We start from the raw sequence: 115343 nt of genomic DNA, 5'->3' as shown, positions 1-115343 counted from the left end.
TGGCAGCCGGGGTGGCCCGAGACCCCGGTTCGCTCGCTCGCCGCCTGTTCGCACCGCTGACTGTCTGGTTCCGAGCTACTGCCTGGACCCGAGCGCTGTCTGGACCTCAGCACAGTGGGCACCGACTTTCCCAAGCCAGGTACCCTCTGACCGCGCCAGGCCGACGTGAGCCGTGACGATCCGACGCACGCCGATCGACTGACCCAGTGGGTGACTGACCACGGCAACGCGCTGTTCAGTTTCCTGTTGGTCCAGTTGCGCGACCGCCATCAGGCCGAAGATGTGCTGCAAGACGTCTTCTGCCGCGCGTGGCGGGCGCAAGGCCGCTACGTCGACCAAGGACACGAACGGGCGTACCTGTGGCGGATTGCCGATCGGCTGCTCCGCGACCGGAACCGCCGCCTGCGACGCCAGCCGCCGCCACAACCGAACACGCCCGACGAACCGACACCTGACCCGATCGACCCCGCGACGATTGCTCCGCTCGAACAAGTCACGCTGGCCGAGGATCAGCAACACCTGGCCAGCGCCCTGGAAAAACTCAGCGAGGCCCAACGCCGCACCCTGCTGCTCAGGTATTACGGCCAGCTCGAGTTTCACGAGATTGCCGAGATCATGGAGCTGCCGCTGAACACGGTGCTAAGTCACGCCCGACGCGGGCTGTTGGCCCTGCGGGGCAAGTTGAACGATTAAGCAATACCTATGAATGACACGTTGTCACACGAAACGAATCCCTGGCCCGCCGGTCGATCGGCCGACGAAGAGCGCGAGCTGGCCGCCGGCTGGCAAGCGCTCGATCGCGCGCTGGTGGACCTGGAAGGCGAACTCGACAGTAGTAATGTCAGCAGTCGCGGTCTGAGTGACTTTCGTTTGCGGATGATGGCCGCGCAGGTCGAGCGACAAGTCAGCGCGGCGCGGCGTCGCCGGGTGCGCCGGTTGGCGTTGGCGGCTTCGCTGCTGGTGGTGGTGGCAGCAACGCTGTGGAGCATGCCGCGGCGTACACCGATCGAGGGGCAGAAACTTGTGGGGCAGCGACCGGTGGTCCAACAGCAGCGTGCCGTCGCGCCGAACGAGGCGCTGGCGACTGGCCAATTGGAACTGGCTTGGAACGAAGATGGCTGGCTGGCCGATGTGACCAGCGTTCGCCGCGACGCCGATGCGGTTGAAAACGGCTGGGACGTGCGGGGGGAATCCTGGTCGGAAGTCCAGGATGAACTCGATGAGTTGGAACGTGAGTTGTCGAACGAAGTGTCGCTGTAGAACATTTGTCGTCGAAGGCGACGCGAGCGCGAGCGGATCGTGAACGGTTTTCTCATCCTGCTGATCTTGTGAGAAAGGGAAAGGACTGAACTATGAGGCGAAGGAGTCTGTATCTTTGGGCGGCGGCTCTCGTCTGCGCCGTCGGCGCCACGACGTGGGCCGACGATCGTGACGACCGCGACCGCGACGATCGTCGCGGCCCTCCAGGACGGCAGGTCGGCCCGCCGCCGGGTGGGCCTCCGCCACGACGTGAAGAAGGGCGTGGCGACGATCGCAAGCCCGGTGATCGCGGCCCGCGTGACATGGATCGCCGTGGCCCGCGCCCGGATGATCGTCGCCCCGGCGATGCCAAGCCCGGCGACTGGAAACCTGACGATAAGAAGCCCGAAGATCGTAAACCTGGCGACCGCAAAGACGGCGATAAGAAACCTGATGGCGATCGCCGCGGCCCGGAACACTCGTTCCACCACCGCTTTGGTCCGCTGCAGTTCGGCATGGGCATGACGTTTCGTCGTCACGGCCCGGAAGACGGCAAGCCCGGCGACCGCAAGGACGGAGATCGCCGCGATGGTGATCGTCGTGACAAAGATCGCCGCGAAGGTGATCGCGGTCGACCCAGTTATGGCGATCATGGCCGCGGGCCACATGGCTCGTTTGCCGCGCATCATCGCCATCACGATCGCGACGGCAAGAAAGATTGCGAACACGGGGCGTGCAGCCGCAAGTCGGGCCGCCCCTCGTACGGCCACGGTCATCATGGCCGCGGCCCCAGTCCGGCGGCGTTCGCCCATCACCGCGGTCACCACGGGCCTGGACATCATGGTCGGCCTTCCTACGGCCACCACGGCGGCGGCCACGGTGAACGGGGTTGCCAAGAAAAGAGCGGACATCATTGCTCGTCCAAGGGTGGACATCATGGTCCACCGATGATGGGTCATCATGGCCGCGGGCCGCACGGCTCGCACGCCTCGCACCATCGCGGTCACGATTGTCATGGCAAAGGTCATGGTGGCCGCGGCCATCACGGGCCAAGCTGTCACGGCGGCCACTGCAGCCGTCATCACGGCCCGAGCCATCACGGACCAGGCCACCATGGCCGTCCGTCCTATGGTCACCACGGTTCGCGCGACCCGCACCATTTTGCGCATCACGGCAGCTCGCGCCACCATGGCTCGTGCCACGGCGGTAGCTGCAGCCGGTCGCACGGTGGACCTTCGCACAGTGGCCCATCGCACCATGGTCGGCCGTCCTACGGGCACCATGACCGCGGCCCGGGGGGCTTTGGCCACTTTGGCCCGCCGCCGTCGGGCATGCGTCATCACTTCAGCAGCCATCAGCGGCACCATGGACATCATGGCGACCGGGACGGCGACAAAGACGATGATCACGGCCGCCATCACGGGCACCACGGTGACCGTGACCACGGGCGTGGACCTGGCGGAGATCACGGCAGCCACCGTGCCGATCGTTGGGAGCGTTTTTAGGTTGATTGAGGTCGATGATTGAACCCACCCGGCCGCCGGCGTCGTGCCCCCTGCGACGCCGGCGCCAGGGGTTCAAAACCATGAAGCGAACATGACGATGAACTTTGTCCGAATGTTGAAGCGGCGAATTCCGTTGACTTGCCAGCTGCTGTGTGGCGCCGTGTTGCTCGCCGGCGTCATGCACGTGGCTCGCCCAGCGTTTGCCGATGAACCGAAACCTGACGCGCCAAAGGTCGACGCCTCCAAGGCCGACACCCCGCGTATCGAGCCGGCCACTGGCGACGAGCCCAAGACGCCACCACCAGCGCCCAAAGGCCCGGCCGAGACGCCGAAGCGCCCCAGTGAGGGGCGCTCTGGCGATGGCGAGCGTCGGCCGCCCGGACCTTCGTCCGATGAGAATGGCCGGCGCGACCGGCACCGGGGCGGGTTTCACGGCTCGTCGGGCTTCTCGTGGCAGCGCGACATGCACGAGCACGACCCCGAAATGGCCAAGCTGTTTGAACGCGATGGCGATCTGGAACGGCAAACCAGCCGGCTGGCTGATCGCTGGCGTCACGCCAAGGACGACGACGAGCGAACCAAGCTCAAGCAAGAGCTGCGTGAAATGATCCAACAGCACTTCAAGGTTCGGCAAGAACGCCGCGAGCTGGAGTTGAAACGGTTGGAAGAGCAACTCGGCCGCCTGCGCGAAAGCCTGAAGCGGCGCGCCTCGCAAGAGAAAGAGATCATCGAACAACGGCTGGGCGAGCTGACCGCTCCCCGCGGCCCGAGTGGGTTCTAGCAAATGCAAAAGCTATTAGCAGTTAGCGATTAGCAATTAGTACATACCCTTTCGGGCTAATCGCTAACGGCTAATCGCTTTCTTCACCCTCCACGCCTCGTCAAAGAAATCAGCCGCCACGATCTTGCCGGGCGTGTATTCATCCGGCGGTTGCGACAGGTCGATCACGGCCCAGTCGGGCAGCTTGGGGGTCATTCGCGCGTTGCTCGAGTTGTCGCCGTCGCGGAAGGTGAAGCCGCTGTTCAGCACCACATAGCGCGTCGAGTTCAACGGGTTGGGATGAATCATCGCCACCACGTGCCCCGCCGCGTCGAACGCTTGCGAGCCGACTGCCACGCGCTCGGCCGTCCATTGCACTGGCAGTTGCGGCAGCACGCGCTTGATCAGTTCGTTGCTGGCCGCGTCTCCCCACAGGACCAGGTGATACTTGGCAATGTCGTCGTCGGTCACGTCGGTGTCGCGCTTAACCCGGGCGTGGCCACGGAAGAGCTGTCGCCATTTCTTGATCGCCCGGCTGCGTTCGGCTTCGACCCAGGTCTGAACCGCCGGGTGAGCCGCGGTGCCGCTCGGCTCGACGAACAGGAATGCGTCCATAAACGCGTCATCGATCGGTCCTTGCAGATTGTGTCGCTTGCGCAGGCCGTTCTCGCGGCGCGCGCCCAGCGTCCAGGTCTGGCCCGAGCGATGCAAGCGGACGTCGAACGAGCGATCCGAAGCCGGCGCGTGGACCTTGATGAACTGTCCCCGGTCAAACGCGCCGGGCAGGATTAAATTCAGCGGCTGGTCGATCCCATGTGGCAGCGGACACTCGCCGGGCCCGAAACGAATCCGCAAGTCGGTTACCCCGTCGGGCGTGATGGCAATGCTGTTCGACGCCACGATCATGGCTTCGACGTGCGCCGGCGCCCAATGCTCGGCCAGCCCTTCGACCTCGATCCAGTTCATGCGTGGATACTTGAGCGTGCGCGTCTCGAGGAACACCCGATCGGGCACGCGCCGCCGGCCAATTTGCGCCAAGCTGGCCATGCGCCGCTCGACTTCGGCGGCCGCTTGGGGCTCGTACTTGTGCTCGGTCTTGGGGCCGATGATGTGGGTCATCTCGACGTCGATGTTCTTGAACGCCGCAGCCATCAGGTCGGCCGCCGCTTTTTGCTTGTCGAGTTCGCCGCTATAGGCCACCAGGGGGCATTGCAGCAGATTGCTCACCAGTGGCGGACAATCGTACAGACCCCACAGCTTTTGCACGTACCAGGGAGCCGCCGGCTCGCCGCTGGTGTCGAGGCCCAGATACTGGCGCGTGTCGACGAAGCCCGCCCCTGGGTTGGCCGCGCACCAGCGATCGGCGTAATGGACGGCCATGTGCCACGTGGCGGCGCCCCCCATCGAAAACCCGCGCACGCTGGTCCGCTCGTCGTCCACGCGATAGGCCGCGCGCACGGCGTCGAGGGCTTCGAGCGCGTCGACCTCGCCGGCGAACTTGTAGCCGTTGCAGAAACGACCATATGGGTGAAGCACGATCGTATCGGCCGGCGCGAACTGGCCGACCTTATTGCCGCGATCGTTCAGAAACGCCAACTCGGTCAGCGTGTCGCCGCGGCCGTGGAACCAGATGTCCAGGCGATAACGCCCCGCCGTGCGCGGCGTGTACGACGCCGGCACGACCAGCCCATAGGGTTGCACCGAGCCGTCGATCCGCGAGACATACCCGCGCACCACGAGCCCAGTCGCTTCGGTCCAAGGAGCTTCGCCTGCGGCCAACTGGGCAGCCCGCTGCAGGCCGGCCTCCAGCAGCGTGGCAGCCGTTTTGAACTCGGCGGGCTTGAAGAACTCGCCGAACTCCAGCGCGTCGCTCACCGCGCGGAAGTAGACTTCAACGTCTGGCAAGAGTGCCTTGGCCCGCGCGTCCTTCCCCTTGGCCACGCCGTCGATGGCCGAGCGCAGTTGCTTGAGCTTTGCCGACAGGTTCTCGCGCTCGGCAGCGGGTATTTCGATGCCTGGCGGCGGCAATTGCTTGATGGGAGGCAACTTCGGCTCAGCCGCGCCGACGAACGTGGCGTGAACGAACAGAAGCGCGATCGCGGAGATAACTATCAGAGCTTGGCGAACCATGTCAGGTCTTTCCTAGCCACGGAGGGATTTGTTTTCACCGCAAAGACGCCAAGGGCGCAAAGGAGGCCATCGGCAGCAAGGCCAACCACGACGGCACAACGACACGACGCAAGAGGATTCACCACAGAGTCACCAAGAAGACCACAAGGGAACGGGTCAGCAGGAGAAAAGGAGAAACTGCTTAGCCGCAAGGCCATAGGCCCGCGCATCCATCTCCCCCATTCATCACTCATCATTCCGCATTCATCACTTCTTCCTTTGCGCTCTTTGCGTCTTTGCGGTAAACACTCATTTTGAAGCGCCGCGCGAGCGGAGCCACATCATCACCCCTTCGGCCGTGGCCAGATTCGTGGCCAGCGGCACGTGATGCACGTCGCACACCCGCATCAGCGCCGACACGTCGGGCTCGTGCGGCTGGGCCGTCAGTGGATCGCGAAAGAAGATCACGGCCGCGATCTGGTTCAGGGCCACGCGGCCGCCAATGATCAGGTCGCCCCCGTCCGGCCCGTGAGCCACGCACTCGACCGCGAGCTTCAAGCGCTCGTTCAAGATGCTGCCGGTCGTGCCCGTGGCCACCAGCGGCATGGTGCGCAGGAAGTCGAGGTGCCGTTCGGCGAACTCGACCATCAGCGACTTGCGTTGATCGTGCGCGATCAGGGCAATCTGCAGCGGCATCGTGCGACCTTTACTTCTTCATAAGAGAATTGAACCGCAAAGACGCAAAGGACGCTAAGTAGACAAAGACTGTTTGAATCGCAGAGGACGCAGTGGTGCGCGAAGACGAAAAACTGTCTTCTCCTCCTCCGCGATTCTCCGCGCACTCTGCGATTTACTCTTCTGTATTTCCTTTGCGCTCTTTGCGCCTTTGCGGTGAAAAAAAGCCTCTCCAAGTCAAAACCACTCCGCCGGGGCGAGTGCTAGCACGACGCTATCGTAGTCCGCCGCCGGTTTTGCGTAAACGATTGCTCTTGCATTAGTGGCCCGCGAAACTCGCCTTGTCCCTGGGGGCCAGCGCCGATATTCTCGCCCCCGTCTCGTCACCCCCGTGGCCGCGACGGCCGGCACATTGCTTGCCGCGCCGCGTGCTGGCCGCGCATCTCTTCTCTCGCAGAGCAAGTCACCCACATGCCCGCTGAACCCACCTCCGCCGCGCCGGTTACTTCGGTCCCCTTGTTCGACAATCAACGCCAGTACCGCGAGTTGGCCGCCGATATCCAGGCCGCGATCGCCCGCGTTTGCGAGTCGGGCCGGTTCATCATGGGGCCCGACTGCCAGGTGTTCGAGGACGCGGTGGCCAAGTATTGCGGCGTGCCCCACGCGATCGGTTGCGCCTCGGGGAGCGATGCGCTGCTGCTGGCTCTGATGGCCGCCGGCGTCGAAGCCGGCCACGAAGTGATCGTGCCGAGCTACACGTTCTTTGCCACGGCCAGCGCCGTGACCCGACTGAACGCCAAGCCGGTCTTCGTCGACATCGACCCGGTGACGTACAATCTCGACCCGGCCGCGGTCAGCGCCGCGATCACGCCGGCCACGCGGGCGATCATTCCCGTCCATTTGTTCGGCCAGTGCGCCGACATGGCGGCTATCAATCACATTGCCCACACCTTGGGGCTGACAGTGATCGAAGACGCCTGCCAGGCGATCGGCGCCGAGTATCGCGGCGTCCGCGCGGGCAACCTGGGCGAGATGGCCTGCTTCAGCTTTTATCCGACCAAGAACCTGGGCGGCTTTGGCGATGGCGGACTGCTGACGACCAATCGCGCGGACTTTGCCGAGCGGCTGCGACTGCTGCGGGCCCACGGCATGCAGCCGCGCTATTATCACCAGTTGGTCGGCATCAACAGCCGGCTCGACTCGCTGCAAGCGGCGGTGCTGAACGTCAAGCTGCCCCACCTGGAACGCTGGACCAAGGCCCGGGCCGAGCTGGCCACGCGATACCAGCAATTGTTCACGGCCTCTGGCCTGCACAAGATCGTCACCTTGCCGACCGTGGCCGACGACTGCCGCAGCGTGTGGAACCAGTTCGTCATTCGCGCGCCCGAAGGGAAACGCGACACCTTGCGTCAGCACCTGGCCGACAAGAAGATCGGCACCGAGATCTATTACCCCGTGCCGCTGCACCAGCAGCAATGCTTCGAGTACCTCGGCTATGCCGAAGGTTCATTGCCCCACACCGAGCAGGCGGCTCGCGAGACGCTGGCCCTGCCGATCTTCCCCGAACTGACCGCGGCCGAGCAAGAAGCGGTAGTCAGCCAGATTGCCGCCTTCTACGGCGTCGCGCGTCAGTCGGGCACGGACACCGCGCCAACTCCGCGCCGCGGCTCGCAGCGGAAAGCAGCGTAGGAAACGATAAACGCGAAACGATGAACGATAAACGGCGGACAAGAAGCGATCAGCCGCCCACGTTCCTGCCTTTCATTTATCGTTTATCGTTCATCATTGATCGTTTCTTTTAGCCGGTTCATCGTGTAATACGCCTCGGCGTGCAGCAGCGGCTGATCCTGCGCCGAGCGCACCCCGTCGGCGTGCAACTCGTGTACGTGCCCGCGCTGCAGGCCATCGACGAACAATCGCACGTGCCGGCCGTCGCTCGACACTTCGGCCTTGGTAATCGTCGGCTTGGTGGCGTCGACCTCGGGGCTGCCATACGTCTTTTGATAGATGTATGTGTAAGTCGACAGCTTGTACGAGCTCACATCGCCGGCGGTCTTGGCCTCGACCGGCTCGGTGAACTCCAGGTCAAAGCCGTCGGGCATGGCCCGCATGTGCAGAATCTCGAACGGCGTCTTGCCAGTCCAGACGAGTCGTTCGAGCGCGAACGGACTGCGCCCGCGCGAACCCCAGCCTCGATTCGTGCCGTTCGCGAACAACGACCCGTCGGGCGTGAACAACAAGCCGAGCGTCCCCGAGGCGAACCCTTGCCGGAACGGGAAGCACGCCCCTTGATAGTGGCCGTCGACTTTTTCCAGGTCAACTCGCATCACCGTGCTATGGGATTGGTCGGCGACGAACATTTGTTCTTTGAACGGCCCGAACTTGCCCGTCGTGTCGCACTCGACGCCGCTGGCCGACTGCCCCATCTTGGGATACGGAAACCAGACGGCCGGCAGCAGCAGCGCCGGGTTCTTGTCGGCTTCCAGGTGCATCCGCCCGCCACTCTCGGGCGTCTCGGGCCGTGGACCGGCCGCGTCGCCGGTCACGTCGTACCAGCGCAGACCATCCGGGTGGCCGACAAACCCGCCGGTTTGCAACACCTTCAAGCTGCACACGCCGTTCCAGGGCCCCTGGTTGTCGGTATAGAACATGTCGCCGGCGGCGTTCGCCCCCATGCCCCCTGGCGAGCGAATGCCCGTGCAGACCGGCGTCAGCTTGCCGTTGGGCGAAACGCGCACGCACCAGCCGCGGTACTTCACCTGGCTGCTGAACGACCCAGTCAGACAGAGCGTCACCCACAGTTCGCCCTTCCGATCGAACTTGGAACCGAAGGCGTACTCGTGGTAATCGCCCGAGATGTCCCAGCCGTCCGCGACCGTCTCGAACACGTCGGCGCGTCCGTCGTCGTTCGTGTCGAGCAGGCGTGTCACCTCGCCGCGCTGAACGGCATAGAGAACGCCATCTTTCTGGGCCAGGCCCAGCACTTCGTGCAGGCCCGCCGCAAAACGGTGATATTTGACGTCGCTGGGCGGATCGCTGAACGCCCCTTCGACCAGATAAACCTCGCCACGCCGCGTCGAGACGGCCAGCTTCCGGCCGGGCATTAGCTCGATCGCGCCGGCTTCGAGCACGATGTCATCGGGAATCGGCAACGTAATCAGCCGGTAGTATTCATTCTCGGCCGCGGCATCGGCGGCACGCGTGGAAGTGGTGACATGTGACAACACCAGCGCGGTCAGCGCGACGATCGCCTTGATCCCCTCTCCCCTCCGCGTAAGAGGGCTAGGGTGAGGAGTCTGCGCTGGTATCAGCTTCTTACCCCTCACCCGGTTCGCCGCGCGAACCACCCTCTCTCGCAAGGGGCGAGGGTGCGCGACTGCGTCGCGAAGGGGAATATGGACGACGGTGCTCATGAGGTTACTCACCATTGATAGGTCTGAATGATTTCAGCCCGGGTGTTGTGGAACTCGACCGGGACGATCAGTTCGTGCTTGGCACCGGCCGCACGGACGCGCGGGCTCGCGCCGGACGATTCGATCCGCAGCTTCCAAATCTTGTCGACGTTGTACCAGCCATCGCCGGCAGGCTCGATCGAGCTGGCCAGCGCGGCCCGGTAGTACAGGTGCTTCGCCGGCTGCGCGCTTTGCAGCTTGAGCGTGCGACGGAAGCTCTTGGTCTTGTCGGCCACGATCGGCGTCGGCTGGTCCTCGACCGCGACCCCGTTCACCGAGTAGAGGAACGTCGGCCGCCGAGCGTCGTCGAGCCGGTAGCCTTGGAAATGGCTGTCGGTCTCGCGCGTCAACGTGGCCGGCCAGGCCTCGTCGTCCTTGGCAAGCGCGGCCAGCGGCAGCCCGTCGACCAGCGGGATCACTCGATCCCCCAGCGGCGGCTGGAACCCTTCGCTGCGGCCGCTCCAGTGGCGCGACGCGTCAATGAACGCTCCCTGCCAGATCAGCGCCAGTCGCAATTGCGCCGCGTCGAACGCCAGATCGAGCTTCTCGGGATAACCAACGGCAATGGCCCGCGGGCCGGCCCCTTCGATGAAGTTGCGGTAGACAATTGGCTCGTCCTTGGCCACCAGTTCGATCGGCTGGCCGCCGACCCCTTGCGGCGGCCGCGCCTTCTCGCCGTCGAGCAGGTAAATCCACAGCGCGGCAATCTGCTTGTCGCTGTCCCCTTCGTACATCGTGCCGAACACGCTCTTGCCCGTCTTGGGCCAGGCGCTCGGCATCCGCGTGCCGAGACGAAACGCCGGCGGGTCGCGGACGTAAGCGGCGAACCACTCGCGGCGCAGTCGCTTGGACATCATCCCCATGTCAATCGACTGGATACCCTCGGCCTGGTACTTGCCAAAGGTGTGGCACTTGATGCACGAAAAGCCCTGGCTGCCGGCCAGCAACCGCCCCTGGTCCTTGGTCAGATAGTCGGGCTCGTCGAGCGTCGGCGCGGCAGGCAACTTGCGGGTGTCAGCTTTGTCGAACGCCTCGACCAGCGGCTTGACGTTTTCCTCGCCAAAGGCCGGCATCCGTGTGTGCATGTAAGGACGGGTCTTCTGCTTGTTGACCAGCACCGTTCCTTCTTTCAACACGCGCTCCAGCCAGCCGCGCGTGAGCTTCAGCCCCACGCCGGTCAGCGCCGGCGGCAGGCGCCCCTCGTCACCCATCTCTTTGATCGACGTCAGGAACGAATCGTCGCGCCCCGGCTCGACGCCGCCACGGCTATCGCGCTGGTGACAGGCATGGCAATTGAACGCCAACAGCGTGCGGGCGATCACCGTGGCCGGATCCTTGGCATCGACCGACGGGGCCGAGGAAATCAACGCGGCATGCAAGGCCTTGCGCTGCTCGGTGCTGAGGCCGAAGCGCGGCGCGCTGCCCGAGGGATTCACCGCCAAACAGCCCGCCGGTTTGCCGGCTTTGACCAGCGATGGGGCCTTCAGGGTCGAGGCGATCGGCTGGTCTTCGTGGCGCACCTCGTGGCAGTTGGCACACCCTTGCCTGGCAAACAGCTCGCGCCCGCGCGCGGCCAGCTTGGGGTCAACGACGAGTTGATCCTTGCCCATCGAGGGAGGTTCGCCATCACGCGCCAGCGACAACGCGCCGACGATGTCGCCGCGCGGCAGGTTCGGGCTTTCGAATTCCAGTTCGAGAATTCCCTCGCCGCCGCCGTTAAAGTATTCGACCACGACCTCGTGCGATCCGCGGTCCAGAATCATCAGCCCGTCCTTGGTCTGCGTGGCGTGGAGGCCGTCGTTGTCGACCACGCGCACGCCGTCGATGGTCAGTCGGCTGCCATCGTCGCTGGTCAGATAGAACGTGTACTCGGCCTTGGCTTCCAGGCGCAGATAACCAGTGAAGCGCATGCCGAAATCATTGTCGCGTCGGGCCAGATCAAGATTAAAGCCCAGGCTTTCGCCGCGCGACTTGGGTTCCTTTTGCGCCAGCTCGTCAACGCTTTCAAACCCCCGGCGCCAGGCTTCGTATCGGAGGTTCGCCTCCCCCTCGACGTCGCGCAGGAAGTAGTGGGCGATGTCGTTGGCCTCTTGATTCGTCAGCCCCAGCTTGGGCATCCGCCCCGCCGGACGCGCCGCGTGCGGATCGGCCAGGAACTTGGACAGCGTGCTGGCCGTGTACTTCTCGGCCAGGTTCCCCCACGGAATCGACGTGGCCAGCCGCTCCTTGGCGTCCGGCGCATCGTGACACGCCAGGCAGCCAATCTGATTCAGCAACTTCAAACCCCGGCTAGCGGCCGCCCGGTCTGGTATCTGATCGCCCGTGGCCTTCGACGCCAGCGAGACCAGATAGTGCGTCAAGGCTTCGACCTGCTCGGCTTTTTCGGCCGCGGGCAAGTGGGCCAACACGTCGGGCATTGTCGCGCCGGGCTTCACGCCGTGCGGATCGGCCAGGTAGCGGCGGAGCCAAGCGGTGCGGGCGCGCTCGGCCACGTTATTCAAGTTCGGTCCGGCCTTGGCGATGAAGTGGGGCGCCAGTGGCTTGTCGACCTGATGACACTTGGTGCAACTCAACTCACCCAGCAGCAAGCGGCCTCCTTCGGCCAGCGCCTCGGGCTGCTGCTGATCGGGGGCGGCAAAGAACCGCTCGAACGTCGGCACGATCGGATGCGTGGGCCCCGCCGGGGGCGACTTGGGTTTGTCCGATTTCGAGTCGGCGGCGGGGGCGTGGGCTGCGCTGCCGAGAACGTCGATGCAGAGAACAGCAAACAGGAGACACGTGTGGCGCAGCTTCATCAAACCCTGGCCTCGACAACACGAGCAGAAAAGCGCAATGGGCGGGACTTGCACTTTAATTGAGAAGATGGCGCATCGCCAGAGTCTGGCGAGGGTGATCTGTTGGCAGCGCGGCGCAAGATTGTGGCGGGACCCTCATCCGTCGGCTAGCGCCGCCACCTTCTCCCGAGGGGAGAAGGGTTGATGGACACCGTCACACGCTTCTAACCATCCAATCGCAATTCACAACGGGCCTTTCCCTAGCCCCTAGTCCCTCGTCCCTAGCCTCTCTTCTTCCCCTAGCAACTAGCAACCAGCAACTCGCAACTTCCCCCGCCTCACTTTGCCATTGGGCTGTTGCGCAGGATGTCGAGCAGGAAGACCTTCGGGAACGGCAGGTCCATCAGCTTTAGCAGATGCTCATAGCGATGGATCGCGTCGATCATCAACAGCCCGGTCGGGTCGTCGGCCAGGAACGCATTGGCGTCGAGCACCTTTCGCCAGTGCTGAAACGACTGCTCGAATAGCGTGTGGGCGCGCACCAGGTCCGCTTCGTTGAAGGCCACCGTGGCGCGGTGGACGTCCAGCCGCGCCTGCCGCGCGTCGGTGGTCTGTTCCAGGTTGATCCGCGAGCGCCAGTAATCGAAGTTGACGACCTCGCGGTTGCTCTTGATGGTGTCAACGCGGACGTTGATGCGGGCCGCCTCTTCGGCCAGGCGTTTGGCCTCGGCCGCCTGGGGACCGGTGACGCGATTGCCCAGTTCCAGGTACGTGACGTCCATTTTCGAGTCGGCCAGGCCGGCGTAGCCTTGCTGCTCGCTGGTCCGCTCGGCCGCAGGTGTGTCATAGGCGCGACGTTCCTCGGCGCTGAGCGCGGCGTACTTTTCCTGCTTCAGGGTTTCGCGCAGCTCGGGCCCGACAATGGCGTCGAGCTTCGCGGCCGCGGCATCGCGCTCTTTCTGAACCCGTTCCAATTCTTCGAGCCGAAAATGGATGCCACTCCCGGCGATGAACTCGCGCTGGCCAAAGGCTCGCCAGTCCCGGTCGGCTTGCTGCCACCCGGCCAGGATGCGGGCCGTCATGTCACGGTCGATTTCGCCGAAACGGGCTTCGTATTCGTGCCAGGCCTCGCGCCGCGCGCCCGGCGCGGGGCCGCGATCGGCCACGGTCTGGATCGCTTGCAGATGATCGTCCTCCAAGGCCGCGGCGTAATAAACCTGGGCCATCGTGGTGCGCGAATAGAACAGCGGCGGCGACAGCGACACCTGCACCACCCGCGGATCGTTGCTGGGCTGCTCGACGGATCGTTCGGCCAGCTTGTAATACTCTTTGCCAAACAAGAAGTTGTCGCGCTCGTGGACTGCTTGCCGGTGATGGAAGTCGTCGTCGTCATGGAACATTTTGCGGAACAACAGCCGTTCGTCGCTACGGCCGAGACGGTGAATGGCAAACCAACCGGTTTCCATCAGCAACCGCGGATCGTTCTCGTTGTACTCGCGGCCAACTTCCAGGAAGTCCAAGCCGCGAATCACGTACTGATAGCGCTGGCGATAGTCGTCCCACTCGGCGGCGATGTTGTACGACAAGTTCCAGGTCTGATTGCGCCAGACGGCCACGAAGTTGGGCTGCAAGTACGCGATCTGCTGGTACGCGGCCGAGAGCCGCGTCCAGTCCTTCTTCATCTTGTAGTCGTCGGCTTTGTTCCAGAGGATGGTCGAGGCGACGCCGCGCAGTCCCAACGTCGCCAGCTTGATCGTCTCGCTGGCCGGGTCGATCTTCCCCAGGTTCGATTGCCCCAGCCGGTAATGCTCGCGCTGCTGGGCCAGATGTCCCCCCGGCTGGCCGCGCCCGCCCCCGCGCGTGGCGGGCTGCCCCAACCAGGCCAACGGCAGCAACAGCGCCGCCGCCAGCGCCAGGTAGATCAGCTTGCGTCGCGTCGACGGGTGCATCAGTCAAGCTCCCGCAATTTGAAACCCAGGTAGCCAAAGATGACCAGCGGCGCCACGTCCGCCAGCGTGGTGACCGACAGTTGGGCGATCAGATCGAAGGGAATGTCGTACCCCTGGGCCAAGTAATCTTCCAAGCTGAAGCGCAGCATCTCGGGTGTCGCCCCCTCGATCAGCCACAACACCCAGCGGATGATCTCGTCAAAGAACATAGCCACGTCCATGCCCATGCTCTCGGGTAGCGGCTGTTCCAAGTTCTTGTGCTGGTACAGGCGGACCATCGCCTCGATGGTCCCTCCGCCCGGGGTCTGGTTGTGGGCCAACTGCCGGACGAAGTCATGAAAGAATCCTATCACCAGCATCAAGAGGGTGGCCAGCCAGGCCACGCCCGAGTTCAAAAATGTGCTCCAACTGACCGCCACCGCCACGACCACGACCATTTGCAGCCACAGCCCGAAGTACGCCTTCAAAAAGTTCGCCGGCACGCCCCCTTCGCTTTCGAGCAAGTAGACGCTCGTCTGCCCCATGCCCAGGAACTGCTCGTTGTCCAGACACTGGACCACCAGGTCAACGCGGCCATCGACGATCAGATCCTTGAACAGCTCGACCGAGCGCCCCTGGCTGTCGACCAAGCGACGCGGGAATAGGTGCGTGTCGACCGTGTACTCGCGAGCCAGAAAGTGCAACGGCGCGCTGGTCAGCCCGTTGCGAGGATTGCGCAAGGTCACGCTCCCCGCCACGCCGCGCTCGATGTCACCCCGGTGCGTGCGACGGACCAGCAGATTCATATCGACGCGCAGCCCTTGCGGATAACGATCGGCCGTCACTTCGTCGAACGACCAGGTGGCCGAGGCCAGCGAGCCGCCAAAGATGTAACGGTGATGGGTCCATTCGCCGACGTTCGTCCCCTGTTCGGCCGGATTGCCGAACCGATCGATGAACCGCAACTTGCCATACTGGGGCACCCGGGCGCGGAATTGCCCCTCGGGTCCGCCCACGTCATAGACGACCTGGCCGCCGCGCTCGCTGGTGACGATCGGGTGCCAGTGCCCTTGCACAATGTCGGTCGAACCGCGGCCGTCGGCTTCGATCGTCACCCGGTGGCGATGATGCCGATCGAGCGACGTCCGCCCGGTGCGAATCGCCCGCACGTCGGCATTCGGCGAGCTGATGTTCGCCATCTCGCCCGGGTCCACTTCGTGGCGATGAAACAAGGCCGAGTGTACGAACAGGTACATCAACAATCCCATCAGCACCAGCATGCCGGTGCCGATGGTCACGCCGCCGAGCATCCGCCCCAGGACAATCTCGGTGGCCCGGGTCGGCTTGGTGACAATCGTGTAGATGGTCTTTTGCTTGATGTCGTTCGGCAGTCCCGTGCAGCCCAGCAGAACGACCGTGGCCAACACCAGCAGCACAACGGCCCAGTGGACGCTGCTGACGTAGAGCACGGCCGGATCGGGACTGGCCCGATCAAGAAACCAAAGGGCCAGCGGCAGAATCAGCAGCAAGAACAGCAAGAAGCCAATCAGGCCGTGCCGGCGCGTGGCCTCGCGCACGGTCAGCCAGGCGATGGCCCGAATGCGGCGGAGCGACGTCGACACCAGGTCGCTGAACAGCGTGACCAGCCAATTGATCGGCCGAGCCGAGGCCCGATCGAAGCCGATCTGCTGTCCGGTGTGAACCAGCACGACGAGCGCCGCCGCGACGACCAGCATGACCAGGCAAGCCATCACCCCGGCCCAAGTGGCAGCCGCGCCGGGCAGCCACTGGTCGAACGACGGTAATGGTTCCTCGAGGTTCATGGTGGTTGGTCAGTTGTTGAAAAGGCGATTAGCAGTTAGCAACTAGCGATTAGTAAGAAGTAGCATGCGCCGGCATCCAGTGACCCTTCTCCCCCCGGGAGAAGGTGGCGGCGCTAGCCGTCGGATGAGGGTCCCGACTCAATCTTGTTTCGCATTGCATTAAGTGATTCGCTCTGTGCGTGGAACATTGCAGAAGTACAACGAGCCAGTTCGATGACCCTCATCCGGCCTTCGGCCACCTTCTCCCGGTGGGAGAAGGGTTGATGGAAACTCGTCTCCAGCCTCGTGCTCCTCGCCTCCGACCCCTAGCCTCTAGCCCCTAGCCCCTCTTCTCCCCCACGCCGGCCGGGGCGCTTCGCGCTTTCATCGACAATTCTCAAGAACAAATCTTCCAGCGTCGTGGTCGGGTGTTCGACCGACAGCACCTGCCCGCCGTGGCGTTCGACGACGGCCCGCACTTCGGCCACCGCTTCGGGGCCAAGGGCCGAGGTACGAATCGCGGTCTGATCTTGCTGCTGGACAAGCGACTCGACGCGGCCGATTTCCTTCAGCTCACCTTCGTAAAGGATCGCGATCCGATCGCAGACATCCTGCACGTCGGCCAGCAGGTGGCTGCACATCAGAATCGTCTTCCCCTGATCGCGCAGCCGCAGGATCAGCTCCTTCACCTCGCGGGTGCCCAACGGGTCGAGCCCCGAGGTCGGCTCGTCCAGGACGATCAGCTCGGGATCGTTGATCAGCGCCTGGGCCAGACCGATCCGCCGGGCCATCCCTTTGGAATACTCCTTGAGGGGGCGGCGGCGGGCCTTGTCGAGCTTGACCAGCTTGATCAGCTCTTCGATCCGCTGTCGGCGCACGGCCGCGGGCATGTCGAACAGCCGGCCGTAGAAGTCGAGGGTCTCTTCGGCGTTGAGGAACCGGTACAGGTAACTTTCCTCGGGCAGGTAACCGATCCGCTCGTTCTTCTCGACGTCGGATGCCTTGCGCCCCAGGACCAGAATCTCGCCTTCGGTCGGAAACAGCAGACCCAGCAACAGCTTGATCGTGGTGGTCTTGCCCGAGCCGTTCGGCCCCAGCAGGCCGAAGATTTCGCCGCGCTTCACGTTCAGATCCAAGGCGTTCAGGGCGCGGACCTTGGACCGCCCCCAAAAGTCGCGATAGACCTTGGTTAGGTTGCGAATCTCGATCACGGACTCGGCAGCGGCGGCAGTGGGCATAGGTGCGATCGCTCGGGGGCGGTGTGGCGTGGCTTGTGGAAACTATAGTCGCAAGAAGTTGCTGGTTGCTAGTTCCGAGTTGCTAGTCAGGCATATGCAGCAGACTTTCACTAGCAACTAGCAACCAGCCGCTAGGAACTTTTTTCCTTGAACTTCTTCGTAATCTCGACCAGCGGGCCTTCGACCGCCATTCGTTCCAGGCTCGACGCGCCGACGAAACCTTGGCAATCGGTTCGGTCGAGCACGTATCGCGCGTCGTCCGGCGTGGCAATCGGCCCGCCGTGGCACAGGAAGAAAATGTCGCTGCGTACCGCCCGAGCCGCGTCGATCACCGCTTGGGTCTTGCGTACCGCGTCGTCCAGCGAGCAAGCCGCGCCGGTCACGCCAATCGACCCGCCGACCGTCGTGCCGACGTGGGCGATGATGGCGTCGGCACCCGACTGGGCCATGGCTCGCGCTTCGTCCGGCGTGGCCACATAGACGATCGAGAACAGGTCCATTTTGCTGGCGATGGCGACCATCTCGAATTCTTTCTCGACGCTCATACCGGTTTCTTCCAGCACCTGGCGGAACTGGCCGTCGACGATGGTGTGCGTGGGAAAGTTGTTCACGCCCGAGAAACCCATCTCTTTCACTTTGAGCAGCCAATGCCACATCCGCCGCCGCGGATCGGTGGCGTGGACGCCACAGATGACCGGCACCTGGTCCACGACTGGCAACACTTCGTGCTCGCCGATCTCCATGGCGATGGCGTTGGCGTCGCCGTACGACATCAGCCCCGCGGTCGAGCCGTGACCGGCCATGCGAAAGCGTCCCGAGTTATAGACAATCAACAGGTCGGCCCCGCCCCGCTCGATGAACTTGGCCGAGATGCCCGTGCCGGCGCCGGCCGCGATGATCGGCTCGCCCCGGTCGAGGGCGGCTTGCAGACGCGCGCGGACCTCGGCCCGGGTGTAAGGGTTGCCGCGGCCGGTCCAGGGATTGGGCATGGTCAGATTGCTCGCGCCGGGATGAGAGACTGGAACGATGAGATAAACTGTGCCGCGCGTGCGAGGGCGTTATACGGTCAACGTCGAGCAAGCTTGCCCCCTTCCACTCGTGTGGGACACAGGGCCCCCGGTCATTGACCAGGGGCTAATGCGAGGGGAACGCTCACGCGGCACGCATCCCATTCTAAAGAACCGCGCGGCACGCTGGCAGCCGGTCGAGATTCCATTTTCTGCTTTCGTTAGCAGCAGACATGAACCCTCTGGGGCGGCATTTCGCCGGTCGATCTTCCATCAAACAGCGCCGGTCGGCTACATTCAAAGCGTCAGCTCGGCAGGCGTGGCGAAAGATGTGAGGCCCTTACCTGGGAGACGGTTGCGGTGAAGCGAATCGGTATTCTCACCGCTGGCGGCGACACGCCAGCGCTCAACGCCACGATTTTCGGCGCGGTAGCCAGGGCCAACCAGTTGCGCATCGAAGTGATTGGCCTGATCAAAGGCTTCAATTGCTTGTTCGACGCGCGGGTTCCCCACTTGCCGCTGAACCCGCTGTTCAGCACCATCCCGGAACTCGACGCCACCTATGGCGGCACCGTGCTGGGGGCCTCGCGCGACTTTGTCGACCCCAACGACACGGCGGCCTTGTCGCGGATTGCCGACCGCTTGGCCCGGCTGAAGGTCGAAGGGCTGATTTGCATTGGCGGCGACGGGACATTGAACGGCCTGCAGCCGTTGTGCGACATGCTGCCGACGGTCCTGGCCCCCAAGACGATCGACAACGATCTGGGATTGAACTACGCCAACGAAGCCGACGAATGGATGCGCCAGCCGGCCGAGAACACGGAGGGCTACAAATACGTGCGCCAGCCGCCGCGCAACACGCTCGACCTGGAACAGATGATCAACTACGCCACGCCGGGCTATGCCACGGCGGTGTTCGTCTCGGTGTCGGGTGTTGAACGGCTGCGCACGACGGCTGAAAGCCACCGCCGAGTCGGCATTGTCGAGGTGATGGGACGCCACTCGGGCTACATCGCGCTCGGCTCGTCCTATGGCCAGCCCGACCTGGTGCTGGTGCCCGAATGCCCGCTGAACATCGAACGGCTGGTCGATCGGGTCAAAGAGATTTACGACTTGCAGCAGAACGTGGTGATCGTCTGCGGCGAGGGAATTGTTGGACCCGATGGCGTCGAGCTGGGGGCCGAAAAGGCGGTTCGCGATCCGGCCGGCAACGTGTCCCTGACCGGCGCGGCCGAGGCGCTGCGCAACGTGTTGATCGAACGGATTGGCGACAATTACTTCTCGCGCTATGGCGATTCCGCCCGCAACGCCATCTTCACTCGCAAGATCGGCCACACCCAGCGCGGCGGGCGGCCGCTCTTGTTCGACCGGTTCTACGCCTCGCAGCTGGGCGGCAAGGCGGTCGACATGCTGCTCGAAGGGCAGAACAACGGCGTTTCGACCTTGAAGTGGAGCCGCACGCAAGGCTTCCAGGTCAGCAGCATCGACGCCAACAAGCTGCGCGATCGCTGGGGGATGATCCACGCCCGCGAGATGCATCCGGCGTTTTACGACGCCGAGGGAATGAAGCCATCGAAGCTGGGGATTGAATACCTGATGCCTATTTTCACCAGCGCCATCGGCCACGACGACGTCGAGCACATGCGGCAGACGATGTTCGACAGCGGCAACCTGGGCCGGCCGTATCACTCGGTCAACATCGACATCGGCCGCCGCACGAAGTATCTGTCGAACCCCGCCGAGCGGTAGAACTCCGCTCGCGCCAGCCTGGCAAACTCAACCACCCCACAAGCCCAGGGGCCTCACCCCCTGGGCTCTCTTTTTTGTCTAATCGCTAATTGCTAACCGCTAATCGCTCCCGCTATTTCGTCTCGGCGCTCGCCACTACGCCCGGATAATCGCGCCACAGCCAGCGCATGGTGTCGGGGAAGATCGACCCGCCGTGCTTGCCGCTGTGCTTGCCGTCGCCAAAGACGAACTTGTAGTCGTACTTGGCGAACTTTAGCGCGGCTTCCATCTCGAGATTGGCCAGCGGCCAGTTGCCGTGCTCGTTGTCCAGATCGTTCGAGCCGTCCTGCAGAAACAGACGGAGCGGCTTGGGCGGCGTCTTGCGAATCATCGCGTGATAGACGTGCCCGCCGCGGATGTTGGTGAAGCTGCCGATGTGGCTGACCACTTTGCGAAATTCGTTCGGCCGCTCCCAGGCCACCGTGAACGAGCAGATGCCGCCGGAGCTGTTGCCGCAGATCGCCCGACCGGCGGGGTCGTCGGTGATCTTGTAGTTCTTCTTCACCTCGGGAATGATCTCGTCGAGCAGGAACCGCGCGTACTGATCGCCCAGCGAATCATATTCAAAGCTGCGATTCGAGCGAGGCTTGGCCTTGGGATCGGCCGGCGGCTTCTCGAACGGGAACACGCCCGGGTTGATGAACACGCCGATCGTGACTGGCATTTGCTTGCGGGCGATCAGGTTGTCGAATACGACCGGCACGCGGTATTGACCCTTTTCGTTGACCATGCCGCCGCCGTCCTGAAACACCATCAGACAAGCCGGCTGGGATCCGTCGTATTGGGCTGGCACATAGATCCACCAATCGCGAACGGTCCCCTCGAAGACCTTGCTCTTCCAAGGCTCTTGCTGGGTGACTTTGCCTTGCGGGACGCCCTCGTGCCGTTCGCTGTCAGGCCCCAGCACGTAATCGTCGATGGCCAAGGCGGAGGAGGCGAAGACGCAGCAGAGGGTAAGTGCGAGCGTCAAGTAACGCATGAAAGTTGGCTCCTAAAAGTTGCTAGTTGCTGGTTCCTAGTTGCTAGGCAGACGCAAAAGACTGACGTCGAGAAGGTTCTTACTAGCCGCTAGCAACCAGCAACTAGCAACTTCTCCTGGTCTTACTTCTTCTTCTCCGGCGCCAAGCTAACCGGCGGCGTGGTATCGGCGAACTTCTTCCACTCGGCGTCGAGCGCCTCGACGCTGGGCAGGCCACGATGAACGAACAGCCCGTACCGCAGCCGCAACGGCGTGCCCGGCTCGATCGTTACCGGCCCGTCGAACGAGACGCCGGTCCCCATCCAGCCGTCGTCGCGGACATGGTACTTGGTCGGGTGATTCACATTCGTCGGGTGGTCCATCAGCGTGATCCCTTCGATCACGCCATCGGCCACGGCGCCCGAGTAGTCGCACCAGCGGGCCGGCTTCCAAAAGACCTGCTTCTCGTTGACGTCGCCGTTGCTATTACGAATCTGGCCGCCGCCGTCGCGCACGCCCAGGCTTTTGGCCATTCGCACCGCCACTGGGCCGAACGAGGTCTTGCCGAACGTGGCCGGGCTTTGTGGCGCGCTGAACTCCAGATCGATCAGCAGCCGCCACTGATTGTCTTCGAGCGGCTCGACGGTCAGCCGCCGCCGCTCGGTCAGAAACGTCTTGCCGTCCGGCGCGATCCAGGCGTTCACCGCCGTCAACGACGCCGCTTCGTCGCCGTCGTCGTAGCGCTCGATCCGCTGCGGGACGATGCGACCCGACTTGGTCGTATCTCCCCAGAAGTCAATACCGTTGACGTCATGATGGGCGACCCAGACCGAGTTGTGGTGGCTGTGCGTCACGGGATCGTGCGGGTGCCCCATGCGGGTCAGCGCGCGGCCGCTGGGGCCGATGATCGGATAGACGAACGGCCGCTTCAGGTCGGCGCGACGCCAGTAGCGCGCCAACTCGACCCCGTCGCGCAGGAAGGTGTCGTAATCGACTCCTGGCAAGGCTTGCAGTCGCGGGATCGGTTGGGGCCGCAACGGCGGCGGCTCGTCGGCGGCGGCACCACGGACGAACACACAAGATAACGCGACAAAGAACAGCAAGGCGCGCAGCGACATAATCAACTCACCACGACAAAGGAATCGGGAAGGCTGCCAAGCGAGGACCATCAACAGGCGGGATATTGACCCTTGTATGCAGCTCCTGGAACAGTTGCAAGCGCTTTGCTTCAATGCCGAAAAACTTAAGCATTCGACCACGACGAACACGACGTAGGAAATGATGAGTGCGGAGTGATAAGTGATGAATGCTGAAACACCAATGACCACGTGTTAAAGCATGCTTTTCGCTCACCTTTTCAATGTCTTCTCTGCGCCCTCCGCGTCTCTGCGGTTCAAATTGCACCATTTTCCAACGTCGTGTTCGTCGTGTCGTCGTGGTCGAATCCCGAGTGCTTCCCGCTCCTCCTGCGGTCTTCTCTGCGGCCCCTGCGTCTCTGCGGTGAATCCTCTTCTCTCGTGTCACCAAACCGTCGTGGTTAGTTTTCTTCCTTCGAAGAACCCGGTTCATCGAACGGGCTGGGTTGCGATTCGAACTCGTCCAGGTCTGCCTCCGAGTAGCCGAAGTGGTGCGCCAATTCGTGGATCACCGTGCGGCGAATCTCGTAGACCACCTCGGCCCGACTGCGGCAGGCTCGTTCGATCGGCCGCTTGAACAGTAGGATTCGGTTCGGCAAGTGGTCGCCGTATTCCTGCTCGGTCACCGCGTGACCCTGAAACAGACCGAACAGGTCGTCGGGAGATTCGAGTTCCATCTCCTCGCACAGCGCGGGCGACGGCGACAGCTCGACATCGACGACCACGTTCTCGAGCCAGGCATGAAACGGCGCCGGCAGTTGACCCATTGCCTCGCGCGCCAAAGCCACAAACGCGCGCATCGACATTCGCGGCCGGTCGTTCATTGGGATTTTCACCGCAAAGACGCAAAGGTCGCAAAGAAAAAAAGGCAATCTGAATCGCAGCGAGCGCTGAGATGCGCAGGGGATGGATTTCACCCTTTTCTCTCAGCGACCCTCCGCGCTCTCTGCGTTTAACTTCCCTGTGTTTTCTTTGCGTCCTTTGCAGTTCAATTTCTCCCCGTGTTATTTCTTGGGAGCCGCCACTTGTGGGGCTTCCGCTTCAGCGCGGGCTAGCACGCCCGGCCCGCGGCGCACGTGCAACATCACGGCCGGCGTCGCCGCCGGCGGGACCGGATCCTTGGTCGCGCGGGGGATTTTGGCCTCGGCAAAGCAGTACCGATCGGTCTCGGGCACAAAGTCCGCCGCGTTCAAGAACAACTCGCGCTCGCTGTCCTTGGCCGGAATCAGAATGCCATTCAGCCCGATGTTGTCCACGATGATCCCGTGCGGCAAGTTCTGCACATCGAACGCCACCGGTCCTTCGAAGCCCAGCCGTTCGATCCGCAGTTTGGCTTTGATGGTCGTGCCCGGCGCAATCGTCAGCTCGCGCGGCTCCAAAAAGATGCGCACCTTGGGCTGCTCGACCAGCTTGGCGGGGGTCAGCATGTTCGCCACCGGCTTGGTCACCAACTGGCCATTGATCTCGGCCTTGGCGGTGATGCGGACCTTGCTCCAATCGCCCAGTTCCTTCACCTCGCCGGCCAGCAGCAAGCTGCGGGCTTCGACGTGGCCGGCTTGAATCGTCGTTGACGTCGCGGTGTAGCCCGGCGGGACATTCTCGAACTCCAGTTGGATGTCCCCGTCAAAGCCGTCGATCCGCTCCGTGCGGAACAACAGTCCGACGCCGCTCTTGGCTTCGATGGCCGGCTTGGCCGTCGCCAGCGTGACGGTGAAGTCGGGCTGGGCCGTGTGCAGCGTCAGCCGATACGCGAACCGATCGCCGCCAAAGCCGCGCACGTCGCGCACCCGGACCAGGTAGCTCCCCCGCGCCGGCGCCGTGAAGTGGACGCGTGAATCGGCCCCCAGCTTGCGATCGCTGTCGTCGTCGTTGGCGTAAAAGACTTTGAATACTGGCAAGCCATTCGGCGTCAGTTGCGTCCCCGGCGCGTGCGGCTCGACGATGTAACAAGCTTCGTCCATGGCGTGGGCCACGCCGCTCGTGTCAAAGTAGGCTCGCCGCTTGCCGTTCAAGGCATACAACTGCGAACCCGAGTCGGGCCCTTGCGGCATGCGGAAGATCTTGCCGACTTCGCCTTGCATGTAGAGCAACTGATTCAACCCGATCTCTTCCCAATTGGTCAGACGCGGGTCGAGCTGGTCCGAGTTGATGGGCCGGAAGGTGAGGCTCGAATCGAGCATCGCCTGTAGCAGCACCCGCTCGACCGGCTTGCCGGCGGCGTGCAGGACTTCGATTTTGGTGTCGACCGGCGAGCTGCGCCGCGCGGCCAGCGTTTCGATCACGATCTGCTGACCCGGCTCGGCCTCGAACCGGAACAGGTCGAAATCTTCCTGGCCGTTCTGGTGACGCGGGCCGATCCGTCCGTTCACGCTCACCAACCCGGTGGGCGGAATCGTGCCGATCGGCGTGGCTTGGGCCGACTCGTCGTTCGGTTCCTTCTCTAGCGATTCGCGATCTCCGGTCGCCATCACCTGCAGCGCGCGGGCCACGCGATATTGCTTGGCATCGACCGGCACCGGTACATCCCCCGCCGCGGTCGGCGACAGCTTCACGCTGTGCCCCATCGGCAGGTTGTAGCCCACCAACTCGACCGACGTTTCGCGCCCGACGGAAATCGTTAGCGGGTAAGCGCCCGTCACGTAGGCAAACTTGCCCACGCTCAACCGGTAATAGTTCGTCGCCATTCCCTGCATCGTCAGATCGTGAACTCGCAAGGTGTAACGCCCCGCGGCGGGAATCTTGTACGCCAACAGCGGATCGGCCTGGCCGTCGAAATCGTTGTTGCTGGCCACGACTTCCCCTTGCGGGTCCAGCAGGATCAGCGTCGCGTTCAGCGTCGAGCCGATCCGCTTGGCCGACAGTTCGGCCACAATCGTCTCGCCGGCAGCGGCTTCGAACTGGTAATGGTCCTGATCGCCGGGCGAGGCGATGTTCCCCCAGTAAGCGGTCGGCATCGTGACCTGTGTCGCTTTGCCGCGGACATCATTCGGCTCGGCTTCAACCACTTGCGGCAAGTCGTCGATATAAATCGTCAATTCGTTGCTCGCACCGCCCGGCCCGGCGACCGCGAGCATGGCCGCCGTGCGCGGCACGCCGGCCGCGGCCAGCAGGTCAAGCTGCAGCTCGCCGGCCATCGCTTTCGGATCGGCCACCAGTTTCGCGCTCAGCAGCTTGGCATCGACGCCGGCCGCGCGCAGGGTCGCGCCCGTGGCACCGCCCAGGTTCTTGCCCGTCAACTTCACGCGCATGGACTGGCCGCTTTGCAGGCCGCGCCGATCGATCGACGCCAATTCCGGCTTAGGCGGCAGCAGGGCCGCGCCGCTCATCGCGTCGAACAGCCCCCAGGTTCCGTCGAGCCGGGCGATGGCCAACGCCTTGCCGTCGGCGGCAATCGCCAGCCCTTGCGGCAAGTCGCTCTGCTTGCCGAATTGCCGGCGTTCGGTGTAGTTCTTGGTGTCCCAGACACGGATCGCGCGATCTTCGCCGGCGCTGACCAGTGTGCCGCCGCCGCGTGCGTAGGCCAGCCGCAACACCGCCCCCTCGTGACCGAACCGGGTGAACAACAGCGGGTTGGTGTTCTCGGCCGCGTCCTTACTGATGCCGTAAATGCGAATGCGGCTGTCAACGCCGCCGGCGGCCAGTTGCGTGCCGTCGGGATTGAAGGCGACGGCGTTCTGTTCCTTGAGCGGTTGCGACAGGGTGTCCAGCCGCGCGCCGGTGGCGACATCCCACAGCTTGATCGTCCGGTCGCCGCTGGCGCTGGCCAGCACTTTGCCGTCGGGGCGAAAGGCCAGGTCGAAGATCGCGCCGTTGTGCCCGGTGAGCGTGCGCAGCTCGCGACCGTCGGCCAACTGCCAGAGCTTGATCTGCTGGTCATAGCTGCCGGTGGCCAGCAACTTGCCGCTGGGGTCGACCGCCACGGCGTACAAGCTGTCCTTGTGGCCGACAACGCGGCGGACCAGCTTGCCGCTAGGGATTTCCCAGACCGTCGCCTCGCCATACACGCCCGGCTCGCCAGCGGCCACGACCAACTGCTTGCCGTCGGCCGTAAAGCCGAGCGTCGCCACATTGCCGTGAATGTCGGCCAGTTGCCGCGCGAGCGCTTGCGTGGTGACGTTGACCAGTTGCACTTCGCCATAGGCTCCCAAGGCCAGCAGCTTGCCGTCGGGGCTGAATGCCGCCGCGGTCAGACTCTTGCGGGCCGGCGCGCGAAGCTTGATCTTGGGAGTCACCAGAGTCGTGATCTGCGGCGCGTCGCCGGCGGCGGGGCCCTTGGCGCCCGCTTCGACCCAGCGGCGCAGCAAGGCGATCTCGGCCGCGGTCGGCGCTTCGTTGTCCTTGGGTGGCATGACCGGCTTGGTTTTGCCCTCGATCATCAGGATCAGCCGGCTTTTGTCGGCCGCGCCGGGCACCACGGCCGCGCCATTCTCGCCACCCTTTTGCAGGCCAGCGAAGCTATCGAGTACGAGCCCGTTCTCGGGGTCGTCGGCCGCATGGCACGACACGCAATACTTGCGCAACACCGGAGCAACGTCCCGCTGGAAATCAGGGGCGTCAGCGCCACAGGCCAACGAAGCCCAGCCCGCCACTACCAACCAGGCCGCCAAGATATTTCTGATTTGCATGGTTCGACGCCTAACTTTGCCACGGAGGCACGGTGTCACGGAGGTTTGCACGGAGAAAACAAATCCACGAACAAATGATTCGAATCGCAACGGACCACTGACAACGGACACGCCGCCTCCGTGCTAACCTCAGCGTCTCCGTGTCTCCGTGGCTAAATCCCTAGTGATTAAAGAGAAACTCTTTGCTACTCAAAATGCCCCACATTAGATCCTCGATCACTTGTCGTTGTTCTGCGGCCGGCGACTCGGCCAGCACGGCCAGGATCTTGTCGCGCTCTTGCGGCGTCGGCTGGCGAGCCAGCGCGGCCAGGTAGGCCTGCTCGATCATCTGCTCGGGCTTCGCCTTGGCCGTCAGCCAGCCGTCGATGCGGTTCCCCTTGGCTTGCAGCTTGTTGTTCATCGTTTCGCCGTTCGAGATGTGCAACACCTGCACCATCGACGGCTCCTGGGTTCGTTCGCACTCGCACGTGACCAATCGGTCGGGTCGGCCGAACGTCTCCAAGAAGTATGACGACACGCCCGAGTCGGGCAGTTGCAACGCGCGCCACCCAACGGGGTAGCCCTTGAACTCGGTCGGCGCGCCGGTCGCCTGGCTCACCGCGTCCAAGAGCACTTCGGCCATCAGCCGCCGCGGGTAGTAGCGCGAGTAGAACCGGCGATCTTGTTCGTTGCCCGGCACGGGTCGGCTGTCGCGCTGGTAGGTCGCCGACTGCAGGATCAACCGCATCAGCGACTTGAGGTCGTACTTGTTTTCGACCAGGTGATGGGCCAGCGCGCTCAGCAGCTTGTCATTCGTGGCCGGGTTCGTAACCCGCATGTCGTCGACATACTCGACCAGTCCGATTCCCATGAAGTTGGCCCAGACCCGATTGGTAACCGAGCGGGCAAAGGCCGGGTTCTCGGGACCGACCAGCCAGGTGGCCAGCGCCACGCGCCGATCGGCCGGCGAGTCGATGTCCACCGCTTTGCCGTCCAGGGGGCGCGGCGGCTGCGGCTTGCCGGTCAGCGGCTGGACCAGATCGCCCTCGGTGGCGGCATAGATCACGTTGCCACCGTCGGGGGTCAGCTTGATTCGCACGCGCGAGAACATGTTGGCCATCTGGTAGTACTGGTCGTTGGTCCATTTTTCCAACGGATGGTTGTGGCAGCGGGCACAGTTGATGTTCGTCCCCATGAAGGCCACGGTCGTGGTCTCGGCCAGGTCCAACGGGTCTTTGTGCAGCAGGAAGTAGTTGGCCGCGCCGTTTTCCAAGGTACTGCCGGTCGAGGTCAGCAACTCGCGAACCATGGCGTCCCACGGCGAGTCGGCTTCGACGTGCCGGCGAATCCAGGAGTAATAGGCCCACATCTGCGACGACCGCGGATCGCCCCCTTCACCGGCCGAGGTCTTCAAGCGTTCGCTGTTCACCAGCAGTAAGTCAGCCCACTTGTACGACCAATAGTCGACGAACTCGGGGCGATGCAGCAGCGACTCGATCAGCCGATCGCGCTTGTCGGCGCGCTTGTCGGCTAGGAACGCCGTCACCTCGTCAACCGTGGGCAGCATGCCGATCGTGTCGAGGTACGCGCGGCGCAGGAACTCGCCGTCACTCGTCGGTGGCGAAGGCGGAATGTTCAGGCTCTTGAGCTTTTCGAGCACCAACTTGTCAATCAGGTTCCGCTGCGGCGCTTTGCTGAACACCTCGGCGGGAATCTCTTTCTGATAGGGCGCGGCCACGGTGGCCACGACGACCTTGCTCAGGTACCAGGCCGTGATCGCCCCTTCGCCGTAACCGACCACGCTGACCAGCCCGCGGTCGCTTACCTGGTTAACCGATTCGTTGGTCGAGGTGTAACGCGCCCAGCGAGTGATGTCTTCGACGCGGCCATCGGTGAAATGGGCCAGCACGAGCAGCGGCTGTTTTTCGCCCGGCCGAAGTTGCGCCTGGGACGGCAGAATCTCCAACCGCTCGATGCGCGGGTCGTCGTCGCGCGGCGCGGGCGCGCCGGCGGCGATCCACTCGGCCAGCACCCGATACTCGATCGAGTCGTCCTTGAATCGCACGCCCCCCTTGTGCGGCACCAGCCCGGTCGGCTTGGTCAACAGCAAGCTATGTCCCGGGTCGCTCAACACCACGCGGCGTCCGCGGGCTTGGCGCGTGATCACCGAATGATCGCCGGCCGAGTCGTAGCCAAGCAACGAGATTTTGAAGCCCCCCTTTCCGGCTTGGGCACCGTGACAAGGACCCGTGCTGCAGCCGGCCTTGGCCAGCACGCTTTCGACGTGATTGCGGAAGCTCCAGGTGAACGGCTTGTCCATGTTGCGGACGGTGACCGGCGCTTCGGCCGATTCGTTGCCAAACTTGGCGCGAAGCTTGGTCGTGCCGTTACCGGTCGGGCGCAAAATGCCGTCTTCGAGCACGGCGACTTTCGGATCGTCGACCGACCAGGCCAGCTCCTTCGAGACGTGGCCGTGCGCCATGCCTACCGCGTCAACACGTTCGGCCAGCGGCGCGAGGCGCGCTTCGGAGCTGGCCAACTCGATCTTGCCAGGCAGGATCACCAGTTGCCCGGCGTTGTCTGCGGCAGAGGCTGCGCAGGCGGAACAGAAAAGAAGCGCCGCGGCAGTGAACAACCGGCTAGCGACGACAACGCGGCGGCGAGATATGCGCAATGATTGACAGCGAGGCATGCAAGTCGCACCTCCTCGGTCGCTTGTGGGGCAGCGACCGACGAAATGTAGTTTGCCGTGCGTCCCAGGCGATAAGTCCGCCCTACCCAGCCGGAGGCGGCCCTGCGACGACACTTCTCATACTACTCTGTCGCCTTGCACGACAAAGCGCCAAGGACCGGTGTCCTCGGTTGGTACTGACATCTTGCTCAACAAAGGGCCGCGCGAATCTCGATGTTCAAGTCCGTGCTGGCTATTCGTCAACACCCCTCCCTTCCAGGGAGGGGCCAGGGGGAGGGTCAACGCGCCGCTCGCCAACACGCTTTGCGCCCAGAGCTGATCTCTGACTGCATAGTCGTTTGGTCGTGAACGTCTTTACCCTCACCCGCTTCGCTGCGCTCGCGACCTCTCCCTGAAAGGGAGAGGTGTGAACACGGCCGATTAAAACAATTCCCGAATCTCGTGCTTGCCGTGGTCGACCAGCGCGAAGGGCCGCTTCTGTGGACCAGGCAACGTGGTTTCCAAGTTCAAACCCAGGCTGTGGAAGATCGTCCCCACGACCTCGCCGGCGTCAACCGGACGTTCGGCCGGCACGCCGCCGACCTGGTCGCTGCGACCGACCACGCGGCCACCCTGCACGCCGCCACCAGCAAACGCGCTGGTCCAGCATTGCGGCCAGTGGTCGCGACCGCCGGCCGGGTTCACGCGTGGCGTGCGGCCAAACTCGGCCAGCGACGCCACCAGCGTGTTGTTCAACATGCCGCGCTGCGTCAGATCCTCAAGCAACGCGCTGTACGCCTGATCGTACATCGGCGCGACGATATCGCGCATGCCTTCGATCGACGTGAACGGCTTGCTGCCGTGGATGTCCCAGGTGATTTCATCGAACACGGTCAAGAAGGTGTTGACCGTGACGAACCGCACGCCGGCTTCGACCAACCGCCGCGACAGCAGGCAGCATTGCCCGAACCGGTTCATGCCGTACCGCTCGCGAACGGCCTTCGGCTCGCGCGTCAGATCGAACGCCTCGCGGGCTTGCTTGCTGGTCATCAGCCGGAACGCCGCCTGGAAGTTACTGTCCAACAACTGGGCGTCGTCGCTGGCCTCGAAATCTTTTACCGTCTGGTCGACGATGTCGCGCAGCTTCTGCCGCCGATTCAAGCGCGCTTCGCCAATCTGGGCCGGCGGCAGCAGGTCGGGCACCTTGAAGTCAGGCTTGGACGGGTCGGCCATCAGCACGAACGGATCGTGCGCCTTGCCCAGGAAGCCGGCGTCTTGCCCGTGGGGCAGGTTCCCGCCGGTGCGACCCATCGGCTCGGGCAGAATGACGTGGGCCGGCAGATCGGTGCGGCGACCCTTCAAGTAGCTGACCACGCAGCCCGCGTGAGGTGTGTTGATGCCGCCGGTGAACAAGCGCCCGGTCTGCATCATCTGGTGTCCGGTGTCGTGTACCGCAGCCGCGGTGTGGTAGCAGCTGCGCACCAGCGAGTACTTGTCGGCGTGCTGCGCCATCAGTGGGAAGATTTCCGAAATCTGAATCTCGCTCGACGCGGTGCTGATCGGCTTGAACGGCCCGCGGATTTCCGACGGCGCGTCCGGCTTCATGTCCCAGGTGTCGATCTGGCTCGGCGCGCCCAGGTTGAAGATCAAGATGCAGGACCGGTCGTCCTTGCCGGGCACCACTTTGCCCTGGGCCTCGGCGGCGACCATATCGGCCAGCGTCAGGCCAATCGCCCCCAGCGAGCCGACTTGCAAGAAGTCGCGCCGCGACAGGCCATCGCACGTGTGAGCGGTTCCACGACCGGTCAAATTGAGCATGAGCGTTCTCCGTCGGCTGGGGTGTCGGCCCGGCAGGGCTGCGCGGGCGTGCAATCTCAATAGCAGCAGGTTACCGCTGGCACGGCGCAGGGCAAGCGCCGCGGTGGGGAACGTGCCGCCATTCAGGTACGAGAGGGACAAGGAGCAGGTACGAACCGGGCACGCCGAGCGAGGCTTCCCGGGGGAAGGCTCGGCCAGCGTGCGGCGAACCTTTGCATGGTAATCGGTGAGCCGGGAAGTTGCGAATGAATTTTGGTGAACGGGGGTACAGGATGAGGCGATTGGCGGTCAAATCGGTGGTCCGTTGTCCGTAGTCAGTGGTCCGTTGCACTCCGGCGCCAGACTCATCGCCCATCGCTAGCTTGCCAATGGTTTTTCATAACAACGGACAACTGACTACGGACCACTGACCAAAACCGGAATTGCTGGTTTTTAGTCAGTCGCCGTATCATCCCGGACATGAAGAACTTCCCAATTACCGTCGTCGTTCTGGCACTCGTCGCAGTCGGTTGGGGCCAGCCCGTGCGCGCTGCCGAACCAGCACCCATCACACTGGCGGCATCTAAGAGCGAGACGGCCCAGCGTGTTGACGTTCTTTACGCCGAGGCAACCAAGGCCTGCAACGACAAAAAATTCGCCTTGTCGATCGGCAAGTTCACCGAGGCGATCAACCTAGACCCCACACGCTTTGAATTGTTTAGCGGTCGCGGCATCACCCATGAATGGCAGGGGGATATGGTCAAAGCCATATTGGATTTCGACGAGGCGATTCGGCTGCTCAGCGAGCGCATTCTGGAAAAACCCAACGATTCTCATCTTTATTGGGAGCGCGGACGTGTTTGGACTTACCGCCGTGATTACGACCGAGCGATCACGGACTTTGACACGGTGCTGATGCTCACCCCCGATAACAAAGACGTACTCGCCGATCGACGTGCCGCGATGCAGGGTAAGGACTACACGGCGTATGTCCAAGGTCTACAAGAATTCGCCGAGAGCATTCGTCACCCTAAAGATGCTCAGGCGTATGTCCGCCGCGCGACGGTGAAGGCAAGTCACGACAACTTTGACGGCGCGCTACAAGAGCTCGACAAGGCCGACAGTTTCGACCCCGACTCGGATGACGTAGCGATTCTTCGCATCATGGTCTCCTTGTGGCGGAATGATTCCGAAACTGCATTACGCGTAGCCAATCAGGCCGTTGTGGACAAACCGTCAACTGCACGCCGATTGTTACAACGCGCGGAAATCCATCTATTTCTTCTGGATTATGCTGCGGCAATAGCTGACCTGAATGAGGTAATCCGTTTCGATCCTCGAGACGCCGAAGCGATTACCTTGCTGGCGTGGATCTTGGCAACGTGTCCTGACGCCAAGCATCGCGACGGAGCCAAGGCGATTGATCTCGCCCTGCACGCGTGCGACATCAACAACTGGAAGGATCGTTACAAAATCTGCACCGTCGCCGCAGCGTATGCCGAAATCGGCGACTTTGAGCAGGCGATTAAGTGGCAAAGCCACGTGCTCGACGCATCTAAGTACCGGCTGAAATGTACGCCAGCGACACTTGTGCTTCGCCGTGAATGCCTCGCCGCATATCAAAACCACACTCCTTATCGTTGCGACTTCAAAGCCCTCTATAAGGACGAGTTTGACGTTCGCCTCACGACGATCAAAGACCGGATGAAAGAGTTTGAGCAGGGCTTGCCATTGCTCAAGTGACCTCGCCGGTCGCACACGCCTCAAATCGCGCGGGCCTTTGGCCCTGCGGCTAAACCACAAGCGTTTGTCGTCGCGAATGGCGACGGGCGCATTTCTCTTCTTCCCTAGCCTCTAGTCCCTCGCCCCTAGCCTCTTTTCATTCCGCGCTTGACCGACAATTCGCTGCACCCTATCATCAAACTCGACTGATGCGTTAACCCTGCCCTGCCTCGCTCCCTGCCGGTCATTCGCCTGCCTGCCCCCTTGAGGGTTCGACCGATGCTCACCATCTTCGGCGCTCGGCACAGCTACTGCGACCACCTCTCGCGGCGCGACTTCTTGCGGATCGGCGGGCTCGGCGCTACCGGACTGGGCATGGCCGATATGCTGCGCCTGCGAGCGCTCGGCGCGGCCGACGGCGCGAAGCCGCGAGCCGTGATCATGATCTGTCTGCCCGGCGGGCCGTCGCATCACGACATGTACGACATGAAGCCCGACGCCGCGGCCGAAGTGCGCGGCGAGTTTCGCCCCGCGCCGACCAACGTGCCCGGCATGCAGTTCTGTGACCTGATGCCGGCGCAGGCCAAGATCGCCGACAAGCTGGCCATCGTCCGCAGCATGCGGTTCATCCAGCCCGATCACCAGTTGCACGAAGTCTTCAGCGGCTTCCCGCTGGCCCAGCGCCGGCCGGCGTTCGGCTCGGTGGTCAGTCGATTGCTGCCGGATCGGCCGACGAAGTTGCCGCGGTACATGTCGCTGGGCATGAACGATCACCCCCGCACGGTCGCCCGCGCCGAAATGGCAATGTACGCCGGCGAAGCCCACGCGCCGTTTGCACCAGTCGGCGCGGGACGCAGCGCGCTGGCCCTTTCGGACGACGTCCCCTTGTCACGCCTGGACGGGCGGACAAGCTTGCGCGACCAGTTCGACGCCCTACGGCGCGAGGCCGAGCGCCAGAACGACCAGGTGGCCGCGTTCGACGCCCATCGAGCCCAGGCGATCGAGCTGATGACCACGTCGCTCGTGCGCGACGCGCTGGACACCTCGCGCGAGCCGGCGCACATCCGTGCTCTGTACGGCGCCGACGTGACCATGAAACATAACTACCAGTTCGGCGGCACCTGGCACGGGACCAATTTCCTGATCGCGCGGCGGCTGGTCGAGGCCGGCGTGCCGGTCGTCACGATCAGCGAAGGGGGCTGGGATCATCACGGCAATGTTGCCGACGTGCGCGGCACCATCTTCGAGCGTTCGCGCGAGCAGTTGCCAGCCTACGATCGTTCGATCGCGGCCCTGGTCACCGACTTGCACCAGCGCGGGCTCGACCGCGATGTCGCCGTGGTTGTATGGGGCGAGTTCGGCCGCACGCCGGTCGTCAATAAGAATGGCGGCCGCGACCATTGGCTGAGCGCTGGCTTTGCGATGTTCGCTTGCGGCGGCTTCAAGACGGGGCAAATGATCGGCGCGACCGACAGCCTGGGCGCCGCCCCCACGACCCGGGCCTACACGCCGCCGAATGTGCTGGCGACGCTGTACCGGCACCTGGGCATCGACCCGCACGCCAAGCTGACCGATCACACTGGCCGCCCGATGGGCCTAGTGGACGATGCGGAAGCGATTGGGGAGCTGGTGTAAAAGTTGCTAGTTGCTGGTTGCTAGTTGCTAGGATAAAGGCACCGGCGAGCGTCGCGAAGCGATGCCTCTGCTTCACTAGCAACCAGGAACTAGCAACTAGCAACTTCTCCTCCCCCCATGCTCCTCGTCATCTTTCCCGCGGTTGAGCCGGCGCGGTTGCGGCGGATTGAACAGGCCGTTCCCTCTTTCATGGTCGTGAACGCCGACAGCGAAGAAGCCGCGCTGGCCGCGATCGTCGAAGCCGACGCGCTGTTTGGCCGAATCACGCCGCGGTTGCTGAGCGCGGCGCGCAAGCTGCGCTGGGTGCAATCGTCGACGGCGAGCCTGGAGCATTACCTGTTCCCCGAGTTGGTCGAGCACCCGTGCGTGCTGACCAACATGCGCGGCATTTTCTCGGACATCGTCGCCAACCACGTGCTGGGCTACCTGCTCTGCTTCTCGCGCAACTTGCACCATTACCTGCGCCAGCAAGCGCGGCGACAGTGGGCCGCGTACGGCGGCGAGGCTTCACCGACCCCCAAGTGGGGCGAGGCGGGCGAAGTGACCGACGTCGACCGCGCTCACCGCGACCTGGCCGGCGCGACGATCGGCATTGTCGGCTACGGGGGCATTGGCCGCGCGGTGGCGCGCCTGGCTCAGGCATTTGAAATGTTGCCTGTGGCCGTCGATCGGGTGGCCGCGCCGACCGTGGTTGACGAGGTGCCCTGCTCACCGGTCGAGGCGCTTGATGCGTTGCTTGCCCAGAGTGATTACGTCGTGCTCTGTGCGCCTCACACGCCGCGAACCGCGCACTTGATCGGGCGCGAACAGCTCGAACGGATGAAGCGTGAGGCGATTCTGATCAACGTCGGTCGCGGCGCGCTCGTCGACCTGGCGGCGTTGACCGAGGCGCTGGCTGAAAAGCGGATTGCCGGCGCGGCGCTCGACGTGTTCGAGATCGAGCCGTTGCCGGCCGAGCACCCACTGTGGAGCTTCGAGAACGTGATCCTCACCCCGCACATCGGCGCTCGTTCACCCCAAATCGCCGATCGCCACCTGCAAGTCCTGCTGCGCAACCTGAAGCTGTTCGCCGACGGCCAGCCCTTGGAAAACGTGGTCGACAAGCGCGAGTGGTGCTGACCGGCCGTAGGCCCGGAAACCAGAATGACGAAGCACGAATGTCGAAGGTCCAATATCCAAAGCATTCGACCACGACGGCACGACGAACACGACGTCGGAAAGAATTGAACCGCAAAGACGCGAAGTAACGCAAAGAAAAGATTGTCAGAGTTCTAACTCCGCGATTTAGATTGCCTTCTGTTTTCTTGGCGTCCTTTGCGTCTTTGCGGTTCAAATTCCTGACCTTTGCCTTTCCTGCGTCGTGTCCGTCGTGCCGTCGTGGTCGAATTCCCTTCGTCATTCGGATTTCGACATTCATCATTTTTAATCGAGCCTGCCACAAGTTATATTGGCAGCCACACGATCCATCGCACCATTAGCAACACGGATATACCACCCATGGCCTTCGGTTTTGGCATCATCGGTTGCGGCATGATCTCGCGCTTTCACGCCAAGGCGATTGCCGACGTGAAGGGAGGCAAGCTCGTCGCCTGTTTCGACGCGTTCCCCGCCTCGGCCGACAAGCTGGCCGCCGAGACCGGCTGCAAGGCGTATCATGACCTGGACGCGATGCTCAAGAACCCGGCCGTCGAGATCGTGACCATCGGCACGCCCAGCGGCGCGCACCTGGATCCGGCCGTGGCCGCCGCCCGAGCCGGCAAGCACGTGATCGTCGAAAAGCCGCTCGAGATCACCCTGAAGCGCTGCGACAAGATCATTGCCGAGTGCGAGAAGGCGGGCGTGAAGCTGGGGGCGATCTTCCCCTCGCGGTTCCACGATTCGAGCCAGCAGATTCGCCGCGCCATCGACAGCGGCCGCTTCGGCAAGCTGGCCATGGGGGACGCCTATGTGAAGTGGTTCCGCTCGCAACAGTACTACGATAGCGGCGCCTGGCGCGGCACATGGGAACTGGACGGCGGCGGCGCGCTGATGAACCAGGCGATCCACAACGTCGATCTGCTGGCCTGGTTCATGGGCCCGGTCGCCGAGATTCGCGCCCAGGTTGCTACCCTGGCCCACGAACGAATCGCCGTCGAAGACACCGCCGTCGCCACGTTGCGGTTCGCCAACGGCGCGCTCGGCGTGATCGAAGCCTCCACGGCCGCGTATCCGGGTTACTTGAAGCGGCTGGAACTGCACGGCTCGACCGGCTCAGCCATGATGGAAGAAGAAGACCTGGTAAAGTGGGACTTTGCCAAGCCCGAGAAGCGCGACGCGGCGATCATCGCCGGCATGAACGGCCGCAAGAGCACCGGCGGCGGCGCGGGCGACCCCTCGGCCATCGGCCACCACGGGCACGCCAAGCAGTTTCAGGATATGGTCGACGCCATCAAGAAGGACCGCCGCCCGGCCGTTGACGGCCCCGAGGCGCGGCGCAGCGTCGAGATCATCCTGGGCATCTACAAAGCGGCCGAGACGGGCAAGCCGGTGACATTGCCGTTGGCCGGCGACCCAAAGCTGAAGGCCCGCAGCATCAAGCTGGACAAGACGCAGCCCAAGCCCGCCGGTGGCAAGAAGAAATAACCTGCGTCGCAAGACCACCCCTCGGCCACGGATGGTTGCATGTTCCGGACGTTGTTCGATCTGCTGAGCTATGCCGCGGTTCGCGTGTTTATCTGCACGGTCCAGGCGCTGCCGCTGGCCACCTGCGTGACGATTGTCCGCGCAATCGCCAGGGTGTTGACCAGCGTCATTCCCTTGCGCCGCAAGGTGGCCGACGAGAACCTGCGGCTCGCCTATCCGGAAATGAGCGAAGCGGACAGACGCAAACTGATCCGCCGGATGTGGGAGCATTTGCTGCTATTGGTGGTCGAGACTTCGCACTGCCAGCGCAAGCTGCACGAGACGAACTGGCGGCAGTTCATCACCATGCGCGGCGCGCGGCAGTTGTGCCGGATTCTGCTCGGTGATCAGGCCACGCTGCTGATCTCGGCCCACTTCGGCAACTTCGAAGTCGGCGGCGCCATGATGGGCATCCTGGGCTTCGAGACCTACTCGGTGGCCCGCACGCTCGACAACCCTTACCTGGCCGAGTTCGTCAACCAGGCGCGGAGCGAGGGCCGGCAGCACGTAATTCCCAAGAAGGGTGGCTACGAGCAGATTCTGGCCGTCTTGTCGCGGGGCGGCACGATGGGCTTTCTGGCCGATCAGTACGCCGGCACCAAAGGCTGTTGGGTCAATTTCTTTGGCCGGCCGGCGTCGGCCCACAAGGCGATCGCGCTGTTCGCCCTGGACAACCAGGCGACGATGGTTTGCTGTTACTGCCGGCGGATGGAACGGCCCATGCTTTTTGAAATGGGCGTGGCAGGCGTGTACGATCCTCGCTCGGCCGTCGATGAATCGACGACCCCCAAGCAACTGACCCAATGGTTCACCAACGAGCTGGAAGCGATGGTCCGGATGAACCCCGAACAATACTGGTGGGTCCACCGCCGCTGGCGCGACAACCGCCCGGCGCACCGGCGGAAAGCCGTATAACCGAAAACCAGAATGACGAAATCCGAATGACGAATGACGGTTGCCGGAAACCCTTCTCCCCCGGGGAGAAGGTGGCGGCGCAAGCCGCCGGATGAGGGTCACGTGTCAGTCTCGATACGTGTCGTTGAAAGTCATTTTGCCGTTCACTGAAGGTAATAGGTATTGATCGATCGTACCGCCGAGTATTTCCCTTCGTCATTCGGATTTCGTCATTCGTCATTTACAAACAATCGGAACACCCCTCATGACATTTACCTATGCCGACGTCTCGAAGATGATCGATCACTCGCTGCTCAACCCCACGCTGACCAGCGAGCAGCTCGACGCCGGCTGCCGCCTGGCCGTGGCCTATGACGTGGCCAGCGTCTGCATTCTGCCGTTCGCCTTGCGACGCTGCGCCGAACTGCTGCGCGGCTCGACGGTCAAGCCCAGCACGACGATCGGCTTTCCCCACGGCGGCCACACCACGGCCGTCAAGGTGGCCGAGGCGCGACAAGCCCTGGCCGACGGCGGCCTGGAACTGGACATGGTGGTCAACATCAGCCAGGTTCTCAGCGGCAATTGGGATGTCGTGCGTCGCGACCTGGCCGAGGTGATTCGCGCCACGCACGACGGCGGGGCCAAGGTCAAAGTCATCTTCGAGAATTGCTACCTGCAAGACGCACACAAGATCAAGCTCTGCGAGCTGTGCGGCGAGCTAGGAGCCGACTGGGTCAAGACCAGCACCGGCTACGGCACCGGCGGCGCGACGATGGACGATCTGCGACTGATGCGGCGGCACTCGCCCGCCGCGGTTCAGGTGAAAGCGGCCGGCGGCGTCCGCGACCTGGACACGCTGCTCGAAGTCCGGGCGCTCGGCGTCAGCCGCTGCGGCGCGAGCCGGACGAAGGAGATGATGGACGAAGCCCGCGTGCGCCTGAACCTTCCGGCGATCACGATCGAAACGTCCGCGCCGGCAGCGGTGGGATACTGAAGCGCCGGAAATTACGAATGACGAAATCCGAAAGTCGAAAGAAGCACGAATGACGAAGGAGATCTTGCTTTAACCCTTCTCCCCCGGGGAGAAGGTGGTGAGCGCAGCGAACCGGATGAGGGTCCACGTGGCCTGAAGTCACGCCTTCCAGTGGGACGACGGTGACCCTCATCCGGCCTTCGGCCACCTTCTCCCCGAGGGAGAAGGGTTGCTTCATGCCGCGTGATAATAGAAATGTCACGACGTGCTCGGCACACTCTGCTTTCTCTTTTCTCAATTCCTCCGTGCCGAACTCCGTGTCTCCGTGTCTCCGTGGTTGGACTCCGTGCCTCCGTGGCTAGCCTTCTGCCGCCGCCGCGGGCGCAAGATCATCAACAGCCCCCACGCGGCCGCCAGCGCCGGGAGCAACTTCCCCCACGGGATCCAGCGCGGCAACACGATCACCGCCACGCACGCCGCCAGCAGCATCAACAGCCACCAGCGATTCTTGGGCGAAGCCAGATCGGGGAGCGCCAGCCACAGCACGGCCAGCACCCCGCCACAGCGCAGACCCGCCGCCGCCAGGTTGGCGGCAAACTCGCCGTCCCCCAGCCACGAAGCGAGGACGCCGGCCGTCAACAGCGCAATCGCCAGCACGCCAATCGCCGTTCGTCGCCAATCGTTCATAGCGCTCCGCCTGGTCGCTGCCGCGCCAGCGTCGGGCGCAATCGATGCCTATCAAGACCGGTCATGAGTCGCCATGCTCGCGGCGTGGTCGACGCCACAGGCACCAGCCCAAGGCCACTAGCGACGGCACGAACACGACGAACCAGGTGAGTTGGTCCATGAACACCTCCTCGTCGGGCTCAGGCAGTCGGGTGTTCAGCAGGTACTTCGCGGCCAGGGTCACGCCGATCGCCACCCAAACCACGTCGATGACCAACGCGCCGACCCAGCCCGACTTCGACGGCCCGCCTTCGAACACGACGTGCTGCGAACACAGCAGAGAAACAGGAATGGTCGCGTAAAACCCAAAGGTCAGCCAGGATTCCATGCCTTTGCCCCTAGCGCTCTAAATCCGATCAAGCGAATCGAACCAGCGCAACAACTCGCCCAGTTGCGCGTCGTTCAAGTACGCCGCCTTGGCTTCGAGCGGCCGCGAGACCAGCGGGTACTTCAGCTCGCGCACCCGCTTGATCAGCTTGTCGAGCTGAGTCGAAGCGGGCGAGGCCACGAAGAACCACAATCGATACTCCGGATCGTTGTCGGGCACTTGGCCGAAGATCGGCGATTGAATCACCGCCAGGCCGCGCACCTGCTCGCGCCGCGCGAAGGTCAGCAGCGAACCGATCGCCCCGCCGCTTTGCTGCCCGTGAACCGCCACGCGCAAAGGATCAAGCTGGTAATCGGCCAGTGCCAGATCGAGCGCCCCTTTCAACATGTCCAGGTCTTCGCTGGCCCAACGCTTCTTGCTTTTGGCCATAGGCGCGAGCAGCACGAAGCGATGTTGCTGACAGAGTTCACGCCAGCGGGCCAGCAAGCTGTCGGCGTCGAACCCTTCGTCCCCGTGCAGCCAGACGAGCAGCCCGTACCCGGCGCGATGATCGAAGTCCTCGGGCACGTATAGCAACCCTTCGTTGTCGACCGTGGCCGAGCGCAACGGCAACTGCCCCACGGCGGGCTGCGCGCCTGCGACCGGAGCGGGCAACTCGGGAAGCGCGGGGAGTGATGCCGGCACCGCGTCGGGCTCGGCCGCCAGGGTCAGCTCGACCGACTGTGCCGCGCCGCTGCGGGTGAATTCAATCTTGACCTTGTTCCCTGCCGAGCTGGCCGCGACGATCGCGGCCAGCTCGGCACGCCCCTCGATCGCCTGCTCGCCAAAGCGTAACAACCGATCGCCGGCCATGATGCCCGTCTTGGCGGCTGGGCTTTCCTCGTACACGTACCGAACCGTGACGCCCGGCTCGCTCTCTTCGCCGCGCGCCAACAGCACGCCGACAAACGGCCGCGCGTACGGCAGCAAGTGATCGACCAGCGTCATGTCCCGTTCCAGCGTCTCGCTGCCGCGGCGGATCGTCACATGGACCGTGTCGCCGGCATAGCGCCGGTTCAGCTCGCGCGTGAAGTCGATCTGCCGGTCGATCGGCAACTTGTCGACTCCCACGATGCGATCGTTGGCTTTTAAGCCGGCCTTGGCCGCCGGCGAATTGGGGCGCACCGAGGCCAGCACCGGTGGATCGGCGAACAGATCGCCCTGCTTTTGGGCCACGCCGACCAGCCCCATCTTCAAATCGGTCCCTTGCTGCCAGCGCGGCAACAGCGCCATCACCTGATCGATCGGCACGGCAAAGCCGATGCCGGCGTCGTACCACTGGGTGTCGGTTTCGGCGTTCTGCTTGTCCTGCGACAGCGGCGCGAGGACGCCGATCACGCGCCCCCGCACGTCAACCAGCGGCCCGCCGTAATTGTGCGGCGAAATCTTGGCGTCGGTCTGGATGGCCGTCCCCCAAATGCGATTCAGCCCGCTGACGATGCCGACTGACAGGTTGGCCTCCTGGGCTTCGAGCGCGCGGCCGACAGCCACGGCCCACTGGCCGACGCGCACCTGGGCCATTGGCGCCAAGACCGGTGTCGGCAATCGTTCGTCGACGTGTACCTTCAGCAGCGCCAGCCGGCAACGAAAGTCGCGGGCCACCAGCTTGGCGGGCACCCGCGTTCCGTCGGGCAGCGAGACCAGCACACCGCTGGTTTCGCCCGTGAACTGAAACAGGCTCGTGACGATGTAACCGTCGGGCGTCAGGATCAGTCCCGTCGCGCGCCCGGCGCTGGTCAGTTCCCCCTCGCCACGCTCGAGACCACCCAATGTTTCCACGCCCACGACCGAGGGGGCGACGCCACGCGCGGCCGCGGCGAGCGCGGCTTCTTCGCGCTGGGCCAGCGGCGTCGCCTCGTCGGCGGCCGCGGCAGCCAGGGCCGTCGCGCACACGATCGTAGTGAACCAACTGGCGATCATGGTTGCGCCTCGTCGGCTCCCAGGGTCACGTCGATCAAGTCCTCGCCGCGCATGACGGTGATCTGCACCTTGTCGATCCGGTCAACGAATTCCAGCTCGTTGTGCAGCGACTTGCACGACGGGACCAGCCGGCCGTTGACGAACACCACCAGATCGTCCGCCCGCAGTCCCGCCCGCGCCGCCGGCGAGTTGGCGCGCACCGCGTCCAGATACGGCGGCGTCCGCTGCAACACGTCGGGCACCAACACCAACCCCAGTAGTTCGGCCGAAAGGGCCTGCTTGGGCTTGGCCGCCTGGTCATCGGCCGGGCGTTGGACAAACCGCCCGGCGCGAATCTCGTCGACCGTCTTGGCCATTTCGGCCGCCGGAATGCTGTAGTTGAGCCACGCGCCGGTCTGGGCGCTGCGCAGTTCCTTGCCGAGCATGCCCAGCAACTCGCCACGGCCGTTGGTCAGCGCGCCGCCGGCCGCCCCAGGATTGTTGGTGATCGTGTCGGTCACGTAGATCGGTCCACGGTACGGCGTCTTGAACCCGCCGCGCCGCGCGTCGAGCCGCGATCGCGCCGAGATCACGCCGTGTTGCACGCTGGCCGGCTCGTTGCCGACGGCGATGCCGAACAGATTGCTGAACGCCAGCACTCGCGCGCCGGCGTCGGCTTGCGGCGCTTTGGTCAGATCGAAATGGGGCAAATCCTGAGCGTCAAACTTCAGCACCGCCGCTTCCAGGCGGGGATCGGCCGCCAGCAACTTGGCGTCGAACCGCCGGCCATCGTTCAGCACCACCGTGATGAACTCGGTGTCGAGCACGTAGCTCCAGACCGTCAGCACATGCCCCGTGGCCGAGATCAGCATGCCGCTCTGATACGATTCCAGACCCCGATAGCCCCCCGCGCCGTAAATCTTGACGATCTTGGGCTGGACCTGGGCAATCACCTCGGGCAAGGCCAGCGCCGCCGGCTTGTCGGCAGCCAGCGCAGCGTTCGCGCTCATCGCCAGGATCGCCAACATCAACATCGCGGCAAGCGATGTCTTAACCCTTCTCCCCCGGGGAGAAGGTGGTGAGCGCAGCGAACCGGATGAGGGTCCACGTGGCCTGATGTCACGCATTCCGGTCGGGCGACGTTGACCCTCATCCGGCCATTGGCCACCTTCTCCCGGGGGGAGAAGGGGCGACGCGCGCCGGCTTGCTGGTTCGACACCTCTCCCTTTAAGGGAGAGGTCGCGAACGAAGTGAGCGGGTGAGGGTAAACGCGCTGCAAGCCTGTTGGCTTGGCGCCAAGAGTGCAGCTTCGTTGCGCAAAGCCGTTTGGCTGGCAACGTCTTTACCCTCCCCCCTGCCCCTCCCTGGAAGGGAGGGGTGTTTGTCGCGCGCGCCTCGGAAACCTGAACGAAGGATTTCATCCGTCACTTCCCTCCGCCTGGGGTGAGTTCGTAGCGCGTGACGGTGAATTCGGCGAACACCCGATCGGCGTGGCGAACCTCGATGCGGCGCGGCATGTACCGGCCGTTTTGCAGTTCGTAATCGCCGAACGTCAGCTCGCACGGGTCGGCGTCGGGGTTGGCAAAGAATTCCAGCCGCACCAGCCGCCCATCGCTCGGATCGAACAGGGCTCGCGTCTCGGCGCCGCCGTAACGAACCAGCAGCACATCGGCCAACGGCTCGCGGCCACCAACCGGTTCCTGGCCCACGTAGATCGTATCGCCGAGTTTCTCTGGCCCGGTGACCAGCAGTTGTCGCCAGACGTACAGCGCCGCCAACATGCCGCCGCTGCCGGCCGGTTCTTCGGCCGCGGTCAAGTTGCCGGCGTCGGCCAACCGGACTTGCCCGCCCGGCAGGGTCGCCTGCGCGCCGGTCGCTTCCAAGCGAATCGTCGTGTCATCTTTGGCCACCCAGCGCCCGGTCAGCGTCCACGCTCCCGTCGCCGCGATGAAGTTGCCGCGGGCCACAAAGCTTTGCCAGACGCGCGAGCGATTGTCCAAGTTGTAGAAGTAGTTCGCGTAGCCTCGCTTAGCCTGATAATGTTCGCGGACCACCGGCGGCATCGACTTGCTCGCCTCGCGCCGCGCGGCACGCGACGGGCGCTTGGGCTTGCGCTCGGGTTCGTCCTGCTTGGGCTGAGCATCTTTCGGAGCGGGCTGCGGCCCGTCGGGTTTCGGCTCGGTCTTCTTTTCGTTGCCGGCCCCTTCCAACAGTTGCACCAGCTCCTCGGGATGATGCACGCTAGCCAGCCGGACCACGATGTCGTGCAACTGTCCCTTGCGGCGATAGGTCATCGGCACCGACCAGCCGTTCGGATAAATCCCCAGCACGTTCTTCAGCGCGTTGACGCTGTTGATCTCGCGGCCGCCGAAACGGACGATCTCGTCGCCGTAACGCAGCCCGCGACGATAGACGTCGGAGTCTTCCAGAATGTCCGAAACGATCACGCGTCCCTGCTCGTCGCCGCCGACCCGAGCGCCCAGCGTGGCATGGTCGACGATCCGCCCGCTGCGCAACACGCCGAGAAAGTTCTTGATCTGGTTGATCGAAATGGCGTAACCCACGCCGACGTTCACGCGGCCGCGCTTCTCGAACGAGCCGCGCCCGTTGATGCCCACGACCTCGCCGCGAGCGCTGAACAGCGGGCCACCCGAGTTGCCCGGGTTGATGGCGGCGTCGGTCTGCAAGCAGTCGGCGTATTCCAACAGCGTGCCGGCCGGATGCTGGTAACGATGAATGCCCGAGATGATGCCCCAGGCGATGCTCGGGCCGAAATCGTTGGCCAACATGAAGGGGTTGCCGGCGGTGAACACTTCATCGCCAACGCGAACCTGATCACTGTCGGCCAGCGGAGCAATCGGAAAGTCGTCGCGGCCGAACAACTTGATCAGCGCCACATCGCCGACCGGGTCCAAGCCGACCAGCACCGTGTCATAGAGCTTTCCGTCGTTCAGCCCGCACTTCATCGACACGCCGGCCGCCTCGGTAACGTGAAAATTGGTCAGCGCGTAGCCGTCGGCCGAAATGATCACGCCGCTCCCCCCGTCGCGACCTCCCTGGGCCAGCACGGTGATCGTGGCCCGGCTGGCCCGTTCGATGACGGCCACGCGATCCGCTTCGGCGCGCAACACGCCCGGGTCGACCTCGGCGGCGCGGGTCATACAGGAGCAAAACAGCAACAGAACGATCGCCCCGGGACGGCTCATTTCGTCAACCTCGGCTCGAGGAAATAGACCTGCGGCGTGCGCTCATCGGCCCCCGTCGCCACCAGGCGCACGCGCTGGGCCGAGCCGAGCGTCACCTTGACCGGCACGGTCGAACCGCCGACCAGTTCCCAGCGTCCCAACTGGCGATCGTCCCCCAGCAGCGTCACCTCGGCTCGCGCGCCGGCCGGCGAATTGGGGGCGAGGGCCAGCAACCCTTGCAGCCCGCCCCCTTGCGCCGGCAGCCGAAACACCACCTCGGTGCCGCCGTAGAGGGAGACGCCCTTTTCATATTTCTTGGCGCCGACGAACAACGCGCCGCCTGACAATGACTCGTTCAATCGGGGTCGATGAAATCGCGCGTCGGTCGCGTCGTCGCCGCCGGCCAGTCCGACGAACGACCGGAAGGTCCAGCGTTCGATCGGTTCATCGCTGAGAAAGGCCGAGGCAAAGCGGAACGACACGACCTGGTCGAGTTTCGCCTCCAGTTGCGCGCCCCCCGTGCTTTCCAGTCGCAGTTGCTCGCCGTCGAGCTTCACGGTTGCGACCTGCCAGCGCGAACCATCAACCAGCGCCACCGTACACAACGGCTTGGCCAGCGGCGCCGGATTGGCCGGCACGGCAAAGCCAATGCCGACGACCTTGGCGCGCTTGACCGGGAACTTCTCCCCCTCGTTCTCGAACTGCACCGTCTCGGCGTCGATCGCATGGACCGTGCCGGTCAGGTAGTCGAGGGCCGCGGCTTTCTGCACCACGAGGACATCCCCCTTGGCGCGACCTTGCATCGCTTCGTTCCACTGGGCGAGCAACGATTCTTTGATGGGTGCAAAGCGGACCCAGGCCGCGCCACGGGCGAACATCGTCAGTTGACGGCCGCCGCTCGTGATGAGCGACAGTTTGCCGTCGGCCAGCGTGACCTGCGAGGCCATCGCCAGCGAGCCGCCGGCCAACTCGACCCCCACGGGTTCAGCTTCGGCGGGCTTCACGGCCGGCACGGCTCGAATCTCGGTGACCGTGGCCAGTGGCAGCTTGCGCTCCCCCTCGGCGGTGCGCAACACCACCTCGGTGTTGTTCAAGCTGACAAACTCGCCGCGCACCGGCGCGCTCGCGCCGACCGCCTCGAACTCGGGGGCCGCAACAACTAGGCTCAGCCATAACAGGGCGGCGTGCATTACGGCTTTGCCTCTTCGGCCAGACTGCGGAAGTATTGTTCAATCACGTCGCGATAGTGGGCCGGGAACTCCTTGCCGATCTCCTGCAAGGCCGCTTCGCGTTGCTTGGCCGGCAAGTCGCCCCAGCCCGAGCTGTTGCCCAGACGGCGGTGATCGACCTCGCCGGCTCCTTGCGCCGGAGCCAAGCGCGGCGTCTGCATCGGTGTGCGCGAGCCCCCCGACGAGCCGCCAGCTTGCTGCTGTTGTTGCTGCTGTTGCTGTTGTTCGATTTCTTCAATCAACTTGTCGAGCGACTTGATCACGCCGTCCTCCTCGCGACGAACGCGCTCGCCGCCATGTCCCAAGTCGAGCCGCCGGCGGATGTCGTCCATCCTTCGCGAGATATGATCGAGCGACGCCGCGTCGAGCCCTTCCAGGTCGCGCCGCATCAGCCGGGCCAGCGCCTTGTAACGGAGCGGCACCTCGGCCACGTCGTTCATCAGCCGGTCGATGACCTTCAAGCCCGGATCCTTCTGCAACAGCCGTTGATACGCCACTCCCTGGTAGAACAGCAGCGTGGCCGGATCGATCGACTCGCTCGGGTCCAAGTCCTTGAGCTGCTGGAGCGATTCGTCGTACAGGTTCTGCTGGGCCAGCCAGCGGCCGTAGTACAACTTCAATTGCCGCGACAGGACCGGCGGCAGTTGCGGATCGGCCAGGATCGCCGTCTCGGGCAAGCGCATGCCCGTCCGCGGCTTGGAACATTGCTCGACCAGCGCGGCAATGCGTGGATCGCCCTGCGCCAAGGCCGCCGCCAGCTGATCGAGCCAGGCGTCGCGCGGCACGTGGGCCGCGGCGGGCCAAAGCTGTTCGGCGCGTTGACGAGCGGCCGGGTCAAGATTGTGCGAGCCGAGCCAACCGGCCAGCGCGTGGTGCATCGCCTCCCACGTCGGGCCAGCGACCTTGGGGGCCGCGGCGGCGGGTTCGACGGCGGCCCAGATCGTCACCGGGAAGGCGCCAACGATCACAGCAATGATCAACAGGCAACGGGTCATTTGTTCCCTCCCTGCACGATCTCGCGCGTGGCTTCATAGACCCGCTGCTCGCGCACCGACAGCTCGCGCAACTGCTCGATCAAGTCGGGCTCTTCGGCCTGGCCGACTTCGTCCTTGAGCATTTCGGTGTACCGCTTGGTCCGCTGGTTGATCCGCATCTGCAGCGAGCGAATCACCTTCAGTTCGGACAACTTGTCGACCAGCGGTGGATCAGGCGGGCTGCCAGCGCCGCCGCCGGGTTGCGACCGCCGGCTTTCGGCGTCTTGCTGGGCCTTCTTGACCGAGGCGATCAGCTCTTCGAGCGCGGCAATGATGTCGGCTTCGACTCCCAAGGTCCGCTCGTCGGCCTTGGCTTGCGACAAGCGCGTGACCACCAGGTGAATATCGTCTCGCAGTTGCTCGACCGCTTCGACCATTGCCACGGCCGAGCCTTCTTCGCGCAGCAGGATCAACGTCCGCTCCGCTTCGGCTTCGATTTGCGATTCACGCCGGGCCAACGCGCCGGCTTTGATCTCGCCGTCGCGGCGACGCTCGGCGGCCGGCACGGCGGCCAGCGGCTTGGTCCCCTCGCGGACCTCGATTTGCATCTCGCGCATCTTCTGGAACCGCGATTCCAACTCGGCCAGCACCCGTTCGACTTCTTCCTCACGGGACTGGCGAAGGATTTCCTCGAGTTCGGCTCGAGCCATTTCCAGCTCGCGCACCGCTGCTTGCTGATCTTCCTGCGCGCCGCGCTTTTGCGATTCCTCGATCTTGCGACGGGCCTCGGCCATCTTGCGCTGGGCCGCGGCTACGCGCTGCTGAGCTTTGCTCTGGCCCGAGCCTTGTTGCTGCTTGTCGGCGCCGTCGGCCTGTGGCGACTCGCTGGGCTGGCCGGGCTTGTCACTGGGCTTTTGATCGCCGGAGGGTTTCTTGTCTTCGTTCGGCTTCTTGTCGCCGGGCTTTTTATCATCGCCAGACTTCTTGTCATCGCCCGGTTTCTTGTCGCCGTCCTTCTTGTCACCGTCCTGCTTATCGCGCGGCTTCTCCTGGTCGGGCTTGTCGCTTTTATCGGTTGGCTTGGCGGCCTGGTCTTCGGGGCGGCGCATCTGTCCGGCCAGCCGGCCCGCTTCGTCGGCCAGCTTGCCTTGAGCGTCGGCGACTTGGTTGTTGTCGGCTTCGGTGGCCGCTTCGGTGCGGGCCTGGATTTGCCCTTGCCGCTGGATCAGCTCGCGAATCTTGCGGAGCTGTTCCTTGATCTTTTGTTGTTCGTCCTTGAGCCGGTCGCCGCGCTGCTCGGCCAGCATCATGTCCAACAGCTTGGCCAGATCCTCTTCGAGCGACTGCTGGGCCGTGACCGCGCCGGCCAGCTTGTCATCGCGCAAAGCTTCGATCAGTTGGGACAATTGCACCGAGACGCGGCGCTGCTTGCTCTCGGCCACCACGCGCCGCAGCAAGGCCGCCCGGCGCGGGTCGGCGGCGCTGGTCAGCTCGGCAATCCGCAGCAGCTTCTTCTCGAACTCGTCGTACTGGGCGGCCAGTTGTTGCTGGCGCTGGGTCAGCACCGCGGCCCCCGACGATTCGGAGTTCGGCGGCAAAGCCGCCGGCTTGGTGCTTTGGGCCGCGACGGGAGCCACAACCGAGAGGGCAGCCAGCAGGAAGAACCCGAGCGTTCCGCGACCCGACATCGGTCGGCGCGGCACGGCCTTTACTCGGTTCATCCTGGCGACTAACTGCATGCGTTCCTCGGACTTGGACGCGTGGCCGGGCCGCCAAAGGCCCCCTTGGGGAACAGGCTTGGAACCGGCTACCTAATTCTAATCTTCGATTAGCTGTCGAATCTTCTCAGAACGGCGTTTTTTCGTGTCTTGGTCGATTTCCTGCTGCGTGGCGATGATGGTCCGCAGCATCTCCAAGGCCTGGTTGAAGTCCTCTAATTCCAGCATTTTGTCCCGGATTTTCTGCATTTCGACCAGAATCGCGTCCACCGCCGCCAGGGCCGCCTGCCGAGCCGCTGCTTGCGCCTCGGGCGTGTCGGCCGACGCGTCAAGCGCCGTCAACTGCTGGTTGAACCGCGGGAAACCCTGCCCCACCAGCCGGCGGAGCGGCTCGGCGATATAGTCCCTGAGCCGCTGCAACAACTCGGACGTGTCGACGCGATTGTTGACCAACTCGGCGCCGATGTCGTCGAACGACGTCGCCACGCCCAGGATTTCCTGGGCGCTCTTCTCGCTGTTCTGGCGAGCGCGCGAGACGATCTGTTGCCGTCGTTCGCGACGCTGCTCGGGCGTTTCGGCCGGCGCGTCCTTGGCCGTGGCGGCGGGTTCCATTTGCGCCAACTGATTGCGCGTGTCGATCATCGTGGCCAGGATCGTCTCGTAGCGCAAGCGCAGATTCATCTCGCGCGCTTCGAGCAACGCTCGCAACTGCGGCGGCGTGACCACGTCGAGCAGGTATCGATCGCCACGCCCCACGTTCGGCGTGGGACTGGCCGGCAGGCGGAAGTTGTCCGACGCCTGCAGGCCAACGATCAGCTTCTGACCCGGCTTGAGCTTCAACTGGTCGACCTCGAAGCCTTCGTCGAGTTGCACCTCGGTCTTGGGTGGCCGGAACTGAGCCAGCGGATGCCGCAGCTCGCTCCCTTCGTCGATCTGGTAATTGGCCCAGACGCTCGACACGCCGTGATCGTCGGTCAACTTGCCCCGCATGGGCAGCCGAGCCGAGGGCGTAATCGCCGAGCCGATGCCAACGATGCGGGCCTGAACCTGGGGCGCGACATCGGGGACCGCCGTGATCGACAACCGCAGCGGCTCGCGATTCTCGACCTCGTCGGTATCGTGCAGCGTCACTTGCAGATGCTGGTCAACGTCGACCTCGCCCAGCGGCAACTCGAACCGTCGCGCGGCGTCTCCCGCGACTTTGATGTCGACGCGGTGCGTCACCGGCGGCTGGCCGGCGCGGGCCTGGACGATCTTCGCCCAGCGCAGCGGCTTGTTCGCCTCGGCCAGCAAGGTCAACTCGCTCCCCAGCGGCGCGGGGACCGTGGCCGAGGCCGGCAGCACGCGCTCGGGCTGGTCGCCGAAGTAGCTGGGATACTTGCAGCGCACGACGAGCGCGGCACTGGGGCTTTCGACCACGCGGATGCGCAGGTCGCGCAGGCGTGCGTCGCCGCCGCGGATTTCCAACCGCAGCGGTTCGAGCACGCTCTGAAAGCGGAACTCGAATTCCTGGTAAGGGTCGCGGCCGGCTTGCGCGTTGCCGACACGGACCATCGTCTTTTGCTCGCGGCTGCCGTCGGGGGCCCAATAGCGGACGGTGACGCGGTCGGGAACAACTTTGCTGGTGTCGGCGTTCACGACCAGCCGCAAGTCGTTGCCCCGCGCGACCACCAGCTCGCCATCGCGGAAGCCAACCGGCACCAGTCGCGTGGCCCGTGGCCAAGGCGAGTTGCTCACGGTCAACATCCTCGCCACCGCCAAGCGGAACGTGCCACCGGCGACCAGCGAAAAGCCCAGCATCGTCAGCAGCGCGAACATCGCCGCCACCAGCGCCCGCCGCGGCGGTCGCACATCGAACAGCTTGTCGACCTTGACCCAGTTGGCCCGGTGGACGGCATCGGCCACGGTGGCGTCGAACATCTCGCGCCCGACCCCTTGCCAATCGTGCCGCGCCAACTCGACCGCCGTCAGCAGGCTGTCGTCCAGCGGATATTGCCGCTCGATCAACAGCGCCAGGCTGCGGTCGGAAATGGGCGCAAACACCCGCGACAGCAGGTATCGACTGACCAGGTAGCCCAAAGCCGCCACCGCCGTGACCAGCAAGACGAGCCGCACATCGCGCGGGCTTTCAAACTTCCAATCAACAGCCACCAGCAGCCAGAACAATCCGACCAGCGCCACGATCGACACGGCAATACCGCGCAGCCAGAGCCAACGCCGCAGGTGGCCGCGCACCGAGCCGAGCAGTGCGCGCAGCTCCGGCGCCAGGCCGGCGTGGCGGCTGGAAGCTGCAGCAGGTTTTTGCTCGGTGGTGGTCATCAATGTTTTTATCTGTAGGTCAGGCCTTGGCCTGACATCATTGTGGTTGCGATCGGCGGCCAGACACTAATCTGATTGGTCAGCACAATATCGTCAGGCCAAGGCCTGACCTACAGGTTGTTCACTTAATTATCCCGACTAAGCTTCTAAGACCCTCATCCGGCCTTCGGCCACCTTCTCCCGAGGGAGAAGGGTTGTTGGTTACCGTGTACCTACGCGAGTTTCAGCAGTCGTCTCAACGTCCACTCGATGCACAGCGCGCCGACGATCGCGCCGAGCATCCACTCGTTGTCCCACAATTTGTCCGGCGTGCCGGTCAGCGTCGTCGTGCGACTGGCGTCGCGCAACTGGGCCGCTACCGATTGATCTCCCGAGATCGCGGCATCGAGCCCTTGGTAATACTGTCCGCCAGTTTGCTTGGCCAGTTCTCCCAACAGCGCGTCGTTCCGCTCGACCTGGTCGCGCTCGCGATCCGGGATGGTCACCTGGATCGGCGGCGCGAGAAGCCGTTCGTTCGGGCTGTCGGGCACGGCCACGTGGGCGCGATAGGTTCCTTCGCCCCGGACCACGTACGTTCCCTGGAACGCGCCGGCACGCGAGGCGTCGCGCGCCAGCGTCACATTCTGGACCGCGCCGTCGGGCGTGACGACCGTGGCCGTCACCTGCGGAGCTTCGAGGGGCTGCAATCGCGCGTCGCTCACCGTGGCGTGCAACTCGACCAGGTCACCCGGCCGGCAGCGATCGCGACTGACCAGCAATACGCCGCGCTGGCTGCCGCGCATCAAGCGGCCTTGCGACACGTGGCGGACCAGCTTGGTATAGAACGTCTCGAAGTAACCCTCGCCCACGCTCCGCAACCGCCACATCTCGCCCGAGCCCAGATAGAACACCTGGCCGAAATAGCGGCCGGCCATGTAGACCGGCTGCTGGTCGTTGCTGACCGCGCGTGGATCGGAGAAGCGGGCGTAGACGGTCGCGTCGAGCTTTGGCCCGCGAACCGAGTAATAGCCGTACACGCCGCGGAACTTGCTCCAGTTTTCGGCGCTCAGGGCGGGCGTATCGGCCAGCCAGAGGAACGGCGCTTCGAGCCCGTCGCGCGTGAACTCGACGGGCCAGGGCTGGCGCGAACCAAAGCGGGCGTCTTCGATCACCGCAAACCGGCGATGGAACTCAACCGGGTACAGGTTGCGAATCTTGTCCATCGCGGGTGATGGCACCCAGGCGTCCATGAACACCGGCCCGGCGATCAGGATCATGCCGCCGGCCTGATGCGAAACCCACTGGTCGACCATCTCGACCTGTTCGGCCGAAAGCATTCGCCAATCGGGGTCAAAGGCGATCAAGCAGTCATACGCGAACAACTCTTGCCGCGTGGCGGGAAACTTGTCGAGCACCTCGCGGGCGTCTTGCGAGATGCCCTGGCTGCCGGTCTGCAGCAGCACGTCGACCTCGACGTCCTTGTCGCGCCGCAGCAGGTTGCGGACAAACTGATATTCGCGCCCCGCGCCGCCGGCAAACAGCAGGACGCTTGTCTTGCGATCGACCACGTCGACCGTGGCCGCGCGATGATTGTCGGCCGGGTTCAAATCCTCAGCCGGCGCCTTCACGCGGAAGGTCAACAGATACTTGCCCGCCGCCGAGGGCTTGATGTCGAACCGCACCGGCACCGGCTCGGTCGAGTCGGGCAGCACGACTTGCTCGGTCCCTTCGAGCTTGGGGGCCGTGGGCTCGGGCGCCTTGTCACCCGCGCCGCCGGTTCGCTCGCTCAGTAGTTCGACCGTCACCGTCTGGCCCGCCAGGCCTTGCGATTGCACATAGCCGGTCACGGTATAGCTGTCGGCCGGATAAGCCCGCAACGGCGCCATCAAGTCGCTCACGCGGACCTGCACGGCGGGTTTGCTGCTGCCAAGGCCGACGGTGTAGACCGGCACGTTGGCTTCGCGAGCGGCGGCCACGGCCTGGGCCAACTCGGCGCCGCCGTTCTGCTGCCCGTCGCTAATCACCACCACGCCGGCCAGCGGCTCGCTCCGCTCGGCGCCGATAGTGTCGACAACCGCCTGGCTTAGTCGCGTCTCGCTGCCGCGCGGCGCGAGTTCCTTGGCCCAATCGGTTTTCGGCTTCTTGGCGTTGGGCTCGTCGGCAACGGCGGCGGGGGTCGTCGCGGCACTGGTCGTGGCCGTGACCGGCGCTTCGCGCGGCAAAAGCGCCACGCGCTGGTTGTCCTCGTCAAACCGCCCGACGACCACATCGTGAACTTTGCGCAACTTCGCCAGCCAATCCCCTTGGCCCAAGGCGTCGACCACGGGGCGATAGCGCGGCAACGGCGGCGACACGTCCCGGTCGATGTCCATGCTCAGACTGGTATCGACCAGCAGCACCACGCGCGACGGCTGGACCAGATCGCGCTCGTTGCGCCATTGCGGCTGCAAGTACACGATCAACAGCGCCGTCAGCGCCGCGAAGCGCAAACCGATGAGCAACATCGACCAGAAGCGTCCCAACTCGACCGCATCGCGTCGATAGACGTAGACCACGTACACCAGCAGGGCCACAAACCCGGCGAAGGTGACGACCGTATCGGTGTCGGTCTGGAGCCGGCCCCACTCGAAGGCCCGGTGCGCCAACCCTTCGGCTAGCAATCGCGGAAAGGTCATACGCGCCCTCCCGTTGCCGGCTGGCCGAGGTGATAACTTGCCGCGCGGGCCAGCCCTTGCTCGCCCACCAGCAGCACGATCAGCAGATACAAGCACAGGTCGCTGAAGTTCGTGCCGCGCGACTCGGTCCCGGTTTCGCCGATATCGACGGCGCGACGGAACTCCAGGCGGACATCGGGAAACTGTTCCGCGATCTGCGCCGGTTCGACCAGCCGCAGGTCGCTTTCCCGCGGGTCGGCGTTCAGGGCAAAGCGGCGCACGACTGGCTGGCCCGTTTGCGTGGCCAGGTGCAATTGATAAATGCCCACGTCGTTGGCGTCGGTCAGACTCGCGACGAGGTCATTCCCCTCGGGTTTCAAATCGACGGCGCTCGCGGGACCATCGCCGGGACGGACCCAGCGGCCTTGCGCCTGGTACTTGCCGGCATCGACGCGCAGCGTGATCGGCGCGCCGACCAGTTGTGACGTCGGAGCCTGCGACGAAGCGCTCAGGTACGATTGCAGTTCGAGCATCGTGACCACGAAGCTCAGGTTCCGCGCCCAACTGTTCCACAACGGAGCCGCCGTCGAGGTGAACGCTACCACGCGGCCGCGGCCGAACGACCGCTCGACGACCAGCGGCGAGCCGTTGCGCAGCTTGGCAATCACGCTGGCATTCGTCGCCGGTTGCCAGCCCGTCGGGGCCATGATGAACCGCTCGACCAAGACCGTGGCCAGGTCATTGTTCCGGCGGCGCAACTGCTCGCGAAAGATCGGATGGTCCGTCGGGTCGATATCGGGAGCGTGTTCCAATCGATCGGCCAGCAGCGGCATCTCGGCCGCCAACGGCAGCGGGAACAAGCCGTTGCCGTCACGGTACAACGCGCGATTGTAGAAATCGATCAGCGTGTGCGGCCCGAGGAAGAACGTCACACCGCCGCCGCCGCGGACGAACTCCTCGAGAGCGCGGACGGCCCCCTCGTCGAGTCGCGGCACATCCAACAGGTAAATGGTTGAGAATTTGTCGAGCGCCTGACGGCCGAGGAAGTTGGGCGTTTCGATCGTCACATCGAGCCCGGTTCGTGCCGTGCCGCCGGGGTGGAACAGCGTGGCCAGAAAGCGCGCGTCGAGCGATTGCGACTCGCCCGGGACGATCAGCACCGGCACACTGGCGGCGGTTTCAATCACGCAGGCCCGGTGGTTGTCGACCGCGACGGCGTCGCTGGGCAGGCTGACTTGCACGGTGCGCGAGCCGGGATCGCTGAGCACGATTTGAAACTGGGCCGTCTTCTGCTCGCCGGGGCGGAGCGCGTCGAAGCGGACCACATTCGACGCCACGCCGTCTTGTTCGACTTCGAGCGCCACTTCGCGCTGTAACTGCCGGCCAAAGTTCTGGACCGTGACGTTGACATTCAGCGAAACACCCGCCGCGCGCGTGCCGATGGCCGGCTCGAGCGCCACGACAGCCAAGTTCTCGCGCTGCTGATCGACACATTGCACCAGCTGGAACCGCGTGCCGTCCGCCGACATCTTGGCCAACTGGGTCGCCAACTCGCCTGGCTCGCCCCACGGAGTGGCGCGGAAATCGGAAACGATGTACACGACGCGCTGCGTGCCAGGCTCGACCGGCAAGGCGCGCCCGAGCGCCCCCACGACCGGGCCCGGCTGCAACGCCATATCGGTCGGCCGCCAGGCTTGCATGCGGCCGTGCAACTGGTCGGCCAGTTGATTGTCGATCGTCAGTTCCAACAGATCGAACTGCGGGCTCGACCGCTCGTCGCCGGCGCGCGAATAGCGCAGCAAGCTGACCTTTTGCGAGCCGCCGCGCGCGGCCCATTGGCGGACCAGGCGTTCGACCGTCTGGCGGGCCACGTCAAACGCGTCGCGATCGGCGCCACGGTCGGTCATCGAGAAACTGTCGTCGAGCAGGATCACATGATCGAGCGGTCGATCGGTGAGCCGCCAGTTCCAGGCCCCGCTCCACAACGGCTGGGCGATAACCAACACCGCCAAGGCCACGATGCTCATGCGAGCGAGCAACAGCAGCAGTTCCTTGATCCGCACCCAGCGGCTGTACTTCTTCTGGCTTTGCAGCAGGAATTCCATGGCGGCCCACGGCACGCGGCGCTGCCGGAGCATGTTGATCAGATGGATCAGGACCGGCAGCGCCACCAGCGCCAACGCTCCAACCATCGCGGGATGAACAAACCAGGAACTCACAAGTCGAATACCGTCTGCTAAAAGTGAACGGAAAGGAATGACGCGACGCGCGGTTACCGGGCGCGGCCGCGCGCTCGCACGGCCAGCATCGCGGCCAGCGAGGTGTCGAACGGCTGGCTGGTGCGAACCAGAGTGTAGTCGACGCCGGTTCGCGAGCAGCCCTGGCGAATCTCCTCGAGGTAGGCCTGCAGCGCTTCGAGGTAGCCCTGACGCAGCGCGCGAGGATTGCAGCGGAGCAAGTCGGCGGTTTCGAGCCCTTCGAATCGGGTCGGCCCGTCGAACGGAAACTCAAGCTCGTCGTCGTCCAGGATGTGGAACAGCAGCACTTCGTGCCCGCGCTGCCGCAACATCCCCAGGCCGCGGAACAACCCGGCACGTTCGACGAACAAATCGGAGATCAACACGATCAGGCCGCGACGCGGCAACTGCTCGGCGGCGGCCTGCAGCAGCGGGGCCAGGTCGGTCTTGTCGGCCGGCTCGGCGACCTCTAGCGCCTGGATGATGGCTTGCAGGTGGCCGCGCGCGGCGCGGGGCTCGACCTTGGCGCGCTGGGCCGCGTCGAAGGCGATGCAGCCAACCGCGTCTTGCTGGCCCAGCAGCAGATACGCCAACGACACGGCCAGCGTCGCGCCATAGTCGTACTTGCGCAGGGGTCCGCGCCCGTAGCGCATGCTATTGCTCACATCGACCAGCAGCGTGGCCCGCAGATTGGCGTCTTCTTCGTACTGCTTGATGACCAGTCGATCGTGGCGGCCCCAGACCTTCCAGTCGATGCGGCGCAGATCGTCCCCGCGCACGTAAGGACGGTGCTGAATGAATTCGAGCGATTGGCCGAAGTACGGGCTGCGATGAATTCCGGAGAGGAACCCTTCGACGATCACCTTGGCCCGAATGTCCATGCGGGCCAGGCGCTGCACCGCTTCAGGATGCAAATATTGTTTGGAACCGTGCATCGCGCGTCAGTTCATCTTCCTTGGTGGGAGTGTCCGTAAGCAGGCGGTCGATCACCTGGTCGGCCGTCACGCCTTCGCTCTCGGCGGCAAAGTTCAGCACCAGGCGGTGCCTGAGGACCGGCTTGGCCAGCGTTTGAATGTCTTCGGTGGCCACGTGGGTGCGGCCGCGCAGCAAGGCCCGGGCCTTGCCGCCGAGGATCAGGTTCTGGACCGCGCGCGGGCCGGCGCCCCAGTGGAGCTGATCGCCGACATAGTCGGGAACGCCCGGCTCGCCAACGCGCGTCTGGCGGACCAGCGACAGGGCGTAGCGAATCACGTGGTCGGTGATGGGCACCTCGCGGACCAGTCGTTGGAGTTGCAGAATCTCCTCGGCCATCAACACCGGCACGATCTGGTCTTGCAGGGTGGTGGTCGTGCGGCGGGCGATCTCGAACTCGTCCTGAAAGCTCGGATAGCGGACGAAGACCTTGAACATGAACCGGTCCTGCTGCGCCTCGGGGAGCGGATAGGTTCCTTCCTGTTCGATCGGGTTCTGAGTCGCCAGGACGAAGAACGGATCGTCGAGCGCGTGGCGCACGCGGCCGGCCGTGACTTGCCGCTCTTGCATCGCTTCGAGCAAGGCGGCCTGCGTCTTGGGCGGCGTGCGATTGATTTCGTCGGCCAGAATCACGTTGGCGAACAACGGCCCTTCCAGAAAGCGAAACTCGCGGATGCCCGTCGAGCGGTTTTCCTCGATCACTTCCGTGCCGGTGATGTCGGCCGGCATCAGGTCGGGGGTGAACTGAATGCGGCTGAACGAAAGGCTGAGCGTGCGGGCCAGCGTGCTGATCATCAGCGTCTTGGCTAACCCCGGCACCCCTTCCAACAGACAGTGCCCGCGGCTGAACAGACAGATCAACAGCTCTTCGATGACGTCTTCCTGGCCAACAATCACCTGGCCCAGTTGAGTGACAATGCGTTCACGCGCAGCGGCCAGACGCTTGATGGCGGAGGAATCTTGCGAGGTAAAGTCGGTCATAAAAGTTGCTAGTTGCTGGTTGCTAGTTGCGAGGAAAGACGGGTTAGAGACTAGGCGTTAGGGGCTAGGGGGAGACATTCATTCCTTGAACTTTACTAGCCGCTAGGAACTAGCAACTAGCAACTTCCTCCTCACCGCTGATAAATCGGCAACGCGCCGTTTTCTAGTTGCAGGATTGTCAGGTTCACGGCCGTCGTGTACACGGGCCCCAGGTAGCCTTGCGGCCAGGAGCCGTCGGCGTCGGCCTCGTTCAGGATCTTGTTGTAGATCTTATTCCGATAGGTCGTCCACGTCGCGCCCCCTTCACGGTAGCAGACTTGGGCATAGTAGTAATGGGCGTAATGCCAGTAGCCAAAGTTGTCGTTGCCGACATTGTTATTATCGAGGTGCTTGCGGCAATACGCCAACAACTTGGGGACGTACTGGCTGTCGTAGTCGCCGGCATTGAACAGACAGGCGATGGCCGCGGCCGAAATCGCCGGCCGGCCGCCGCCCCCCTGCAGGCTGTACTGCACGCCTCCGTCGGGCAACGTGCAGCGACGAATATAACCGATCGCCTTATCGACGATCTCCTTGGGGACCGGAACGCCAGCATTGCGACAGCCGCGCAAGCCTTGCACCTGGGTAATGGTGGTCGAGCCTTCGTCAAAGCCGTTGCCGTCCTTGGCGCTGACATAGCCCCAGCCGCCGCCGGAAGTTTGCGCCTCGCCAGTAAAGCGAACCGCCCGGGTCAAGACATCGACCAGCGTGTCGCGCCGCTCGGCGTCTTCTTCCTCGCCGAGGACTTGCGAGAGGAACAACATGCTGTAGCCGTGACCGTAGGTGTAACGATCGTCCTTGGTTGGGTCGCCGATCAGGCCGTTGGGCCGGCTGCGACTGACCAGGTAATCGACCGCGCGGCGGATGTTGGCCGAGTACTTGCCTTGCGTGGTGGTCGAGCCTTCGCACAATAGCGCGGTGCCCGCGAGCGCGGTCATGGCGGTCGGATAGCGTTGCTCGGCGCCGGTCCAGTGACCCAAGCGCGATTGTGAATTGGCCAGCCAGTCGAGCCCGCGCGAAATGGCTCGCTGGGCCTTAGGGTCATCGAGCGCGGGGGCATCGGCGGCGCGGAGCGCGCCGGCGACCGCAATAATGAATAGACTTAGCAATATTCCGTGACGCATCGTCATCTCTCGATTCTCTCGCTTGGCGCCGCAGCGCGCGGGCCAATGGCCCCGCTGCTAAACGGCTAAGCGTGTTTCCATCTACTTTCTTTAGTCCCCTCTCTCGCTCGTCCCCCACCCTCTACTCCCCCACTCCCCCACCGCTTCTCCGTTGTGTCGTTGTGCCGTCGTGGTTGGTTTTCTCCACCGGTCAGAACGGCGAAATCGGGTTCGCCATCCCTTCGATCCACTTCTGCAACCCCTTGCCCAGCGCCCGGCCAGCGCGCGTGGGCAGCGAATCTTCCTTCGGCGGCTGGGGCTCCTCGGCCGGCGGCCACGGCTCGTCGGTCCACGCCAGCTTGATCGTCTGCTTGGGCGTGCGTAGTTGCACTTCGTGCTTCTGCGGATCGCCGGTGATCATCAACACTTGAATCTGCGCCGTCAACTTGTCGTTGTACACCACGCGGCCGTTCCGCTTGTCGATGCACAAAAACGTACCGACCGCCGGCACGTTCCCCAGGCCCGAGCGGCGGTGGATGTGCGACGCGAAGATCAACACCGGAATGTCGGCGGGTTGGTAATTGATCAGATGCCGATTCTCGACCGGCGTGGCGAAGGCTTGCTTCCCGGTCGCGCGATCAAAGCCATACACATGCCCGTTGATCAACACCGGCGGGTACGGCGTCTGCAGCGGCGTCTCGTACGATTCTCCCTTGGTGGCGGCCGCCGGATGTGACGTGACGACCAGCCAGCGCTCCGGCGTTTCATACAAGAACAGATCGTTGACGTTCTCTTTGTCGAGCCCTTCGCCCGACGCCAGTACGTGCCCGTCGTCGGCCGCCAGAAGCGTGAACTTGCCGTCGGGGCCCAGTACGCCGATCAGCCGATCGTCGAACAGGCAACCGATGTCCTTCAGCTTGAGCTTCCGCTCCCAGATCACTTTTTCGGCCCACAGGTCGCGGCACCGCAGCCAGACTTGCGAGCCGTCGCTCTCGTGAAAGACCACCTGCTTGGGGCCGGCAATCACGATCTCGGCCGTCGGCGCGATGAGGCGGTGCCCCAGCTCGGCCCCGTCGGTCGCGCGCAGAACCAGCAGCTCGTCACTGTCGGGCTGCGTGATGTAGAGCCGTTGTTCATCGTTGAAGATGTCCGCTTCCAGGCTGATGCCGTGACGCGTCCACTGCACACGGCCGGTCAGCGGATGCACGGCAATCAGGTTGCGCTGCCGCTGAAAGCAAACCAGGTCAGGCATGACGAGGCGCAGTTCGCCGATCGGACGTCCCAGGATGTTGGCCGAGCGCTGCTGGCGGCGCTTGGAGGTGATGAACTGGCTGGAGTTCCCCTGGTGGGTCATCACCCCGCTGCCGCTGCGCCAAGGGTTTGCCAGAATATCCCCCAGCTCCTCGCGCCACAGCACACGCGGCCCCGTGCCGCCAGGGGTGCCCAAGGTGTCGATGGCCGCCATCTGCAAACCCATCGACGCCAGCGCCAGATGCCCCGACACACGCACGTGAGTTAGTTGCGGCAGCGCCCAGGTCACATTGCCCGAAGGGTCGGCCAGCGAGGCCCGCCAGCGCTCCTTGCCCCAACCGTCAAAGCCGATCACGGTTTGCTGCTGTTGATCGAGTTCGATGCCGGCGCGGGCAAAGAACAAGCCGCGTGGTCCCCGCAGCTCAAGGGGTTGCTGCATGCGAGCCGAGCCGCTCGCGGCGATCTTGGGAGTTTCGCTACGGACGCGCCCGGTGGGCCACGCGGTTGGGGACGGCGCGTCGGCCACGACCTCGGCGGCGATCGAACGGGCCGAACGCCCGTCAAAGCAAACCGCCTCGCCCCAAGCGCGCAGTGTTTCGACCAGCGGTCGGGCGTCTTCGACACGGTGGGCCTGCTTCAACAGCAGCGCCAGCCGCGCCGTGCCGGCGCGCACATGTTGCTCGCGGGTCGACTCCATCAGCCGCAACAGCCACGATTCGAGTTCCAGGCCGCTGACATGGTCGCCGCCGCGAGTGACCAAGGCCCAGCGGGCGTCGTCAGCCAGCGGCTCTTCGCTGAAACAGTCGATAAACGAACGGAGCGCCGCCGGGTCGGCGGCCTTCACGGCCGAGTCCAATCGCGCTTGCAGCGCCCGATTCATCGACTGACGCTGTTCGTCGTTGGCTTTCTGGCGCAGCAAAGCGACTTGCGTACGCACCCAGCGATCGGGATGGACCGACCAGCCCGGCTCGATTCGTGTCAACACTCCGCGTTCAGCCGCCGGCAGATCGGACAGCTTCAAGCAATAGTCAAACGCCTCGGCCAGGCGACTTTCCTCGGCCAGTCCCGACGCCATGGCGCACAGGTACGCCACGCGATCGGTCGACTGGACGAACATCGGTTCGAGTTCTTTGGCCATCACGTACGACCGGGCGAAATCGGTCCTCAGACTCGACAGCAACGCGTCGAGCAACACCCGAGTCGTGCGCGGGTCTTGGCCTTGATCGTGCGCGCGGCGGAGCAACTTCAGCCCTTCGTCAACGCGACCGGCGTCGAGGGCCAGTTCCCCTTGGAACGCCAGGGCTTGTGGATCGTCCTTGCGCTTGGCGACCAGTTCGTCGATGTGACGCCGCAGTTCGTCCGATTGGAAGAAGCATTCCAATCCCAAGGCCGTTTGCGACAGGATCATGCCGTGATGCGCGATCAGGTTGCCCGGCACATTCCCCGAGCGCGAACGAACGCGCGACGCCAACTGGTGCGTGTGCAAGTCGAACAGCGCCACTTCACCCGTGCTCAGCGGCAGGCAATACGCCCCGGCGGTCATATAGCCGCGACCACTGGGACGCGCGCCGGTCGGCAGTTCGAGCGTCCACCTGGTTTCGCCATTGGCCAGCGACACACCGGCGAGCGCGTGCCGGCCGACGACCAGCACTTCGTCGTTCTCGACGCCGCCGAGGAACAGCCCGTGGTCGCGCCCCGTTTTCCAGCGCAACTGCCCGGTTCGCAGATCAAGGCAATACAACTCGTCAGCGCCGACCAGCCCGGCCGATTCGACCGGCGTGACCAGCACCGCGCCCGACGCGATCAGCACGGTGGCTTCGGACCAGCGTTCGGCCGGCGGCATTTGCTGGCGCATGTTGGCGACCGCGAATGGATTGCCGTTCGTGTTGTCGGCGTTGCGCCGATACTGGTAACCCCACAACAGCGAGCGGGTCGTCACATCGATGCCAATCACCGCGCCGGCGCTGGTCGGACAGACCAGCACGCCGTCAGCATAAGAAGGCATGGCGCCGGCCAGACGGCGCACGGGGTCGTCGGTGATCCCTTGCTCCAACAACGCCAACTGCTGGGACCATTCCAGGTCGATCGTGGCCAGACGGCTTCCCGGCTTGGTCACCGTGCGCAGCGCCAACAGTCGAATCTCTCCCTTGATCTCAGCCAGCGCGTACAGCCGACCGTCCAGCGGCAACGGCGGCCCCAGGAAAAACGCCCCGGCCAGCGGCAATTCGTCTTCGCCCGGCGGGCCGCCGGCTTCCCAATCGAGTTTCCCCTGGCTGGCAATGCGATAGGACACCAGGCGATTCTGGGCCGAAGTCGCCACAAAGCCCGGGCGAATGCCGCGACGGCCAGGCTGCATGAAGATCACGCCCCCCAGGCTCCGATCGTTGTCCGGCGCCAAGTCTTCGACACAGAAGACCGATTCGCCATCGCTGCTCAACATGCCATAGACAGCGTCTTCCCACAGACGCTGGTTAAGCCAGTTGCCAACGTCCGGCCGCGCGCCGCGCCCCGATGTTTCACCAGCCGTGTCCAGGAACTGTCGCGCCGCGTCGTCCTCATTGCCGGTCCAGACGCGCTTGCCCGAGCGCTCGTCGACGGCGACCAACCCCAACGTCGAACGGGTGAACAGCTCGCGGCCCACGGCGATCGGTTGGATCGACGGCAACACCGGCTGTTCTTGATCGAGATACGACTGCGACAGTTGATCGGCCATCCGCGCCAGGTTCGGATCGTTGGCCGTTGGCACTTGCCAGCGCCGATTCAGCACAGGCCGGCTGGCGACGACATCGGTATTGCGCGAGGCCGAGCCGCGGAACATCGGCCAGTTGTCGCTGGCATCGTCGCCGCGCGCGCCGGCGTTCCGCGGGCCGCGCGCCGGCGCGACATCTTGCAGCCAGGCTAGCGCGACCAGCTCTTCGGTTTTCGGCTTGCGATCGGTCCATTGCTCGGCCACGATGCCCGCGCGTCCGGCGGGCAAGTCGAGCAGTTTGCGTTGTTGCCCAGCCACGTAGAACAAATCGTTGGCATGATCGCGGCTGATCGCCAACAGCCGGTCGATCGCTTCGCGCACCTGGCCCGAGCGCATCAGGCTGAGCGACAGCCGCACCGACAGCAACGGCTCGAACTTGGCGGCGGCCGGGCTATGCAATAGCCGCGAAAAGAGCACCGTCGCTTCGTGGGCGCGGCCTTGTTCGAGTTGCACCGTTCCCAACAGCCACGTGGCCTGATAGCCAGCTTGGGTATGGAAGAAGCGCCGCGCGGCCGTGGCCAGCAACTCGACGTCGCCGGAATCCTCGGCTTGCTTGAGCATGTCGGCGGCTTGCGTGCCGAACTCGGTTTCGTAGGCTTCGCGTCCTTCCTCGGGCAGCTCGCCCAACAGCCGGCGGGCCTCGAACTTCAAGCTGCGATGCGCCGCCGAGCGGTCGCGCTGCCTGGCGTCGGCCTTGCTAGGAGTAAGGAACACATCCTCGGACGAGCCAAGAATGGCGCCCAGCAAACGGACGGCTTCGCTGAAGCGGCGCTCGGCAATCAGCTCGTGCGCCTTGGTCAGTCGTTGGGTGGCGCTACGGTCGTGCGGGAAGAAGATCGCCTCTTCGACGGGTTCGTCGGCGGAAAAGACGCCGGCGGCCGTCAAGACTAAAATGGCAAGCACTGTCAGCGCCAAATGCCAGCCCCGCGGCCGCCACGCGGCAAAAAACGAAAAAATCTGGTGGCCCGTGCAAGCCCCTCGGCGGCGGGTGGAAAGCGGCGCGCGAACCGTCCCTCGCGGGCAAGAATGATCGTCGTGGAGGGCTCGCCTCATGGCCGCATCGCTCCGGTCGAATGGCATGTGGATAACTTCGCGCCGTGGACGTTGTCCCCGGCGCGTGCGAGCCGCCGAGCGGGGGCTCGGCGAGGCCGCTGTGCGTGATTGTCCGTAATCGTTGTAACCAGCGTCTGCCCAATATCTTAGTCTTAGGCGTTACGACCGGCAAGAAACGCCGCTGGCGGGGCCGATTTCCCCGATCGCACCGGCGCGAGACAAGACCCCGTGGCGGCGTGCCGCGCGTGGCGCGTGCTATGCTTGGGCGACACGAAAGCCAGTTCGCGTGGGCTTGCGGGACAGGCGGCTGGCACGCCAAACGGTTCGTCACGGCACGACATTAGATGCGCGCGACAGGGGGAAAAATCCCGGAAAACCCGCTACTTTTCACGGTTTTTCTGGTTGCTTTTTCCAGCCTTCCGGACTTAAATCATCGCGTCTGTTATGCGGACGGACATGTGTTTTTCTAGTATTTCCCATTTCCCGCAGGGAGGAACCAACGATCATGGCGAAGGCCGCCGCTGCTGGTGCGACGGGTAAGAAAGCCCCGAGCAAGAGTGAAGTTTTGGCTAACATTGCCGAAGCCACCGGTGTCGCGAAGAAGGACGTCTCTGCCGTCTTCGAAGCACTGGGCAACGAAATCAAGAAGGCAATGGGCGCCAAGGGTCCCGGCCTCTTCACCATCCCGAACCTGGTGAAGATCACCAAGAAGAAGAAGCCTGCACAACCCGCTCGCAAGAACGTGGCAAATCCGTTCAAGCCGGGCGAGTTCCGCGACATTCCGGCCAAGCCGGCGTCGCAGCAGGTCAAGGTTCGCGCCTTGAAGAACCTGAAGGCGATGGTCTAACCAATCGCGCTTTCTCGTTCGAAACGTCTCGCACGTATCCGGCCTGTCGGTAATCAAACCACCGCAGACCGCGCGCCGCGAAGCGAACAAGTGACCGCCCGGGTGTTTGAGTTGGCCACCGACCTATGTCGGCAATCGTCAGCCCAGACACCCGGGCGGTTTGCTTTTTGGTCCGTTGTCAGTGGTTCGTGGTCCGTTGCACGCCGCTTCGCGCCAAGCTGTAGGTCAGCCGTAGGTCAGGCCTTGGCCTGACATTGTTGTGCGTGGCACTATGTAGACGCCCTGGTCACCATGGATGCCACATTGGTGTCAGGCCAAGGCCTGACCTACGGCGCCAATTGCTGCCATCCGCGATGTTGTTCGGACGCTTAAATCACCTACGATGCTCGCATGTCATCGTATCTCCGACATTTCGTCCCCGGCGGAACGTACTTCTTTACGGTTGTTACGGAACGTCGGACACCGGTATTCATCGACGACCAATCGGTGGCCCTGTTGGGCGCGTCGTTGCGAAGCTGCAAGAGAAGTTACCCGTTTACAATCATTGCCATGGTGACGTTGCCTGAGCATTTACACGCGATTTGGTCATTGCCGAACAACGAAGCCAACTATTCTCGAAGATGGTCGCTGATCAAGAGCGAATTCACCCGCACATGGCTTGCGGCTGGCAACCAAGAACAACGGCAGTCCACCGCTCGTAATCGCGAACGACGCCGCGGTGTTTGGCAGCGCCGTTTCTGGGAACACGCGATCCGCGATGAAGTCGATCTCGAAGCTCATTTCGATTACATCCACTTCAACCCAGTAAAACATGGACTCGTATCGAGCGTGAAAGACTGGCCTTGGTCAACCTTTCATCGGTGGGTCAAAGACGGACATTATTTGAACGACTGGGGCTCGAATGTCAGAATTCCGCCCCTGCCTGGCAACGCCGGGGAATGACTCGTCGTGAACAGTTGAGAACCACCGTAGGTCAGGCCTTGGCCTGACATTGTTGTGCGTGGCACTATGTAGACGCCCCGGTCACAATGGATGCCACATTTGTGTCAGGCCAAGGCCTGACCTACGGCTTCATGACCACGAATCGCCGATTGCGCTTGATCTCATTCCGTCCGAATGGTTAAGCGCAGCGCCTTGATTCGCGACAACCCCTCGGGGCCATCGCTGCGCTCTGACCCCGCCACCCATCCCCAGGACGGATCAAGCTCAAGAGCACAGCTCAGACCGTTCACCTGGACGAGAGCGTGCCCGTTGTAAGGCAGGTGATCTGGAAAGCCATCATGCCCGGCTCAAGCCCTCGCGTTCCTGTTTAACAGCTTTTGAAATCCGAAGAATGCACCTGCGACCAGACCGCAGACGGCAAAGAATTCGGGAAACGGCGGGCCCCAACCGCCTACGATTACATAAAGCACGAAGCAAGACCCTGCCGCGAAAGTCAAACACAGGGCAAACGATCTGGCAAAGACTACAGGGAACTCAATTCGTCTAGGATTCTCCATAAACGACACCAGCGCGACCAGAATGGAGACTACCCAAAACATCAAGACAACTTCGATGGCGGCAGCGCCCCATAGAACACGTACCGAAATCGAAGTTGAGTTTGGTGGCATTTCGATCAAGGAATGAAATGCCGCCTGGAACTCGGAATAGGCTGGTGAACGGGGCGGTGCCCAGACTGGATGAGGTGAAAGGTGCATGCTTAAATTGTGGCGATCTATTACGCATTCTGCTTTCCAGGGCACTGAAGACGCCTCCCAAGCGATCACCGCAATCGTTGCGGTGAGGTAGAGCCAGCTTAGGAATCGGCTTGTGGTCATGGTTGCCCAACGAATTAGGCCTTGTCGATCACCAACGTGCATTGAACCGTGAGCGTTTGTCCGGATTAACAGATATGCCCAAATAAATATCCTGGTGGGTAATGGACCATCCGAGGCCCCTTGAAGGCCTTAACTCTGGTTCAAATCCAGGTCGGGATGATGGGAAGCGTTGCATCGAAGATAGCAACGATGGCCAATTGCGTCCCAACGTCAGCCACGTGCCAATCGCCGGCCTTCCCCAGCAACGGACTACTGACCACGGACCACGGGCCAACTTAGTACGAATACGTCAGCCCGCCGGAGCCGACGTGGAACGTCTGGAGCGAGTTGACTTGCAGGTCGTAGTTCACGAACGCCCGAGTCCGCGGGTTGATGTCCCAGCCGAAGCCGCCGCCGAGGATGGCCCAGTTGCGGCCGAAGTTGAGCCCTTGCGTCGCGAAGTTCACACCGGTGCTGCCGGCGAACACCGCGTTCAGCGTGGTGACCGGCGCGTTGTACTCGTGCAGCCAGGTAGCCCGCAGTTCGGTGTTGTAGCGCGAGCCGGGGGCCAGGCGGAACCAGCCCATTCGATCGGCGAACACCAGCCGCGTCCCCAGCAGATTGCGCAGCGCGTTCGTATTGTTGCCGCTGGTGACCAGGTCGACCGAGTTGGCGCCCCCTTCGTTCAAGGCGTTCTGCCGCAGATAGATGTATTGCAGGCCGGCATATGGTTCGAGCATCCAACTGCGCCAGACATTGAACCGCGTGCCGATTTCGCCGTAGGCGGTCGCTTGCCAGCCCGAGTAGCGTCCCGTGGCGGTTCGGTCGATGCCGCCGAAGTTGATGGCCCGAACGGCGCTGTAACCGTCGAAGCCGACCGAGCCGGCCCCCATCGCGAACACTCGGCCGTTGTCGCGGCGCAGGTAAGTGCCGATCTGTCCGTCCGAGCCACGATTGGTTTGCAGCACGTCGCTGGCCCGCACCATCACCGACGAGTAGGCGGCGAACGCGCCCAACCGCGTGCAATCGTCCAGGTTGCGGTGCAGATTGACCAGCGAGCCGCCAAAGCCATAGGTGGCGCTGCTGGCGTTGCCGTCGCTGGCCACGTTGCCCCCCAGGCCATAGCCCTGGAATGAGCCTTGCCAGCGGGTGCGGCAGCGGGGCTCGACAAAGTGGATCTTCGCCTCGCCCGATTCCTTGTCGTAGCTGACCAGGGCGATTTGCTTGTCGCTGTCGTCATTGTCGGCGGTGGCGATGGGTGGTGGCGGCGGCGCCAACGACGGCAGCGAGGAACCGGTGTCGTTGTCAGGCGCGGCCGCGGCGCGGCGCAGCAACTGGTACAGGTAGACGGTGTTCTGAATCTCAAGTTGCGCCGTCGTGCCGTAAATCTCGCCGCCGAGCATTGAAAACGCTCGTCGCGCCGAAGTGGTGTCGAGCCCGGTGATCGCGTTGATTACGTTCGACAAGTCGCCGGTGGCGCTGGCGCTCACCTGGTCGAGGGCCGAGCCGACTTGCTGCTGGTTATACGTTCCGCCCGCGTTGGCAAAGTTCGTCGTGATGACGAACTCGACCGCCTTGGCCGCGTCGTCATAAACCAGCGAGGCATTCAACAGCGGCGAGTTGCTGGTGATGTCGGCGAATGTCGTGCCGCCGCGCGAACCCGCGCCCGAGGTGCCATAGTTCAAGAATGTGTACACCGTGCCGGGGGCAAACGTGCCGCTTTGCGGCGAGATTTTGACGTGTCCTCCCAGGGTGACGTTGCCACCGACGCTGACCAGGTCGTTGTTCACGCCGGCCGTGTTGCCGCTGCCACTCATCCGCACGACGGTGTTCGATGACGAGCCGTCGGTCAACGTGCCGGTGACCGTCAACGTGGCGATCGAGCCAGCCTGGGCGATCGTGCCATTGTTGGTCAGGTTGCCCGTGATCGTCGAGTTGCCCCCCAACGTGCCGCCGGCGTCGATCGTGGTGTTGCTGGCGATCGACGAGGCCAGGAACAACGTGCCGCCCTGGATTTCGGTCGTGCCCGAGTAGTTGTTCGTGCCCGAGAAGGTGGTCGTGCCCGAGCCGCTCTTATACACGTTGCCAGTGCCGGTCATGTTGCCGGTATAAGCCCCGTTGGTCGACTGGCTGAAGTTGACGTTGGCATTGTTGGTGATGTTGCCTTGGATGGCGCTGGTTGTGCCGGCCAGCGTGCCGTTGGTGACGGTGGTGCCGCCGTTGTAGGAGTTCACCCCCGAGACGGTCACCGTCGCGGTGCCGTTGACGGCAACCGTGCCCGAGCCCGACATGTTGCCGGTGTACGAACCATCGGTGGTCTGGGCGAAGGTGACGTTGGTGTTGTTGACGATGTTCCCCTGGATGCCAGTAGTCGTGCCGCTCAGGGTGCCGCCGCTGACGGTGGTGCCACCGGTGTAGTTGTTGGTACCGGTGAAGTTGACGGTCCCGGTGCCGATGATGTTCACGCTGCCGGTGCCCGACATGTTGCCGCTGTAGGTGCCGTTGGTCGCCTGGTTGAAGGTGACGTTCGATTCGTTGGTGATGTTGCCTTGCACGCCGGCGGTGGTGCCGCTCAGGGTGCCGGCCAGCACGGCCGTGCCTCCCGAGTAGGTGTTGCTGCCGGTGAAGTTCACCGTGACGCCGCTGGCGTTGATGATGGCGGCGCCGCCACCAAACATGTTGCCGGCATAGGTGCCTGACGTGGTGCCGGTGAAGTTGGAAAAGATCACCGCCGAATTCGTGGCGACGTTGATGTTTCCCTGGACGTTGTCCGTGTTTCCTTGCAGCGCGCCGCTGAGGATCGTGGTGCCGCCGGAATAGGAGTTGGCAACTCCGGTCAGCCCGTTGTTGAAGACGATCGTCCCCGAACTCGTGATCGTCACATCGCCAGTGCCGACCATGGTGCCAAAGAACGTGCCTGACCCGTTCTGGCTGAATAGCACGTGGGAGTTGTTGGTAACATTCCCTTCGATACCCAGCGTGGTACCCGCCAATGTGCCGGTGCTGACCAACACCGCGGCCGAGCTCGTGGAATTGTTGGCGTTGTTGCCAGTGAAGGTAATCGTGCCGGCCGCGGTTCCTTGAATGATCACCTGGCCGTTGTTGTAGATGTCACCCGAATAGGTCTGAGCCGTGGAATTGTCGAAGATACCCGTCGAACCGATGCCGACGTAAATGCCGCCACCATTCGCGCCGCCATTGGTGGTGCCGGCGCCGTTGCCCAGGCCGGCCGCGGCGGTGTTGGTGCTATCGGCCGACGAGTTGCCGCTAAACGTGGTGACGCTGCCATTGGCGATGAAGATGGCGCCGCCCAGGCCGTTGCCGCCGCCGCCGCCGACACCCGGCGCGCCGCCGTTGCCGCCGCCAAAGTTGTTGTTACTGCCGCCGGTCGAGCCGCTAGTCCCCGCGCCCGAACCGCCACCGCCATAGGTGGCGCCGTTGCCGTTGCCCGTGGTGGCCGTGCCACCGCCGGTGTTGTAAAAGGTGCCTCCTGGCGTGCTGTCGACGGCGTTGAAGTTGCCGCCGGCGCCCCCCAGGTTCGAGCCGGTGCCGGCGCCCGTGCCGGCAGCGCCGCCGTCGCCACCTTTGACGCTGTTATTGGTGAACTGCACATTGTTCAAGGTGACGAACGAGACCGTCGCCGAGTTGTCGCTGGCGACGTAGATGCCGCCGCCCGAGCCCAAACCACCACCGCCGCCGCCGGTGCCGGCGCCGTCTCCCGCGCCGCCGGCGCCACCTTCGACGTGCGAGCCGGTGATCATCATATTGCTGAACGACACGGTCAGGCCGGCATTCACCGTGAACGCCTGGTGATTGTTGCCTTGAATCACCACGCTGTTGCCACCGACCAGGCCATTGATGATCGTGTTCGCGGTGATGGCCGGCGCGGTGCCCGACAGCGAAACCGTGGCCACGCTAAAGATGATCGTGCTGCCGGGATCGCCGTTGGCCAGATTGATGACGTAACTCAGCGAACCCGAGTTGCTGGTACCATCACCGGTGCCCGTGTCGGTCGAACGATCCACGGTATAAGTGCCGGCGCCCCAGGCCGACGTGGCGATCAGTGCCACCACCAGCGTGGCGACGATCGTCCGCGTGCGCAGCCGCTGACCGCTCGTGCGCGCTGGCGCTCGGCCAGCGCGCGCCGTGGTCTCGATCCGGTGCTGGTGACTACGCATCGTCGGGGTTGCCGTCTCGAAGCTGGGTCGGGTGTGCCGCCGGGGAAATCGCGGGTAAGATTTCGCGGCGCTTACGGTGGGAAAGTTTGCGGGCAGGGTTGTCGCTTGTCCCTTCGACAGCGCCCCGGCAGACGCTACGCCAACGCTATGGTCGCGCGCCACCGGCAGTTCGCTCTCGACTGCACCATTAGCTACAATCGTCAAGGCTTAACGCCCAATTGAGTTTGCCTTGAATTACTAACTTGCTGGCTGTGGCGCGCCCGAAGACTGGGAAAACTTTGCGGGCCAGAAGTTGCTAGCGGCTAGTTGCTGGTTGCTAGCAAAGAAGAGCTCGAATCGAAATGAACGACTCCATGCAATTGTCCAAACGACACACGACAGCAGCATCTCACTTGCAACTAGCAACCAGCAACTAGCAACTTCTCTCCCCCTATGCCCGACTCCCCTGCTACTCCCGACGAACCTGATCTCGCCGGGCAGGCGTTGGGCGACTACCAGTTGCTGCGTCGCTTGGGCCAAGGGGCAATGGCCGAGGTTTATCTGGCCGAGCAGGTCTCGCTGCGCCGACCGGTGGCCATCAAGGTGCTGCGCAGCAGCCTGGCCGGCGACGCCACCTACGTCGACCGCTTTCATCACGAGGCGCAGGCGGCCGCGGCGCTGGTCCACGCCAACATCGTGCAGATCTACGAAGTCGGCTGTCGCGACGGCGTTCACTACATTGCCCAGGAATACGTCGCCGGCCAGAACCTGCGCGACGTCGTCTCGCGCCATGGACCGCTCGACGCCGCGCAAGCCGTCACCGTGTTGCGACAAGTGGCCCTGGCGCTCCAGAAAGCCGCCGAGCGCGGCATCGTGCATCGCGATATCAAGCCCGAGAACATCATGCTCGCGCGCAGCGGCGAGGTGAAAGTCGCCGACTTCGGCCTGGCGCGATTGACGCAAGATCAGGCGGCGCTGCGGCTGACACAAGTTGGCATGACGCTCGGCACGCCGCTGTACATGAGCCCCGAGCAAGTCGAAGGGCGCGAGACCGATCCGCGCAGCGATCTCTATTCGCTCGGCGTAACCACGTTTCACGTCCTGGCCGGCGCGCCGCCGTTCACGGCCGACACGGCGCTGGGCGTGGCGGTGCAACATTTGAAGTCGTCGCCGCCGCGGCTCGAGACCCTGCGCCCCGATCTGCCGCCGGCGTTGTGTCGCGTGGTGCATAAGCTGCTGGCCAAGTCACCGGCCGATCGCTACCAGTCGGCCCGCGAACTGTTGCGCGACCTGCGACCCTTGCTGGCCGACGGCGAAGCGTCGGGGGCCGAGATCGAAGCCCTGGAAGGGTTGGCCGATGACGATCTGGCCGGCCGCCAACAGGCTCGGCAGCAACTGACCGCGGTGATGAAGACCGTCGCACTGGCCCAGCAACAGCGCCGCCGCGCCGTGGGGCGGTTGGCAATTGGTTGTGTGATTGCGGCCGTCATTGGCGCCGGCGCGGCTTGGCTGACGCGCGAACGTCCTTTGTTGGCGCACGGCAGCGCCGCCGACGTGCCGCGCTATCCCGACGCGCGCGAGCAATTTGTCGTGGCCCAGATGCAATCGGTCAACCAGGAAGCCTGGCTGCAAAGCGTCGAGCGGTACTTCCCCGCCGACGAGTATTTTGTGCCGCGGTCGCAGCAAGAGTTGGCACGTTACTACTTGCGGCACCATCGCCCGCACGAGGCGCTGGCCATTTGCGAGCAACTGGCCCGCCGCACGTCGGCCGGCAACGAAGAGTTCCGTGCGTTCGGACTGGCGGGCATCGCCGTCGTGCGAGCGATGCAGGGTGACTCGGCCGGCTCGGCCCAGGCGCTGGCCCAGTTGTCGCCGATCCGCCGCCGGCTCGACCCCCAGATGGGCGCGCTGGTGCAGTACGCGCTGAATCAAAGCCGCAAGTCGATCGACCAGCAAGCGCAGCGCGAGTGGGACGACTGGCTCCGGTCGTTACCGCCGCCGGAACCGACAACGAGCGGCGAGACGAACTAGGCGGCAATGCGCGTGCGGAAGAAGACCAACCACGACGACACCACGGGGGGAAGTGATGAATGCGGAGTGATGATTGATGAATGGGGAAGCAATGGCCACTCATCACTCAGCATTTCCCTCATTATCCTGCGATTTCGCGGTCCACCGGGCCGGTTGACAACCTGGGGGGTCGCCGTAAAGATAAAAGTTCGTTTCGCCCGGGCGGGTAGCCGCCAGGGGCGCAGGCGACACGCCCCTATCGTCTAGAGGCCTAGGACACCGGGTTCTCAGTCCGGTAACCGGGGTTCGAATCCCCGTAGGGGTACTGTGCATTGTTGCAAGTAGTCGCAAGAATTAGCAAGCCCCGGCAAAACCGGGGCTTTCTTTTGCGCTGGCTTCGGCGCTTACAAGTTGCCGCGAATCTTGGCGTGCATTGATTGAGTCGCTTGATCGTCACTGTGAATCGCGCGTTTGAAATGATCGTCCGCTACTAGCCGTAGTTTTTCCCGCGACCGATTCCCTGTTGCCTGCCCAAGATGAGCCGACCAACGCTTTGCGGATACAATTTGCCGAGAGGACGAAGGACTCGGTGATGACCTAATAGTCTGTTCGGCGCGTCAGCATAACGCCGGTAAAATAGCTAACCGCGAAAGGGTACGCCCTCAACCCCTTAAGACGAGATTACGGCCGTGGCATTTCATCTCGACTTGAACGAAACATTTCCGCACTTGGGCGATGCGCCCATTGTCGAGGCGGTCTTCAATTGGCAGTCGCGACCCGTGGCCGCTTGGACCGGAAGCACCATTCATGCCGAATTGGCGAATCGGCTACCCGAATACTCTCAACGCGAGCAATTGAGAGCCTTGCAGTTTCATCTGCAGGCCTCTTTAACCGGGGCTCATCCAGCGGTCGCTTCAACGCAGGACAATTCATGGCAGGGACTGCGTTTGACCACCGACGACCGCCTCAATGTTGCTGTCTTCAGCCGTAACGGTTTGGCGGTAAGTAGGCTGAAGCCCTATAGCAACTGGGAGACGTTTTCCGCTGAAGCGACCCGTCTGTGGCACGTCTTTGTCGATTTAGCTCAGACTAACGAGGTCAGTCGGCTGGGCGTGCGGTTTATCAATCGGCTGTCATTGAGCGCGGCGGTCACAATCGATCAAGTACTCCGCGATCCACCAACCTGCCCCGCCAACCTGACACTACAAGGGTTCTTGTATCGCAGTACGTTTGCCGTGCCAGGTGAATCGTTGGGAGTAAATGTTGCCAAGACGGAACAGCCGGCGCGCCCTGGGCAAACAAGTTCGGCCGGGCTCATTATTGACATTGATGTCTTTACGAATGAGCCGTTTACATGCGATGATGGAGCACTAGCGGATCGACTCGCCAAATTCCGATGGTTAAAGAACAAGGTCTTTTTTGAGTTGCTCAAGCCGGAAGCGATCGAACAACTCCATCCGGGGGAATAGCCGTGCTAGCATTGGATGTGCCAACCGCGTTTAGCGACGAGGCAATTGCCGTTGAGAAATTAACGCGGGAAGAAATCGAGCGTTTTGTTGACTCGGAGTCATTGGGCATTGGTTCGGCCCTTCGCGAGCTAAATCGGGTCTGCCAGGATTGCCAGTTGCCCAACTGGGACGGCGACGGCGCTTTGGCGGTTGAGGATGCCAGCTGCTACAACGCAGAACGGCTGTTGCGATCATTACCGTGGGACTGTCCACTCCCCGAAGTGGGCGTGGAGACTGACGGGCAAATTACGTTGGATTGGCACCGTTCACCACGGTCGACGGTATCGATCAGCATTACCCCGGAGGCAAATTTGCATTATGCGGCGTTGTTTGGCGCTTATCCGAGCTATGGCACAGAGCCATTTTTTGGCGAAGTTCCTGAAACTATTTTGTCGCTCATCCGGCGAGTCGGGCTCAACGACCGATTCCAGCAGCGCTAATACCGAACAAGTTGCTCCCGCCGAGCTTCTCGCTCGCTTTCTCCTGCAAAGCGACTGGTTTGGAAGCGATGGAAAAGTGCGGTACAAGGCGTTCATGCCGCACCACACACGCCTTGATCTATCGGTGACGCGCCATCGCTCGCTCGCAATAGCAGACCTATGGCGAATTGGCCATGCGGTCGCAGATGTAACCCGCCGAACGCTATATGGCCGCGCTGACGTATCGGTGCAAAGTTGTCTCTCGCTCGAATTAAGGGTTGAAGAGACGCTTTTGGATGGCAATCCGAATCATGCCGACGTTTTGGGTTGGCCAAACGACAAGCCTCAGCAAAAGTCGCTCGCGCAGCAACTGGCAGCGGCTTCAACATTCGTCCCAGCTGAGAATTTTGATGCCCCATAGGCGACGATCCTAAAAACGGCGTCGTCGAATGTCGTGCCATCGAATTCTTGCGGCTGGTTTTTCGTGCTGGCTCACGCCCCGCTGTTCCGTCAGCGGATTTCTTCGCCGACTGCGTCGCATACCGCGGTCAGATTCGCGCTGCCGAGCCGACGACCCGCCATGAATCGATCGAGCGTCGAGGCCCTGACGCCTGACAACGCGACCAGTTGAGCGCGCCGGTTTTCGAGTCTGCCGATGACCTGTCGCAGCAGCTCGTCGAACAATGTTGAATCGTTCATGCTCGGTACTCGCTGATGCCTGGCGCGCCTCGCACGCCCTCATGGATGAAGCGCGCCAACATAGTCGCGACCAACACTCCTTACAACTTGCTGGTCTGCGCCACTCCCCTCGCGCTCACGCTCTCGAAACCAACACAATCGTTGGCTCGCACGCCTCGAAGTTTGCTAGCACGCTAAACGCTCGGGAAAACTCGGCTAAGCTCGCTCGGTCAGGCTGTCGATCAGCCGCCCCCCATTCTGACATTGGGCGATCCGCGGCCCCGGGGTAGAACTTCGGCCGGGCTCGATTCACCGTGCCGGAAGTTCTCGACCTGGAGGGGGCTGTTGATGCTCGTTTCTCAGCGCGCTTGGCCGCTGTCGTTGCCACGCCTCAAGCGATACGCCATTAAGGCGCTCAAACGCACCGCCTGTTTCGGGCTGGCCATCGTCTTCATCCCTTGGGTGCTGCTGGCCTATGTCGCGTGCGGGCTGCTCGACGTCGCGCGCAATCGCCCCTGCACGCTGAGCACGATCGATCGCTACTTCACCGGCAATGGCGTGCTGACCTGGCTGCTCGCGCCGTTTAACCTGCTGCTCGATGTGCTTTGCTTGCCGTACCGGAATCGGGGCATCTACACCCTCGATGACTTGCCGGCCGGCCACCGCGCCGAGATTCAGGCTCTGATCGATGCCGCCCAGCGCCGCGACCTGGTCGCCGCGCTGCGCGAACCGATGCGCGACAAGAAGCGTGGCATGGCCTTCTTTCAGTGGTATGGCCAAGTCATGCCCGCGCCGATCGACGTGCCCGAGTTCAGCCAGCCCTACCGCTACATTCGCACCGTCGGCGTCTCGATCTTCAACAAGCGGCAATCGACCGGGCTGCACTTCGGCCCGCTGCGGATCACGCTGCGGGTGTTGTACAACGTCAACCCGATCAACGACCCGAACGTGTACATCACGGTTGGCGATCACACCCACCGCTGGCGGGACAAGCCGTTGTTCATCTTCGACGACACGCTGCAGCATCAATCGGTCAACGACTCGGACGCCTTGCGCTGCTGCCTGTTTGTCGACATTCTGCGCCCGTCGCCGCTGTCGTGGGCGTTGAGCGCGATTCTGACCGGGGTGCGATTGTTGATGGCGCCGGTGCGGGCGGTGTTTTACAAGCACTGGACGTTCATGAAGTAGGCGGGGCGCCTGGCGGCCCCTGCCGGCTTCTGGTCACTAGCGCCCCGCCGACGACAAATTGTCGGTGCTGCCCCGGCAAGGGCTATCGAAACGCCGCCCTCTCCACTCAATAACCCCTCTCGCGCCGAGGGTCAGGCGAGTTGTCGAGTAGGAAGTGGCGTTCACCAGTTCGGCAAGGTATGCTCGATTCCACGTTTAGGGACGTGTGTTCGCCGCGCGGTTCCGGCGCGGCGACGGCTGATCATTCCCAGCGAACGTAACAGGGCGGTGGCAGAATGGCAGGCTGCCCCGCGCTCGTCATCGCAACGGCATCCGCGCACTTTTCTCGTCGAGTCTTCTTCTCAGGTTTGGGGGTAGCATCGTGAAGCGTCAATTGCGCTTTTTGCCGGACACTCTCATCAACGGCATTTCCTACGGCGTTCTCAACTACCTGATTCACTCCCCCAAACCGCTCGACGAGCAGGCCACCTGGGACTTTATCACGCGACGCGAGCCCGACTGGCAGCGCTGGATGCGTGAAGCCTATCCGCCGTCGTGGATGCGCAAGCTCGTGCTGCGCCGCGCGCAATATCGCGCCGCCAACCTGGGCATCGAAGAGCACTACGACGTCTCGAACGAGTTCTACAAGCTGTTTCTCGATCGCGAGTTGATGTTCTACTCGTGCGCCGATCACGTCACGGGGCACGAGACGTTGGAGCAAGCCCAGGTGATCAAGGCCAACCACTTGCTCAGCCTGATCGACCCCAAGCCGGGCCAGCGGATTGCCGAGCTGGGCTGCGGTTGGTGCTCGATGCTCCGGCACGTCGAAAAGCACACCGGCGACCGGGACAACCTGTGGGGTTACACGTTGTCGAAGGAACAGTTCGCCCACAACGCCCAGCACTACGGCTATCATGTCAAGCTCGAGAACTTCGTCACCACGACTTACGAACCCGAGTTCTACGACACAATCTATTCGATTGCCGCCTGGGAAGCGATTCGGCCCCAGGAAGTCGACACGATCGTCCAGAAGGTCTATGCCGCGCTCAAGCCCGGCGGCCGCTTCGTGCTGCACTTCTTCTGTCGCCTGCAGGACAAGTTGCCGGCGGCGATCTCGGTGGCCCAGTTGTTCTTCCCCGGCCACGTCCCCACGTCGTACCGCATGCATGTCCAGGCTTTTGAACGCGCCGGTTTCCGGATCACGCACACCTCGGTCCACGATTATCGGCCGACGCTGCGCGACTGGTTCGACAACATGGTTGCTCGCCGCGACGAGGCGCTCAAGCTAGTCGGCACCGAGACGTACAATCGGTACGTGGTCTTCTTCCCGGCGTCGTGGAAGTATTTCGACGAGCGAACCGGCGCGTTGTTCCGGTTCGTGCTGCGCAAGCCGCCGATCGACAGCGCGACGCTGCACGTGATCCCGCAGGTCAGCCAAATGGCCGCCACGTCGGGAAGTTGAGCGGACGGCGTGTTGCTCGGGCCACTGGCTTCCAACTGGCGCGCGAATGATGACGATCTCAATCCGCCCCGAAACGCCAGCCGACGTGGTTGCCGTTCGCGAAGTGAACCGACGAGCGTTTGGCCGCGACGGCGAGGCTCGGCTGGTCGATGCCTTGCGCGACGAAGGCTACGTGCGAGTGTCGCTGGTGGCCGAGGTCGACGGCCAAGTGGTTGGGCACGTGTTGTTCAGCGAATTGCCGATCGTAATTGCCGACGGTGAGGTACCGGCCTTGTCCCTGGCGCCACTGGCCGTGTTGCCCGAGTTTCAACGACGCGGCATCGGCGGCGAGTTAGTCCGCCACGGGCTCGAAATCTGCCGCGAGCGCGGCCACCGGATCGTCATCGTGCTGGGCTGGCCACACTACTATTCCCGGCTGGGCTTTTCGGCGGCGCTGGCTCGACCGATCGAATCGCCGTACGCAGGCGACGCTTGGATGGCGCTCGAATTGACGCCCGGCAGCCTGCGCGGCATCACGGGACGCGTCGAATACCCGCCGCCGTTCTCTGAGTGCGGGTAACTGGGTAGCCCCGACAACTTGTTGTCGGGGTTGCGCAGCAACAAGAGGCCAAAGGATCAACGCTCGAACGGTGGGCCGCAACGACAACACGATGTCGGTTTGATCCCTCTTGTCTACCCAATTGAGCGCGCGCATCACCATGCGATATCGATCGCTACTTACTTCGCCGCCACTGACTCGCGCCATTTGACCGGCAGATCGGGTAGCGTGTCGGCCAGGATTTCCCGAATCGCTTGCCGATCGGCCAGCGACAAGTGAGCGAACGCCTGCGTGTGATCCTCGTCGCTGACAATGCTCCACAGCCGATCAAAGACGTACGCCTTCACCTCGGGGGGCAAGGCCCGCACGCTTTCGGAATAGACCAGGTAGCTGCACGGATAGCGGAACAGCCGCCGCTCGAGATCGAAGTCGCGCAGCGAACGCCCCCGCGAATCGCGCGGGCCATGCCGCGCGAACTCGGCGGCGAACTCCGACGTGCCGGCCACGCGGTGCGTCAGCGGCGCTTCACCGCTGAACAGCAGGTACTCGACCAGCGGCTCGCCGACGCTGCGAATGCGCGAACGCGTGCTGTCCCACTGGTGATCGGCCGGCTCGCGCAGTTCGCGATTGAGCGTCGTCTGGTAATGCAGGGCCTGGCGCGTGCCAAAGTTGGCCTGCGTAATCCGGTTGTGCGCTTCGGCCTGGTGTTCCAGCACCATCAGCGCCACAATATCGCTGTGCTTCGTTAGGTATGGAGCCGTGTCGACCAATCGAGCCAGGTCCGTCACGTTCTGACCGGCGCTGTTGTCGACCACGTCGGGCACGTCGCGGGTGTCGATGACCAAATTGCCCAGGTGCCGCTGCGAACCGTGCGTGCCGGTGACGTACCAACCTCCCCAGCGTTGCTCCAGGGGGCTCGATTGATCGATCCGATAAGTCGCCGCCGACAAGATCGGCAAACCCGACGGATGGACGAACACCGACCGGACCAGATGCCCCGGCACGTTCTTCGTGGGTGACGAGCCGTGACAGATCAGGCAGTTGTCCCCTTGCCGCTGCAATCGCGGCGCGGCTTCGTTCTGCTCGAGCGTGTAGAACACGGCACCCAGCTTGGGATCGGCGGCCGAGATTTCGAGCACGTCGCCTTGCTGGCAAAAGCCGACGTAGACATCGTCGCTGAAGTACAAGGCGCGGGGCGTGGCTGGCGCGATGCGGTTGCGCTGCAGGCTGGTCTTGGAATAGACCAACGTCTGGGACGAGACCGGCACGTCGAGCGCCGCCAACAGCGACGGCAGATAGCCAAGCGCGCCGCGATGTTCCAGTTTCGCTTTGCCCGAAGCCAACTCTTCGATCAGCCGCGAGACCCGATTACGGGGCGTGGCCCGCGAGTAGTTGATCGGCTCGCGTTCGAAATCGTCGGCGCTGGCGCGCGGCGCTAGAGGGAACCCTAGCGTCACGGCCAGCATCACCAGTCGTAATGAGAACTTCTTGAACATCATCAACTCACGCTCAATGAACGCGGCCGGGGCCAATGGGCAATACGGGCCGTAACTCCTGGTCAGGCCGCTTCGGCCGGAACCAGGGCGTCTTGATAGTGGCGATTGATCAGGTCGTTTTGCAACCAGAGCAGTTTATTAAACGCCCGGAGGGTTTTCACCTCGGTCGCGCGATCGAGCCCCAGGCCGAGGATCGCGCTGGTCAGCGCGTCGCTGACAAAGCCCAACAGCGCGTTCATCTGCACCAGCGGCACGTTGATCGACTCGGAACCGGCCTTGGGCGTGTGCATCTTGCCGACCATGTCCAGGTACGAAACCATCTTGCCGTCGAAGGGCTTGGTGACCAGCGTGGCCAGGTAGCGGGCCAAGTGCTCTTTGCGATAGCGAATCATCGGGTGATCGGGGGTCACATCGGCCAGCGACGCGGGCACCATGCCATCATAACCCGACTGACGCGGCAGAAAGTGCCGCCAAGTGGCGTCGTAGTTGTACAACTTCTGATACACGGCATCGACCAGCGTCGGCACCAGCGGAGCCACCACCGAGGCGGCGCCTCGAATGCCGTCCACGTCGTCGGCGCCAAAGTCCATGAACTCGGCCAGATATTGAAAACGGTAACCCAGATCGGACTCGAGGCGCGATTCGTCGATGCGATGCATGAGATATTCCTTGGGGTGAGATACGCGAGGCGGGATGCGAGTGGCGGGCAGGGATGCGTACGGCGGCCAGGGCCAGGGTGGCCGAGGGTGTTGACCGGGCAGGACGTTTTCGTCGATCAGGGGTCGATGCAAATCGCGGGCCAACTCCCCCTGCCGTTTCGTTCGCCCGACCGCGGCCGATCAATACTGGATAGTGTTATCCAGTATTTCCCCAACCTAGACTCGGATTTTCTGGATGTCAATGTCCAGTTTATACATTTGCGGCTTTCGCGGTGGGCTGGCGACGACTGAACACGTGGCAAACCCGCGCCAGCGTGCGAAGCTGCCCGGCGCTGTGCAAATCCGCGCGCCACGCTCGTCTGTTTCCGGCTCCGACCCCTGCCTGCTCCAACCGCCTCCGGTGCAAGCAAAGGAGCGGGCGACCAGCAGACGGCGGCGCGACCGCGGCACCGGTCAACAAGCAAAGCGGGAAAGTGAGTCGAGCGTGATTCGCGCGGGGCGCTGGTCGGGCGGTTGGCCGCGGAGCCGCAAACGCTTTGCACCGGCCTGGGCCATTACCTGGCCGCCGAACATTCGCCCGTCGGAACCTCACCAGCAATTGCTGGTGGGGGCCTATTGCCGCGCCGGCACGGCGTTCCAGACGCGAACATCGTCGAACCAGCCGTCTTTGCCCGCCACGCCGAATTCGAGCTTCGACTTGGTCGCGTGGGCGATGCCCGACGACTTCAAGTATGCGACCGGCTTGCCGTCGATCGTCACGCGCATCGCGTCGCCAACCGTCTCGACGACCAGCGTGTACCAGCGGTTCGGTTCCAGTTTGGCCGGATAGGTGACGCTGCGGCCGACCAGCAGCTTGGCCACTTCGGCCTTGCGCTCGGGGTCTTTCTTCATGGCGTAGATGTCGCTGCGCATGTTGCCGTCGCGCTCGTCGATGATCGTCACGCCGTTCAGTCGCACCTGGGCTCGGCACAAGTGGCCGTAATGGGCGCCGGTGTACTTGCGGTCGTCGAACTCGACATCAATCATCGTCGCGCCGTCGAACCGAATCTTGCACTCGACGATGCTGTCCTTCGTGGGCAGCTCCAGGCCATGCACCGCGGCATGGGCCGTGACGGCCGGCTTGCCATCGGCGGCGGGAAGGTTTTGATCGCGGGTCTGCGTTCCCTTGAGCGCCCCTTGTTCGTGGGTGAAGGTCGGCACCACGCGATGCCAGGGCTTTTGCAACTCGGCGCTTTCAAAATCGTCCGAGAACAACAGCTCGCGCTTCTCGCCGATCGGCCGGTCGGACAGCGCCGGCAAATCAGCCGCCCAGACAGTGGCAGCCAACGGCAACAACAACGAAGCAATCGCGAACTTGTGCATGATGGACTCGTAAGTTGAAGGAATGCGACGGTCGAAGACGGTTTCACCATAACACTTCAGAAGGGGCCCGCGAAGCGCTGGCCTGATTATGAGTAGCACCAACAACTCGTTGTCGGTGTCGCGCAGCGACAAGAGGGCCGGAGGAATCGCACAAACCCCTCTTGCGGCTTGCGCCGCCCGGACAAGCGAGTTGCCAGGCTACCCTGATGCTGACAGCAGGGCAATGAGCAATTGACCCCCACCCGGCCAGCGTGGCGGCCTGTCGTTCAATTGCTCCTGTGAGCCACGATCGTTAGCCCGGAAAGCTCGTCGCAATGCTCTCGGCGCGACTGGTATCGGATTTGCGACATTTCGACTTCCGCGACATGCCGCGCGGTGTCGATGCGTTGACCGGCGCGTGGCATGCGACGCGAGGATGGTTCCTCTTCACTTAACGCACTCCCGAGATCGGAGCTTCGACCATGTTCACGACGCTAAGAAAATCTGTGCTGTGGATCACGACCGCGATGATTGTCGTGGCGCTGGCAATGCCGACAGCCTCATGGGCGCGCGGCGGTGGTCGCGGCGGTGGAGGGGGAGGCCGAGGCTTCAGCGGCGGCGGTGGCCGTGGCTTTAGCAGCGGCGCCACTGGCAACGTCCACGCGAACAACGGCGTCGTCGGCCGCAGCTTCAATAGCGGCGCTACCGTGAACGGCAACCTGGGCAGCCACACGTCGAACTTCCGCGGCCCAACTGCGAGTGGCAACCTTTCTACCCGCGCGTTCAGCAGCAACCCGGCCGCACGCACGTTCGGCGCCAACGCCGCCGGTCGCGCGAACTTCTCGGCGCGGAACTTCCGCGCTTATCACGCCGGAGTGAATGCTGGCCTGGGCGCTAATCGCCTCGGCGCGTACGGCGGCATGGGGCCCTATGGCATGGGCTACGGCGGCTTGGGCTATGGTCTGGGCATGGGCGGGCTCGGCTATGGTTTCGGCTATCCGTTCTTTGGCATGTACGGCCTCGGCGGACTTGGCGGCCTGGGCTATGGCATGGGAGGCTTCGGCGGAGGTTACGGGGGTGGCTATGGCGGAGGGTATGCCGCCAACGCGCCGGCCAATGGGCCGGTGAACGCCGGGCCACCGACCGACGAGCAGGTTCAACTGGCCAACGACTTTGAAGCCCGCGGCGAAGCCGACTTCAAGGCGGGCAACTACCAGGCCGCGGTGCAAGACTTCCAGCACGCGCTGGTCGACACACCGCACAACGGCCCGGTGATGTTGCTGTTGGCCCAAGCTTTGTTCGCGACGGGCCAGTTCCAGCCCGCCGCCGGCGCGGTGCAACTGGGTATGCAGATGGTGCCGGAGGATCAATGGGGCAACGTCGTCAAGCACTACTCGGACTTGTATCCCGACAACAATGACTTCATCAACCAGACGAAGGCGCTCGAGAACGCCCGCAATGCCAACCCAGCGGACCCGGCGTTGCACTTCTTGCTGGGCTATGAGTTCGGCTATCTCGACTATCCGCAGCAAGCGGTGAAGGAGCTCGACGCGGCGCTCAAGGCGCGGCCGCAAGATCGGGGCGCGGCCATGATGCGGAACATGTTCGCCTCGCAAGCGAACATGCCGCAGATCCCGTTGCCAGCGGCCCCCGAAGCGCCCAAGCCGGGCGCGCAACCCAGCGGCCCGCAGCAGCAACAGACGAATGCCACGCCGACCGACGCCTCGGCGCAACGGACGGCTGGGCGATAGTAATGCTTAATTACAGACCGGTATCGCCAAGCGCCGGCTTTCCTAGTTAAGTATTTCGCATTTCTCACCGCGGCTTTGCCGGCCGGTGTCCCATCACGGCGTCGTTGCGATTGGGATAACAGGGCAACGCGCCGTCGAGCCGCGAAATGCGCAGCACTTCTTCATTGGCGCTGGTCAGATTGCACAGCCGCAGCACGCCTCCGTGGGCATGCAGCCGCTTCGACACCAGGATCAACTGCCCGCACAGGTAGCTGTGCAACAGGCCGATCTGGTCGAGCTCGAGCACGACACGATGGATCATGTGTTCGTCGATGATCCCCCACAGCGTCTCGGCCACCGGCAAGGCTTCCTGACCCTGGTCGAACAGCAAGTGCGGGCGGATGAACAGCCAATCGGGGCCCCGATCGACATCACACGAAATGTTAGTAGCGGCAGATGGCATGGCGAACCTCCTTCAGGGCCAACCAGCGGCCAGGGGCAAACGGTGCCGGCCGGCCCAGGCGAACGACACGAACAGACTTGGCTGTCTCAATTCTACCCGTGTCGGCCGCTGGTTTCCAAGGTTCTGCCGAAGTTGAAATGCTTGATGCGTGATGCATCCTGAAGGGCGATCTGGAGTTAGTGGGTAGCCCAGGTTGCTCGTCAACCGTTACCTGGGAGAACGCGGCGGCGCAGCCGCAAGAGGTGTTACCTTGGCCATCACTGCCCGATCGACGCGGCTCTCGCTCTGAACGTCCGCCCAGTGCCTCTTGTTGCCACGCAACACCGGTTGGCAAGCAACCGGTGCTACCCGATGTTCGTCTTCGCCAAAACAACCAGCATCCATCGTCACGAGGCCAGCGCTAACCCTTCTCCCACCGGGCTGAAGATGGCCGATAGGTCGGATGAGGGTTCCGCCTGTGCCCGGAGTCGCGCCCGACTGACGCGCGACCCTCATCCGTCGGCTGCGCCGCCACCTTCTCCCCGGGGGAGAAGGGTTCATTAGCATACTCGCGCACGCCTGACGTCATCGCTCGGCCGCGTCGCGTCTGGTACGCTCACTGATGAGCGGCGCGCTACCTCAACAGTGCCCCGCGCCCTCCGCATCCCCAGGAGTCGACCTATGGACATCACCCGCCACGGCTCGCAGGCTTCTCGTCCCGGGCCGGCTGAGTGGTTCACCGGCGCGGTTAGGATCGATCCTTTGTTTCAGACCAGCTCGCCGGCCCGCGCGGCTGGGTCGAGCGTGGCGTTCGAGCCCGGGGCCCGGACGGCCTGGCACACACACCCGCTGGGCCAAACGATCATCGTCACCTCGGGCTCCGGCCTGGCTCAGCGCTGGGGCGGCCCGGTCGAGGCCATCGGCCCCGGCGACGTGGTCTGGTTTCCGCCGGGCGAAAAGCATTGGCACGGGGCCGGACCCACGACGGCCATGACCCATCTGGCCATCCAGGAGCAGCTCGACGGCCGGGTCGTCGAATGGCTGGAACATGTTAGCGACGAGCAATACGGCAGCTATAATCAGTAGCCGTCGCGGCAGTGGGTCAGCTCGGCGAACCGTCACCACGGGGCCATCGCCGCGCTCTGACCCCGCCACCCCACGTTATCAACTTACGCTGACCCACGAATCAAGCGAACTGACCGCCGTCGTCGCCCACCACTTTTTGTCGGAGTCAATGCCATGCAGCTCGACGTCTCAAAACTCTCGCGCCGTGATTTTGTCGAGCGTTCGCTCATGGCCGCCTCGGCCGCGCTGGCCGCCGGCACGATGCCCAATTTGACGCGCGCCGCCGAAGCCGACGCCGCGCGCCGCGTCGGACCCAACGACAAGCTGCGCGTGGCCGTCATCGGCGTGAACGGCCAGGGGGGCTCGCACGTCGGCGAGTGGTTGAAAAACCCGGACGTCGATCTGGTGGCGATCTGCGACGTTGACCCAGCCGCCTACGAGAAAGTCGCTAAGAAGGTCAAGGACCAGTCGCGCATGCCCAAGCATGTGACCGACGTCCGCAAGCTGCTCGAAGACCGCAACATCGACGCGGTCTCGATCGCCACGCCGAACCACTGGCACGCGCTGATGGCCGTCTGGGCCATGCAGGCCGGCAAGGACGTCTATGTCGAAAAGCCGTGCAGCCACAATGTGCATGAAGGGCGCGTGATTACCCAGTGGGCGCGCAAGCTGGGGCGCATCTGCCAGATGGGCGTGCAAAGCCGCAGCATGGTTGGCATGCGCGACGCGCTCGACTTCATTCACAGCGGCAAGATCGGACCCGTCAAGTTCGCCCGGGCCATCTGCTATCGACAGCGCAACAGCATCGGGCTGGTCGATACGCCGGCGCCGATTCCGCCGGGGCTCGACTTGGACCTGTGGTGCGGGCCGGCGCCGCTGGCCGCGCCGATTCGCAAGAAGTTTCACTACGACTGGCACTGGGTGTTTGAAACCGGCAACGGCGACCTGGGGAACCAGAACCCTCACGAACTCGACAAGGCCCGTTGGGGGCTGCAGAAGCAAGAGCTGCCCAAGCAGGTGATCAGCCTGGGGGGCCGGCTGGGCTACATCGACAACGGCAACGTCGCCAACTGTCAGTTGACGCTGTACCGCTGGGACGACGCGTTGTTGATTTCAGACGTGCGCGGCTTGCCGATCAAGACGCCGATCAACCTGGGCCTGAAAGCCGGCGGCCCGTTCAAGGGGGCTGCCAACATCTGGTACGGCACCGAAGGTTACGTGGTCTGCCCGAATTACAACTCGGGCGTGGCGTTCGACTATGACGGCAATCAAATCGGCAAGTGGTCCGGCGGCGAGTACCAGGCCCACTTCGCCAACTTCGTCAAAGGAATTCGCAGCCGCAACTACCAGGACTTGCACCTGGACATCGAGGACGGGCACCTGTCGAGCGCGCTGGCTCACTTGGGGAACGTCTCGTATCGGACTGGCACGGCCGTGCCGCCGGGCACGCGGCCCAGCGAATGGGTCAACGACCGCGGCGTGGCCGACACCTTGGACAGCTTCGAAGGATACCTGCGCGAGAACGAAGTCGACTTTGAACAGACGAAGTATTACCTGGGTCGCGCGCTAACGATCGATCCCAAGACGGAACTGTCGAGCGACGCCACGGCCAACGCCCTGTTCACGCGCGAATACCGCCGCGGGTACGAGCTGCCCGAAGTGAAGGGGTAAGCCGCGGGGCGCGGTGACGCAATTCGTAGGGTACGCACCCGTGCGTACCGCTCTAGCCGGATCAATCGCGACTCAATGGTACGCACGGGGTGCGTACCCTACGTGTTTTGTCACTAGCTTGCGACAGCAGCCAACTCGTTCGACCGTCAGCGAGTAAGAATGATGACCAGCGCCACCATCCGTCGCGCGGAACTCGCCGATCTGCCGGCCATTGCCGACATTTATAACGAAGCCATTCGAAACACCACCGCGACGTTCGATACCGAGGTGAAAGACCTGGCGAATCGTCGCCAGTGGTTCGAGTCGCATGGCGATCGGCATCCCATCCTGGTGATGGTGGTTGACGGCGCCGTGGTGGGCTGGGCTTCGTTGAGTCCTTGGTCCGAACGGCGAGCCTACGACGAAACCGCCGAGACCACCTTTTACGTACAGGCGAGTCATCAAGGACTCGGAATCGGTCGGCAATTGAAAGCGGCGATCATCGACGAGGCTCGGCGACTGGGCTTTCATTCCTTGATTGCCCGGGTTGCCGAGGGGAGTTCCGCAAGCCTGCACCTGAATCTACAATTTGGCTTTGTGATGGTGGGAACGCTGCGGCAAGTCGGGCGCAAATTTGGCCGCCTGCTCGACGTCCACATCTTGCAAAAGATGCTCCAGCCAGAGCGCACTTTGTAGGTGGGCGATCTCGCCACTGATCCGAGAACGCGTCATCCGGCGCGCCCTCGACTGAACACTGTCTTCAATACAACCGTATCGCCAACTACTACTCGGAGAAAACAACATGACTCGCTCGCTGACGCTGGTTTGCCTGTTGCTGATCAATTCCTTCGTCGCGGCCGCCGAACCGGCGCGGATCGCTCCACCCGAGTCGAGCGACATGCGCGTGATCTTCAACGGCAAGGATCTGAGCGGCTGGGACGGCGATCCGCGGTTGTGGAGCGTCAAGGACGGCGTGATCCACGGCGAGACGACCGCCGAAGTCCCGGCCAAGGGGAACACCTTCATCATCTGGAAGGACGGGCGGACCAAGGACTTTGAACTGCGGCTATCGTTCCGTTGCAACGCCACCAACAACTCGGGCATTCAGTATCGCTCGAAGCACATCACCGAAGGCAAGATCAACAACGACTGGGTCGTGCGCGGCTATCAGCACGAGCTGCGCAATGAAAACAAGTTGCCAAACGTGGCCGGCTTCATCTACGACGAGGGGGGCAAGCGGGGCCGCATTTGCGTGGTGGGCGAGCAGGCCGTCTGGGCAGCCGACGGCAAGAAAACGCTCGCCAGCGATCTGATCGACCAGGCCGGCTTCGAGAAGCTGTATCGGATGGACGACTGGAACGACGTGGTGATCGTGGCCCGCGGCAACAAGATTCAACACTACTTGAACAACCAGTTGATCGTCGACTTTACCGACGAAGAGCCGACGCTGGCCCTCGGCGAAGGGATCCTGGCGTTGCAATTGCACGCCGGCAAGCCGATGTGGGTCGAGTTCAAGAACCTCCGCATCAAGGCGTTTGAGTAGAGCGGAGGCGGCGCACGCGACAGCACCGCAAGAGAAAAGGCCGCTGATTTGCGTTAACTGCCTTGCCGTTTCCGGCTGAAGCAACAATGGTCAGTATTGGAGATTAAGTGCGTATTGCGGCCGCGCCGATAAAGCGCTATGATCGTATGTTCAGTAACGCGCGATTGCCAGCATGATAGCATTTGTCGTCGCGCCGCACACAGGTCATGGAGGCTGCAAGTGCCCCCCGCCCCGCACGTAAACCAGATCGTTCTTGGCGATTGCATCGAGCAAATGCGATCGTTGCCCAAAGGGAGCGTTGACCTCGTTTTTGCAGATCCGCCGTTCAACATCGGCTATGACTACGATGTGTACCGCGATGACCGCGAGTGCGGAGAGTACCTAAAGTGGTCGAAGAAATGGATTGCCGCCGTTCATCGCGTCGTCAAGGACACGGGGGCGTTTTGGTTAGCAATCGGTGACGAATATGCGGCGGAACTGAAGATCATCAGCCAAGAGGCGGGCTTCACCTGCCGAAGCTGGGTGATCTGGTACTACACATTCGGCGTTAACTGCAAGACGAAGTTCAGTCGTTCGCACGCGCACTTGTTCTATTTTGTCAAAGACGCGAAATCGTTCACGTTTCGCGCGGAGGACTTAGACAACCGCATTCCTTCCGCTCGCCAATTGGTCTATGCGGACAATCGCGCCAACCCGACGGGGCGCTTGCCCGACGACACCTGGGTGCTCCGGCCTCAAGACATGGCGGATTGTTTCACACCAGGTGAAGACACCTGGTATTTTCCACGAGTGGCGGGGACGTTCAAAGAACGAGCTGGCTTCCACGGCTGCCAGATGCCAGAGCAACTGCTCGGACGCATTATTCGGCTTTGCTCGAATGAAGGAGAATTGGTCCTCGACCCATTCAGCGGCAGCGCCACGACGGTCGCCGTTGCTAAGAAGCTGGGACGCAAATACCTGGGGTTCGACCTGTCATCGGAGTACGTCGCGCGAGGTCTGGCGAGACTCGAGCAAGTGTGTGTAGGCGATTCGCTCGAAGGTTCCGCCGAGCCGACGCTTAGTGCTCCCGCGACTCCCTCTAAGCAGGGTGGACGACCATCTGTTGCAACAAGCAGGAGAATCAAAGATGACTCACCACTCACTCTGCTTCAAAAAACGCTTTATCAGAAGGGCTTGCTGGATGCCTTCCGCGCAGCTTATCGAGGGTATTCTGTCGACCGAGTCGTTGCTGACCCCGACATTAACGCTGAGTTCGTAGGGGCGTGCGGCAAATTCGGATTGCCAGGCGATGCCAGGAATTGGAACTGGACCTTGCTTGGCATGCGAAAAACCGGTGCATTTGCCGACATTCCAACATTGAATCGAACCGAGATTGATTACGAAAGCTGCGACGCGTATTCGTTTGCAAGTGAAATTGCCTGGGGGCAACTAGTCGATCAGGGTTGCGCGAGTCTTGATACCATTCTTTGCGATCCGAACCTTGCCAAGCGATTCGACGAAATTGCACGAATGTGGGCTCCTGGTTTCACGCCGCTTGAATACCGATGGGCAGCCCTGAAGTTAAGGAAGCGTTCGAAGGACGTTCGGTCTCGCGCCAAGCTCCTGACCGACGCCCATCTAAGTCGTGGTGAACCGCTGAATAAACACAGTGCCCCTCGGTTGCCCGATTCTTCTGGCGTGTACATTGTCTTTGGCAAAGATTCCCCGATTTATGCGGGCGAAGCTAATAATCTGCGCGAGCGGATTTCTCGGCAATTCGGTGACGAAACAGAAGAGTTATGGCGCGCCTTGTCCCGGTCGCTCACCGCACGTTTCTTTCCGACAGATTGTGCCTTTTCGACAAGGCTGGCGTACCAGCGTCGTTTGGTCAACGAGCACAAGCCGAAACTGAACCTCCCTGATTCAAAGATCTGATGAAGGACAAGCTTCGGCTGGCATTCGAGAAAGCTTCGCTTGGCTACTCGCCAGATCGTGTCGTCGCCGATCCGGACTTGAGGAAAACTTTTCTTGCCGAATGCCGCGCGCTCGGACTAACGGGAACCGAAGCCACACTACTTCGCTCCTTGTTGAACTTGCGAAAACAAGGTGGCCTGCGGGGCCGCAAATCTCGTCGAACTTCGCTGCCTGACGAAGATCATTACCGGTTTGCTGCGGAGATGGCGGCCAGATTCATCGAGCGACGTGACGGCATCAGCCTGGACGCCATCATTTGTGATCCTGAGTTGGCCGCTGACTTCGATTGCGTGGCGAATCGGTTGTCACCCGGCTATTCTTCGTTGCAATACCGGTGGGCAGCCTTGAATCTTCGCAAGCGACGAAGTCTCAAGCCAGAACTGCTGAGTCGCGTCGTGAAGGCTGATGCCGTCTCGCGATTCGATTTCGCCACGATTGACTTAAATCGGGTCTCGACACGCGCGGGACTCTACGTGTTTTTAACAGCTGACCGGTGCCTCTACGTGGGTGAGGCCGAGAATCTACAGAATCGTATTCGAAAGCATCTCGATCATTCTGACAACAAAGGATTCGCTCGTTGGCTCTGGGAACAAGAGACTCCGAACCTCGTATTGGAAACTCACGTGTTGCCTAATGCCGTGCCAACAAGAATTCGTCGTGCTCTCGAGTCAGAGATGATTGAGTCGAGGAATCCTGTTTTCAATGTGAAGCGATGAAGCGGGGCGCTGATGAATGAGAAAAAGTCGATTGCCGAACTTTCTCTGAGCTTTACCGGCGCCTATGAGTCTGAATTGCTTGCCGAGCTAATGCTTCGCCATTGGTCGCATCCGCTCGCTTCGGATGCCGAGTTCAGGCATCATCTCCTTGAGACAGCGGCAGAGATTCTGAACGATTCTGTGACAGGCGTCAGGTTCATTGAGGATCTGCGCCCGGAGTATATGAACCTTGTCGCAGCGTTGTGGATGGCTGAGTCGACGTTTCTGGCGAATGACAGCTCCGTTCGTGAAGACGAACGATCAGGACGCGAAGCGTGGCTTGCAAGTATTCGACGTTCCGTGCCGTCCTGCTTTTGCGATCCAGAGTGTCTCGACTAGAACCGCGAGCGCGCTTCTCGTAATCTCGCCGATCCCCGCACCTACACGTCCAAGTTCTTCGCCTCGATCGCGTACTTTTCGATGAACTCGCGGCGGGGTTCCACCTTGTCGCCCATCAGAATGTGGAACAGCTCGGCGGCGGCCTTGGCGTCTTCCATCTGCACCTGCAACAGCGTCCGATTCTCGGGATTGAGCGTCGTGTCGCGCAGCTCCTCGGCGTTCATTTCGCCCAGACCTTTGAACCGCGTGATCTTCAACGTCTTCTCGCCCGCCGTGCGGACCTCGGGCAGCAAATCGCGCAGATCGTCCAGCCCCGCTTCGCTGTCGCCACGCTCGAGCTTGTAGCGCGGCTCTTCGGTCCCCGTCCGCTCCTGGGGCAACAGCGCGTTGATGTCAAAACCCATTTGGGCCAGATCGGCCAACGCCTTGTTCAACGAGCGGACTTCGTGCAACTCGACAATGTGCAACCGCGTCGTCGGATGACCGTTCCCATCGGCGCCAGCGCTGCCGTTCGATTCAGCGCCCGCCGCATGCTGATCGCCGACCGGCGCGCCGGGCGCGCCGTGGGCGTGGTGCTGGCTGTCGTCGATGTTCACCGCGCCGCCGCTGGCTTGTTCCTGGGCGGCGACGAACTTGTCGCGGGCCTCGGGCGTGGTGAACCAGTGCTCCTGCGTGCCGAAAAAGACGTGATACACCGGCAATTTGCCCGTTGCCGGATCCTGGCGCAGGGCGTGCTGGCGCAGGCTGATGCCGCGGCGTTCAAGCGCGAACAGCGACTCTTCCAGCGTGCCGAGAATGCGGCACAGCTTGGCCAGTTCGTCGCCAGCAATCCTCCGCGACGGGTCGGGCACGAATGTGCAGTCGGCCAGGCCCAGCCCCAGCAGCCGGCCCTTCATCTCGTCTTCGGTCTGGATGTAATAGGTTTCCTTCTTGGACTTCACGCGGAACAGCGGCGGCTGGGCCACGAACACATGCCCGCCTTTGACCAGATCGTACATCTGGCGATAGAAGAAGGTGAGCAGCAAGGTGCGGATGTGCGAGCCGTCGACGTCGGCGTCGGTCATGATGATGATTTTGCCGTAGCGGCGCTTGGTCAAGTCGGTGTCTTCGCCAAAGCCGATGCCGATGGCCGAGATCATGCTGCGAATCTCTTCGTTGGCCAGCACTTTATCGTCGCGTGACTTGTAGGCGTTGATAATCTTGCCGCGCAGGGGCAAGATCGCCTGGTATTCGCGCAGCCGGCCACCCTCGGCGCTGCCGCCGGCCGAATCACCTTCGACCAGGTACAACTCGCACTTATGCACGTCGCGGCTGGTGCAATCGCGGAGCTTGCCGGGCAGCCCGCCGCCCGAGAGCGCGCCTTTGCGGTCGCGCAGCAATTGCTTCGCCTTGCGCGCCGCCTCGCGCGCCTCGGCCGCCAGCATGGCCTTCATGACAATGGTGCGGGCGATCTTCGGGTTTTGTTCCAGGTACTTGGTCAGGTAATCGCCGACGATCGAGTTGACGATGCCTTCGACTTCGGGGTTGTTGAGTTTGCCCTTGGTCTGCGCCTCGAAGTGCGGGTTCGGCACGCGGACGGCCACCACCGCGGTCAGCCCTTCGCGGAAGTCGTCGCCCGTGGGCGTCAGATCCTTGTAGATGTTCTCGCGCTTGCCATAGCTGTTGAGCGTGCGCGTCAGCGCGGTGCGAAAACCCGACAGGTGCGTGCCGCCGTCGATCGTGTTGATGTTGTTGACGTAGCTGAGCATGATGTCGGAGTATTCCGACGTGTACTGCATGGCCACTTCGACCGACACCTCGTCCTGCTCGCCCGCGATGTAGACCACGTCGGTGGCCGCCTCGGAAGCGCGGTTCAGGTGTTCGACAAACGCCAGCAGGCCGCGCTCGTACTGGAACGTCTCGCCTTCGCCCGAGCGTTCGTCCTTGAGCGTGATGCGGATGCCTTTGTTCAAAAAGGCCAACTCCTGCATGCGGCGGTGCAGGATCGTGTAGTCGAATTTGATCTGGCCAAAAATCTCGGGGTCTGGCTTGAAGGTCGTCTTGGTCCCCGTGCCCGAGGCTTTGCCGACGCGCGTGACGGGCCCTTCGGGAACGCCGCGGACGTATTCCTGCTGGTACAGCGCGCCATCGCGGCGGACTTGCACCTCGCACCACTCGCTGAGGAAGTTGACGGCCTTGACGCCGATGCCGTGCAGACCACCCGAGGTTTTGTAGACCTGCTTGTCGAACTTGCCGCCGACTTTCAGCTTGGTCATCACCGCTTCGAGCGTCGAAATACCCAACTCGGGATGCGTCTCGACCGGAATACCGCGGCCGTCGTCTTCGACCGTGCAACTGCCGTCGGGGTTGACGGTGACGTAGATGTCCTTGGCAAAGCCGGCCATCACCTCGTCGATCGAGTTGTCGACGGTTTCATAGACCAGATGGTGCAAGCCGCGGGTGCTGGTGTTGCCGATGTACATGCCGCTGCGCTGGCGGACGTGTTCGACGTCGCTCAGAGCCTGAATCTGCTCGGCGCCGTAATCGGCGGGCGCTGCGGGGTTCTTCGGCTGTTCATCAGACGGCTGGGCGTTGGCTTCGCTCATATCAGTTTCAAATACCTGCGGGTAATTTTGGTCGTGTTTCAATCTCAACCCTCGCCCCTTGTGGGAGAGGGTGGCTTGCGCAGCAAGCCGGGTGAGGGGTATGTGTCAAGCTTGTGCGATTCAGCAGTTGCTACGTTGACCCTCATCCGGCCTATCGGCCACCTTCTCCCGGAGGGAGAAGGGCTAGCGCATGCCGCGGGATGGTGGTCGGTGTGGACTCGTTTCTGTTCGTTGCGCCGCGGCTATTCGACGGGGCCGACGCGGACGCGGAGATCGGTGATTTGTTCGTCGGGCAACAGCCCGGTCAGTTTCGTGATGATGCCCCGCTTCTGGTACGACAATTCCTGGGCCAGCGCGCTGTTGGCGACGATGACTTCCAGCGCCCCGCGCTTCACCTGGCCCACGCGCGACTGCCGGGCCAGCGCCGCGCCGGCCGCCTGCTGCCAGGCCTCGTCGAAGCTCGCTCCGGTCTGTTGCCGCGCGTAGCCCCGCCGCGCGGTCAACTGGCTGAGCAGGTCGGACATCTTTTGCGGGCGCGACATGGCGTTCGTTTGTGCCGGCGTTGGGGAACTGTCGGTCGTTTAGTTTGGTTGGTGCTAATGACCAATGTCCAAGCACCAATGACCAATTCTGTTGACGTCGGCCAATGAGCCTTGGTCATTGGGATTTGGTCATTGAGACTTATCTCACTCAGCGATCGCGCGCCAGCGGCATGATCACATATCCATAGCCGTCGTCGGTCGAACAGACGGCCGCGCTGTCGGCGTCCTTAAGCTCGAACGTGAATGTCTTTTCGCTGTCCAACACCCGGAGGAAGTCGCTCAAGAACCGCGGGTCCAGGGTGATCGAAACTTCGGCGCCGTCGTAGCTGATGGGCAACTCGACGCGCGACTGGCCGACGTCGGCGCTGCGGGCCGCCAGCACCAACTTGCCGTCGCCGAACGTAAAGTCAACGCCGCGGCTTTCGTCGCTGGTGACGATCATCGCCTGGCGCACGGCGGCGTGGACGGCGCCGACCTGTAGTTCAATCTTCTGGGCGTCGTCACGGTGGGGGAACACGTCGCGCCATTTGGGGAAGCGACCTTCGACCAGTCGGGACACGATCGTTCCCTTGGGGCTGCGGACCATCACGTCGTTGCCGCGGGCCGCGATCTGAACTTCGACGTCCACGTCGGCCAGGGCCCGCTCGATCATGTGCATGGTCTTGCTGGGGATGATCGTCATCTGGTCGCCGGTTTCGTGCCCACCGACCGAGGTGCCCGGCCCTTGCATCCGCGCCAGCCGGCGGCCGTCGGTCCCCACGGCGGTGATCTGCTGGGGGGTCATCTCGAACAGCACGCCCCCCAATGCGTAGCGGCTTGACTCCATGTCGGTGGCAAACACCGTGCGGCGGATCAACTCGCGCAGCAGGCGCGCCGGCAACTCGTGGTACTTCTTTTCGGTAAAGCCGGCCACGGCCGGAAATTGATCGGGGTTTTCGGCGGGCAGTCGGAACTCGCTCCGCTCGCCGCGAACCACCGTCCCTTGGCCATCGCTATCGATCCTGAGCTTGGCATCGCTCGATTCGCGCAAGATCGAGCCGAACCGCGCGACCGGCAGGATGATCGTGCCGGGGGCTTCGGTTTCGACCCCCGAGACGTTGATGCGGACGCCGATTTCCAAGTCGGTGGCCATCAGAATGGCCGAGTCGGCCGTGACCTCGAACTTGACGTTGCTGAGGATTGGCTTGGGGCTGCGGCTGGGGGCAACGGCCGCGGCGACTTGAAAGGCCGCCAAGAGTTTCTCGCGATCGCAGGTGACTTTCATCCGGGTGTGTTCCGTCTATGAGCTTGAAAAGGAAGTGAAAGGTGTTTGGGTCGAGTGCGAAGATAATTAAATAGTTAATCTCTATTTAGTAGTAGTAATGTTCGCGCCCCGCGTGTTGGTTCACGCGGGGCGAGAGACGCTAAGTTGTCGCGCCGCAAACAGTGTTAAGCGGCCCGCCGCGCGGGGATAACCAGTCGACGCGGTGTCGCGCTGTTGTCGTTGGATTGTCGTCGTGTGTCGATTCACCAAACGCGAATCAACACTTCTCGCGCCCAAGGCACAGCGCACGAACGCCAGGCCAACAGCTTCTCCACCTCGCATGGTGTGTTGATGTTGATTCGCGACTGGCCAAATGGCGGGTGAACGTCTCATGCGCCACCTGCCATGTGCTGGCGCAGCTCGGTTACGTTGTGGCGGATGGCCGGATCGGTCTCGAGCTGTGTTTCGATCTTGCGACAGCCGTGCAGCACCGTGGTGTGATCGCGGCCGCCGAAGTAAGCGCCGATTTGTTCCAGGCTTTTGCCCGTCAATTGCCGGGCCAGGTACATGGCCGTATCACGCGCGGCCACCACGCCGCGCTTGCGCGACGGGCTTTTCAGCTCGCTGACCTTCAGGCTAAAGTGCCGGGCCGTGTGCAGGGCGATCACGCGCAACGTCGGCGTCCCGGTCGCGGTGCGCCCCGAAACATACTGCTGGGTCAGCGCCGCGTTGATCGGCCGGCGCTCGAGATTGGCCTGGCTTTCCAGGTACAACAGCGCCCCGAACAGCTCGGGCGCCGTGCCGGCGATCCCCTCGGTCAGCACGCGCACGGCCGATTCTTGAATGGACGTGCCGCGCAGTTGCGCCAGCCGGCGGATCAACTCGCGGCGGGTCGGCGGGCTGGGGGGGTTCAATTCCAGCGAAAGTGCCGACGCCAGCCGACTTTGCAACCCGGGCAATAGCGACGCAATCGCCGCCGGGGCGACGCGCGAGGTGAGCACGACCAGCGCGCCGCGGGCTTCTAGGGCGTCGAGCGTATGCAGCAGTTCGACCTGGGCCGTGGCGCGACTGGCCAGTTGGCCGAGATCTTCGAGGACGAACAAATCGGCTGAGCGCAACTGGTTGCGCCACAAGTCGACCGTCCGCGATTCAAACGCTTCGTTTAGTTGCCGCCAGAAATCGTTGGCTTGCAGATAAACGACCTGCCTTGACCCGGCCGACGATGTGCGCCACGCTTCGGCCAGGCCGAACGCTAGATGCGACTTGCCGGTGCCAGGCGGGCCGTACAGCACGACCAGCGACCGTGTCGAGACGGGCTCGGCGGAGGGTTCAGCCGCGCCGTTGGTCTCAGCCGTTCCATTGCTTTTGGCGAGATTATTTCTGGCAATATTGAAGTGGGGCGCGGCGCTGCCAGCCGCTTCGGCGCGCTGAATATCGATGTTCAACTCGCGCACCACGGCGGCCGGGCTATTGAACGCCCCCGAGCTAGGGAGCGCTGCTGGGCAGTTGATCAGCGAGGTCATCAGCGCGCCGGCCAGTTGGTTCTCGGGGCCGGCTAGGAACTCGGGCAACGAGCAAGCCGGTCGACGCACTCCCGCAGCGCGCCCTGCCGACGAGCGGACTGCGTCGTCGACGACGTTGCCCGACAACGGAATGCTGACGATCGTTTCCACGCTTCTGGTGTACCCTGTGCGGTGGCATGCCGCTGGCGATGCTTGATCCCCGGCCAGCGGTGCAAACACGTCGGTTCGCTGCCGCGGCCGCTCGAAAAACCGGTCGGCGGTTGCCACGCAGATCGACTCGTTCGCGCCGCGATTGGGGCGCCCGTCGCCAGCTGGCAAACCCTGCCATAAGTGCAGCCCGAAGGCGGCTACAAAGAAACCGGGATTATACCGGTTTGGCCGCGGAATAGCGACCATCCGGGGCCAAATTCCCCGCTGATTTTCGGCTCCGCAAGTCGTTGTAAACTCGCAGGATGCGCGACGCGCCTTCGTCGATCTCGGCCGTGGTCGTCAGCCGGCCAAAACTGAACCTCAGCGCGCTGTGCAATTGACTCGCGGGAACCCCCATCGCGACCAGCGTTGGCGACGGCTCGGTCGACCCGCTAGCACACGCCGAACCGGTCGAACACTCGACGCCGGCCAGGTCGAGCGCCATGGTCAGCGCTTCGCGCTCGACCCCGGGGAACGCCACGTTCGACGTGTGGGGCAACCGCGGTGAGTTCGCGCCGTGGATCACGATCTCGGGCGCGCCGGCGCGAAGTTGCGCTTCAAACCGGTCGCGCAGCGCGCTGAGCTTGGCGACGATTTCATCACGATCGCAGTCCCAAACTTCCAGTGCCGCGCGCAAGCCGACAGCCAGCGCCACCGATTCGGTGCCAGGACGCGTTTCGAGTTGTTGCGCGCCGCCGTGCATTATCGGGCGGATGGCCGTGCCGTGGCGCACGATGAGCGCGCCGACGCCGACCGGGCCGCCCAGCTTGTGGGCCGACACGGTCATGGCCGACACCCCCAGCGCGCGGAAATCGACGTGCGACTTGCCCGCCGCCTGCACCGCGTCGGTGTGCAAGGAAACTCCCGCCGCGGCGCAGAGTTTCGCCAGCTCGGCCACCGGCTGCAGCACTCCAGTTTCATTGTTGCCGAGCATGACGCTGACCAGTTGCGTGTCGGGGCGCAGCAGCTTTGGCAGTACTTCGACCGCGACGACGCCATCGACCGAGACGGGGAGTTTGTCGACTTGCCAGCCACGACGAGCCAACTCCTCGGCCGTGCCAACGACCGACGGGTGCTCGATGGCCGAGATGATCACGTGCCCGGGCGTTTCTTTCACTAGGCCGAGCAGTGCCAGATTGTTGGCTTCGGTGCCGCCGCTGGTGAAGATCACCCGATCGGTGGCGGCCGAGTGGACCTGGGCGCCGAGCAAGCGGCCGATGTTTTCCCGGGCGTCGTCCAGGGCGCGTCGCGCGCGCCCCCCGGCCCGGTGAGCGCTGGCCGGGTTGGCGAACCGCGCGGCATGGCACTCGGCCAGGGCGTCGACCACCTCGGGAGCAATTGGCGTCGTGGCGTTGTGATCGAAATAGAGGGACTTCATGCGGGAAACGATCAACGATTGCTGAGGAACGATCAACGCGAGTCGCGCACTACTTGAAACGCACGCTCATCGCCGACATCGGTTCCTGGAAGTCGATGCCGCGCCACTCGTACTGATTGGCCCCCAACAGATCGGCCACGTTGTCGAAGTAGACGCTCATTTCCTTGGTGTCGATGTCCGAGGGGCGCTCGCCGGCGGGGCGCAGCCCGTTGTGCGAGATGATCAGCAGCTTGTAGCTCCCCGGCCGCTTGACGATCAGATGAAACTCCCCTTTCTGATCGGCTCGGACCACGTCGCCGCCGAGCGCCTGGATCGACTTCTCCTGGCTAGCGGCGAAGGCGTCGATCGGGTCGCGCGGACGCAAGCCTCGCGCGCTGAGCTTCGACGTCACTTTGGCCTCGACCGGCAAGGCGACGATCACCGCGCCGGCGTCCAGCGGCTGGGAGCCGAATGGCACCTTGATCTCGCCTTGCAGCGATACCGATTGCGCCTGCGAGCTGGCCGCCTGTTGCTTGGCCACCTCGGCCACGGTCGCCGAGGAACTGGCCGCCCAATAGCCCAAGCCAAACGCGATCGGTCCCAGCAGCACGAACAACATCACCTGCATCAACACCATCTGCTTGGGAACCAGGATCAAGTCCTGCAGTTCCTCGAGGTTAACCCGCTCTCTCGGCGCGCTGGTTTGCCCAGCGGACCAGGCCGCTGCGCCACTCGGATACGCCGGATAGCCGCCGTACTGATAGGCTGGCTGTTGCCAGTCGGCGCCGGCGTCGCCCTGGGCGCCGAGCATGGCGCCGATGTCATCGTAGCCGACTGCGGCGCCGGCTCCTGCGGCGGGTTGCCGGTTTGAGTTGCGGGCGGCTTTGGCCTGTGCCTTGCGCGCGGCGTAGTCGGCCTTGTCGATGAAGTTCGCGCCGCCACAGCGCGGACAGGGAAACTCGACGTCGACCTTGCGGCGCGGCACCGCGAGCCGGTTCTGGCAATGCGGACAAACGTGATCAACCGGCATGTCGACCGCCCGTGCTGTGGGGTGTCTGGCGGCAAAGGGAAAGCTGAGGCCAGGAACGGATTCCGACGGTGGTATCTCCATTCTATTTCCGCCACCGATCGCCAACCAGAGTCGCCAGAACGACTTTCGGCCCTGAGGTCTCTTGTAGGGTGCACTCCGTGCACCTTAGCTTCGCGCGGCCGATGACGATGGTTTCAGGCGTGGGAAACGCCAAACGACCGAGACCCTTACCGATTGCATTACCGAAATAAGGTGCACGGAGTGCACCCTACAAAATGCCCTGCGTCCCTACAGCACCTGGTTGGCGACCCGGGTGGTGGCCTGGTCGTCGTTGTCCCACAGGGCGTCGAGCGACGTGCGAATCCGTCGTTGGGCCAGGGCCAGGTAATACCGCCCGGTCGTCAAGGCTCGCTGGCGTTCGCCATCGACCAGATGGGCGTCGGCCAACATCGCGTCCAGCCGGTTCAGGACCGCACAGCAGACATAGATCTCGGTCGCCGCGTCGGCCACTCGGCCCAACTGGTACTCGCGTTCGAGGATGTCTTCCTGGTAGTGGCGCAACAGGGCTTCGACCTCGGAGCCCAGCCGGCCCAGCGAGCGGGCCACCCGCGCCGCGTCGTCGTGCAGTTCCATCGCCCGAACTGGAATCGTCGGCGACGACAGCAATGATCCGACCTTGCGCGAGGCGAACCGGCCGATCCGCCCCAGGTTCCCCAACGGGTTGAACACCGCGTTCAGCACTCCCTGCAATTCAAGCCCGACGTCGCGCATGCCGACCAGCGCCACAAAGCTGCGGAGCACGTCGTTGGCCCCTTCGCCAATGGTGTTGATCCGCGCGTCGCGCATCATCCGCTCGAACGGCTCGTCGGTGAAGTAGGCCTTGCCGCCGAACAACTGGAACGTGTCGTTGATGATCCGCCACAGCACCTCGGTGGCAAAGACTTTCAACATGGCCGTCTCGACCATGTACTCGGCCGTGTCGGCGTCGATCAGGGCGGCCGTCTGGTAAGTGGCGGCCTCCATGGCGAAGATGCCGGCCTGCATGTAGGCCAGCTTCTCCTTGACCATCTCGAAGTTGCCGATCGGCTGGCCGAATTGGACGCGCGTGCGGCAATGTTCGCTGGCCCGCTCCAGGCAATACTTGGCCGCGCCCGTGCAACTGGCCCCGAACGTGGTCCGGCCAAAGTCCAACACCGTCAGCGCCACCTTCAGCCCGCGACCGAGCGAGCCCAGGATGTTCTCGCGCGGCACGCGCATGTCGTGAAACGCCAGTCGCGCCGTGGCGCTGCCCCGCACGCCGCACTTGTCCATTCGCTTCTCGACGATCTCGAAGCCGGGCATGTCGGGCGTGACGATGAAGGCCGTGATCTTCGATTCCTTCTTGCCTGGCATCGGCGTACGGGCCATGACGGTCAACACTTGGGCGATTCCGCCGTTGGTGATCCAGCGCTTCTGGCCGTTGATGAGGTAGGCGCTGCCGTCCTCGGTCGGCGTGGCCACGGTTTGCACGTTGGCGGCATCGCTACCGGCGTTCGGTTCGGTCAGCGCGAAGGCGCTGATCCACTCGCCGCTGGCCAGCTTCGGCAGCCAGCGATTTTGTTGCGCTGGGGTGCCGAACAAAACCAGCGAGCGCGGGCCGATCGAATGGTGCGCGTTGACAAACAGCGCCGTGCTCGCGCAGTGGCCGCCCAGCACTTCCAGCAGCCGGCAATACTCGGCCTGCTTCAGTTCCAGCCCGCCGCAGCGCTTCGGCAAGCAGGCCCCCAGTACGCCGAGCTTCCCCAACCCGTGGACGACCGAGTCGGGAATGATCGCCTCGCGATCGATTTTGACCGGGTCGATCTGCTCGCGACAGAACTGCCGCAGTTCGGCAATCCGCGCGTCGAGTCCAGCGTGATGGGCAAACCGCGGATACTCGGGCAGTCGGTCCTGCAGGTAAGCGCCGAAGAACAGCCCTTTGGCGAATTCCGCCTTCTCCAGCCGGTCGCCGAGCATTTCCTCGGCCTCGGCGCGTTGGCGCTCGCGAGTGGCGTCGTCCATGGTTGATAGGCTCCTGGTGCGTGGGCCGGAAGGGCGTGCGCTCGTGTGGACAGCGCGTTTGCTCAATTATGCGATTCGGTACCGTTAAAGACAAATCGGGCGTGGCATATACGTCGCCGTCATCGCGCCGCTAGACGCCCGGCAACGTCGATGGTAGCTTGGCCCTTTTGCGGCGAATTGGCCGCTATTCGCTGTGCATTCGTTTTAACCGGGCGCTTCCCGAGCGTGAGTTCACCGCCGATGACAACGACCGTTGAGCCGCTGGTGGGCATCATCATGGGAAGCAAAAGCGACTGGGAGACCATGCGCCACGCCGCCGACACGTTGACCGAGTTCAACGTGCCGCACGAATGCCGCGTCGTCTCGGCCCATCGCACGCCCCGCTGGCTGGCCGAATATGCCGGCACGGCCGAGCAGCGCGGCTTGCAGGTGATTATCGCCGGCGCCGGCGGCGCGGCGCACCTGCCGGGCATGACCGCGGCCGAAACCTGCTTGCCCGTCTTGGGCGTACCGGTGCAAAGCCACGCGCTGCAAGGGCTTGATTCGCTGTTGTCGATCGTGCAGATGCCCGCCGGCGTGCCGGTGGCGACGTTGGCCATCGGCAAGGCGGGCGCGGTGAACGCGGCGCTGTTGGCCATTAGCATCTTGTCGGCCAGCAGGTCCGAGTTGCGGGCGCAGCTGAAGCGCTATCGCGAAGAGCAAACGGGGCGAGTGCTAAAGGAAACGCTCCCTTGAAGCCGATTCTCCCAGCCGCCATTCTTCCAGGCAGCGCCGTCGGCGTGCTGGGCAGCGGACAGCTTGGCCGGATGTTCGCCATTGCGGCCCGGCGGATGGGCTATCGCGTCCACACGTTGTCCCCCGACGTCGACACGCCGACCGGGCAGGTGGCCGACCTGGAAATCAACGCGCCGTACGACGACTTGGACGCCGTCCGCAAGTTCGCCCAAGGGGTGAGCGCGGTCACGTTCGAGTTCGAGAACATCCCGGCCGCCACGGCCGAAGCCGCCGCGCAATTTGCGCCAGTGCGCCCATCCGGCCAGGTGCTGCACACCACGCAACATCGGCTGCGCGAGAAGACATTCTTGAGCCGCACCGGACTGGCCGTCACGCCGTTTGAACATGTCCGCTCGCTCGACGAGTTGCGTGCGGCACTGGGGCGGCTGGGAACGCCGGCCGTGTTGAAGACCGCCGGCTGGGGTTACGACGGCAAGGGGCAAGCCAAGATCGCTCGGCCCGAGGACGCCCAGGCCGCGTGGACCGCCGTCGGTGGCCAGGAAGCGGTCCTCGAAGCCTGGGTCGACTTCGATTGCGAAGTTTCGGTCGTGGCCGCCCGCGATGTGCATGGCCACGTGGCCGACTTCGGCGTCATCAAGAACGACCACCGGAATCACATCCTCGACTTGTCGGTTGCGCCCGCGCCGGTGAGTGACGCGGTGGTCCGCGAGGCGCGGCAGATGGCCCGCGCCGTGCTCGAAGCGCTCGACGTGGTCGGTGTGTTGTGCGTCGAGTTCTTTCTGGCCCGCAATGGCAAGCTGCTGATCAATGAACTGGCGCCGCGGCCGCACAACTCGGGACATTTGACGTTCGACGCCTGTGTGACCAGCCAGTTCGAGCAACAGTTGCGGGCCATTTGCGGCTTGCCGCTGGGGAGCACCGCGCTGCTGCGACCGGCGGCGATGGCGAACTTGTTGGGCGACGTGTGGCAAAACGGCGAGCCCGACTGGGAGGCTGCTTGCAAGTTCCCGGACGTCAAAGTCCATTTGTATGGCAAACTCGAAGCGCGCCCCGGCCGCAAGATGGGGCATCTGACGGCGCTGGCCGATACACCGCAACAGGCGGCCGCGCTGGCGCTGGCGGCGCGCGACGCGCTTAATCCCCGGCAGAGCCGCTCTTAAATCGCCGCACTTAAATCCTGAACGTGGCGCTTTCTTGGCACTCTCTGCGGTTTGCCGGCAGCACGCGGATTGACTCGATGGTATAATTTCCGTAGTCAGCCAGCGCGCCGAACTTGATTGATGCTCGGCCCCGGGGGGCTGAATCGGGATCAACCGTTCATGGCGCGTTCTCAAAACATCGACGCGATTCTCAACTCGTGGGCCTACGAGCCCGGCGAGGTTAGCGCGCGGATGATCCGTGGCAGCGACGGTCGGCAAGTGCTGCAAATGCGCGTTGACCTGGGGGTGTTGCAGCTCGAAACCGAGCACCGCCCCGACGGCGCGCGACCCAGCGGCGCCGAGACCTATTTCGACTATCTGCTGGGGCTGGTCGTCCACGACGGGGATCCACTGACGCTCGACGACGAGCAATGCGCCGAGGTCGATCGCGAGTTCGTCCAGTTCTACCAGCGGCGGCTTTGCTGGCTGGCGTTGCGTGAATTTCGCCGGGCGGTGGCCGACGCCGATCACAGCCTGGCCCTGATGGATTTCGTGCGGAACTGCTCGCCGAGCGAGGGCTGGACGCAATCGCACGAGCAATACCGCCCCTTCATTCTGTTTCACCGCACCCAGGCCATCGCCTTGGCCATCCTGCAAGAGAGCGGCCCCGAGGCGGCGATCGAGGAGATCAATCGCGGCGTCGACCGGATGCGGCAGGCGCTGGTGGAGCTGGCCCCCGATGAAGCGCCCGATGAAGATGAAATGGTTCGCCGGTTGAACGACCTGCGCCAGTCGCTGCGCGATCATTATCACGTGGGCCGCACGCTCAATGAACAGTTGGCCGAAGCCGTGGCCAACGAACAATACGAGCAGGCGGCTCGGCTGCGCGACGAGATCGCCAAGCGCGGCCCGCCGGACGTACCGAAGCGGTAGATCTCGTGGGGGAGTTGGGGTGTGGGGGAGTCGAGACCCCCTGATTCAAATCGCCGCACCATCACATTCCTATCGCTCTTTCCAATCGCCAACCACTGAACAAAGAAACTCCCCCACCCCGCTACGCCCCCACTCCCCCACGTTCTTAAAGACGGCGCAACAAAAAAGCCCAGGGGTTTGACCCTGGGCTCTAGGAGAGTTCATCGTCCGCGAGCGCGCTGGCTCAGCACTCTTTTACGCAGCCAGTCGCAAAAAGGTTCAGGCGAGTTTGCGGTTTGTCTGGTTTACAAACGGGTTTGTAAACACTTGTTCACTAGCGCCGCTAGCGTCGGACGGCGCATTTTTCGCAACCTGAACATCGCTCGGCAGTTGCGATCATTCCGCGATTTTCGTCCACGGCTTGGCACGCCGGCTGCTTTAAACAACTGGCATTGAACGATCGATTCACCATCCACTGCCAAGGAGCGAGCCGTGTTAGTCCTGACCCGAAAGATTCAGCAGCAAATCCAGATTGGCGACAACATCCGCATTACCATCCTGCAAGTGAAGGGCCGCTCGGTTCGCGTCGGCATCGAGGCCCCGCGTGAACTGCGGGTGTCGCGCGTCGACGCCGCGAGCAAGCCCCAGCCGACCGAAACCGAGTTCCAGGTGTCGGCCGACATCGCCCCGGCCGCCCTGCCGAGCATGAACGGCGCTAACGCCGAGATGCCCGCCCAGCCCGAGCGGCACAACCGGGTCGAGACCTACTTCACCGCGCCGCGTCAATCGCGGAGCGAACTGAAGCGGTTGGTGGCCCAGGCGGCCGCGCGGCGCACGTCAACCGCCGACGTGCCCGACTTGACGATGCCGACGATCATGGCCGCCCACGCGGCTTGCTAAGGAAGTCGCACTGAGTTTGAAACCCTTCTCCCCCGGGGAGNNAGCGAACCGGATGAGGGTCCACGTTGCCTGATGTCACGCATTCCATTCGGTCGGCGTTGACCCTCATCCGGCCTTCGGCCACCTTCTCCCGGGGGGAGAAGGGTCAAGGCGCGCCGTGTGAGAGTTAGCGAACCAAGCGCTCAACCCGCCCCCAGGCGCTGCTCGACGCGGCGGACCAGCTCGTCGAACTTAAGGTTACCCGCGAACGTGGCCGACTGATTCAGATACGCATCGATTTTCTTACTCGCCGAGATCACCGTGCTATGACTACGACGACCAAAGTACTCGCCTATCTCACTCAATGCCGAACGCGTGTGCTTGCGAGCCAGCCACATGGCCAGCATGCGGGGGCAATCGACGCGCTTGCCGCGCTCGCTGGACTGCAAACTGCGCGGGTCCAGGTTGAACACGTCGCACGTCGCGGCCTCGATGTCCGACAGCCGCAACTGCCGGACTGGCTGCGTCAGCAGATCGCCGAGTGTCTCTTCGGCCAGTTGGACGGTAATGTCTTTTCCCAGCGCTTCACTCGCGAGCGCTAACCGCCGCAGCGCGCCGGTCAACGCCCGGGCGTGCGTCGTAATCTGAGCGGCCAACCAGGCGCAAACCTCGGAGGGAACGTCCAGTTCCATTTGCGCCGCCTGTCGCGCCACGACGGCGCGGCGGGTTTCATACTCTGGCGCGTCGATCGGGCAGCTTAAACCACCCTGCAGGCGCGCTACGAATTCCGGCCCCAACTCCATCAACTGATCGGCCGGCCGATCGGCTGACAGCACAACCTGCTTGCCTTCGCGCAGCAAGGCGTCGACCGTGTGCAGCAGCTCGACGATCGTGGCTCGCTTACCGGCAAAGAATTGAATGTCGTCGATGGCCAGCAAGCCGACGCCACGATACTTCATGCGAAAGCTGGGCAGGCCGCTGCCGTGCAAGGCCCCCATGAAATAACTGGTGAACTGCTCGGCGGTCAGCGACACGGTTCGCAATTGCGGAAACGTGCGCCGCGTGCGGCTGACGATCCCTTCGATCAGGTGCGTCTTGCCGACTCCGGTCGCCCCGTGCAGCAACAACGGCGTGGCCGCGCCGGGTCGCAACGCCGCGCCACACGCCGACGCGTGTGCCAGCCGGTTCGAGTCACCGATCATGTAGCCTTCGAGCGTCGACAACGGGCGGCGCTTAGGCGCTGTGTTGACCTGAGTGGCCAATTCTCCTTCGCCGGCATACAGGGCCAGGTCGCCGACGGCCAACTTGCCGCTGGCGCGCGGGGCGACGTCGGCGATCGTTTGCGCGTCGGTGATGGCTTGAGTCTCGACCGATTCCGCCGGCGTTGCCGCCGTCACCTGTTCCGTGACGATCTGTTCAACCGCGCCAACCGTCGCATCGGTCGCGGGCGACGTCTCGGCAAAAGTCAGCGTCATTTGCCCGACCGCCTCGGCCGTGCGGCGCGAGCCCGAGCGAGGCGCCAACTTGGGGCCCGGGGCACTGCGCGGCTTGGGCGTGCGCGGCACTTCGGCCAGCGTGGCATCGACCCGGAACATCACGTGGACCGGGCGGCCCACCACTTCGCTGCTGGTCTGTTCGATGACGCCGCGGAAATGGCGGCGGAGCCAATCTTGGTAGAACGTGGTGGCGACGCGCACTTCCAGCGTGTCGCCCGCCAACGAGAGCTTCGTCTGCGCGCCAAACCAGAGTTCGTAGCGATCGCTGCCGACCTTGTCCGCCAATGCCAATTGCAAGGCAGACACGATCTCCATATCGTCCTTGGTCACGTCTTCCTCGGCGCGCAGTGATACCCGGGAATGCGATGCGCAACTTCTTGCGGCGATCTGCCCTCACGACCGAAAGCCGGTCGGGCCACCCGAGGCAGGTTTTGGCTTGGCGATGACTAGAAACATTGCTGACTCGACCGACGCCGCAAATTTGAGTGTCTCTGCGGCATCGGCCACCACTCGGAGCGAACGTCACCGGCAAGCCGTTGAATGTCACCCGTGCGACGGATTGTACGTGTGCTAGCGTCGGTGTCAAAAGGTTTCTCACCCGCCGCGGGACGACCGATTTTTGGCACGCGAATGCGGTCGGGAAATCACGGAGAAATGCCGGCGTGGCTCGCCTCTAACCATCGGCAAAATATTTTTCCGCGGCGAGCCCGCGACGTGGAAAAAATGTCGGGCGACCGACGACGCGACGCACGCCCCGCGCGGCGCGATTTTTTAACTATTGCAACCGCTTGAAGTTGCGCGATGACGCCAAGTCGTCGCGCCACGAACTGACCAAAAAACTTTTCTGTCGCCTGGCTCCTTTGCCCGTCATTCCCGCGCAGGCGGGAATGACGGATTCAGGGGCGCGACGAGAATCGGGCTAATCCAGAAAGCGAACCCAGGCCGCGCGTTCGTCCCAGCCGACAAACCCGCACGCTTCGTACATGGCCACGGCGGGTTGGTTCTGGCGGTCGACGGCCAACAAGATTTTCCGCGCGCCGGCCGCGGCGGCCAGTTGCCGGGCCTGACCGACCACGAGCTGGCCAAAGCCGTGTCCCCGTGCGCTGGGGACCAACCCCATGTAGACCAGCTCCCACGTCGTGCGATCGGCGTGGGCGTTCAAGATCAGGCAGCCGATGTCGCGGCCGGCCTGTTGCACCAGCAGCCAGCGAGCGGGATCGAATACGCCGATATGTCGATACTCGTCGAGCACCTCGGCCGGCGTGCGACGGCCGTTGAGGGCCGGACAATCGAGCGAGCCGGCGTAGGTCTGCTCGAGGACACGTTCCAGGCGCGTCACGCCGGCCGTGGTGACCGATTCGAAGCTGATTGGCGATTGGCTTGGCGCATTCGCCGCGGCGTTCGGCAGCGCGACCAAGTAGATCAGATCGGCCACGTGCGCGAAGCCGGCGCTCGCGAACAGCGCGGCCAGTGGCTGCTCGGCGTTCGGCAGCAAGACCTGAAGGATCGCGCACTTGGCGGCGCGAGCGCGCTCGACCGCGGCCGACACCAGCGCGCCCAGCGTGCCGGCCGGCGCTGTTTCGGTCGCGCGGGGCGGCCAGACATTCGCGCCACCACCGGCCAGCAGTTGCAGCCAGATCGCGCCGACGACCGCTCCCCGCTGTCGCGCGACCAGCAAGCCATTGCAAGCGTCGGGCTGCCGGGAGACCTCGGCCAACAGCGCGGCCACTTGCGCGAAGCGTTCGGCCTCGGGCACGGCGCACAGCAGCAGCGCGAACGCCCCCGCACGCTCGGCGACCGAGGCGACTTGCACGTCGATGCTTGATAGATCAGAGTTCATTTCAGTTCCACGCCACACGACGGCCAGAGTATAATCGAACCAGGCGGCGTCGGCCCGCGGTCTGGGGGTATCAAACTGCTGCGACGCCCCGCTTTTCTTCGCAAGGATTTCGCCATGTCACGCGCGATCTGGTTGGTGGTGGCCGTTGGGTTGCTGGTGGCGCCGACGGTTCACGCTCAAACACTGTTGAACCAGGTCGAAGCGCAAATCAAGCAAGGGGTGCCGCCGGCAGGGGCGCCGGGAGCGCCGCCGTCGCTGCCGCCGGTTGCGGCCGGCGAGACTGGGTTCCTGGGTCTGGTGGCCGACGATCGCCAGGACAACGGCCAAGGGATTCGCGTCACCGACCTGATGCCTGGCGGGCCGGCCGAGCGCGGCGGGTTGAAGGCCCAGGACGTGGTCACTTCGATCAACGGCAATCCGACCCGGTCGATGGACGACTTTGCCCGCGCCATCACCGGCCAAGGGCCGGGCACGCCGATCAAGCTGCAAGTCCAGCGCGCCGGCCAGTCGGTCGATGTCACCGTCGTGCTCGGTCGACCGCCGGTGGCGATGCCGGGGTCCGCGCCTGGCACTCCGCCCGCCACGGAACCGCGCCCGCTGTTGGGGCTGCGCTTGGCGACGCTGACGCCCGAGATGCAAGCGCGGTTCAAGGTTCCCGCGCCGGTGGGCCAGCCGGTCGGCGGCGCGGTCGTTGTCGGCGTGATGCAAGGTTCGGTTGCCGACAAGGCCGGCATCCCGCTCGAAGCGGTGATCGTGTCGATCAACAGCAAGCCGGTGTTGAGTTCGAGCGACGTCACGCAAATCATCACCGACGCCGGCGCAGGGGCCGAGGTCGTGCTGGCCTACTACGCGGGGGGCGAGTTGCGCGAGAAGCGCGTCACGCTTGACACGCCGAACGCACCGCGCGCAGGCGCAGCGCCGGGTGGCCCGCCGACCGCGGGAGCAATGCCCGGCGCGCCGCCGCCGCCACCTGGGGCGGGCTTCGCGCCGACGAACGATGGCCGCGTCGAAGCGCTCGAACGCCGGCTGCTGGAACTGGAGCGCCGCTTGCGAGAACTGGAAAACACCGTGCAATCAATCCCCAAGCCGCGCGATAACAACTAGCGTCCGGCGGCCAGGTTACGCGCGGAATTGCGGCGTTTTCCGCAGGTTCGCTCCCTCGTCCGCGTGGGCCGTCGATGCTAGAATGGAGTGTCTGGCCATCGCGCGCCGGCAGGTTCGCTCTTCCGCCCCCAAGCTTCGTTCGATCGATCCGTATGAGTGACGATTTTTCCCTCGGCACCGTGCAAGTGGCCTCGACGCCGCTGGAGCGGTTCGAAGAATTCCTGCAAAGCCGCGGCAAACGCGTGACCAAGCAGCGGAAGGTGCTGGTCGAGCAGGTGTTCGCGCGGCACGAGCACTTCGACGCCGACGAGCTGTTGAGCCAGTTGCAGAAGCAATTCGGCTCGCGCGAGGTGAGCCGGCCGACGGTCTATCGCACGCTGACCGAGCTGGTCGACGCGGGCTTACTCAAGCAAATGACCCTCGGCGGCCGCAGCGTCTATGAGCACGACTACGGCTATCCCCAGCACGACCATCTTTACTGCCAGCGCTGTGAACGGCTGATCGAGTTCAGCAGCGACGAAGTCAAAGCGATCCGCGACGCCGTGGCCCGCCAGCACAACTTCCGCGTGCTGGGTCACCGGCTGATCATCCAAGGCATCTGCGCCGACTGTGCGAAAGCGAAACGGCGCACCAGCGCGCTCGACTTGATCTAGCGCCGGTTAACCAAGGCGCCGTGACATCGAGCTTTGCACCGAGAAAAAGGGTGCTAGTCCAAATGGCCAATCTGGAAGAGTCGAACGCGACTTACTGGGGCCTGGGGACTTCGACATTGATCATTCAATAATAACCATCGTTTCTCCTCTCCGTGGCTGGCCTTAAGCCGCCCGCGGCTTGTGCAGCCACATGCGGAACGCCGCGACCGCGGCTAGCACCACGGCAAATGCCGGCAGCACCGTGGTCCAGTTCGTGCTCTTGGCCATTTCGTGCGCCACCGGCTGGGCCACGTTTTCGGTTACTTTGCCACCGAGTTGCACCGTGCCGTCGATGAACGGCTCGGGGTTCGCCAGAAACGCGACCAGGGCCGTGCCGACGGCCAGCCCCGCCTTGTTCTTCCAAATGAAGTCCATCGCCCGGTCGCCATAGCGGCCGATCACGCCCAGTAACTGGTCGGTGTGTCCCCACTGGCCGAGCGTGCCGTCCTCGGCCAGCATGGCCAGCCGGCGGCCGTTCTGACTGGACACTTCTTTCAAGGCCTTGGCCGCCGGCTCGCCCAGCGCGTTCAACAGCGGCTCGGCCACTTCGCCGTGACGGATCATCGCCTCGGCCGCGTCGTCCCCCAGGCGCGAGGCAATTGCCAACCGGTTCCCCTTGGCCGCCACCCAGGCCGCGTCGTCACCATAGCGCGCCAACAGCCGAACCGCTTGCCGTCCCTGGTCGCCGGCTTGTTCGACAATGTGAAACGTCCGCGGGCCGACGCGCCGCGCCGCCCGTAAGCCCTCGTCGCCATAGCGCGCGGCCAGCAACTCGACCTTGCGGGTGATGGTTTCCAGTCCCATCTCGGTCGCTTCCTTGCCGCCGCGACGAAAGACGAGCTCGGCCACTTCCTGGACGGCTTTGCTACTGACGCCGGCCAGCGCACTGCTGGCCAGCAGCAACGTCACGCAAGTCACGACAATGATGGATCGAATGGTAGAAAAGAGGTTCATGGCTGACCCTGCTTATTGGGTTTGCAAAAGGCTCAACACCGCGGCTTCGCGCACCCCGGCCCGCTCGGCGGCGAGTTGTTTCAGTCGGCTGCGCAGCCCTTGCACCTGGTCCGAGCCGTCAACGATCAGCCGCCGCACTTCGTCGAGCTTGGCGTTCACCTTGGCGGCCAATTCGCCGCGCGGGTCGGCGTACCAGTCCCAGACCCAACTAATCACGGCGTCGACGATGATGCCCACGACCAGCCCGATGCCGAAGGTTTCCCACGACAGCGCCGCGCCGGTCCCCAGCACGCCGGCCGAGACGCCCAGTTCGACGGCGACTTGAGCCAGCACCTCGCCGACGATGATCGACATCACTTCCAGCGATGCCCCGCTGGCCGCGTCGCGCCGCGCGTGGCCGATCGCCTGGGCAATCGCTTGCGCATAAATCTCGTCGAGTCGCTGGCGATCGAACGTGCTGACCGGATACGCCAGCGGAAAGTCGGCGGCGTCGGTGCGAATGCGAACCAGCATCGTGCTCTCGATGCTTTTCAATTCACGCAGGTAACTGTCGACCACTTGCCGGACAGCCGTCTCGACTTGCTCCGGCTTGAAGACGGTCGCTTCGAACTTGCCGCGGATGAACGCCTCGTGACGTCCGCCACGGGTGAAGGGAACATAGTCCGCCACCAGCCGCCATTTGCTCCCCCAGCCGAGCGCTTCGTGGGCAAAGGCGGGCGTGTTGCGCTGGGCGTCGGCAAAGAACCGATCGAGCGCGAGCAGGTGTTCATCGACGGCGCGCTCGGACTCGGTCGCGGCCCAGGCCAGGTGCGGACTGGCGATCTCCTGGGGGGACGGCGCGGGAGGAGTGGCCGGCGGCAACTGCACCGCGACGGGTTGCGCCACCGGCGGCGGCGCGAGCCACTCGGCGATCGGCTGCCGCGCGAAAGCACCGAGCGCCACCGCGGCGACACCCACGACGATCAAGAATGGTTTCGTGCGAAGCGCCATATCGATTGTCCAAGGCGCCGGAAGTCGGCGCGCAACGTCGCCCCGCCGCGCCAGAATGGCCGTAATTATCTTACGCAGGCGTCCCCGATCGGGTTCACCCAACGGCCCAGATACGATGCCGCCGAGTCAGTTTTGGTCACAATGCCGCGCCCTAAACAATTGCAGCGTAAGGACGAACTCCCCTTCGTCATTCAGATTTCGTCGTTCGTTATTCAGCCGCCGTCGTGGCTCCCTGGTCGATTTGACATCCTCATGGCTGGTCTCGGGAACCTGGCGGCGGCTGGTCGCGTCGAATCTGCTGGCGCGAGTGCGGCGTGCCCGGCTACTTCGTGCGTGAATTCCGTTCAGCAATCTTTCCGTCCTACGGCGGTTAAACCTTTTGGCAAAGGCAGGTTCCCCATGCGTTACTTCTGGAATCGACCGTTCGTCCGCTCGCTAGCGATCGCCACTTCCCTGGGGCTGGCTTCCTTGGTCTGGGCCGTCGAGCCCGGCGCTCCGACCACATCGAACGAGAAACAACCCGCGGCCGAGGCGAAGCCCACGGCCAAGGCTAAACCCGCGGCTACCCCGGCCCCGCCGAAGCCGTTGGGCGACGCCACCAAAAAAGGCCTCGAATACCTGGTCAGCCAGCAACAGTCGGACGGAGGCTGGGGGCAAGGGGGTGGCTGGCGTGTCGGCAGCAACCAGAATGGCCGCGTCGATGGGGCAAATATTCCCGACCCAACCGATCTGGGCAACACCTGCATCGCCACGCTGGCGCTGATCCGCGCCGGCAACAGCACCACGACCGGCAGCTACTCGGCCAACGTCGCCAAGGCGACCGAGTACATCGTCGCCCGGGTCGAAAAGTCGGACGCCAGTTCAATGTACATCACCGAAGTGCGCGACACCCAATTGCAAAGCAAAATCGGTCAATACGTCGACACCTTCCTGGCTGGCCTGGTGCTCAGCGAGTTGCGCGGCAAGGTCGAACAAGTCGAGTTGGCGATCCGCGCCAACAAGGCCATGGACAAAGTAGTCGCCAAGATCGAGCGCAACCAGCAGCAGGACGGCACCTTTGCCGGCAACGGCGGCTGGGCCTCGGTTCTGTCGCAAGGGCTGTGCAGCAAGGCGCTGAACCGCGCGTTCCAGAACGGCGTGGCGGTGCGGCAAGAGACGCTCGATCGGGACTTCAAAGTGGCCCAAGCCGCGACCAAGCCCGCTGTCGCTGACTTGGCCTTGTCCGAGACCAAGCCGGTCGGACGGACCAGCGGCCTGGGTGGAGGAGCCATCGGTGGGATGGCGGGCCCTGGGACCGCGCCAACCGCGGCGGTGCCCCTTGCGGGCCCCGTCGCCAGTTCGTCGGCCGTGGCGGGGCGCGCCTTGGGCGGCAGCACGAGCGACGCCGGCGTGTCGCTGTATCGCTTGTCGGTTGGCAACGCCGTGGCCGCCGACAACGTCGAAAGCAACGCGCCGCTCATCGCTCAGGCCGAGAGCACGCTCCGCAGCGACAAGGCCAGTAAAGACGAAAAGCAACAAGCCCAGCAACAACTCGACCGCGCTCGCAAAATGGACAACGAGAAGCGGGCGGCGAACAAGGACTTGGTCGACAAGCTGGGCGAGAAGCAATTCGTGGCCGGCTTTGGCAACAACGGCGGCGAAGAGTTCCTCAGCTACATGAACATCAGCGAGACCATGCGGACCAACGGCGGCGAGGAATGGCTGAAGTGGGACCGCGAGATTTCGACCAACCTCCAGCGCGTGCAAAACGGCGACGGCAGTTGGTCGGGGCACCA

Annotated in this window: 85 protein-coding genes and 1 tRNA gene (1 of these 86 only partly in view); 39 read left to right on the top strand and 47 right to left on the bottom strand. The window is 63.6% G+C overall.

All coding sequences use genetic code 11. The annotated features are described in order from the left end of the window. The first annotated feature begins 165 nt into the window (after positions 1-165). The 6 genes from JSS27_10465 (at position 166) to JSS27_10440 (ending at position 3525) form a co-directional block, all read left to right on the top strand. The gene (locus tag JSS27_10465) at positions 166-693 is read left to right on the top strand and encodes an RNA polymerase sigma factor (GenBank protein MBS0209368.1); all 528 of its coding nucleotides are present in this window, start codon (positions 166-168) and stop codon (positions 691-693) included. Positions 694-702: 9 nt separating this feature from the next. After that, positions 703-1260, top strand: coding sequence for a hypothetical protein (locus JSS27_10460; protein ID MBS0209367.1), 558 nt, complete (start codon positions 703-705; stop codon positions 1258-1260). Positions 1261-1428: 168 nt separating this feature from the next. Beyond that, positions 1429-1764: a hypothetical protein gene (locus JSS27_10455; protein ID MBS0209366.1), complete on the top strand. Its 336-nt coding sequence runs from the start codon at positions 1429-1431 to the stop codon at positions 1762-1764. A gap of 63 nt (positions 1765-1827) precedes the next feature. After that, the gene (locus tag JSS27_10450) at positions 1828-2190 is read left to right on the top strand and encodes a hypothetical protein (GenBank protein ID MBS0209365.1); all 363 of its coding nucleotides are present in this window, start codon (positions 1828-1830) and stop codon (positions 2188-2190) included. A gap of 9 nt (positions 2191-2199) precedes the next feature. Beyond that, the gene (locus tag JSS27_10445; protein MBS0209364.1) at positions 2200-2766 is read left to right on the top strand and encodes a hypothetical protein; all 567 of its coding nucleotides are present in this window, start codon (positions 2200-2202) and stop codon (positions 2764-2766) included. 75 nt (positions 2767-2841) lie between these two features. Then, complete coding sequence (locus JSS27_10440; protein MBS0209363.1) at positions 2842-3525, top strand: hypothetical protein; 684 nt, start codon at positions 2842-2844, stop codon at positions 3523-3525. A 63-nt stretch (positions 3526-3588) separates the two neighbouring features. Here the strand turns inward: JSS27_10440 and JSS27_10435 are convergent, their stop codons facing one another. Both JSS27_10435 and JSS27_10430 read right to left on the bottom strand, forming a co-directional pair. Further along, positions 3589-5634 (bottom strand): prolyl oligopeptidase family serine peptidase, encoded by a 2046-nt coding sequence (locus JSS27_10435; GenBank protein MBS0209362.1) that lies wholly within the window; start codon positions 5632-5634, stop codon positions 3589-3591. A 288-nt stretch (positions 5635-5922) separates the two neighbouring features. After that, positions 5923-6309, bottom strand: coding sequence for a methylglyoxal synthase (locus tag JSS27_10430; protein MBS0209361.1), 387 nt, complete (start codon positions 6307-6309; stop codon positions 5923-5925). 450 nt (positions 6310-6759) lie between these two features. Here JSS27_10430 and JSS27_10425 point away from each other — a divergent pair, with 450 nt between their 5' ends. Next, a complete protein-coding gene (locus JSS27_10425; GenBank protein MBS0209360.1) occupies positions 6760-7977 on the top strand; it encodes a DegT/DnrJ/EryC1/StrS family aminotransferase in 1218 nt (405 codons plus the stop codon). 83 nt (positions 7978-8060) lie between these two features. Here JSS27_10425 and JSS27_10420 read toward each other — a convergent pair whose 3' ends face one another. The 6 genes from JSS27_10420 to JSS27_10395 all read right to left on the bottom strand — a co-directional run bounded on the left by JSS27_10420 (position 8061) and on the right by JSS27_10395 (position 18471). Next, positions 8061-9701 (bottom strand): hypothetical protein, encoded by a 1641-nt coding sequence (locus JSS27_10420; protein MBS0209359.1) that lies wholly within the window; start codon positions 9699-9701, stop codon positions 8061-8063. Positions 9702-9709: 8 nt separating this feature from the next. Further along, positions 9710-12535, bottom strand: a complete 2826-nt coding sequence (locus JSS27_10415; protein ID MBS0209358.1) for a c-type cytochrome — start codon at positions 12533-12535, stop codon at positions 9710-9712. Positions 12536-12852: 317 nt separating this feature from the next. Continuing rightward, positions 12853-14463 carry a hypothetical protein gene (locus JSS27_10410; GenBank protein ID MBS0209357.1) on the bottom strand — a complete coding sequence of 537 codons (1611 nt, stop codon included), beginning with the start codon at positions 14461-14463 and terminating at the stop codon, positions 12853-12855. Next, positions 14463-16265 carry a hypothetical protein gene (locus JSS27_10405; GenBank protein ID MBS0209356.1) on the bottom strand — a complete coding sequence of 601 codons (1803 nt, stop codon included), beginning with the start codon at positions 16263-16265 and terminating at the stop codon, positions 14463-14465. Before JSS27_10405 ends, JSS27_10410 begins: the two co-directional genes overlap by 1 nt. A gap of 305 nt (positions 16266-16570) precedes the next feature. Beyond that, positions 16571-17482, bottom strand: coding sequence for an ABC transporter ATP-binding protein (locus JSS27_10400; protein ID MBS0209355.1), 912 nt, complete (start codon positions 17480-17482; stop codon positions 16571-16573). 131 nt (positions 17483-17613) lie between these two features. Then, positions 17614-18471 carry a phosphoenolpyruvate hydrolase family protein gene (locus tag JSS27_10395; protein MBS0209354.1) on the bottom strand — a complete coding sequence of 286 codons (858 nt, stop codon included), beginning with the start codon at positions 18469-18471 and terminating at the stop codon, positions 17614-17616. A 378-nt stretch (positions 18472-18849) separates the two neighbouring features. On the opposite strand from JSS27_10395, the gene JSS27_10390 reads away from it, so the two are divergent. Further along, positions 18850-20238, top strand: a complete 1389-nt coding sequence (locus JSS27_10390) for a 6-phosphofructokinase (protein MBS0209353.1) — start codon at positions 18850-18852, stop codon at positions 20236-20238. 112 nt (positions 20239-20350) lie between these two features. Here JSS27_10390 and JSS27_10385 read toward each other — a convergent pair whose 3' ends face one another. From JSS27_10385 to JSS27_10360, 6 genes are all read right to left on the bottom strand, one after another. Then, a complete protein-coding gene (locus JSS27_10385) occupies positions 20351-21256 on the bottom strand; it encodes an esterase family protein (protein ID MBS0209352.1) in 906 nt (301 codons plus the stop codon). Positions 21257-21378: 122 nt separating this feature from the next. Beyond that, the gene (locus tag JSS27_10380; GenBank protein ID MBS0209351.1) at positions 21379-22353 is read right to left on the bottom strand and encodes a PmoA family protein; all 975 of its coding nucleotides are present in this window, start codon (positions 22351-22353) and stop codon (positions 21379-21381) included. 419 nt (positions 22354-22772) lie between these two features. Beyond that, entirely contained in the window at positions 22773-23195 is a 423-nt protein-coding gene (locus tag JSS27_10375; GenBank protein MBS0209350.1) for a metallopeptidase family protein, read from the bottom strand. A gap of 180 nt (positions 23196-23375) precedes the next feature. Continuing rightward, positions 23376-26996, bottom strand: coding sequence for a pre-peptidase C-terminal domain-containing protein (locus JSS27_10370; protein MBS0209349.1), 3621 nt, complete (start codon positions 26994-26996; stop codon positions 23376-23378). Positions 26997-27156: 160 nt separating this feature from the next. After that, positions 27157-29667 carry a DUF1553 domain-containing protein gene (locus JSS27_10365; protein ID MBS0209348.1) on the bottom strand — a complete coding sequence of 837 codons (2511 nt, stop codon included), beginning with the start codon at positions 29665-29667 and terminating at the stop codon, positions 27157-27159. Positions 29668-30087: 420 nt separating this feature from the next. Next, positions 30088-31464, bottom strand: coding sequence for a DUF1501 domain-containing protein (locus tag JSS27_10360; protein ID MBS0209347.1), 1377 nt, complete (start codon positions 31462-31464; stop codon positions 30088-30090). Positions 31465-31923: 459 nt separating this feature from the next. Between JSS27_10360 and JSS27_10355 the strand changes: the two genes are divergently transcribed. The 6 genes from JSS27_10355 to deoC all read left to right on the top strand — a co-directional run bounded on the left by JSS27_10355 (position 31924) and on the right by deoC (position 39349). Next, entirely contained in the window at positions 31924-33186 is a 1263-nt protein-coding gene (locus tag JSS27_10355; GenBank protein ID MBS0209346.1) for a hypothetical protein, read from the top strand. Positions 33187-33444: 258 nt separating this feature from the next. Beyond that, a complete protein-coding gene (locus tag JSS27_10350) occupies positions 33445-34800 on the top strand; it encodes a DUF1501 domain-containing protein (protein ID MBS0209345.1) in 1356 nt (451 codons plus the stop codon). A gap of 117 nt (positions 34801-34917) precedes the next feature. Further along, positions 34918-35919 (top strand): D-2-hydroxyacid dehydrogenase, encoded by a 1002-nt coding sequence (locus tag JSS27_10345; GenBank protein ID MBS0209344.1) that lies wholly within the window; start codon positions 34918-34920, stop codon positions 35917-35919. A gap of 378 nt (positions 35920-36297) precedes the next feature. Continuing rightward, entirely contained in the window at positions 36298-37422 is a 1125-nt protein-coding gene (locus tag JSS27_10340) for a Gfo/Idh/MocA family oxidoreductase (protein ID MBS0209343.1), read from the top strand. A 39-nt stretch (positions 37423-37461) separates the two neighbouring features. Further along, entirely contained in the window at positions 37462-38376 is a 915-nt protein-coding gene (locus JSS27_10335; GenBank protein MBS0209342.1) for a lysophospholipid acyltransferase family protein, read from the top strand. 244 nt (positions 38377-38620) lie between these two features. Continuing rightward, positions 38621-39349, top strand: coding sequence for a deoxyribose-phosphate aldolase (gene deoC, locus JSS27_10330; GenBank protein MBS0209341.1), 729 nt, complete (start codon positions 38621-38623; stop codon positions 39347-39349). Positions 39350-39622: 273 nt separating this feature from the next. Here the strand turns inward: deoC and JSS27_10325 are convergent, their stop codons facing one another. From JSS27_10325 to JSS27_10255, 15 genes are all read right to left on the bottom strand, one after another. Then, positions 39623-40015 (bottom strand): hypothetical protein, encoded by a 393-nt coding sequence (locus JSS27_10325; protein MBS0209340.1) that lies wholly within the window; start codon positions 40013-40015, stop codon positions 39623-39625. A 61-nt stretch (positions 40016-40076) separates the two neighbouring features. After that, complete coding sequence (locus tag JSS27_10320) at positions 40077-40382, bottom strand: hypothetical protein (GenBank protein MBS0209339.1); 306 nt, start codon at positions 40380-40382, stop codon at positions 40077-40079. 18 nt (positions 40383-40400) lie between these two features. Then, positions 40401-42341: a PDZ domain-containing protein gene (locus JSS27_10315; GenBank protein ID MBS0209338.1), complete on the bottom strand. Its 1941-nt coding sequence runs from the start codon at positions 42339-42341 to the stop codon at positions 40401-40403. After that, the gene (locus tag JSS27_10310) at positions 42338-43330 is read right to left on the bottom strand and encodes a trypsin-like peptidase domain-containing protein (GenBank protein MBS0209337.1); all 993 of its coding nucleotides are present in this window, start codon (positions 43328-43330) and stop codon (positions 42338-42340) included. The genes JSS27_10315 and JSS27_10310 overlap by 4 nt, the downstream gene beginning before the upstream one ends. A 414-nt stretch (positions 43331-43744) precedes the next feature. Next, positions 43745-45526, bottom strand: coding sequence for a trypsin-like peptidase domain-containing protein (locus JSS27_10305; GenBank protein ID MBS0209336.1), 1782 nt, complete (start codon positions 45524-45526; stop codon positions 43745-43747). Continuing rightward, positions 45523-46695 (bottom strand): hypothetical protein, encoded by a 1173-nt coding sequence (locus JSS27_10300; protein ID MBS0209335.1) that lies wholly within the window; start codon positions 46693-46695, stop codon positions 45523-45525. The genes JSS27_10305 and JSS27_10300 overlap by 4 nt, the downstream gene beginning before the upstream one ends. After that, complete coding sequence (locus JSS27_10295) at positions 46695-47729, bottom strand: hypothetical protein (GenBank protein ID MBS0209334.1); 1035 nt, start codon at positions 47727-47729, stop codon at positions 46695-46697. Before JSS27_10295 ends, JSS27_10300 begins: the two co-directional genes overlap by 1 nt. Continuing rightward, positions 47726-49447 carry a hypothetical protein gene (locus JSS27_10290; protein MBS0209333.1) on the bottom strand — a complete coding sequence of 574 codons (1722 nt, stop codon included), beginning with the start codon at positions 49445-49447 and terminating at the stop codon, positions 47726-47728. The genes JSS27_10295 and JSS27_10290 overlap by 4 nt, the downstream gene beginning before the upstream one ends. Positions 49448-49525: 78 nt before the next feature. After that, positions 49526-51745 (bottom strand): DUF1146 domain-containing protein, encoded by a 2220-nt coding sequence (locus JSS27_10285; GenBank protein ID MBS0209332.1) that lies wholly within the window; start codon positions 51743-51745, stop codon positions 49526-49528. 212 nt (positions 51746-51957) lie between these two features. Further along, positions 51958-54399: a hypothetical protein gene (locus JSS27_10280; protein ID MBS0209331.1), complete on the bottom strand. Its 2442-nt coding sequence runs from the start codon at positions 54397-54399 to the stop codon at positions 51958-51960. Continuing rightward, positions 54396-56570: a BatA domain-containing protein gene (locus JSS27_10275; protein MBS0209330.1), complete on the bottom strand. Its 2175-nt coding sequence runs from the start codon at positions 56568-56570 to the stop codon at positions 54396-54398. Before JSS27_10275 ends, JSS27_10280 begins: the two co-directional genes overlap by 4 nt. Before the next feature lie 80 nt (positions 56571-56650). After that, the gene (locus JSS27_10270; GenBank protein ID MBS0209329.1) at positions 56651-57550 is read right to left on the bottom strand and encodes a DUF58 domain-containing protein; all 900 of its coding nucleotides are present in this window, start codon (positions 57548-57550) and stop codon (positions 56651-56653) included. Further along, a complete protein-coding gene (locus tag JSS27_10265) occupies positions 57519-58568 on the bottom strand; it encodes a MoxR family ATPase (protein MBS0209328.1) in 1050 nt (349 codons plus the stop codon). The genes JSS27_10270 and JSS27_10265 overlap by 32 nt, the downstream gene beginning before the upstream one ends. A 131-nt stretch (positions 58569-58699) precedes the next feature. Beyond that, positions 58700-59731 carry a terpene cyclase/mutase family protein gene (locus tag JSS27_10260; GenBank protein ID MBS0209327.1) on the bottom strand — a complete coding sequence of 344 codons (1032 nt, stop codon included), beginning with the start codon at positions 59729-59731 and terminating at the stop codon, positions 58700-58702. 190 nt (positions 59732-59921) lie between these two features. Further along, a complete protein-coding gene (locus JSS27_10255; protein ID MBS0209326.1) occupies positions 59922-64613 on the bottom strand; it encodes a PQQ-like beta-propeller repeat protein in 4692 nt (1563 codons plus the stop codon). Between the two features lie 655 nt (positions 64614-65268). Here JSS27_10255 and JSS27_10250 point away from each other — a divergent pair. Next, positions 65269-65610, top strand: coding sequence for an HU family DNA-binding protein (locus JSS27_10250; protein MBS0209325.1), 342 nt, complete (start codon positions 65269-65271; stop codon positions 65608-65610). A 390-nt stretch (positions 65611-66000) separates the two neighbouring features. Beyond that, positions 66001-66552, top strand: a complete 552-nt coding sequence (locus JSS27_10245) for a transposase (GenBank protein ID MBS0209324.1) — start codon at positions 66001-66003, stop codon at positions 66550-66552. Positions 66553-66899: 347 nt separating this feature from the next. On the opposite strand, the gene JSS27_10240 is transcribed toward JSS27_10245, so the two are convergent. Then, complete coding sequence (locus JSS27_10240; protein MBS0209323.1) at positions 66900-67427, bottom strand: hypothetical protein; 528 nt, start codon at positions 67425-67427, stop codon at positions 66900-66902. Positions 67428-67702: 275 nt separating this feature from the next. Continuing rightward, positions 67703-71584 carry an autotransporter domain-containing protein gene (locus tag JSS27_10235; protein ID MBS0209322.1) on the bottom strand — a complete coding sequence of 1294 codons (3882 nt, stop codon included), beginning with the start codon at positions 71582-71584 and terminating at the stop codon, positions 67703-67705. A 432-nt stretch (positions 71585-72016) separates the two neighbouring features. On the opposite strand from JSS27_10235, the gene JSS27_10230 reads away from it, so the two are divergent. The 5 genes from JSS27_10230 (at position 72017) to JSS27_10210 (ending at position 75921) form a co-directional block, all read left to right on the top strand. After that, positions 72017-73594: a serine/threonine protein kinase gene (locus JSS27_10230; protein MBS0209321.1), complete on the top strand. Its 1578-nt coding sequence runs from the start codon at positions 72017-72019 to the stop codon at positions 73592-73594. Positions 73595-73825: 231 nt separating this feature from the next. Further along, a tRNA-Glu gene (locus JSS27_10225) sits at positions 73826-73898 on the top strand. Positions 73899-74262: 364 nt separating this feature from the next. After that, positions 74263-75042: a TIGR04255 family protein gene (locus JSS27_10220; GenBank protein ID MBS0209320.1), complete on the top strand. Its 780-nt coding sequence runs from the start codon at positions 74263-74265 to the stop codon at positions 75040-75042. 2 nt (positions 75043-75044) lie between these two features. Beyond that, complete coding sequence (locus JSS27_10215; GenBank protein MBS0209319.1) at positions 75045-75521, top strand: hypothetical protein; 477 nt, start codon at positions 75045-75047, stop codon at positions 75519-75521. Further along, positions 75448-75921 carry a hypothetical protein gene (locus tag JSS27_10210; GenBank protein ID MBS0209318.1) on the top strand — a complete coding sequence of 158 codons (474 nt, stop codon included), beginning with the start codon at positions 75448-75450 and terminating at the stop codon, positions 75919-75921. Before JSS27_10215 ends, JSS27_10210 begins: the two co-directional genes overlap by 74 nt. A gap of 89 nt (positions 75922-76010) precedes the next feature. On the opposite strand, the gene JSS27_10205 is transcribed toward JSS27_10210, so the two are convergent. Beyond that, complete coding sequence (locus tag JSS27_10205) at positions 76011-76199, bottom strand: hypothetical protein (protein MBS0209317.1); 189 nt, start codon at positions 76197-76199, stop codon at positions 76011-76013. Positions 76200-76526: 327 nt separating this feature from the next. Here JSS27_10205 and JSS27_10200 point away from each other — a divergent pair, with 327 nt between their 5' ends. From JSS27_10200 to JSS27_10190, 3 genes are all read left to right on the top strand, one after another. After that, positions 76527-77366, top strand: coding sequence for an aspartyl/asparaginyl beta-hydroxylase domain-containing protein (locus JSS27_10200; GenBank protein ID MBS0209316.1), 840 nt, complete (start codon positions 76527-76529; stop codon positions 77364-77366). Positions 77367-77727: 361 nt separating this feature from the next. Next, on the top strand, positions 77728-78807 hold the full coding sequence (locus JSS27_10195; GenBank protein ID MBS0209315.1) for a class I SAM-dependent methyltransferase: 1080 nt from the start codon (positions 77728-77730) through the stop codon (positions 78805-78807). Positions 78808-78856: 49 nt separating this feature from the next. Next, the gene (locus tag JSS27_10190) at positions 78857-79366 is read left to right on the top strand and encodes an N-acetyltransferase (GenBank protein MBS0209314.1); all 510 of its coding nucleotides are present in this window, start codon (positions 78857-78859) and stop codon (positions 79364-79366) included. A 158-nt stretch (positions 79367-79524) separates the two neighbouring features. Here the strand turns inward: JSS27_10190 and JSS27_10185 are convergent, their stop codons facing one another. The 3 genes from JSS27_10185 to JSS27_10175 all read right to left on the bottom strand — a co-directional run bounded on the left by JSS27_10185 (position 79525) and on the right by JSS27_10175 (position 82862). Then, positions 79525-80841 carry a hypothetical protein gene (locus JSS27_10185; GenBank protein ID MBS0209313.1) on the bottom strand — a complete coding sequence of 439 codons (1317 nt, stop codon included), beginning with the start codon at positions 80839-80841 and terminating at the stop codon, positions 79525-79527. Positions 80842-80903: 62 nt separating this feature from the next. Further along, a complete protein-coding gene (locus tag JSS27_10180; GenBank protein ID MBS0209312.1) occupies positions 80904-81500 on the bottom strand; it encodes a protoglobin family protein in 597 nt (198 codons plus the stop codon). Positions 81501-82112: 612 nt separating this feature from the next. After that, positions 82113-82862, bottom strand: coding sequence for a hypothetical protein (locus tag JSS27_10175; protein ID MBS0209311.1), 750 nt, complete (start codon positions 82860-82862; stop codon positions 82113-82115). 461 nt (positions 82863-83323) lie between these two features. Here JSS27_10175 and JSS27_10170 point away from each other — a divergent pair, with 461 nt between their 5' ends. Beyond that, the gene (locus JSS27_10170; GenBank protein MBS0209310.1) at positions 83324-84592 is read left to right on the top strand and encodes a tetratricopeptide repeat protein; all 1269 of its coding nucleotides are present in this window, start codon (positions 83324-83326) and stop codon (positions 84590-84592) included. Between the two features lie 64 nt (positions 84593-84656). On the opposite strand, the gene JSS27_10165 is transcribed toward JSS27_10170, so the two are convergent. Next, on the bottom strand, positions 84657-85034 hold the full coding sequence (locus tag JSS27_10165; protein MBS0209309.1) for an STAS domain-containing protein: 378 nt from the start codon (positions 85032-85034) through the stop codon (positions 84657-84659). A gap of 660 nt (positions 85035-85694) precedes the next feature. On the opposite strand from JSS27_10165, the gene JSS27_10160 reads away from it, so the two are divergent. From JSS27_10160 to JSS27_10130, 7 genes are all read left to right on the top strand, one after another. Continuing rightward, positions 85695-86099, top strand: coding sequence for a cupin domain-containing protein (locus JSS27_10160; GenBank protein MBS0209308.1), 405 nt, complete (start codon positions 85695-85697; stop codon positions 86097-86099). A gap of 153 nt (positions 86100-86252) precedes the next feature. Continuing rightward, positions 86253-87749, top strand: a complete 1497-nt coding sequence (locus JSS27_10155) for a Gfo/Idh/MocA family oxidoreductase (GenBank protein ID MBS0209307.1) — start codon at positions 86253-86255, stop codon at positions 87747-87749. Between the two features lie 162 nt (positions 87750-87911). Beyond that, the gene (locus JSS27_10150; protein MBS0209306.1) at positions 87912-88424 is read left to right on the top strand and encodes an N-acetyltransferase; all 513 of its coding nucleotides are present in this window, start codon (positions 87912-87914) and stop codon (positions 88422-88424) included. A gap of 106 nt (positions 88425-88530) precedes the next feature. Continuing rightward, positions 88531-89271, top strand: coding sequence for a DUF1080 domain-containing protein (locus JSS27_10145; protein ID MBS0209305.1), 741 nt, complete (start codon positions 88531-88533; stop codon positions 89269-89271). 138 nt (positions 89272-89409) lie between these two features. Beyond that, on the top strand, positions 89410-91185 hold the full coding sequence (locus JSS27_10140) for a site-specific DNA-methyltransferase (protein MBS0209304.1): 1776 nt from the start codon (positions 89410-89412) through the stop codon (positions 91183-91185). Continuing rightward, on the top strand, positions 91185-91940 hold the full coding sequence (locus JSS27_10135; protein MBS0209303.1) for a GIY-YIG nuclease family protein: 756 nt from the start codon (positions 91185-91187) through the stop codon (positions 91938-91940). Before JSS27_10140 ends, JSS27_10135 begins: the two co-directional genes overlap by 1 nt. Before the next feature lie 12 nt (positions 91941-91952). Then, on the top strand, positions 91953-92318 hold the full coding sequence (locus JSS27_10130; protein MBS0209302.1) for a hypothetical protein: 366 nt from the start codon (positions 91953-91955) through the stop codon (positions 92316-92318). 41 nt (positions 92319-92359) lie between these two features. Here the strand turns inward: JSS27_10130 and JSS27_10125 are convergent, their stop codons facing one another. The 7 genes from JSS27_10125 to JSS27_10095 all read right to left on the bottom strand — a co-directional run bounded on the left by JSS27_10125 (position 92360) and on the right by JSS27_10095 (position 102827). After that, positions 92360-94903, bottom strand: a complete 2544-nt coding sequence (locus JSS27_10125; GenBank protein ID MBS0209301.1) for a DNA gyrase subunit B — start codon at positions 94901-94903, stop codon at positions 92360-92362. A 242-nt stretch (positions 94904-95145) separates the two neighbouring features. After that, entirely contained in the window at positions 95146-95445 is a 300-nt protein-coding gene (locus tag JSS27_10120) for a DUF721 domain-containing protein (GenBank protein ID MBS0209300.1), read from the bottom strand. A 148-nt stretch (positions 95446-95593) separates the two neighbouring features. Further along, on the bottom strand, positions 95594-96709 hold the full coding sequence (gene dnaN, locus JSS27_10115) for a DNA polymerase III subunit beta (GenBank protein MBS0209299.1): 1116 nt from the start codon (positions 96707-96709) through the stop codon (positions 95594-95596). Between the two features lie 368 nt (positions 96710-97077). Then, complete coding sequence (locus JSS27_10110; GenBank protein MBS0209298.1) at positions 97078-98361, bottom strand: ATP-binding protein; 1284 nt, start codon at positions 98359-98361, stop codon at positions 97078-97080. A gap of 214 nt (positions 98362-98575) precedes the next feature. Continuing rightward, positions 98576-99778, bottom strand: a complete 1203-nt coding sequence (locus JSS27_10105; GenBank protein ID MBS0209297.1) for a cysteine desulfurase — start codon at positions 99776-99778, stop codon at positions 98576-98578. Between the two features lie 49 nt (positions 99779-99827). Continuing rightward, complete coding sequence (locus JSS27_10100) at positions 99828-100787, bottom strand: hypothetical protein (GenBank protein MBS0209296.1); 960 nt, start codon at positions 100785-100787, stop codon at positions 99828-99830. A gap of 288 nt (positions 100788-101075) precedes the next feature. Then, positions 101076-102827 carry an acyl-CoA dehydrogenase family protein gene (locus JSS27_10095; GenBank protein ID MBS0209295.1) on the bottom strand — a complete coding sequence of 584 codons (1752 nt, stop codon included), beginning with the start codon at positions 102825-102827 and terminating at the stop codon, positions 101076-101078. A gap of 240 nt (positions 102828-103067) precedes the next feature. Between JSS27_10095 and purE the strand changes: the two genes are divergently transcribed. From purE to JSS27_10075, 4 genes are all read left to right on the top strand, one after another. Then, positions 103068-103562, top strand: a complete 495-nt coding sequence (gene purE / locus JSS27_10090) for a 5-(carboxyamino)imidazole ribonucleotide mutase (GenBank protein MBS0209294.1) — start codon at positions 103068-103070, stop codon at positions 103560-103562. A 5-nt stretch (positions 103563-103567) separates the two neighbouring features. Continuing rightward, positions 103568-104722 (top strand): 5-(carboxyamino)imidazole ribonucleotide synthase, encoded by a 1155-nt coding sequence (locus JSS27_10085; GenBank protein MBS0209293.1) that lies wholly within the window; start codon positions 103568-103570, stop codon positions 104720-104722. A gap of 159 nt (positions 104723-104881) precedes the next feature. After that, positions 104882-105634, top strand: coding sequence for a UvrB/UvrC motif-containing protein (locus JSS27_10080; GenBank protein MBS0209292.1), 753 nt, complete (start codon positions 104882-104884; stop codon positions 105632-105634). A 471-nt stretch (positions 105635-106105) separates the two neighbouring features. Next, complete coding sequence (locus tag JSS27_10075) at positions 106106-106513, top strand: carbon storage regulator (GenBank protein ID MBS0209291.1); 408 nt, start codon at positions 106106-106108, stop codon at positions 106511-106513. 182 nt (positions 106514-106695) lie between these two features. Here the strand turns inward: JSS27_10075 and JSS27_10070 are convergent, their stop codons facing one another. Next, complete coding sequence (locus JSS27_10070; GenBank protein MBS0209290.1) at positions 106696-108318, bottom strand: hypothetical protein; 1623 nt, start codon at positions 108316-108318, stop codon at positions 106696-106698. Positions 108319-108907: 589 nt separating this feature from the next. Then, positions 108908-109828, bottom strand: coding sequence for a GNAT family N-acetyltransferase (locus JSS27_10065; protein ID MBS0209289.1), 921 nt, complete (start codon positions 109826-109828; stop codon positions 108908-108910). Positions 109829-109942: 114 nt separating this feature from the next. Between JSS27_10065 and JSS27_10060 the strand changes: the two genes are divergently transcribed. Together JSS27_10060 and JSS27_10055 are read left to right on the top strand one after the other, a co-directional pair. Then, entirely contained in the window at positions 109943-110932 is a 990-nt protein-coding gene (locus tag JSS27_10060; protein MBS0209288.1) for a PDZ domain-containing protein, read from the top strand. A 152-nt stretch (positions 110933-111084) separates the two neighbouring features. Beyond that, positions 111085-111585 (top strand): transcriptional repressor, encoded by a 501-nt coding sequence (locus JSS27_10055; GenBank protein MBS0209287.1) that lies wholly within the window; start codon positions 111085-111087, stop codon positions 111583-111585. A gap of 162 nt (positions 111586-111747) precedes the next feature. On the opposite strand, the gene JSS27_10050 is transcribed toward JSS27_10055, so the two are convergent. Continuing rightward, complete coding sequence (locus JSS27_10050) at positions 111748-112578, bottom strand: hypothetical protein (protein ID MBS0209286.1); 831 nt, start codon at positions 112576-112578, stop codon at positions 111748-111750. 12 nt (positions 112579-112590) lie between these two features. After that, positions 112591-113568 carry a hypothetical protein gene (locus JSS27_10045; protein MBS0209285.1) on the bottom strand — a complete coding sequence of 326 codons (978 nt, stop codon included), beginning with the start codon at positions 113566-113568 and terminating at the stop codon, positions 112591-112593. Between the two features lie 399 nt (positions 113569-113967). Here JSS27_10045 and JSS27_10040 point away from each other — a divergent pair, with 399 nt between their 5' ends. Beyond that, on the top strand, positions 113968-115343 hold the 5' portion of the coding sequence (locus tag JSS27_10040; protein ID MBS0209284.1) for a hypothetical protein. It continues 109 nt past the right edge of the window; only the first 1376 of its 1485 coding nucleotides appear in the window; its start codon is at positions 113968-113970; its stop codon lies off the right edge, out of view.

This window comes from Planctomycetota bacterium (assembly GCA_018242585.1).
GTDB lineage: Bacteria > Planctomycetota > Planctomycetia > Pirellulales > PNKZ01 > JAFEBQ01.
Note: the sequence above shows the minus strand (reverse complement) of the source record. Positions and strands in the feature narration are given on the sequence as shown.

Coding starts and splice junctions, on each gene's coding strand:
- JSS27_10460 (MBS0209367.1), top strand. CDS start 703: ATGAATGACACGTTGTCACACGAAACGAATCCCTGGCCCGCCGGTCGA.
- JSS27_10450 (MBS0209365.1), top strand. CDS start 1,828: ATGGTGATCGTCGTGACAAAGATCGCCGCGAAGGTGATCGCGGTCGAC.
- JSS27_10445 (MBS0209364.1), top strand. CDS start 2,200: ATGGCCGCGGGCCGCACGGCTCGCACGCCTCGCACCATCGCGGTCACG.
- JSS27_10440 (MBS0209363.1), top strand. CDS start 2,842: ATGAACTTTGTCCGAATGTTGAAGCGGCGAATTCCGTTGACTTGCCAG.
- JSS27_10435 (MBS0209362.1), bottom strand. CDS start 5,634: ATGGTTCGCCAAGCTCTGATAGTTATCTCCGCGATCGCGCTTCTGTTC.
- JSS27_10430 (MBS0209361.1), bottom strand. CDS start 6,309: ATGCCGCTGCAGATTGCCCTGATCGCGCACGATCAACGCAAGTCGCTG.
- JSS27_10425 (MBS0209360.1), top strand. CDS start 6,760: ATGCCCGCTGAACCCACCTCCGCCGCGCCGGTTACTTCGGTCCCCTTG.
- JSS27_10420 (MBS0209359.1), bottom strand. CDS start 9,701: ATGAGCACCGTCGTCCATATTCCCCTTCGCGACGCAGTCGCGCACCCT.
- JSS27_10415 (MBS0209358.1), bottom strand. CDS start 12,535: ATGAAGCTGCGCCACACGTGTCTCCTGTTTGCTGTTCTCTGCATCGAC.
- JSS27_10410 (MBS0209357.1), bottom strand. CDS start 14,463: ATGCACCCGTCGACGCGACGCAAGCTGATCTACCTGGCGCTGGCGGCG.
- JSS27_10405 (MBS0209356.1), bottom strand. CDS start 16,265: ATGAACCTCGAGGAACCATTACCGTCGTTCGACCAGTGGCTGCCCGGC.
- JSS27_10400 (MBS0209355.1), bottom strand. CDS start 17,482: ATGCCCACTGCCGCCGCTGCCGAGTCCGTGATCGAGATTCGCAACCTA.
- JSS27_10395 (MBS0209354.1), bottom strand. CDS start 18,471: ATGCCCAATCCCTGGACCGGCCGCGGCAACCCTTACACCCGGGCCGAG.
- JSS27_10385 (MBS0209352.1), bottom strand. CDS start 21,256: ATGCGTTACTTGACGCTCGCACTTACCCTCTGCTGCGTCTTCGCCTCC.
- JSS27_10380 (MBS0209351.1), bottom strand. CDS start 22,353: ATGTCGCTGCGCGCCTTGCTGTTCTTTGTCGCGTTATCTTGTGTGTTC.
- JSS27_10375 (MBS0209350.1), bottom strand. CDS start 23,195: ATGAACGACCGGCCGCGAATGTCGATGCGCGCGTTTGTGGCTTTGGCG.
- JSS27_10370 (MBS0209349.1), bottom strand. CDS start 26,996: ATGCAAATCAGAAATATCTTGGCGGCCTGGTTGGTAGTGGCGGGCTGG.
- JSS27_10365 (MBS0209348.1), bottom strand. CDS start 29,667: ATGCCTCGCTGTCAATCATTGCGCATATCTCGCCGCCGCGTTGTCGTC.
- JSS27_10360 (MBS0209347.1), bottom strand. CDS start 31,464: ATGCTCAATTTGACCGGTCGTGGAACCGCTCACACGTGCGATGGCCTG.
- JSS27_10355 (MBS0209346.1), top strand. CDS start 31,924: ATGAAGAACTTCCCAATTACCGTCGTCGTTCTGGCACTCGTCGCAGTC.
- JSS27_10350 (MBS0209345.1), top strand. CDS start 33,445: ATGCTCACCATCTTCGGCGCTCGGCACAGCTACTGCGACCACCTCTCG.
- JSS27_10345 (MBS0209344.1), top strand. CDS start 34,918: ATGCTCCTCGTCATCTTTCCCGCGGTTGAGCCGGCGCGGTTGCGGCGG.
- JSS27_10340 (MBS0209343.1), top strand. CDS start 36,298: ATGGCCTTCGGTTTTGGCATCATCGGTTGCGGCATGATCTCGCGCTTT.
- JSS27_10335 (MBS0209342.1), top strand. CDS start 37,462: ATGTTCCGGACGTTGTTCGATCTGCTGAGCTATGCCGCGGTTCGCGTG.
- deoC (MBS0209341.1), top strand. CDS start 38,621: ATGACATTTACCTATGCCGACGTCTCGAAGATGATCGATCACTCGCTG.
- JSS27_10325 (MBS0209340.1), bottom strand. CDS start 40,015: ATGAACGATTGGCGACGAACGGCGATTGGCGTGCTGGCGATTGCGCTG.
- JSS27_10320 (MBS0209339.1), bottom strand. CDS start 40,382: ATGGAATCCTGGCTGACCTTTGGGTTTTACGCGACCATTCCTGTTTCT.
- JSS27_10315 (MBS0209338.1), bottom strand. CDS start 42,341: ATGATCGCCAGTTGGTTCACTACGATCGTGTGCGCGACGGCCCTGGCT.
- JSS27_10310 (MBS0209337.1), bottom strand. CDS start 43,330: ATGAGCGCGAACGCTGCGCTGGCTGCCGACAAGCCGGCGGCGCTGGCC.
- JSS27_10305 (MBS0209336.1), bottom strand. CDS start 45,526: ATGAGCCGTCCCGGGGCGATCGTTCTGTTGCTGTTTTGCTCCTGTATG.
- JSS27_10300 (MBS0209335.1), bottom strand. CDS start 46,695: ATGCACGCCGCCCTGTTATGGCTGAGCCTAGTTGTTGCGGCCCCCGAG.
- JSS27_10295 (MBS0209334.1), bottom strand. CDS start 47,729: ATGACCCGTTGCCTGTTGATCATTGCTGTGATCGTTGGCGCCTTCCCG.
- JSS27_10290 (MBS0209333.1), bottom strand. CDS start 49,447: ATGCAGTTAGTCGCCAGGATGAACCGAGTAAAGGCCGTGCCGCGCCGA.
- JSS27_10285 (MBS0209332.1), bottom strand. CDS start 51,745: ATGACCACCACCGAGCAAAAACCTGCTGCAGCTTCCAGCCGCCACGCC.
- JSS27_10280 (MBS0209331.1), bottom strand. CDS start 54,399: ATGACCTTTCCGCGATTGCTAGCCGAAGGGTTGGCGCACCGGGCCTTC.
- JSS27_10275 (MBS0209330.1), bottom strand. CDS start 56,570: ATGGTTGGAGCGTTGGCGCTGGTGGCGCTGCCGGTCCTGATCCATCTG.
- JSS27_10270 (MBS0209329.1), bottom strand. CDS start 57,550: ATGCACGGTTCCAAACAATATTTGCATCCTGAAGCGGTGCAGCGCCTG.
- JSS27_10265 (MBS0209328.1), bottom strand. CDS start 58,568: ATGACCGACTTTACCTCGCAAGATTCCTCCGCCATCAAGCGTCTGGCC.
- JSS27_10260 (MBS0209327.1), bottom strand. CDS start 59,731: ATGCGTCACGGAATATTGCTAAGTCTATTCATTATTGCGGTCGCCGGC.
- JSS27_10250 (MBS0209325.1), top strand. CDS start 65,269: ATGGCGAAGGCCGCCGCTGCTGGTGCGACGGGTAAGAAAGCCCCGAGC.
- JSS27_10245 (MBS0209324.1), top strand. CDS start 66,001: ATGTCATCGTATCTCCGACATTTCGTCCCCGGCGGAACGTACTTCTTT.
- JSS27_10240 (MBS0209323.1), bottom strand. CDS start 67,427: ATGACCACAAGCCGATTCCTAAGCTGGCTCTACCTCACCGCAACGATT.
- JSS27_10235 (MBS0209322.1), bottom strand. CDS start 71,584: ATGCGTAGTCACCAGCACCGGATCGAGACCACGGCGCGCGCTGGCCGA.
- JSS27_10230 (MBS0209321.1), top strand. CDS start 72,017: ATGCCCGACTCCCCTGCTACTCCCGACGAACCTGATCTCGCCGGGCAG.
- JSS27_10205 (MBS0209317.1), bottom strand. CDS start 76,199: ATGAACGATTCAACATTGTTCGACGAGCTGCTGCGACAGGTCATCGGC.
- JSS27_10200 (MBS0209316.1), top strand. CDS start 76,527: ATGCTCGTTTCTCAGCGCGCTTGGCCGCTGTCGTTGCCACGCCTCAAG.
- JSS27_10190 (MBS0209314.1), top strand. CDS start 78,857: ATGACGATCTCAATCCGCCCCGAAACGCCAGCCGACGTGGTTGCCGTT.
- JSS27_10185 (MBS0209313.1), bottom strand. CDS start 80,841: ATGTTCAAGAAGTTCTCATTACGACTGGTGATGCTGGCCGTGACGCTA.
- JSS27_10180 (MBS0209312.1), bottom strand. CDS start 81,500: ATGCATCGCATCGACGAATCGCGCCTCGAGTCCGATCTGGGTTACCGT.
- JSS27_10175 (MBS0209311.1), bottom strand. CDS start 82,862: ATGCACAAGTTCGCGATTGCTTCGTTGTTGTTGCCGTTGGCTGCCACT.
- JSS27_10170 (MBS0209310.1), top strand. CDS start 83,324: ATGTTCACGACGCTAAGAAAATCTGTGCTGTGGATCACGACCGCGATG.
- JSS27_10165 (MBS0209309.1), bottom strand. CDS start 85,034: ATGCCATCTGCCGCTACTAACATTTCGTGTGATGTCGATCGGGGCCCC.
- JSS27_10160 (MBS0209308.1), top strand. CDS start 85,695: ATGGACATCACCCGCCACGGCTCGCAGGCTTCTCGTCCCGGGCCGGCT.
- JSS27_10155 (MBS0209307.1), top strand. CDS start 86,253: ATGCAGCTCGACGTCTCAAAACTCTCGCGCCGTGATTTTGTCGAGCGT.
- JSS27_10150 (MBS0209306.1), top strand. CDS start 87,912: ATGACCAGCGCCACCATCCGTCGCGCGGAACTCGCCGATCTGCCGGCC.
- JSS27_10145 (MBS0209305.1), top strand. CDS start 88,531: ATGACTCGCTCGCTGACGCTGGTTTGCCTGTTGCTGATCAATTCCTTC.
- JSS27_10140 (MBS0209304.1), top strand. CDS start 89,410: ATGATCGTATGTTCAGTAACGCGCGATTGCCAGCATGATAGCATTTGT.
- JSS27_10135 (MBS0209303.1), top strand. CDS start 91,185: ATGAAGGACAAGCTTCGGCTGGCATTCGAGAAAGCTTCGCTTGGCTAC.
- JSS27_10130 (MBS0209302.1), top strand. CDS start 91,953: ATGAATGAGAAAAAGTCGATTGCCGAACTTTCTCTGAGCTTTACCGGC.
- JSS27_10125 (MBS0209301.1), bottom strand. CDS start 94,903: ATGAGCGAAGCCAACGCCCAGCCGTCTGATGAACAGCCGAAGAACCCC.
- JSS27_10120 (MBS0209300.1), bottom strand. CDS start 95,445: ATGTCGCGCCCGCAAAAGATGTCCGACCTGCTCAGCCAGTTGACCGCG.
- dnaN (MBS0209299.1), bottom strand. CDS start 96,709: ATGAAAGTCACCTGCGATCGCGAGAAACTCTTGGCGGCCTTTCAAGTC.
- JSS27_10105 (MBS0209297.1), bottom strand. CDS start 99,778: ATGAAGTCCCTCTATTTCGATCACAACGCCACGACGCCAATTGCTCCC.
- JSS27_10100 (MBS0209296.1), bottom strand. CDS start 100,787: ATGCCGGTTGATCACGTTTGTCCGCATTGCCAGAACCGGCTCGCGGTG.
- JSS27_10095 (MBS0209295.1), bottom strand. CDS start 102,827: ATGGACGACGCCACTCGCGAGCGCCAACGCGCCGAGGCCGAGGAAATG.
- purE (MBS0209294.1), top strand. CDS start 103,068: ATGACAACGACCGTTGAGCCGCTGGTGGGCATCATCATGGGAAGCAAA.
- JSS27_10080 (MBS0209292.1), top strand. CDS start 104,882: ATGGCGCGTTCTCAAAACATCGACGCGATTCTCAACTCGTGGGCCTAC.
- JSS27_10065 (MBS0209289.1), bottom strand. CDS start 109,828: ATGAACTCTGATCTATCAAGCATCGACGTGCAAGTCGCCTCGGTCGCC.
- JSS27_10060 (MBS0209288.1), top strand. CDS start 109,943: ATGTCACGCGCGATCTGGTTGGTGGTGGCCGTTGGGTTGCTGGTGGCG.
- JSS27_10055 (MBS0209287.1), top strand. CDS start 111,085: ATGAGTGACGATTTTTCCCTCGGCACCGTGCAAGTGGCCTCGACGCCG.
- JSS27_10050 (MBS0209286.1), bottom strand. CDS start 112,578: ATGAACCTCTTTTCTACCATTCGATCCATCATTGTCGTGACTTGCGTG.
- JSS27_10045 (MBS0209285.1), bottom strand. CDS start 113,568: ATGGCGCTTCGCACGAAACCATTCTTGATCGTCGTGGGTGTCGCCGCG.